This is a genomic window from Sphingobium sp. ZW T5_29, assembly GCF_044987515.1.
Lineage (GTDB): Bacteria > Pseudomonadota > Alphaproteobacteria > Sphingomonadales > Sphingomonadaceae > Sphingobium.
In genome coordinates this window covers 1-115343 of record NZ_JBJDRM010000010.1, presented here as the reverse complement: position 1 = coordinate 115343, position 115343 = coordinate 1, and the positions used below count along the sequence as shown (strand labels likewise).

Genomic DNA, 115343 nt, shown 5'->3' with positions numbered 1-115343 from the left:
TGTGCTGGCGATCGAAAAGCTGCTGAATCTGGAAGTGCCGATCCGCGCGCAATATCTGCGCGTGTTTTTTGCCGAACTGACCCGCATCAGCAATCATATGCTGAACCTTGGCAGCCATGTCATGGACGTTGGCGCCATGACGCCCAATCTGTGGCTGTTCGAAATTCGCGAAGACTGCATGAATTTCTATGAGCGGGCTTCGGGCGCGCGCATGCATGCGGCATGGTTCCGTCCCGGCGGCGTGCATCAGGACGTGCCGCTCAAATTGCTGACCGATATCGCCGACTGGCTCGACACGCGCCTGCCGCGCCTGTTCGAAGACGCGATCAGCCTTGTCGCGGACAATCGCATTTTCAAGCAGCGCAACGTCGATATCGCCGTGGTTTCGAAGGAAGACGCGCTGAAATGGGGCTTTTCGGGTCCCATGATCCGTGGGTCCGGCATCCCCTGGGACATCCGCAAGTCGCAGCCCTATGATGTCTACGACCGCATGGAATTCGACGTGCCCGTCGGCACCAACTTCGACTGCTATGACCGCTTCATGGTCCGCGTCGAAGAAGTGCGCCAGTCCGCCCGCATCATGAAGCAGTGCCTGCAACAGATGCCCGAAGGACCGGTCGCCAGTTTCGACCGCAAGGTGGTGCCGCCCAAGCGCGGCGAAATGAAGCGTTCGATGGAAGCGCTGATCCACCACTTCAAACTTTATACCGAAGGCTTCCACGTGCCCGCAGGTGAAGTCTATGTGGCAACCGAAAGCCCCAAGGGCGAATTCGGCGTCTATCTGGTCGCGGACGGCAGCAACAAACCCTATCGCTGCAAAATCCGCCCGACCGCCTTCTCGCACCTGCAGGCAATGGATTTCATGATGAAGGGCCACATGCTGGCCGACACCACCGCCGTCCTTGGCGCGATGGACATCGTGTTCGGAGAATGTGACCGCTAATGGCTGACGCAGTTCATATCCCTGACGAAGCGGAAACGCGCGCGCGCTGGGGCGCGTTCGCCTGGACCGCCGAAAATGCCGAGCAGGCGAAGAAGGTGATCGCCCGCTACCCCGCCGGGCGTCAGCAGTCGGCGGTGATGCCGCTGCTCGACCTTGCCCAGCGTCAGGTGGGGGCGGAAACGCAGACCAATGGCTGGCTGCCGGTGCCGGTGATGGAATATATCGCCGACCAGCTCGATATGCCTTATATGCGGGTTTACGAGGTCGCGACCTTCTACACCATGTATAACCTCGCGCCGGTGGGCCGCTACCATGTGCAGGTTTGCGGCACGACGCCATGCATGCTGCGCGGTTCGGACGATGTCTTTTCAGCCTGCAAGAACAAGGGTCTGGTGAAGGGCGGCACGACCCCCGACGGCCTGTTCACGCTGAGCGAAGTCGAATGTCTGGGTGCCTGCGCCAACGCGCCGATGGTCCAGATCAACGACGATAATTTCGAAGACCTGACCTATGACAGCATGAGCGCCATCCTCGACGATCTCGCCGCTGGAAAGCAGCCCAAGATCGGGCCGCAGATTGACCGTCAGACCAGCTGCCCCGAAGGCGGCCCGACCACGCTCAAGGAGATGGTCGGCGAAAATCACGATTATCGGGGGAAGTGGGCGTAATGGCTTATCCCTATTCCGTCACCCCAGCGCAGGCTGGGGTCTCCATCCTCAGCGCGCGCACGCCTGAGATGCCAACTTTCGCTGGCATGACGAATGCTGGAGGCCGCGCATGAGCGACGTCATCGCACCCCTTGCCGACAAGGACCGGATTTTCACCAACGTCTATGGCTTCCAGGATTGGGGCATAGACGCTGCATGCAAGCGCGGCGATTGGGACAATACCAAGGCGCTGCTGGAGATCGGCCAGGACGAGATCATCGATCGCATCAAGGCGTCCGGCCTGCGTGGCCGTGGCGGCGCTGGCTTCCCGACCGGCATGAAGTGGAGCTTCATGCCCAAGGAAAGCAAGGATGGCCGTCCGAGCTTCCTGGTTATCAATGCGGACGAGTCCGAACCCGGTTCGTGCAAGGATCGCGAAATCATCCGCCACGATCCGCACAAGCTGATCGAAGGCGCGCTGATCGCCGGTTTCGCGATGCGCGCGCGCGCCGCCTATATCTATATTCGCGGCGAATTCATCTATGAGGCCAAGGTCCTTTTCGCCGCCGTCGAGCAGGCCTATGAAAAGGGCTTCCTTGGCAAGAACGCATGTGGTTCCGGTTATGATTTCGACGTCTTCGTCCATCGCGGCGCTGGCGCTTATATCTGCGGCGAAGAAACCGCGCAGATCGAAAGCCTGGAAGGCAAGAAGGGCCAGCCACGCCTGAAGCCGCCTTTCCCGGCAGGCGCGGGCCTCTATGGCTGCCCGACCACGGTCAACAATGTGGAATCCATCGCAGTCGCCCCGACGATCCTGCGGCGCGGGTCCGAATGGTTCTCCAGCTTCGGTCGGGAAGGGAACAAGGGCACGAAGCTGTTCCAGATCAGCGGTCATGTGAACAAGCCATGCGTCGTCGAAGAATCAATGGGCATCAGCTTCAAGGAACTGATCGACCGGCATTGCGGCGGCATTCGCGGCGGCTGGGACAATCTGCTGGCGGTGATCCCCGGCGGTTCGTCGGTCCCGCTCGTCCCTGCGGCGCAGATCATGGACGCGCCTATGGACTTTGACGGCCTCAAGGGCGTCGGCTCGGGCCTCGGCACCGCCGCCGTCATCGTCATGGACAAGTCGACCGACATCGTCCGCGCAATCAGCCGTCTCTCTTATTTCTACAAGCATGAAAGCTGCGGCCAGTGCACCCCCTGCCGCGAAGGCACCGGCTGGATGTGGCGCGTCATGGAACGCCTTCGCTCAGGCGATGCGGACATTGGCGAAATCGACATGCTCCAGCAGGTGACGAAACAGGTCGAAGGCCACACCATCTGCGCGCTCGGCGACGCGGCGGCCTGGCCGATCCAGGGCCTGATCCGGCACTTCCGCCCTGAAATCGAGCGGCGGATCAACGAGCGCGGCGCGCCTGTGATGGAGGCGGCGGAGTGACTAAGGCTTGGGTAGTCCTTTGTTGTTTCGCCATGATGCTGCAAAGCACGTCGGCGCTGGCGGAAAGTTCTGGTGTTCCCGAGGTTTCGGTCAAGCTGGACCAAAAGGCGGCTGCAGTAGCGGCGTGGGATTTCGCTCGGTGCGCGGTTAGAAAGCGGCCTGAAGAAGTACGCGCTATTTTAAAGGTTAAGTTGGAGACAGCGGATCCAGAAGGCGATGCAAAAGCGCGTATACTGCTACTTCAGAAATTGGCTAAACGGCGGGGTGACTGCCTTGCGCCGGGAGACAGTCTCAAATCTGGGCCACAGCTGTTTTATGATTTTCTCGGCGGTGCATCATTCCTGATGAAATATGCTGATCGGCCCCTTCCAGACTACTCGGAGGGGGAAAAAGTGGTTACAATCGACGATGTTAAGAATGCCCCTGCAGGAGTGAAGCGCACGGACATGGTGTTTCGTGTCTTCGGGGAGTGCGTCTTTCGTCTCAATCCCGATGGCGTGAAGACGCTAATCATGTCTCGCCCTTTTTCCCAACAAGAAGATGCGGCGTTCGCTCAAATTCAAGCTGTTATGGGTGAGTGTATTCCTTTTCAGGAAGGGATGCAGGCGAAGCTTTCGAAGCTTCTGGTGCGTGAATATTTATCCATGGCCGCATATCTTGTTGATGAATTCTACGAATTGTCGAAGAAGAAGCGGGCCGAGACAGTGACAGATAAACAAGGGCTACTTTATGCCTAAAGTCAAAGTAGACGGCGTAGAACTCGAAGTCCCGGCGGGCGCGACTGTCCTGCAGGCTTGCGAGATGGCGGGGAAGGAAATTCCGCGCTTCTGCTATCATGAGCGGCTGAGCATCGCGGGCAATTGCCGCATGTGCCTGGTCGAAGTGAAGCCCGGACCGCCCAAGCCGCAGGCAAGCTGCGCGCTCCCGGCTGCCGACAATCAGGAAATTTTCACCCAGACCGAAATGGTGAAGAAGGCGCGGGAAGGGGTGATGGAATTTCTCCTCATCAACCATCCGCTCGACTGCCCGATCTGCGACCAGGGCGGTGAATGCGACCTGCAGGATCAGTCCGTTGCCTATGGCAAGGGCAGCAGCCGCTACGACGAGAATAAGCGCGCCGTCACCGAAAAATATATGGGTCCCATCGTCAAGACGGTCATGACCCGCTGCATCCAGTGCACCCGTTGCGTGCGCTTTGCCGAGGAAGTCGCGGGCGTGCCGGAAATCGGCGCCATCTATCGCGGCGAGAACATGCAGATCACCACCTATCTCGAACATGCCGCGAAAAGCGAGCTGTCGGGCAATGTGGTCGACCTGTGTCCCGTCGGCGCGCTGACGTCGAAACCCTACGCGTTCGAAGCGCGTCCTTGGGAACTTAAAAAGACCCACGCCATCGACGTCATGGACGCGGTCGGCACCAACATCCGTCTCGACAGCCGTGGCCGTCAGGTGCTTCGCGCCGTGCCGCGTATCAATGACGATGTGAACGAAGAGTGGGCGAGCGACAAGACCCGGCACAATGTCGATGGTCTGGTCCGCAAGCGGCTCGACAAGCCCTTCGTGCGCAAGAACGGCAAGCTGGTTGCCGCCACGTGGGAAGAAGCGTTCAAGGCGATCGCGGCTGTCCAGCATGGCGGCAGCGTCGCTGCGCTGGCGGGCGACCTGCTCGATTGCGAGACCATGTTCGCGGGCAAGGCGCTGGTCGAAAAGCTGGGCGGCACCATGCTCGAAGGGCGTCAGACCGGCCTTGCCTATGACGTGTCGAGCCTGTCGGCGGTGAATTTCAACACCACCCTGAACGGCATCGAAACGGCGGACGTGATCCTGCTGGTCGGCACCAACCTGCGCTGGGAAGCGCCGCTGGTGAACACCCGCATCCGCAAGGCGATCAAGAAGGGCGCGAAGATCTTTGCGGTCGGGCCGCAGGTCGATCTGACTTATAAGGTCGAATGGCTCGGCAATGACGCATCCTTGCTCGCCAATCTGCCGGAATCGGTTGTGGAAGCCTTCGGCAAGGCCGCCCGTCCGGCGATGATCGTGGGCGGCGGGGTGCTGGTGAAGGACGGCGCGCATGGCGACACGCTGGCGCTGGTCGAAACGCTGGGCCTCATCAAGGATGGCTGGAACGGCTATAACGTGCTGCACTTCGCGGCGGCGCGCATGGGCGGGCTGATGCTGGGCTATGCCGTCGATGGCGGTGTCAAGGCGGTGGCTGCTGCCAAGCCAAAGCTGCTCTTGTCGCTGGGCGCGGACGAGGTCGACTATTCGGCCTTCCCGGACAGCTTCAAGGTCTATGTCGGCCATCATGGCGACAAGGGCGCGCATGCCGCTGACGTGATCTTGCCGGGTGCCAGCTATGCTGAAAAGGCGGGCACCTACGTCAATCTGGAAGGCCGAGTGCAGCGCGGAGAAAAGGCCGTGTTCGCACCGGGCGACGCTCGCGAAGACTGGTCGATCCTGCGCGCGCTTTCCGAAATACTGGGCGCGACGCTGCCCTTCGACAATTTCCAGCAACTGCGCGCCGAAATGGCAAAGGCAGTTCCGGCGCTGGGCGTCGAGGGGCTGGCCCATTACGCCTGGTCGGTCCCCAAGCTGCCGACCGGCGCGAGCGGTGAGTTCGGATCGTCGATCAAGGATTTCTACCTGACCAACGCCATCTGCCGCGCCAGCCCGACGATGCAGCAATGCTCGGCCGAGCTGATCCACGGGCAGACCTATGCGGAGGCCGCAGAGTGACCGCATTCTTCCAAAATATGGGCATGCCATTCGATGGCGCCTGGCTGCTGTCCACGATCATCGGCATCCTGCTGATCGCCCTGCCGCTGATGTTGGCGGTGGCGATGATCATTTATGCCGACCGCAAGATCTGGGCCGCCATGGCCCTGCGCCGCGGTCCCAATGTCGTCGGTCCCTTCGGCCTGCTTCAGTCCTTCGCGGACGGGCTCAAGGTGTTCCTGCAGGAAACGATCATCCCGTCGGCTGCGAACAAGACGCTGTTCATCATCGCGCCGATCATCACCTTCACCGTCGCGCTGATGGCCTGGGCGGTGGTGCCGTTCGACGTGGGCGTGGTGCTGGCGGATATCAATGTCGGCCTGCTCTACATCCTCGCGATCAGTTCGCTGGGCGTCTATGGCATCGTGCTGGCGGGTTGGGCGTCCAACTCCAAATACCCCTTCTACTCCGCGATCCGCGCCAGCGCGCAGATGATCAGCTATGAAGTCTCGATCGGTTTCATCATCATCACCGTGGTCCTGTGGGCTGGCAGCTTCAACCTGACCGCCATCGTGGAAAGCCAAAAGGGCTATTACGGTTTTCTGAACGGCAACGGTTTCAATCCGCTGCTCTTCCCGATGGCGATCATGTTCCTGATTTCGGCCCTGGCGGAAACGGCGCGCGCGCCCTTCGACCTGACCGAAGCGGAATCCGAACTGGTTGCTGGCTATCAGACCGAATATTCGTCGATGGCTTTCGCGCTCTACTGGTTGGGCGAATATGCCAACGTCCTCCTGATGTGCGCGCTGAACGCCATCCTGTTCTGGGGCGGTTACCTGCCGCCGTTCGACTGGGCGCCGCTTTATTGGGTGCCGGGCATCATCTGGCTGTTCGCCAAGATCCTGTTCTTCTTCTTCGTCTTTTCCTGGATAAAGGCGACCGTGCCTCGCTACCGCTATGACCAGCTGATGCGGCTGGGCTGGAAGGTGTTTCTGCCAACCTCGCTCTTCTTCGTATTCCTGGTTTCGGGTTTCCTGATGTTTACGCGCTACGGAGGCGTGCAATGAGCCTCGGCTATTATGTCAAATCTTTCACCCTGTGGGAGTTTGTGAAGGCGCACGCGCTGACCTTGAAATATTTTTTCAAGGCCAAGGCGACGATCAACTACCCCTATGAAAAGAACCCGATTTCGCCGCGGTTCCGGGGTGAACATGCGCTGCGCCGCTATCCCAATGGCGAAGAACGCTGCATCGCGTGCAAGCTGTGCGAAGCGGTCTGCCCGGCGCAGGCGATCACCATCGAAGCGCAGCCGCGCGACGATGGCAGCCGCCGCACCACGCGCTACGACATCGACATGACCAAGTGCATCTATTGCGGTTTCTGCCAGGAAGCCTGCCCGGTCGATGCGATTGTCGAAGGTCCCAATTTCGAGTTTTCGACCGAAACCCGTGAGGAGCTTATCTACGACAAGGCCAAGCTCCTTGAAAATGGTGACAAGTGGGAGCGCGCTCTAGCCGCGAACCTTGCCGCCGATGCGCCCTACCGTTAAGCCGCGACCCGATCGAAGAGGATATATGGTCCTGTGATTCACGTGCTTGCCTTTTATCTGTTCGCCACGCTGGTGGTGTGCAGCGGCGCGCTGACGATCCTGTCGCGCAACCCGGTCCATTCGGTGCTGTGGCTGATCATGGCGTTCTTCAACGCGGCGGGCCTCATGGTCCTGCTGGGCGCAGAGTTCATCGCGATGCTGCTGGTCATCGTCTATGTGGGCGCGGTGGCGGTGCTGTTCCTGTTCGTCGTCATGATGCTGGACATTGATTTTGCCGAGCTGCGCGCCGGTTTCGTGGATTATCTGCCCTTCGGCATGCTGATCGCGCTGGTGCTGCTCGCTGAAATCGTGCTGGGCATTGGCATCTGGAGCGCCGGGCCGATCGAACTGGCCCAGCGCGTCGCGCCGATGAACCCTGAGGTTTCCAACATCCAGGCCATCGGCACGCTACTGTACACGCGCTACATCTTCCTCTTCGAAGCGGCCGGGATCGTCCTGCTGGTGGCGATGATCGGTGCGATCGTGCTGACGCACCGGGCGCGTGGCGGCGTGAAGGGTCAGAATATCGGTCGGCAGAACCGCCGCCGTCCGCAGGACGCCGTGCGCAACGTCAATCAGCCCGTCGGGCAGGGGGTGCAGTTGTGATCGGCCTTCAACATTATATGGTGGTCAGCGCCATTCTGTTCGTGATGGGGGTGCTGGGCATCTTCATCAATCGCAAGAATGTCATCATCATCCTGATGGCGATCGAACTGATCCTGCTTAGCGTGAACATCAACCTTGTCGCCTTCAGCGCCTTCCTGGGCGATCTGGTAGGCCAGGTGTTCAGCATGTTCGTGCTGACCGTCGCGGCGGGAGAGGCGGCCATCGGCCTCGCCATCCTCGTCATCTATTTCCGTGGTCGCGGCACCATTGCCGTCGATGATGTCAACCGGATGAAGGGCTAAAGCTCGATGATCCAGCTTATCGTCCTTCTCCCGCTCATCGCGGCTGTCACCGCCGGTCTTGGCAACAAGGCGCTGGGCAACCTGCCCGCGAAGATCGTCACCACCGGCGCGCTGTTCATCAGCTGCGCATTGAGCTGGCCGATCTTCATCAGCTTCCTCACTGGCCATGCGGAAGCCTATGTGGTGCCAGCCTTCACCTGGATCCAGTCGGGCAGCTTTGACGCACAATGGGCGCTGCGCGTCGATGCGATGACGGCGGTCATGCTGGTGGTCATCACCAGCGTGTCCAGCCTCGTCCACCTCTATAGCTGGGGCTATATGGAGGAGGAGCCGGATCAGCCGCGCTTCTTCGCCTATCTGTCGCTTTTCACCTTCGCGATGCTGATGCTCGTGACGGCGAACAATCTGTTGCAGATGTTCTTTGGCTGGGAAGGCGTCGGCCTTGCTTCCTATCTGCTGATCGGCTTCTGGTTCCGTAAGCCGTCCGCCAATGCCGCCGCGATCAAGGCGTTCGTCGTCAATCGCGTCGGCGACCTTGGCTTCATGCTCGGCATTTTCGGCACCTATCTGGTGTTCGACACCATATCGATCCCGGAAATCCTGGAAGCCGCGCCCTCCATGGCGGGTTCGACCATCGGCTTCCTGGGCTACCGTTTCGACACGATGACCGTGCTCTGCCTGCTGCTGTTCATTGGCGCGATGGGCAAGTCGGCGCAGCTTGGCCTCCACACCTGGCTGCCGGACGCGATGGAAGGCCCGACCCCTGTGTCGGCGCTGATACACGCGGCGACCATGGTGACGGCGGGCGTATTCATGGTCTGCCGCCTGTCGCCGATGTTTGAGGTTTCACCGACGGCGTTGGGCTTCGTCACCTTCATCGGTGCCGCCACCTGCCTGTTCGCGGCGACGGTCGGCACGGTGCAGAACGACATCAAGCGCGTGATCGCCTATTCGACCTGTTCACAGCTTGGCTACATGTTCTTCGCGGCGGGCGTCGGCGCTTATGGCGCAGCGATGTTCCATCTCTTCACCCACGCCTTCTTCAAGGCGCTGCTGTTCCTGGGCGCAGGATCGGTCATCCATGCGATGCACCATGAACAGGACATGCGCTATTATGGCGGCCTGAGGAAAGAGATCCCGATCACCTTCTGGACGATGACGCTGGGGACGCTGGCCATCACTGGCGTCGGCCTGCCGCTCGCCGGGATCGGTTTTGCCGGCTTCTATTCAAAGGACGGCATATTGGAAGCGGCCTATGCTTCCGGTGGCGCGGGCGTTGGCGCGTTCCTGGTCGGCGTGTTCGCGGCGCTGCTTACCAGCTTCTACAGCTGGCGCCTTGTCTTCCTGACCTTCTTCGGCAAGCCGCGCTGGGCTGCGTCCGAACATATCCAGCATGCTATCCACGGCCATCATGAATCGCCGGATGAAGAAACGACCCATGATGATCATGCGGCCCATGACGATCATGGTCCTGCCGTAACGGGCACCGGCGGCTATCATCCGCACGAAAGCCCTTGGGTAATGCTGATCCCGCTGATCGTCCTCAGCCTGGGCGCGGTGTTTGCGGGCTTCATCTTCCACGACCAGTTCATCGGGGCCGAAGGCGGCGTCGAATTCTGGAAGGGGGCCTTGGCTTTCGACAGCCACCTGATGCATGCGGCGCACGAAGTGCCAGTGTGGGTCAAGTTCGCGCCGTTCACGGTGATGCTGACCGGCTTTGCGATTGCATGGCTCAGCTACATCAAGAACACCGACTGGCCGCAGCGTTTCGTTGCCGAATTCCGGGTGCTGTATCAGTTCCTGCTCAACAAATGGTATTTCGACGAACTGTATAACTTCCTGTTCGTCAAACCAGCCTTCGCCATCGGCCGCTTCTTCTGGAAATTCGGTGATGTCGGCTTCATCGACCGCTTCGGACCCAACGGGCTGGCGGCGCTGGTCGTGCAGGGCAACAAAGTCACCCGTCGGCTTCAATCCGGCTACCTCTACACTTACGCGCTGGTGATGCTGATCGGGCTCGCCGCGGCAGCAACCTGGGCGATGACACGATAATGGACGGCTTCCCCATTCTTTCCCTGATGATGGCAGTGCCGATGGCGGGGGCCATCGCCTGTCTCTATGCGGGTGCAAATCAGGCACGCTGGATCGCATTGCTGGCGACACTGGCCAACCTGGCGCTGGGTGCGCTGCTCTGGGCGAATTTCGACCAGTCGGCCGGTGCTGCGCAGTGGCAGTTTCAGGAATATGCGCCGATCTTCGGTCGATTTTCCTGGGCGTTGGGGATCGACGGCATCGCGCTCGTCCTGATCATGCTGACCGTGTTCCTGATGCCGATCTGCATCGGGGCCAGTTGGGAAGCGATCCAGAAGCGGGTCGGCGAATATATGGCGGCCTTCCTGTTCATGGAGGTGCTGATGATCGGCGTCTTCACGGCGCAGGATCTCTACCTCTTCTACGTGATGTTCGAAGCAGGCCTCATTCCGATGTATCTCATCATCGGCATCTGGGGCGGCGCGGATCGCATCTACGCCAGCTACAAATTTTTCCTCTACACGCTGTTCGGATCGGTGCTGATGCTGATCGCGATGATGTGGATGGTGCATGACGCTGGCACCACCGACATCCCGACGCTGATGGCCTATAATTTCGATCCGCAGGTGCAGATCTGGCTGTTCCTGGCCTTCTTCGCCAGCTTTGCAGTCAAAATGCCGATGTGGCCGGTCCACACCTGGCTGCCCGATGCGCACGTTCAGGCGCCGACCGCAGGGTCGGTCATTCTGGCAGGCGTGCTGCTGAAGATGGGCGGCTATGGCTTCATCCGCTTTTCGCTGCCGATGTTCCCGGAAGCCTCCGCCGAACTGGCTTGGCTGATCTGGGGTCTGTCGATGGTCGCGGTGGTTTACACCAGCCTCGTCGCGCTGGTGCAGACCGACATGAAGAAGCTGATTGCCTATTCGTCCGTCGCGCATATGGCGATCGTGACCGTGGGCCTGTTCGCCTTCAACCAGGCGGGTATCGAAGGCGCGATGATGGTCATGCTGGGCCACGGCCTGGTGTCGGGCGCGCTGTTCCTGTGCGTGGGCGTCATTTACGACCGACTGCATACGCGTGAAATCAACCGCTATGGCGGCCTGTCGATCAACATGCCGAAATATGCAGTGCTGTTCCTGCTGTTCACCATGGCGTCGGTCGGACTGCCGGGGACCAGCAATTTCGTGGGTGAATTCCTGGCGCTGATGGGCATCTATCAGGCGTCCAGCTGGGTCGCTTTGGTCTGCACGACGGGCATTATCCTGGGCGCGGCCTATATGCTCTATCTGTATCGCCGCATCTGCTATGGCGAACAGAAGAACGCAGACGCCGCCGCCATGCCCGACCTGTCGGTGCGCGAAATGGCGCTGCTGGCGCCCATCGCCGCCGCCGTGTTGTGGATGGGCATCTATCCCGAAAGCTTCCTTGCGCCGATGCGTTCGGACATCCGCGCGCTCGAAGCCCGCATAGCATCAGCCGCACCGGCGGGGGATTCCCGGATCAAGATGGGCCCAGCCCTCCCGTCCGCTGCCGCCCACCATACAGAAGACCATGCCGCCATGCCGTATGAACACGCGTCGGGGGAGGCGCACTGATGATTGATTCCGCTTCCCTTCTGGCGGTCATGCCGGAACTCGTCCTGACGGCGGGTGGCCTGATCCTGCTCATGATCGCGGCTTATGGCGGCGACGCCACAGCCCGCATCGTCAACTGGCTGTCGGTCCTCACATTGCTGGCCGCGGGCCTGACCTTGTCGGTATCGCTGGCGCACGGCCCGTCCGCCTTCGATGGACTGGTTCAGGCCGACGCCTTCTCCGTCTTTGCCAAGGCGCTTATTTATGGCGCTGCCGCTGCGGCGATCCTGCTGGCGCCGCGCTATTTCCTGACCGACGGCGTGCTCCGTCCCGAGTATCCTATCCTGATCCTGTTCAGCAGCGTCGGCATGGGCATGATGGTGTCGGCGGGCGACCTGCTGACGCTCTATGTCGGGTTGGAGATGCAGAGCCTCGCCGCCTATGTTCTCGCCAGCTTCATGCGGCAGGATGAACGCTCGTCCGAAGCAGGGCTCAAATATTTCGTGCTCGGATCGTTGGCGAGCGGCATCCTGCTTTATGGCACGTCGCTTCTCTACGGCTTCACCGGCAGCACCGGCTTTGAAGCTATCGCGATCGCATTGGGCGATGGCGTGTCGAAGGGTGAGCTGTTCGGCATGGTGTTCCTGCTGGCGGGCCTCGCGTTCAAGATGAGCGCGGTGCCGTTCCACATGTGGACCCCCGACGTGTACGAAGGCGCGCCGACCCCGGTCACCACCTTCTTCGGCAGCGCGCCTAAGGTCGCGGCCATGGCGCTGACCGTCCGCGTGGCGATTGAGGCGCTAGGCCCCGCAGGGCTCGACTGGCAGCAGATTGTGATCTTCGTGGCGCTCGCGTCGATCATCTTCGGCGCGGTCGCAGCGATCGGCCAGACCAATATCAAGCGCCTGATGGCCTATTCGTCGATCAACAATGTCGGCTTTGCGCTGATCGGCCTGGCGGCAGCCACGCCCGCCGGTGTCGCTGCGACGATGAGCTACATGGCCATTTATGTGATCATGACGGTCGGCGTATTTGCCTGCATCCTGCAAATGCGCGACGCCGAGGGCCGCCCCGTAGAGAGCATCGCCAGCCTCGCCGGACTGTCTCAATCGCGCAAGGGGCTGGCCGCCGCGCTGGCGATCTTCATGTTCTCCATGGCCGGCATCCCGCCGCTCTTCGGCTTCTGGGCGAAATTCCTGGTATTCGATGCGGCGGTGGCTTCGGGCCTGGCCGCGCTGGCCGCTTTTGGCATCGCGGCTTCCGTGATCGGCGCATATTATTATCTCAAGATCATCAAGACGATGTATTTCGATGAGCCTGCCGCCGCCTACGAAGCGCGCGGCGGCATGGTCGAAAATATCATCCTGACCGCCTGCGCCGTGGTGATGCTGATCGGCTACCTCCTCAATCCCGCGCTTGACCAAGCCAGCGCAGCGGCTGCGGCGTCGCTGTTCTGACCGATATCCGTTTCGTAGAGGAAACCGGCTCCACCAACGCCGACATGCTGGCGTTGGCGGAGCAGGGCGTCGCTGAAGGCACATGGCTGCGCGCGGCACGCCAGACGGGTGGCCGGGGGCGCATGGGGCGGTCCTGGGAGAGCCCGGCAGGCAATCTCCACTGTTCGACCCTGGTCCGGCTCCGCGCGGGCGATCCTCCTCCGCACAGTCTGGCGCTGGTGGCGGCCAATGCCGTCCATGCATTGGTGGCGCGCTTGTGCGAAGGGCAGGCCAGGATCAAATGGCCCAACGATGTGCTAATCGACGGCGCAAAAATCGCCGGGATCCTGCTGGAACGGTCCGGCGACGCGGTCGTGGTGGGGATCGGCGTCAACGTCGCGGGACATCCGGCGAACCTGGATCGGCCGGTAACCAGCCTGGCAGCGCAGAACGCCAAGGACGCGGACGCTGGCCAATTATTGCAGCGTCTGGCCGAACTCTTCGCCCACTGGCTGGCCATCTGGCGGGCGCAAGGGCTGGACCCGGTGCTGACCCACTGGCTGCTCAATGCCCATCCGACCGGCACGCCGATGTGCGTCGCACAGCCCGATGGACAAGTGATCGAAGGATCGTTCGATACGCTCGACCGGCAGGGGATGCTGATCCTCCGCTTGGAGAATGGCGAAGCGCGTGCCATTCATGCGGGCGATATATTTCTCATCTGAATCCGGGGAACGGCCATGCTTCTCGCGATCGACGCGGGCAACACCAATGTGGTTTTTGCGCTGTTGGACGGGCGGGATATCCGCGCGCGCTGGCGCATCGCGACCGACCCGCGCCGAACCGCCGACGAATATGCCGTGTGGTTGAACCAGCTGCTGATGCTGGAAGGCTATTCGATCGGCGACGTCGACGCGGTCATCATCGCGACAGTCGTGCCGAGGGCCCTGCACAATCTGCAGGTGCTGGCCGAAAAATATTTTAAGGTGACCGCCCTGGTCGCGGGGCAGGCCCCGGTCGAATGGGGCGTGGAACTGGACGTGGCAGAGCCAGCGTCGGTAGGCGCGGACCGGGTTGTCAACGCGATCGCCGCGCACCATCTGTATGAAGGCGACCTGATCGTCATCGATTTCGGCACGGCGACGACCTTTGACGTGGTCGATTATCAGGGAAGCTATAAGGGCGGCATCATCGCGCCGGGTATCAACCTGTCGCTCGACGCGCTGGTCACCGCCGCCGCCAAATTGCCCAAGATTGCGATTGCCCCGCCAGAGAACCGATCGGTTATCGGTCGAACGACGGAAGCGCAGATGCACATTGGCGTCTTTTGGGGCTATGTGGCGATGATGGAAGGGCTGGTCGCACGGATACGCGCCGAAATCGGTCGCCCGGCCAAAGTAATTTCGACGGGCGGCCTTGCCGCTCTTTTTGATGAGAATAGCGATATTTTCGATGCGATCGCGCCCGACCTGACGATCATGGGGCTGGCGCTGCTGCACGAACGGAGTTTGAAAGACTGATGACACCTGGAAATGAGCTGCTCTTCCTGGCCCTCGGCGGGTCGGGAGAGATCGGCATGAACGTCAATCTGTATGGCTGCCAGGGCAAGTGGGTGATGGTCGATCTGGGCCTCACCTTTGCCGACCCGGCCTATCCCGGCGTCGACCTGATCCTGCCCGACCTCAGCTTTATCGAGGAACGGCGCAAGGATCTGCTCGGCATCGTCCTGACCCACGGGCATGAGGATCATATCGGCGCCTTGCCCTATCTGGCGGCGGACCTTGGCGTGCCCCTCTACGCCACGCCCTTCACCGCTGGCCTGATCCGGCTGAAGCTGGAGGAGGAAGGGCTCAGCCGTGAGGTGAAGCTGCACGTCATCGAAAATGAGGGCAGCTTTGCGCTGGGGCCGTTCGGCTTCCGCTATGTGCCGCTGGCTCATTCCATTCCTGAAGGCAACGCCGTGCTCATCGACACGCCTTATGGACGGATATTCCATACCGGCGACTGGAAACTGGATGAAAGGCCGCTTCTGGGCCAGCCATCGACGCCGGAAGAATTGACGCAGATCGGCGACGAAGGCGTGCTGGCGCTGGTATGCGACAGCACCAATGTCTTCAATTCAGAGGCGAGCGGTTCCGAAGGCGACGTCCGCGAAGGGTTGATGCAGACCATCACCGCAGCCAAGGGACGCGTGCTGGTCACGACCTTCGCATCCAACGCGGCGCGTCTGCAGACTTTGGGAGAGGTGGCGAACGCCGCCGGTCGCAAGCTGTGCGTCGCGGGGCGGTCGCTCGACCGGATCATCTCGACGGCCAAGGCGGCGGGCTATCTCAAGGATTTTCCGCCGACCGTCGATTGGGACGACGTCATGGCGCTCCCCCATAATGAAGTGATGATCATCGCGACGGGCGGGCAGGGCGAAGCGCGCGCGGCGCTGTCGCGCATCGCGTTCGACAGCCACCCGATCAAGCTGAGCACGGGCGACACGGTCGTATTTTCGTCCAAGCAGATCCCCGGAAATGAAATCGCCATCGGCCGCATTCAGAACGCCTTGGCTACAAAGGGTATCCTGATGGTCACCGACCGCCAGGCAGAGGTGCATGTGTCCGGCCATCCTGGACGTCCCGAACTGGAGGCGATGTATCGCTGGATACGGCCGCAGATATTGCTGCCGGTGCATGGTGAACGGCGGCACATGGCCGAACAGGCGCGACTGGGCCTGACCAGCGGCGTTCCGCACGCAGTTGTCCAATCCAATGGCGATTTGCTGCGGCTGGCGCCCAATGGTCCTGAAATCATCGGTCAGGAAACGACCGGCAGGCTGGTCCTGGACGGCGACGTCATCCTGCCCGCTGACGGCACGACGATGAATGAGCGGCGCAAACTCGCCCTGCACGGGCAGATCAGCGTCGCCGTGGCGTTGGATGCGAAGGGCAGGGTGTTCGGAACGCCGGTCCTCAAAACCCAGGGCGTGCCGGTGGAAGAGGACAAGGCCGCGTTTCTGGAAGAAGCCGCCGACGAAGCCGCCGCCGCCGTGCCAAAGGGCCAGCCGGACGAAGAAGCCATGCGTGAACGGATCAGATTGGCGGTACGTCGCACGGCCACGCGCTGGACCGGCAAAAAGCCTGTGGTGGACGTGCTGCTCATTCGGCCCTAAGCCAGCGCCATGAACTGGTATGCCATCTTCGCCATTTACGTGCTGTTCTGGGTGATTTGCGCCTTTATCGTCCTGCCCTTCGGTATCAGGACGCCGGATGAAACCGGCGAAGTGATCATGAAGGGGCAGGCGGACAGCGCGCCCAGCAACTTCCGGCCGGGCACGGTCGCCCTCCGCGCGACCATTATGTCGGCCGTGCTGTTCGGCCTCTATTATGCCAACTATGTGCAGGGCTGGGTCACGCTGGATCGGTTCGTAAATCCTTCCTGATTTCGGCGGTGTAAGAGTATTCTTGCGGCATGAGGTGGGAAACGCACCAAGCTGCGGTTTTTACACCCCAATCGGTGGTAAACAGTGATCGGTTGGATCATCGTCAGCCGCGCTGGCGGTATTGCAACGAGCGTTAGATGGAAATCACTTTCCTCCGTTTGCCCTGAGCTTGTCGAAGGGCTCTACTTCTTCGGGCGCCACGCGTCAGAAGGAAAGCGAAGGGCTTCGACAAGCTCAGCCCGAACGGGTGATTGCGACTGACGCCGTCCACTCTAATACCAAGACTCTCTGATCAGAACCTGTGCGCCCATTGGCGAAGTCCGATTGTCATGATGCGCCAGGGCTGATCAATGAGGCTGTTCCAGGCGAAGCAGCAATGGTCGACGATATTGTCGTATGAGGAGAAGATTCGGTTCGAGAGCCAGTTGTCGCGCATAAACTGCCAAAGATTTTCGACAGGGTTCAACTCCGGGCATTTGGGCGGCAACGGCAGCAATGTGATATTGGCGGGGATCGTCAATGCGCCGGACATATGCCACCCGGCCTGATCGAGCATGAGGACGGCATGGGCCCCCGGCGCCACCTGGCTGCTGATCTCGGCCAGATGCATGCCCATCGCCTCACTGTTGCAATGGGGCATGACAAGGCCCGCGCCTTTCCCTTCAGCCGGACAGATGGCGCCAAAGATCCAGGCTGATGCCCGACGCAGATCGCGAGGCGCTATTGGTCTGGTTCCCCGTTTGGCCCAGCGCCGGGTGAGTTTGGTCTGCTGGCCGATCCGGGCTTCGTCCTGCCACCACAGCTCTACGGGCGTGCCTTTGGGGAGGGTTTTGCGGATTTGCGCCAGACGGGCGGGGAAGTCTTTTTAAAAATGGCAATATTCGCGAGGTCCTGCGCGTGATGGCGCGGGCGAGCCGAGAGCTTGCGGTAGCCCATGGTCCGCAGTTCATGTCCCAGCGCCTGCTTGCTGATCGAGACATTGAACTCGTCCCATAGCCACTGGCACAAATCAATAATGCGCCAACGCACAACGCCATGGATGGCGGGGGTCGGCCCTGTATCAATGATCTCCTCCAAGGCGCGGCGGTGCCTGTCATTGAGGATCGGAGTCGGCCCTGGCGCCTTGCGGGTCATCAACCCGTCGGGGCCCTCAGCGTTAAAGCGAACGACCCAATCCCGCACAATCTGACGCGTCACCCCGCCGACAAGGGCCGCATCGCTGCGGCTGCGCCCGTCCAGGATCGTCGCTATTGCCAATAATCGGCGCACTTGCGCCCCGTTCTTGCAGCGCCGCGCTACGGCACGAACATCGCCTGCGCTGAAATCTCCACGGAGCTTGATCGGAACAGACATCGCAAACCTCCCACAGTCTGCGATGTTGAATCACGTGATAGCGTCTTTGGAAAGGCCCAACGAGTCAGATCCCACAAGCCTTGGTATAAGTCACATTTCCTCTTCCGCTTCAGCCCCTTGATTGGGCTTCTCCACGGGTCACCCGCGTCCGCACCCGCTATTACTGGCGCAGCCGCTCGATAGCCTGTGCCAGCGCGACATACAGCTTGCCCATGTCGGACGAAAGAATCGCAACGCCCAGCGCGTTGCCGTCGCGCGCCGACAAGATGATCCGCAGCATCGATTCAAAATCATGGATGTACCGGTTCACATGATCCTGGAATTCCAGGTCATTGTCATAGTGCAGCGCGATTTCGCGGGATTCGCCCGCGTCCAGCAGCCTGACGGCCCGGCGGGTGAAAACGCCCCGGTCGCCCTTCAGATAGGATGACCAGGCCGAATCCGTCACATCGTTGGACAATATCTTGGTGACGTCGATCGCGGTGCTGTTGAGCGATTCGATCAACAATGCGGCGCGGCGGGCGAAATGGTCGCGATCCCGTTCTTCCGACGCGCGTTCGGCCTCGTCGATCCGTGACTGCACCGTGGCGCTGGCGTCGGCAATCGTCAACAACTGGCGGGTCAGCCGATCGGACGCCTGATGCGCGGCCTTGACCGCCTCTTCGGCGACCCGTGCCACCATCTCGATCTGAGCCGTCACCTTGTCGTCGATGGCGCGGCGCAGCGCCTCTTCGCTGGCATCGGCCAGCGATTGGGCGGCGTCCGGTATCGCCCGGCTCAGCGCCTGCCTTGCCCGTTCGGCGGCCTGGTCGGCGGTATCCTTGACCCGCAGCAATGCGGTCACCAGCAGCGGCCCTGCGCCTTCGGTAATACGTGTCGCATCCTGATGCGCATTGTCGAGCGCGGTGCGCAGCTTTTCCACCAGTTCGCGGTTGGCCTCCACGCCGCTCTGCGTGCTTTCCAGCCACTCGGTAAGCCGACGACCCTGACCGCGCAGCAGCTCTTCGGCTTCCTGCGCACGACCCGTCAGCGATTCCGAAATCGCCTCCAGCCGTTCCAGTTCGGGGGCTGCGCTTTCCAGCAGGGTGCGGCTGGTTTCGATCCGGGCGTCGAACCGCTCCAGCGCCGCCGGGAAGGTTTCGTCCAGTTCGCGGACGCTGGAATCCAGCGCGACCAGCAGCGTTTCGGCGGACCCGATCAGCTTTTCGGCGGTCACGCCACCCGCGGCCAGCGAACTGTCTATCCGTTGCGTCTCCGCCGTCAGGCGGCTCAGCGCGTCGGTCAGCCGTTCGTTACGCGACAGGGCGGCGTCTTCAAGAGCGGCAAAACGCGCCTGGGCGCTATCGATCGATTCGCCCAATGTCGCCTGCAGCCCGGCCACCAGCGTCCTTTGGCCTTCGACCAGATCGTTGATCTGGTGAAGGCGGCCCTCGATCTCACCCATATGATCGGACAGGCCGGACATGGTTTCGTCGCTGATGCTGTCGATGCTTGAACGCGAACGAACGATAAGGGCATCGACGGCTTCCGCCTGCCGGATCAGGCCGTCATCGGTCGCCGCCATCCCTTCGCGCGCGCGGGCAAGGGCCGCGTCGATACGGTCGCGATACTCCGCTTCGATCCGTTCGGCGTCCTGCGCCAGCGCGGCGACGGCGTTCTGGCTGGTGGCCGAAATTCCCGCCTGCGCGGTTTCGACCAGCGATCGGAGCGCGCCTGCCTGCGTGGTCAGCTCCTGGTCGGCGCTCGCCATGACATCGCGGGCATGGGCCAGCGCGGTTTCCAGGCGCTGCCGCACATCGGCTTCCGCCGTTTCCAGCTTCTCGGTCAGCAATGTCGCGGCGGCCTCGGTTGTTTCGGCCAGATTGTCTCTGGTCCGTCCCATCAGCGCGTCGATCATCGCCGCCTTCTGATCCAGATTCTGCCAGCTTTCCTCCATTGCCTTGCGCGCGCTCTGCGCCGTGGCGTCGATACGCCCGGACGCGACATCGGCCAGGCCGTTGACCTCTTCATTGGCGGAATGGGTCGCTTCGCGCAGCTGATTGATCTGGGTCGACAGGCTCTTGGTCGCCGACAGGGTCCGCGCGCGTGCATCATCCGACAGTTCGCCGATCGCGTGCAGACGGGCTTCGAGCATGTCGATCCGTTCGGCGAGCGCGTGGCCATTGTCGTTGATCTGGGCGGCCATGCGGATGGCGCGCTCCTCCAGGTCGGGCATGGACGCGATCAGGGCGTCCATCTTCGCGGCCAACGCCATGCCAGCGCGCTCGGCGGCCTCCGCCTTTTCCGTGGTGCTGTTCGCCCGGCTGGCGATCAGTTCCGCCGACGCTTCCATATTGCTGCTGGCGGCTGCGCCATAGCTGTCCAGCAGCTCCGCCTGATCCTGCATCGCTTGCCGCGCGCTGGTCAGTTGCCCGTTGATCCGCGCCAGCCGCAGCTCCAGCATTTCCGCCTCGGTGCGCAGGGCGCGGGCGGTGTTCAGGTAGCGGCGCGATTCGGCGCGACTGTTGCGGGTCAGGACAAGGTAGCACACGCCCAGCAGCACGATGGGAACCAATATCGTCGCCACCATGCCCGGCCACGCGGCGGGCCCAGCGCGCCATTGTCCCGAAATCGCGGTGGCCCAGCCTGCAAAGCCCAGCCACAGCAGGCCCATCGCCGCAAATGCCAGCCCGGTTCGCCGGGCAGCGCGCTCATCCTTCGCGCTGGCCTCGCTTTCCGCTTCCAGGTCCTGGAGGATCTGCCTTGATTGCAGATCATCCCCCGCCCGCGACTCGCTTGCGGTCGCGATACTCTTGTTTCGCCAGAATTCGACGATTGTGCTGCCCCCGGTCATGGACCCATCCTATCATCTTTTCAGCGCAACAAAATGCCCTGTTACCAAAACTTAACGCAAGCCAGATAGCGTTGACCCCATGTCCTATGATCCTGGCGCCCTGAATGCCGCACTTGCCGCTGCTGTCGGCGAAGATATCGCACTGATCGCAGACCTGCGTGTGGCCTTTCTGGAAAGCGCCGATCGCCAACTGGACCTGCTCAGCCGCGCCCGTTGCGATGCGAATTGGGAACTGGCCGCCTGGCGGCTGAAGGGGCTGGCGGCCAGTTTCGGGCTGACCAGCCTGATGGCGATAGCCGACGAAGCAGCCAGCAGCGCGCCGGGCGATCCACGCATTTTGCGCCAGATACGCATGACGCTGGACCGGCTTCGCAACGGCTGACGCGCAGCGCGCTTGCACGAACGCTTCCTCCTTGCGAAAAGGCGGACCTTACAAAAACGGGTCGGTTCCATCGCAGCATGACATTTGCGGCTATTCTCAGCGCCAGCCGGACGTCTGGCGACCCCAGCGGGTCGTTGCGCGCCAGCCTGCTTTTCGCGGGCCAGACGCTGGTCGAATATCAGGCGCGGCAGGCGGCGCGGGCGGGCGCGGACAGGATCATGATCCTGGTCAGCGTGATCACGCCTGCCTTGTCGCAGGCCGTCGACCGGCTGAGTGCGGACGGCATTCCCGTCGCTCTGGTCCGCGACATGGTGTCGATGGTGCGCGATGCCCCGCGCGATACCGATGTCCTGCTGGTCGCGGACGGCATCATCGTCGCCCAAAGCCATTTCGAATCCATCGCCGATCAACAGGGCAACGCCCTGCTGGTGACCGACGACAGCCGTGCCAGCGCGCCGTTCGAACGGATCGACGCGGGGCAGCGCTGGGCCGGCCTGGCGCGAATCAGCCCCGACCTCCTGTTCGGGACGCTCGACATGATCGGCGACTGGGACCTGTCGCTGACCCTGGTTCGCGCCGCCGTGCAGAGCGGCGCCCGCCGCGTGACCGTGCCGCAGGACGATCTGCTGACGGGCCGCGTCGCCCTGGTCGAAACGCAGGGCCAGGCCGACGTCGCGGCGCAAAGCGTCATGTCGTCGGGATCGCGCACCACGCGGGTGAGGGGCGGGGCCGAACATTATCTGCTTGCCCCGCTCGCCCGGCTGGCCAGCCCCGCCCTGATGCGGACGCAGGTCCCCGCGACCCAGGTGCGGATTGCCGGGATGGCGCTGGGCGCGATTGCGCTCGTGCCGGTGGAGTTGCTCTGGCCCGCGACCGGCTTTGTCCTGTTGTTGCTGGCGTTGCTACTGGCCGAAATCGCCGACCGCCTGGACGAACTAGCGCTGCGGTCGCCGCCGGGGGGATGGACCGCCTTTGTCGCGCCCTTCTTTGCCGTCGGCGGTATTTCGCTGGCCGGGGCGGGCGTCATCGCCACATGCTTGGCGCTGCTGCTCGCCATCATTCAGGTCGCCGACCGGTGGCGCAGGACCGGATCGGCCCGGCCATGGATGATCTTCACGCCAGCGACGGCCCTGCTGGTCCTGCTGCTGACCACCATGGTGGGGGCATTTTCGCTGGGCTATGTCGTGTCGATGCTGTGCGCGATAGCGTCGGTGGGCGCCATCATCCTGCTGAAACGCGACTGAAAAAATTCCTTCTCAGGGTTTAGTGCATTTTAAGGACGCGTGGCTATGCTGCCCGGCATGAGCGCCTTTTCGTTCCCTTCCGGGCCTATGGTGACGGACATCTGGCCCATGGCGCGAGTCATGGCGGGCATGTCCGCCGTACCTGTCGGCCATGCCATTGATCTGGCCTTTTTCTTTCCCGACGCGGAAAGGGAGCGGCACGATGCCCTGATCGCGGAAACGCGTCGGCATCTGGGCGCATGCCTGACCGGCATAGAGGCCGCCCTGCGAATCGCGCTGAGCGACCGCCCGGAAATTGCCGCTGTCCTCGCACAGCATCCCGACGCCATATGCTGGCCCACCGTCTGCGCTCAACCCACTCTGCTGGGTCCCGCATTGCTCGCCCATATGCAGATGCGCGCGGGCGTCACACTGATGCTGCGCCAGTTCGGCCAGCCGGACGGGCAGTTCGATGAAGCGGAAGCGGACGCCTTGCTGTCAACCGGCGACCCGGCCGTCAATGAAACGCTCGCCGCGCTGGCCGTGGCCGAAGGACGCTGGCTCGCCGTCGGGGCGGAGGATGATCCGATGTCCGCCGACCTGCCCGTCGAACATTTCGCCGAACTGCTGTGGACCGCCGCCGCCTGCATGGCTGCAGTCGTGCAACGCGCGGGCGCCCACGAAGCGGAAACGATCCTGCCCCTGTTCGAAAGGGCCGGCCACAATCTGCTCGCCACACATGACGAAGCAAAGGGGCCGATCGCCATCGCCGCCCGGCTGGTGCGCCAATTGGGCGAGCGCGCCGATGCCGCCGACCTGCTGGGCGCAGCGCTGGGGCAACGCCGCTTCCTCCTGTTCGCGGCCCTCGCGGCGCGGCGGCTGGGGATGGATTGCGCCCATGTCGCCGACATCATGGTGCTGGGCGCGGTCAGCGAACTGGCGTCCCTGTGCCGCGCCTTGGGCGGATCGGATGTGGACTATCGCCTTTTGTTGCTCGCCCTGCGGCCCGTGCGCCCCTCGCTGTCGGACGCAGCCATCATTGGAGAGGCCGACCGCTATCAGGCCCTGACCGAAGCGCAAGCCGACGCGGCGGTCAGCGCGCTACGGGTCCCCGCCGCGTTGCGCGCCAAGTTCGAACATCTGCACCGGGTCGCATTGCGATGAATATGTCAGCCCATCCCGCCGTCGTGCGCGCGATGGTGGCGGCCAACGGCCTGCTGCTCAGCGCCGACCCGCCACTATTGGCCCTGCAAAGGGAGGCCGGGGCCGATGTCGGGGCGCTGCTCGCCATCCCCCAGCTTGCGGGCATCGTGCGGCTGTCCCTGCGTCTGGGCGTCACCATATCCCGGCCCGTCACCGCCGCCGCCGAACGGGGCGACATCGACATGTGGGTGCGGGCCAAGCCCGAAGCGGACGGCGTGCAGATCAGCGTCATCGAATGGAGTGAGCGGCCCGCCGCCATCATGCCCGTCGACAATATCCGCCGCGAAGCCGACATCGCCGCCGTTGCGGAGGGGTGGACCTGGCAGATCGACACCCAGTTGCGCTTCCAGATGGTGCTGGAAGGGCAGGGGCAGGAAAGCGCCTTGCCCACAGCCCAGCCCACGCCCGGCAGCGCCTTCACCAGCTATTTTCAGCTTCAGCCCGACGAAGATGGCGACCTCGCCATCCTGCGCGGCTTTGCGCAGCGGCGCGCGTTCCGGGACCAGGTCGCCACCTTAATCGCGGAACCCGAACGGCAGTTCAGCCTGTCCGGCTTTCCCATGTTCGACATTTCGGGCCAGCTATTGGGCTATCGTGGAAAGGCGTTCCCGGTCGACCGCGCCATCCTCGCCCCGCATGTGCCCCCTGCGCCGGGCGTCATCATCTATCCGGCGGAGTTCGGCAGGCGTCTCGACCGTTCGCTGCGCCAGCCGCTTGGCCGCATCATCGCCAACGCGGATTCGATCAATGCGCAGATCGATGGACCGCTGCGCCCCGACTATGCAGGCTATGCGACCGACATAGCGGCGGCGGGACGGCATCTGATGGCCCTGATCGACGATCTTGCCGACCTGCAAGCGATCGATCGACTGGACTTTACCGTAGCGACCGAAGACGTCGACCTTGCCGACATCGGACGCCGCGCCGCTGGCCTGTTCGTGGTCAAGGCGCTGGATCGCCAGATCCGCCTGATCGCACCAGACGCCCCACAGTCGGCGGTAGCCGCAGGCGAGTTTCGCCGCGCCTTGCAGATATTGATGAACCTCGTCGGCAATGCTGTGCGATACAGCCCCGACGGCACCGAAGTCCGCATCGATACCGGCGTCGAAGACGGTCGAGCATGGATCGCGGTGATGGATCAGGGCGCAGGCGTCCCCGCAGACAGCCGCGAACGCATCTTCAACAAGTTCGAACGGCTGGGCCGCAGCGATCCGGGCGGCAGTGGCCTGGGCCTATATATTTCCCGCAGACTGGCCCGCGCAATGGGCGGCGATATCGAAGTGGACGATGCCCCAGACGGCGGCGCACGCTTCACCCTGTTCTTGCCGGTCGCAGGCTGAAGCGGCGAGGGTTGTCCGCCCGATCACCCGAAGCCTGCCATCCCAGACCCGATCAAAAGCGGCCCCAAAATATCAGGTGAAAGCAGCCCCCAAACGGCAAAGCTGACCGAACGGCCGCAACCAATCCCGGCCCCAGAAGGATCACGCGCTCCCGCAAAAGATCACGTGCTCCTGCGCAGGCGGGAGCCCGGTCTTACCCTATAAACTGGACGCCTGTGTGCGCAGGAGTAGGACGGTCCCTCAATCCAGAGCAACCTGCAGATGGCAAAACTGAATGAGCGGGGGGGTGATCATTTTTGGCCGTCAGCGGACTGTCTGCTTCCGCAGGCGAAAGCGGCAATGCGGACTTTGATCTTCATATCGAGGATCTATGCCCACTGGCTGTTGGGACGCTCAGACTCCGAACGAAGCGAGGATGGGACAGGGCCCTTCGCTTCCAGTTCCGCACTCCTTTGCGAGCCGCTGAAGGGCGTCGAGAGCATCCTTCAGGGCGCTAATCTTCGCATTAAGCGCTGTGATGCGATGCTTCGCCAACTCGCGCGCACGCTTCCGGTCCTCGCCAGCATCCAGCGTCAGCAGCTCTTTGATCTCCTCCAGCGTAAACCCGGCTACCTGCGCCTGCTTTATAAACCGGAGGCGCCTTAAATCTTCAGACCCGTAGCGCCTGATGCCGCTTTCTCGCGTTGGTGTCTCGAGCAAGCCCTTGCGTTGATAGAACCGGATGGTCTCGACTCCAACTTTTCCGCTAGCGGCAAGCTGGCCGATCGTGAGGGAAGAATACCCTTGACTCTGTACCATAGTACAGACCCTATATCCCTTCCGACAAGATCACAAGGAGACGTGAAATGTCGGACTTGAGCAAGCGACCGGTCCCCAGCAGGAAGGCGGTGATCTACCGCATGGTGATGCCCAACCACACCTGTCCGTATGGCTTGAAGGCCCTGCATCTGCTTAAGCGAGCAGGATATGAAGTCGAGGATTACCACCTCACCACCCGCGAGCAGACGGACGCGTTCAAGGCTGAACACCATGTCGAGACGACGCCCCAAGTGTTCATTGGCGGCGCGCGCGTCGGCGGCCACGACGATCTCCGCCGGTTTCTCGGCAAATCAGTAGCCGATCCGAAGGCTACCACTTACCGCCCGGTTATCGCCTTGTTCACGATGACCGGTTTGATGGCGCTCGCCGCGAGCTATGCGGTGAGCGGCAGCCCACTCACCATCCTCGCGGCTGAGTGGTTCATTGCCTTCTCGATGATCGTGCTGGCGTTGCTCAAACTTCAGAACGTCGAGAGCTTCGCAACGATGTTCCTGAACTATGATCTGCTCGCCAAGCGGTGGGTGCCCTACAGCTACATCTATCCATTTGCAGAAGGGGGTGCTGGAGTTCTGATGGCCGCTGGAGCGCTTACTTGGCTTTCAGTCCCCCTTGCGCTGTTCATAGGCACAATTGGCGCTGTGTCGGTGTTCAAGGCTGTCTACATCGATATGCGCGAGCTCAAGTGCGCCTGTGTCGGCGGGTCGAGCAACGTGCCCTTGGGCTTTGTCTCCCTCACCGAGAACCTGATGATGATCGCTATGGCTGTCTGGATGGCGCTGGCAGCGACGGGGGTCTTAACCGGCGGTGGGCACGTTGGTTGAGGCTCGGGCCTGGGAGCAAGTGTCGTGATTGCAAGTCGCTTCCGGGCCGCTTATCTTGCGCACATGTTCGCAACTCGCATCGCTGCAATCCTGGCCATGCTTGCTCTGCTTTTCGGGCCGGTGAGCATGATCGGCGGATATGTGGCGATGGCCCAACCTTCGGCCTCGGCATCGCACCATGAGCAGTCGCCGGGTCAGTCCGCTCCTTGCACTGAAATGAGCGGTGAGACTCAGGATAGGTCTAGTGATCCCTCTCTCGTCGATTGCCTGACCGACTGCGCCATCACTTGTTCGGCAATCCCAGCCTTCAGCAATGCGATAGCGCACCCCGTCCTTGTGCCTCGCATCGCACACGCACTGCCGCTCGCAAGCCCCTTGCGTGGTGTTCCTCCAGAAGCAAGTGACCCTCCTCCTCGACCCGCCTGAGTTTCGGTTCGACAGTATTGACTTCCGAGTTCCCAGGAGAGTTTGAAATGAAGATCCTCATCAGCGTAATCGCGCTTGCCTTCGCTGTGCCAGCTGCGGCCCAAGCAGCACCGGCCGTTCACTCCCAACAGCGGGGGACTTCCGGCCAAGCCGAACACGGCGATCACGCCGGACACCAGATGCCGACAGGCAGTCAGCACGACGAGCACAAGGGCCACGCAATGGGCGGGTGCTGTGCCGACAAGAACGGCGATGGTCGCATGGACTGCTGCGAGAAGATGGCGGCGGACAAGGAACCGGCTCCGCAAGCGACACCAGGCCAGACTAACCCGCACCAGAACCATTGATTGCAAGGGGATGGGGTGGTGGCGCGAGCTGCCGCCCCACTCGCTTGCATGGCGCTATGCACGAGATGATGGAGGATCATGCCGCGACGATGGAGCAGGCTACCACTGATTGTTAGGCGTCTCACGTACTCGCCAATAACAAACACCGCCCCGCCTTCCTGCGCCCAGCCCCCAAAAAAAACGGCGCCCTAAAGGCGCCGCTTCCTTATCTCTCAAACCCGACCGGTTCAGCGCTGGCTGACCGGCACATAGTCGCGTTCTGCCGGGCCGGTATAAAGCTGGCGCGGGCGGCCGATCTTCTGTGCTGGATCGGAAATCATTTCGTTCCACTGGGCAACCCAGCCCACGGTGCGGGCCAGGGCGAACAGCACGGTGAACATTTCGGTCGGGAAGCCGATCGCCGACAGGATCACGCCCGAATAGAAGTCCACATTCGGGTAGAGCTTCTTTTCGATGAAATAGGGATCGTTAAGGGCGATCTGCTCCAGCTCCTTGGCAACGTCAAAGATCGGATCATTGACGCCCAGCTTTTCCAGAACGTCCTTCGCGGTCTTCTGCATGACGGTCGCGCGAGGATCGTAATTTTTGTACACGCGGTGGCCAAAGCCCATCAGGCGGAACGGATCATCCTTGTTCTTGGCGCGGGCGATATATTCCGGGATGCGGTCGACCGTGCCGATCTCGCGCAGCATGTTGAGCGCCGCTTCATTCGCGCCGCCATGGGCCGGGCCCCACAGGCAGGCGATGCCCGCCGCGATGCAGGCGAAGGGGTTGGCCCCCGACGAACCGGCCAGGCGCACGGTCGACGTCGACGCATTCTGCTCATGGTCGGCATGCAGGATGAAAATCTTGTCCATCGCGTCCACGACGACCGGATCGGGCTCATATTCCTCGGCCGGGACCGAAAAGGTCATGCGCAGGAAATTGGCCGTGTAGCTCAGGTCATTGCGCGGATAGACAAAGGGCTGGCCCGCCGAATATTTATACGCCATCGCCGCGATCGTCGGCATCTTGGCGATCAGCCGGTGGCTGGCGATCTTGCGCTGTTTAGGATCGCTGATGTCGGTCGAGTCATGGTAAAATGCCGACAGCGCGCCGACCACGCCGCACATGATCGCCATCGGGTGCGCGTCGCGGCGGAAACCGCGGTAGAATGTGGTCAGCTGCTCATGCACCATGGTGTGCAGCGTGATCGTGCGGGTGAAGTCTTCCAGCTCGGTCTTGGACGGCAGTTCGCCGTTCAGCAGCAGGTAGCTGACTTCCATGAAGCTGGACTGTTCGGCCAGCTGGTCGATCGGATAGCCGCGATGCAGCAGGATGCCCGCGTCGCCATCGATGTAGGTCAGGCCGGAATCGCAGCTCGCCGTCGATGTGAAGCCGGGGTCATAGGTGAACATGCCGGTGTTGGCGTATAGCTTGCGAACATCGACGACCTTGGGGCCGACCGTGCCACTCAAAATGCCATAATCCTTGGCATTGCCGTCAACGGTCAAAGTGGCGCTGTTATCCGACATCATGTTCTCCTCAATTGCTGCGGCCAGCCGATGTGTACCCGACATCGTTCAGTCGCTTTAAGCTCTCCACTTTCCCAAGCAGGAAAAGGACATCAAAAATGCCCGGCGAAACCGTACGACCGGTCAGCGCCGCACGCAGAGGCTGGGCAACCTTGCCCAGTCCCAGATCGGCTTCCTCCGCCACGCGACGTATCGCTTCATCGATCGCTTCGACCGTCCAGTCCTGAACAGAGCCAAGAGCGTCGGCTGTCTTGCCCAGCAGCGCGCGCGCCGAGTCGTCTAGCAGAGCAAGCGCCTTGTCGTCAAAATCCAGCGGGCAACTTTTGAACAGAAATTCCGCGCCCTCCGCAATTTCGTTAAGCGTCTTGGCCCGCGGCTTTAACGAAGGCATCGCCTGGGTCAGCAATTCGTCGGCCCCGGCGGGCAATTGAGCCATCCCCAACCGCGCAGCCACCCGCGGCGCGGCCAACCCCGCCAGCCGCGCATCATCCGCTTCCCGAAGGTAATGGGCGTTCAGATTCTCCAGCTTCTTGATATCGAACCGGGAAGGCGATTTCCCCACGCCAGAAATGTCAAACAAATCGATGGCTCGTTCACGGGAAATAATTTCCTCATCCCCATATCCCCAACCCAATCTCAGGAGATAATTCAACACCGCTTCGGGCAGCATCCCCATTTCGTCGCGATAAGCGTCGACGCCCAACGCGCCGTGGCGCTTCGACAGCTTTGCGCCATCCGATCCGTGGATCAGCGGGATGTGCGCATAGATAGGTTCTTCCCAACCCATCGCCTTGATGATGCCGAGTTGACGAAAGGCATTGTTGAGATGGTCGTCACCACGGATCACATGGGTCACGCCCATATCATGGTCATCGACGACCACCGCCAGCATATAGGTAGGCGTGCCGTCCGAACGCAGCAGGATCATATCGTCCAGCTCAGCATTCTGCACGACAACGCGGCCCTGAACGGCGTCTTCGATCACTGTTTCGCCTTCGCGCGGAGCTTTCAGCCGAATGACATAAGGCGCACTGGCTGGAGCGTCAGACTGGTCGCGGTCACGCCAGCGGCCGTCGTAGCGCATCGGTTGCTTCGCCGCCCGCTGTTGCTCGCGCAATTCGGCCAGTTCCTCCTGGGTCGCGTAGCAACGATAGGCGTCGCCTTGGGCCAGCAGCTGGTCGGCCACTTCGGCATGGCGGGCCGATCGCTCGAACTGGAAAACGGCAGGCTCGTCGCCCCCCAGGCCGAGCCAGTCCAAGCCGTCGAATATTGCAGCGACGGCATCCTCAGTCGAACGTGCGCGATCCGTATCTTCGACCCGTAGCAAGAACTTGCCGCCATGGTGACGAGCGAACAGCCAGTTGAAGAGCGCAGTGCGTGCGCCGCCAATATGAAGAAATCCGGTTGGCGACGGCGCAAAACGGGTTACGACCTGCTTGTTCAAACCCGTTGCACTCACCGCGAAATTCCCTGACATGCGCCTTGCTCATTCATGAACGCGACGCCCCCTAGCATGGCTTTTGAGCCACGACAAACCTCCGTTGGCGGGAACATCCGTCAACGGGTCGCGCGGGTTTTTGCTCGTTTGGAAGAAGGACTGGAGGAGGAGCGGGAACAACTGGCCCTGTGGGTTCCTGTGGCGATCGGCATCGGTATTGTCGCGTGGTTTCTATTGCCCAACCGATCGGAATGGCTTGGATTCTGCTGCGTTTCCTTGGCCATTGCGAGTGTTGGCCTTGCTCTGCCGACGGGCGGACGGATGCAGCAGGTCTTGGTCATGGGTGGCGTCCTGGCATGTGCGGGATGCGTACTAATCTGGGGCAAAGCGGTGACTGTGGGAACGCCGCCGCTGGCGCGACCTGTCTTCATGGAAGTGACGGGCGAAGTGAAGGCAGTGAACGCGATTCCCGCGCAGCAGATGAGTCGGATATTGCTGCAGCCCCTCGCGGCGCCTTCATTGCCACGGCTTATTCGGGTGAACATCGACGAAGGCGATATGCCCCAAGATGTGGGGGAAGGAGCGATTATCCGCTTTCGTGTGCGATTGATGCCCCCAGCCGCGGCCAGCCTGCCGGGAGGATATGATTTCGCACGCCGTGCCTATTTTCAAGGCATTGGTGCAACGGGGAGAGCGCTAAAGCCGCTGACGGTGCTTCGGCCGTCGGTCAGCGAACGTCCTCTGCGGGCGCGTCTGTTCGCACATATTAATGGGCGCGTCAGCGGACCGGGGGCGGGTATCGCCGCAGCTCTCGCCACCGGCGATCAAGGTGCGATCCCGGAAGACGATGCGGAAGCGATGCGGAACAGTGGACTTGCTCACCTGCTGTCTATCAGCGGCCTGCACGTCACGGCGCTGGTCGGGGCAGTAATTTTTCTGCTGATGCGGTTGATGGCGCTCAGCCGACGTGCAGCGCTAGATTGGCCGCTGATGTTGATCGCTGCGGCCGGTGGAGCGTTGGCGGGGATTAGCTATACATTGCTGACCGGGGCGGAAGTGCCCACCGTGCGGTCATGCGTTGCGGCGTTGCTGGTGTTGGGCGGGCTGGCGCTCGGGCGGGATGCTATTACCCTGCGCCTGGTGGCAACTGGAGCCCTACTGGTGCTGATGCTCTGGCCCGAAGCGCTGATGGGGCCGAGCTTCCAGATGAGCTTTGCTGCTGTGGTGGCGCTCGTGGCCTTAGGTGAGCATCCCGGATTTCGAAATTTCGTCGCAGCTCGTGACGAAGGTATGTCGCGGCGGTTGGTTCGAAGCCTCGGCGCGATGCTGCTCACAGGTTTTGCCATTGAGTTGGTGCTGGCGCCGATTGCGTTGTTGCATTTTCATAAGGCGGGGATGCTTGGTGCCTTTGCCAATTTGCTGGCCATTCCGTTAACCACTTTCGTGGTGATGCCTTTGGAGGCATTGGCTTTGTTGTTCGACGTGGCGGGCGCGGGCGGGCCTTTCTGGTGGCTCACGGGACATGCGCTCGAACTGCTGCTGGCCATTGCCCATGGGGTTGCGGCGAGCCCTTGGGCCGTCGTGATGACCCCCACGATGCCGGTCGGCATATTCGGCGCTATCATCCTGGGCGGGCTGTGGTGCCTGTTGTGGCGGGGTCGGTGGCGTTGGGCGGGGCTGGTTCCAGTCACCCTCGGCGCCGCCGCGATGCTCATGGTTTCACCGCCTGAAATATTGATCACCAGCGATGGCCGCCATGTTGCCCTGCGTTCATCCGGTGGAGAGATGACCCTGCTTCGCGAGCGGGCGGGAAATTATGTGCGTGACATGATGGCGGAAAGTGCTGGCTCCAGCGGTGTCATGGGAGCCTTGGCCGATTTGCCGGAAGCGCGTTGCTCAACGGACCTGTGTGCGGTTCAGGTGGAAGGAGGCGGGCGGTCATGGCGATTACTACTGACGCGAAGCAACGTGCTAGTCGATAAAGCCGTATTCGAACGCGATTGCGCCGGTGCCGACATTGTCGTCGCCGATCGCCGCCTTCCGACATGGTGCCGACCGCGCTGGCTGAAAGCAGACCGGCAACTGCTGACACGGACAGGAGGGTTAGCCATAGACCTGGACCAGCGCCTGGTGCACAGCACGAAAATAGCGGGCGATGCGCACCCCTGGATCGTCCAGCCCGTCAGAAATCGTCGACCAAGGGCGGACGGTCAGTTATAGCGCCGCAGAAGTCCGGCCAGCTTGCCCTGAATTCGTACCTGACGTGGATCATAGACTTGTGGAGCATAAGCTGCGTTAGCCGGATCAAGCCGCACGTTGAGACCTTCGCGATGAAAATATTTGAGCGTCGCTTCGATCTCGTCGATCAGCGCAACGACGATCTGCCCTTCACGCGCCACTTCGGTACGCTGGATCAATGCGAAATCGCCATCCAATATGCCTGCCTCGGCCATTGAGTCACCTGAAACCTCCAGCGCATAATGATCACCTGATCCCAGCAGCGCCGCAGGCACGGACAGCATGTTCTGCCCTTCCAGCGCCTCGATCGGTACGCCTGCGGCGATACGACCATGTAGTGGAATGTCGATCACATCGTTGGCTGCAATCGGCGCTTTGGCAACGAGTTGCGGCTTGGGAGGGGCCGCCTTTGGCGCACGATGCATCGCTTCGGGCAGTTTTAAAACTTCCAGCGCCCGCGCCCGGTTGGGCAATCGGCGAATGAAGCCCCGCTCTTCAAGCGCATTGATGAGCCTGTGAATGCCAGATTTGGATCGCAGATCGAGCGCTTCCTTCATTTCCTCAAACGAAGGCGAAACTCCGCCTTCGTCCAGCCGATTTTGAATGAAGCTGAGCAATTCCTGTTGTTTTGGCGTCAGCATGCCTGCTTACCCTCTATGGAACGGATGGGGAACGCATAGGAAACGTAAGGAGCCAAGTCAAGCGGGCCGAGCGTTAAGCGTAACGATGGGAACGTAGCGATGTTGTAGCCGTTTCATGACTGCCTTTCCCAAGGCGTGAAATAGGAGAGAGAGAATGGCGAACCAAGATAAACAGGGTAGCGACCAGCGCCGCCAGCAGGGTGGGGACCGCTCCAGCGAGGGCGGGCGTCAACACCAGCAGGAAAACCGGCAAGGCCAGATGGGCCAAGACCGCGGAAAGAATAAGAGCGGCCAAGACAAGCAACAGCGCTAGGTCGTCTGATGATCGTCTAATGGAGGGGCCGCGCTGCGGCCCCTTCTTCCATCATAATGGAAGGATTACTACCTGTTCACCTGCTGTCGCAGGCGCCGATGCAGCAGCGCGCAGAATCAGGCAATCGGCTTGGGCAAGCGAAGAGGCCGCCGCGCTGTCTTGTGAAGAAAGGCACGTCACCCCTGCAGCATCGCGATAGGCGCGCAAATACTCATCGCGTTGTCCCGTTGCAGGAAGCGGCTTGGCGAGTAGCGCCGTAGATGTCCGAGGAAATGGATCAGACGCTCCTGCCATATGTCGGACCAGCGGGGACAGGAACAAGAGCGCCGTGACAAACGCCGAACCCGGATTTCCTGGTAACCCAAGAAATACTGCGCTCCCCAATGTGCCTGCCATCATCGGCTTACCAGGACGCATGCGGATTTTCCAAAACTCCAAGTTGCCGCCAGCACGGGTGAATGCCGGTCGCACAAAGTCGTGATCGCCCACGGACGCGCCGCCGGTCGAAACGATAATGTCGGCCCCGGCGCAGCGTTCCAGGGCTTTGGTCATCGCGCGGAGAGTATCGGGCACGATTCCCATGTCCATCACGTCGCATGGCAAGCTGTTGAGCAGCGCAGCGATCATCGGGGCGTTTGACGAAGGCAAGGCACCGGGCGGCGCTGGCTCACCGGGGGCAACCAACTCATTTCCCGTGGAGATCAATGCTATCCGCAGGCGGCCGCCGACCGGAAGCGCGCCATGGCCCCCGAGCACGGCGAGCGCAATCTGTGCGGGACCCAAAGCCGTTCCCGCGACCAGTAGGCGCTGCCCCACGTGAAAGTCCGACCCCGCCATTCGCACGTTGCGACCCATGATGGGTTTTGGCCCTCTGGGACGCAGCACATCATTGAGGACGGCTGCATCCTCTTGAATAAGTACCGTGTCCGCGCCGAGTGGCAGCGGGGCGCCGGTAAAAATGCGGCAACTTTCGCCGGGCATAAGGGGAGGGGGGACAACACCGCCAGCCATGCTTTCCGCCGTTATGGACCAAGGTCCGGGCCATTCCCCTCCGCGGATGGCGTAGCCGTCCATTGCCGAAAGATCTGCCCAAGGCTGGCTGCGCAGCGCCATGATATCGTCTGCAAGCCAGCGACCCGCACAATGGGATATGGGCAATTGTTCGGCGGGACGCCGAGTGGCCAGAGCCAGTAGCCGGGCCTGTGCATCCGCGACTGGTAGCAGGCTCAAAGGGCGTGCCAGTCGCCGGACTTGCCGCCAGTCTTGGTCAGAAGGCGAACCCCGTTTATGACCATCGCCCTGTCGATCGCCTTGGCCATGTCGTAAATCGTCAATAGCGCAGTAGATGCGGCGGTCAGCGCCTCCATCTCAACACCTGTTTGACCGGCGGTCTTCGCTGTCGCCTTTACGGTGACACCTAATGCCTCAAGGCCAAAATCGACGGTCACCGATGTTAGCGCGATTGGATGGCAGAGCGGAATGAGTTCAGCCGTGCGCTTTGCCGCCATGATGCCCGCCACCCGCGCCACGGCGAGTACGTCTCCCTTTTTGACCAGGCCTTGAGCGATCGCACTCGCTGCTTCTTCGCTCATCGCGATGTGGCCCGTAGCCACTGCCTCACGAGACGTCACCGCCTTGCCCGAGACGTCGACCATCCGCGCTGATCCGTCATCTCCCAAATGGGTGAGACCATTCATGCGCCGGTGAGCAGCGCGCGCGTTGCTCCCTCGACATCCGCCTGGCGCATCAACGATTCGCCAACGAGGAAGCACCTCACGCCATGGTGTGACATGGCGATCAGGTCCGCGTGACTGCCAAGGCCGCTTTCCGCGACGAATGTGCAGCCTTGTGGGGCTTGGCCGACCAATTCGTAAGTTCGGGCGAAATCAACGCTGAAGTCACGCAGATCACGGTTATTAACACCGATGAGGCGAGACCGCAGCTTCATCGCGCGTTCGAGTTCATGGATGTCGTGAACTTCGATCAGGGCGTCCATACCCAGGCCTAGCGCAGCGTCCTCAATTTCCGCCATCTGCACATCGTCGAGCGCCGCCACGATGACGAGGATGGCATCCGCACCCAGCGAACGGCTTTCAAGTACCTGCCAAGGATCGACCAGGAAATCCTTGCGCAAAACGGGCAAGGTGCAGGCTGAACGGGCCGCGATCAAATAGTCGTCATGCCCTTGAAAATAGAGCTCGTCCGTAAGGACTGAGAGACAAGCAGCGCCAGCTGCGGCATAGGACCGGGCGTGGGCTGGTGGATCGAAATCGGGACGGATGAGACCCTTGGAAGGACTTGCTTTCTTGACCTCAGCGATGAGACCAAAACCGGTGCGTGCAGCCGTGTCCAACGCTATCCTGAAGCCGCGTGGCGGGGTTTGTTCAGTGGCGCGGGATTGCAGGTCCGCGACGGTCGTCACGGCTTTCCGGCGAGCGACTTCTTCCCGTTTTGTGTCACAGATTTCGATCAGCTTGTTCGTCATTTATAGGCAATCCAGCATTGGAGCAGGGCGTTCGCAAGCCCTCGATCGATTGTTTCAGCTGCTTCTTCCACGCCTTCGCGAAGGTTCGTCACTGCGTCGGCGACCATCAGGGCGGCGGCGGCGTTCAACAGCACGGCATCGCGGTAGGGACCGGGCTCGCCCTGTAGCAGAGCGCGGAGCGCCGAAGCGTTATGGGCCGGGCCACCACCCCTGATTGCATCGACCGGATGGGTCGAAAGGCCAAGTTCGGCAGCGGTAATGCGGTGCATCGCGGCAAGGCTATGGCCCTTCACTTCCGCCATGTCGTTGCCGCCTGCCAATGACAGTTCATCAAGGCCTTCGTCGCCGGAAATGACCAACGCGCGATCAACGCCCAGTTCCGCCAGTGCTGCGGCATAGATCGGGACATAGGCTGGCCGAGCGATGCCCACCAATTGGCGGCGCACGCGGGCGGGATTGGCGAGTGGCCCCATCAAATTGAAGATGGTGCGTTCGCCTATCGCCCTGCGGATGGGGGCAAGGCGTTTGAGTGCGGGGTGATAATTTTGCGCGAAGAGGAAGCAGATGCCAAGGTCAGCCAAGGTCGCTTCGGCAGTTTGTGCCGCTCGGTCGAGGTCAAGGCCAAGCGCCTCCAGCGTATCGGCTGCGCCTGCTTTGGACGAAGCGGCCCGGTTGCCATGCTTGGCGACCGGGACGCCAGCGGCCGCCACCACTAGGCTGACCGCTGTAGATACGTTCAGCGTATGATGACCATCGCCCCCAGTGCCGCACACGTCGATTGCGCCGTGCGGAGCGTTGACGGAAATCATGCGTGTCCGCATCGCTCGCGCGGCTGCGGCGATTTCCACAGCGGTTTCGCCGCGCCTTGCCATGGTGATGAGGAAGTCCGCGATCTTCGTTTCGGGAAGGTCGCCGTCGAACAGCAGGTCGAAGGCTAGGGCAGCATCATCGGCGCTTAGCGGCGCTGCGGGATCGGGCAGGCTGATCATCGCCTTTGCCTTAATCATGCTGCTGCGCTGGAGTCGAGAGTGGGACAGGGAAACTATTGTCGGGCGAGATCGGATTTTTAGGGAAAATGGGGATTTTTTTGGACGGATTTTGGCGTCATTAGAAAGAATCCCGCGAAGGAGTCATAATATTGTGGGAATGTTTGGGTGAGGGAGGTCAGGTCAGGCCGGGACGGGTCCCCGGACCGGGAGGCCCGCTATGCGCAGGAAGTTTGCCAGCATTTCGTGCCCATATTCCGTCGCGATGCTTTCGGGGTGGAACTGGACCGAGTGGATCGGCAGGCTTTCGTGACGGAAGCCCATGACCGACCCGTCGTCGCTGGTCGCATTGACGACAAGGCATTCCGGGATGTCCTCCACGATCAGCGAGTGATAGCGGGTCGCGGTGAAAGGGGACGGCAGTCCTTCGAACAGGCCGGTCCCGTCATGGGTCACCGGCGATGTCTTTCCATGCATCAGCCCGCCGCGCACGACATGGCCGCCGAAATGCTGGCCGATAGCCTGATGGCCCAGGCACACGCCCAGCAACGGCGCGCCAGCGTCGGCGCAGGCAGCGACCAGGTCCAGGCTGACCCCGGCCTCATTGGGCGTGCAGGGACCGGGTGACAGGAGGAAGGCGCTGGCGCCGCTGGACAGCGCCTGGCCCGTGGAGATGGCGTCGTTGCGCACGACTTCGACCTCTGCCCCCAGCTCCATCAGATAATGGACCAGGTTCCAGGTGAAGCTGTCATAATTGTCGATGACGAGGATCATGGGACCAAGGCTATAATGCGCCAGGCGCGCCGGGCCAATCGGAATCGGCGGCCCCGTGAACCTGCCAGCCCGCGATGCGTTCGCCATCCGAAATAACCGAGAGGAAGGATGGCATGAAACGCTATGCATATGGCTGGATAACGGCCCTGTTCTTTCTTGTGTCGATCGCGCTGCACTGGTTGTTCGGCTGGTGGGCCTATGTGGATGAGGCTCAATCCCACCATCAGGCGCCGGAACTGGCCGCCTATGCCATAGAGATGGGGCGCGATACTTTTGAAAACTGGCAGTCGGAATTCCTGCAGCTGATCTGGCAGGTCGTTGGGCTGGCCTATTTTCTGTACGTAGGGTCCCCCGCATCGAAGGAGAATGACGACAGGCTGGAGGCCAAGGTCGATGAACTGTTGAAGATCACCGGAGGCAGGGATGCCGAAGGCCTGATCGAGGAAATCGACCGGCGTTATCTGCGCACCGGGGGACATGCCAAGCCGCATGGTCATGACCTGGGACATGAATGAGAGCGAAAGTGAAATGGCGGTTGCGGGCGAATGGAACCCAGCCCCGTTTCAGCCGCTTCATGCCCAGATTGTTCACGAGGAGGACATGACATGGCCAAGGCCGAATTTACCGATGCGATCGCTCTGTTGAAGGCTGACCACCGCAAGGTCGAGGACCTGTTCGAACAGTTTGAGAAGGCCAGAAGCGGCGGGCGCAAGCAGGATATCGCCCGGCAGATCTGCACGGAATTGAAGATCCACACCATGATCGAAGAGGAAATCTTTTATCCCGCATTTCGCGGCAGGATAGAGGATGACACGCTGGACGAGGCCTATGTCGAGCATGACGGGGCCAAGGTGCTGATCAACGATATCGAGGCCGGGTCGCCCGATGATGATTTCTACGACGCCAAGGTCAAGGTGCTGTCGGAGGAGATCAAGCATCATGTCAAGGAGGAGGAGCGGCAGTCCGATGGCATGTTCGCCCAATGCCGCAAGGCGGATGTCGATCTGGTCGAACTGCGCGACCGGATGATGGCGCGGAAAGAGGATCTGATGGCTCAGGCGAAGGCGGGCGGATTGCCCATCGCAGAGCCAAGAGCCGTCCATTTGATCGCCGCGTGACCACAGAGGTTGAAAAAGCCCGCTGATTGTCCCATATCGCGAGGTGCCGGGTTCGCCCGGCTATGGTGATAAATCGTGTCGTGCAATAGGCGCAGCGGACCCGGGGGCAGTACCCGGCGGCTCCACCATTTGTCCCGCGTCCGCGGGGTGATTGACGGGGCCGAACTAGGATCGACGTGTGTTGAAAGGCGATGTCTTCACCCGGCCTGAGTAAGCCGTAAAAATGTTCAAAACACGTAAGTGCCAACGATAACGAGGCTCTTGCTCTTGCTGCGTAATTGATGGCCTCACGGCCTGACATTACCCAAATAGAACGCGGTTGAACCCACCGGGCAACAGAAGGGAATTCAGCGGCTGCCGGAGGGGCCGGGCAACAGAACCCTCCGGACCTTTTCCTTTCAGATCAGCAAGTCAGGCCAGGCTTGGGCCAAAGGCGGCGCAGGGCGCCGGTGCCGGGATTTTCGCCGCCCGACTCGGCGAGGAAAAGATTTTTCAGTTCGATTGCACTTTTATGACAGTTTGAAGAAAAAGTCATAAGATATTGAAATATCACAAAAGAAAATGCTTTTGTGACACTCTGTAGCGGCTTGCCCCCTTGTCACCGAAGTGAAATAATCCTGACTATATTAGAAAGTTTTGTCAGGAGAGATGCGATGATCAAGCTGGTGGCGGTTTTGGGGGTTGCGGTCGCATCCATGGCTCCGGCGGCGGCCTGGGCCGAAGCTGACGAAGTCGTGGTGGTCGGTGTTCCCGACGGCGGGCTGGCCGCAGCATCGCTGATGTCCCGCGACTATGAAAATGCGGCGCGCCGTCTTGCGGCTCCGCGACCGGATGAGGCGAATGATCCGGCCCGGTTGATCAATCTGGGGAATGCCTATGCGGGCCTCGGCCGTATGCAGGATGCTCATAAGGCATATCGTTCCGCGCGATTTGCGCCTGAAATGACGCTGACGCTCGCCAACGGCCAGGAATCGTCTTCGCGTGACATCGCCCGTGTCGCCATGGGGCGGTTGGAGACCAGCTACGCGATGCGTTGATCCTGCTATCGTAAATTGCTTTTGGGGGCGTCGTCCGGTGGACGGCGCCCTTTTCCATGCCAGCCCTGATTCATCGAACTGACAAAATAGTCTTCGAACTGTCATTTTACCGTCGCCAATCCGTCACGGAAGCAAAACGTGCCTGTCATCTGCCGCGCCTAGCTGCTGCACCGGAGGGCGACAGGGGGCGTTGTCCGATTCGAGATCCCCTTCGCTCCGCGTTCCAACAACAGCCGGAAAATTCCGGAGCGGAGACGACATGGCCAAGATTAATCGCATTCAAACCATATTGATGGCGGGCGTTGCCTGCGCGGCGCTAAGCGCTTGCGGGGCGGACGACATCGCTTCGCCGGGCGAAGGCGCGGTCGTTATCCCGGCGCCCACGCCGACTCCTACTCCCGGAACGCCGACCCCGACGCCGGGCGTCGTGACTCCGGCGGCGGATTGTCCGACCATCGCGGGCGCCGACCAGTTGACTGACCTTGGCACCATTTCCAATGGCACGAGCAGCTGGCGCAATTGCGGCTTCCCCGCGCGCTTCAACAGCTCGACCGCGATCCCCAAGACGGCGGGCGTGCTTTATTCCATGCCGGGTCGTGTCGATGTCGGCACCGATCAGGGCGCAGCAAGCACCAACACCGACGTAACCCTGACCATCGATCCGGGCGTGGTGATCTTCGCTGGCACCGGCAACACATTCCTGGCGGTCAATCGCGGCAACAAGATCAACGCCGTTGGCACCGCTTCCCAGCCGATCATCTTTACCAGCCGTGAAAATGTGCTGGGCACCGCGACCGATCAGTCGTCGGGCCAATGGGGCGGCGTCGTGCTGCTGGGCCGCGCGAAGATCACCGACTGTCTGGCGCCCGCCGCTGCCGCAGGCACGACGGCGTGCGAGCGTGACACGGAAGGCGCGAGCGGCGCGCTATATGGCGGCGCCAATGACGCCGACAATTCGGGCCGGATGAGCTATGTCCAGATCCGCTATTCGGGCTTTGTCCTGTCGGGCGGTAGCGAATTGCAGGGCCTGACCCCGTCAGGCGTCGGCAGCGGCACGCAGATCGACCATATCCAGGTCCACAACAGCTCCGACGATGGTATCGAAACCTTTGGCGGGACGCCGAATTTCCGTCGACTGGTCCTGACCGGCAACGAAGACGACAATTTCGATTCCGACGTCGGTTATCGCGGCACGGTGCAATATGTCATCAGCGCCCAGCGCGGCGGCAACGACATTGGCGACGGCTTCCTGGAAACCGACTCCAACGGTGGTTCGGCCGCGAATAATGGCGAGGACGCGCTGCCCCGCCAATATCTGAAGATGGCCAATTTCACCTACATCCATCGGTCGACGACGGGCAGCAATGGTTCGGCCATGCTGCTGCGCGGCGGCGCGGACCTGACGCTGGTCAACGGCCTGATCGTCGCGCCGACCAACAGCTGCCTGCGTATCGACAGCACCACCACGGTGCGCGACGCCGACCCGGCGCTGCAGGATGCTGGCAAGCCCCGCTATATTTCGGTGGCGATGCAGTGCAACGGCACGCCGTACAAGGGCAGCCGTGGCGTGGATGCGACGGCGGTCCAGTCGATTTTCGAAGCCGGTGCGAACAGCACGATCAGCTATAATCCGTCGCTGACCAGCCTGTTCATCAACGGGGCGACCGAAACCGCCCTGACGGCGACCGATCCCAAGACGATCGACGCGGCGTTCGACACCACCAACTATGTCGGCGCGGTGAAGGATAGCAGCGACAATTGGTATGCCGGTTGGACCTGCAATTCCGTAACGGCGAGCTTTGGTTCCGCCAGCGGCGACTGCACCGCCATCCCGACGACCTGATCGACTGACCTCAACAGGGGCGGGGGAGCGTTGGATCGACGCTTCCCCGCCTTGTTTGCACAAGAATTTTCCCAAGGGGGACTTTAAGCCATGTCGAAGCCGCTCAGCCTGGCGCGCATGCTCCTGATTTCAACCGCGCTGTCCGCTCCGGCGGCGATGGCGCAGACCGCGACCGATGCCGCACCGGCAGCCGGCGTTCCGACCGCATCGGAAGAAGCCGACGCACAGACCGGCAATGTGGACATTTCCGTCCCCGGTTCCGACATCATCGTGACTGGCCGCCGCACCAGCAACGTGTCGCAGGCCGCGCCGCAGGTGGTGAACGTGCTGTCCGCCGCCGACATCAAGCGCACGGGCGAAGGCGACATCGCCGGTTCGCTGCAGCGCGTGACCGGCCTGTCGGTCGTGTCCGGCGGATTTGTCTATGTTCGCGGCCTGGGCGACCGTTATTCGCTGGCGCTGCTCAACGGATCACCGCTGCCCAGCCCGGAACCGTTGAAGCGGGTCGTGCCGCTAGACCTGTTCCCGACCAGCGTCATCGCATCGACCATGGTGCAAAAGAGCTTTTCAGCGAACTTTCCCGGTGAGTTCGGCGGCGGCGTCATCAACCTGACGACCAAGGCGATCCCGGTTGAAAGCTTTCTGGAAGTCACGCTGGGCAGTTCGGCCAATACCGAAACTTCGGGCCAGCTGGGCTATACCCATTATGGCAGCAAGTCGGACTGGACCGGCTTTGACGACGGGACGCGCGACCTGCCGCCGTTGCTGAGCAATGCCATCGGCAGCGGCACGCCATTTCCGAACATGCCCCGCGCCGACTTGCGCGCCATTGCGATGCAGTTCCAGAATGCCGACACTTCGGTGGTTCAGCGCACCAACAGCCTGCCGTTCAACTTTTCCGGGTCGCTCAATGGCGGCACCGCGGTCGATGTGGGCGATGATGGGCGGTTGGGGATATTGGCCACCGCTTCCTACAGCAACAAATGGCGCACGCGCGATACGTTGCAGCAGGCGTCGCTGGATGTCGGCGCGGGTGCAGGCAGGAATAACCAGCAGATCAGCACCGAAAATGAGGTGACGGTGAACGGCCTGCTGGGCGTCGGCCTGGAACTGGGCGACCAGAAGATGCGCTGGACCAACCTGTATATCCGCGACACGTTGAAGCGGAGCGCCATCGCCATCGGCCAGAATGACGGCCAGATTCAGGGCGCGGACTATCTGACCCAGCAGACCGGCTGGTACGAACGGCAGTTGATCGACACGCAGATGGTGGGCGAGTTCAAGCTGGGCGAGGCGATCAGCCTGGATGTGCGCGGCGGCTATGCCAATTCGCAGCGGGAAGCGCCCTATGAGCGTGAGTTCGTCTATGTCCGCACCAACCGCGACCTGGCGACCGACCCGGTGGGGGATCGCTTTGTCAACGCGCTGAACCGCCAGCGCGGCGATGCTTCGATCACCTTCAGCGACCTGAATGAGGATCTATGGTCGGCGGGCTGGGATTTGAGCTATAAATTCTCACGCGATCTGTCAGCGACGATTGGCTATGCGTTCAGCGACACGAAGCGGACGTCTTCCCGCTACGAACTGCATTTCGATGCGACCAACCTGCCGGTGCCGGTGCAGCAGTTGCGCCCCGACTATCTGTTGTCGGATGCGTCGATCCAGCTGTTCGATATCAGCCTGCTGGAATTTTCGGGCAATTATCCGGTCTATGAAGCGGCGATGCGGACCCATGCGGGTTATGCTCAGGTCAAGGCGTCGGTGCTGCCGGGCGTGTCGTTCGACGCAGGGGTCAGGTATGAAAAGGGCCGACAGTCGGTCACGGGCATCGATGTCTATGACACGGGCGTGACGCCGTTCAACCAGATCCGCAAGGACTATTGGCTGCCCGCCGTGACGATTACGGTCGAAGCGGCAAAGGGATTGCAGTTCCGGGCCAGCGGGTCGAAGACCATCGCCCGCCCGCAATTCCGCGAGCTGATTGCGCAGCCCTATCTGGATACGGAATCCAACCGCTTCTATCGGGGCAACCCGTTCCTGCAGGACAGCGAATTGTGGAACGCCGACCTGCGCGCCGAATGGTATATGGGGCGTGACGAACGGCTGATTGCCGCGGCTTTCTACAAGAAGATCAAGAATCCGATCGAAACCTTTACCACGATCACCGACACCTATGCGGTGACGACGAGCTTTGCCAACGCGCCCGAAGCACAGCTATATGGCGCGGAGTTCGAGGCGCAGAAATATCTGCCGCTGGATCGGTGGACGGACTCGCCGTTCCTGCAGAGCCGCCGTATCGCGCTGATCGGCAACTATACCTATACCCAGTCGAAGCTGAAGGTGAGCGCTGGCGATACGACCATCCCTTATAGCTACACCACAGGCCCTCTGCCCGCGGCGTCGGACTATTTCCAGGATGGCGCTCCGCTGACGGGGCAGTCGGATCATCTGGTGAATTTCCAGATCGGCCTGGAGGATATGGACAGGCTGTCGCAGCAGACGCTGTTGCTGACCTATGCCAGCCCGCGTGTCACCAGCCGTGGTCCCAACCTGCAGCCCGACATCAAGGAAAAGCCCGGCCTGACGCTGGACTTCGTTGCGCGGCAGGCGGTGCTGTTGCCCGGCGGGATCAACAGCGAGTTCAAGTTCGAGGCGCGCAACATCACAGGGCGCAAGTTCCAGGAGTTCCAGGAAGCGGGAGGGAATAAGGTGTTCTACAACCGCTACAAGATCGGAACGACGATTGCGGCTTCGATGACCGTAGCCTTCTGACCTGGCGTTAGGGGCGTTAGAGGCGTGAGGAAGCGGCCGATCCGTCCAGTGCGGGTCGGCCGCTTTGCCATGTCCGGGATTCGCGCGTTCTGCTTCGCCGTGCTAGGTAGCTGCGCATGTGCGGAGCCAGGCCGTGAACCGGGAAATTGAGCTGAAGCTGGAACTGCCGCAGGAGGCCGTGGGCGCCTTTGAGCAGTCGTCGCTGATCCCCGACGGTGGCGATCGGGCTGAATTGAGCGCAATCTATTTCGATACGCCCGACCGGCAATTGCGTGACCAGGGCTATAGCCTGCGCATCCGCCGGTGCGGCGACAAGCGGGTGCAGACGGTGAAAGCCGATCATGGGGAGAGTGGCGGCGGGCTGTTCGCGCGCGGCGAATGGGAAATGCCGGTGGCGGACGACAGGCCGGTGATCGACACGCGCACGCCGCTGGCGGCGGCATTAGGCGATGCGGCGGAATCGATTGAGCCAGTCTTTCATGTCGATGTCGAACGACAGGCCTGGATATTGGAGGAACAGTCCGACCGGGTCGAAATGGTTCTGGATAAGGGCTGTGTCCGGGCGGGCGAGCGCGAGGCGTCGATCTGCGAGATCGAGCTGGAACTGAAAGCGGGCGACCCGTCCGCATTGTTCGCGATGGCGCGCCGGATCGATGCGGTCGCGCCTGTCCGGCTGGGCATCGCCGCGAAGGCCGAACGGGGTTATCGCCTGCTGGACGCCGCGCCCGTTTCGTTCAAGGCGGAACCTGTCGACCTGGAGCCGGGCAGCGACCCCGGCCAGGCTTTCAAGAGCATCGCGCGCGCCTGTGTGCGCCATTATCGGCTGAATGAAGCTCTGCTGATCGATCATTATGATCCGCATGCGCTGCATCAGGCGCGGGTCGCGATCAGGCGTCTTCGGTCGGCGATCACCCTGTTCAAGCCGATGATCGAGGCGCGGCGGGCTGTTCATTTTCAGGATGAGTTGCGCTGGCTGGCGCAGATGATGGGTGAAGCGCGTGATCTGGACGTATTGATCGCAGGGGTCGAGCCTGGCGACCTGCATGAACAGATAGAGGGCGTTCGCGAACGGGTGCATGCCGACGTGCTTGAGGCGCTGGGTTCGCGCCGTGCGCGGGCGTTGATGATTGACCTGGTGGAATGGCTGGCACTGGATGTCGTGCGGGAGTCAGGCAGGCTATCGGTGGAGGCGTTCGCGGCGGACCGGCTACAGCATTTCCACCGATGGGTGGTGAAGCATGGCCGCCACATGGCCAAATTGGATGACGAACATCGGCACGCCGTGCGCAAGAAGGCCAAGAAGCTGCGCTACGCTTCGGAATTTTTCGAGGGACTGTTCAGTGGGACGAAGAAGAATCGCAAACGTCACGCGAGCTTCATCGATGCGTTGGAGGCGCTTCAGGACAAATTGGGCGCGCTGAACGACAGGGTCAGCTGGCCGGACCTGTTAAGGCGTTACAGTATCGACATCAGCAAACAGTCAGACGCATTGGGCGGCAAGGGCAGGAAGAAGTTGATCGCCGGGGCCGCGAGGGCGCACGCCGATCTGGCGGATGCCAAGCCTTTCTGGGGTTGAGATATACAGCATCGCGCGGAAAAGTGGGAACCGGTTTTCCGGGAAAAGCGATGCGAAGGCCCTAGCCCCAGGGGCGTTCGCGATACCATTTGGTGATGATATGTTTGACGCCGCTGCGTACCTTCATGCCGTGGTGCAGGCTGGCGTCGTTGCAACGTCCGGCGTCGTTGCGATTATTCCAGGCGAGCAGCTTGCCGGTTTCGGGCTGCACCGTCTTGCCGATCTTTACAAAGCGGGTCGCGCCTCCTGCGTGCGGCTGGTTGAGATAGACCATCAGTGTCCAGGTGCGGTTGCCCGATACTGAACAGTAGCGCGGGTAATCGGCACCGTGGGGATCGAAAAAGTCGGTGTGCGCCTTGAATTCCTGACCGACCGTATAGCGTTGGCCCTGGATCGGTTCGCCATAGGCCGGGTCGATCCCGGCGAAGGCGGCCAGCCTTGCGTCGATCTGCGCCACCAAAGGGTCCGCCATATCAAGGTCGCAGGTTTCGCTGGTGCGGAAAACAGTGTCCCCGTTGGCGTCGGCGATGGCGGAAGGCCGCCGCCTGTGTTCGATCCGGTCGATCAAGGCGGCGCATTCCGAAGGAGCCAGAAAATCGCGTTGGATGAAGAGCGTCAGGTCACGGCTGGGCACACGCTGAACGCGTGGAAGGGCCGCGATCCGCGCGGGGTCTGCGTCGGGCGCCGTGGGCGGATGATCGGAAGGCATGAAGAGTCCGTCAAAAGGTGGAAATGAAGGAAAATCTGGGCCACGCTATCGTTCGACGCTGGAAAAGCAAGCATCGTCGCTGGCCATTTGCGCCCTGTCACATTCACGTCACATGACTGTCATTCAGCCGTAAGAACAAGTTTCTAGCAGGCGGGGGTAACTAGGGGGGACTAGCAGGCCGATGCGGGTGCCATTCACCGACAATATAGGGGGTTGGGGCCGCCGCCTGAAACCTGTCGACTGGTTGGCCGTGGCTGAGAAGCTGTTGCTGGCGCTTGTTGCGCTGCAATGTGCAAGGCTGGTGCTGGCCGTGCTGACGCCGGTCGGCAGCTTTGGTCCCTGGGCGGGACGGCAGGCGCAATTTCCCGGCGTCGAAGCGCGGCAGGCGCTGTTTTCCACATTTGATCCGTTCAATCGCGGTGTCCCGGCGCAAGCGGCCAATGGGGGTGTCGTCACATCCCTGGCGCTGAAGGTCTATGGCATCCGCCTGAACGAAGGATCGGGGCTTGGCTCCGCCATCGTTGCTGGCCCTGACGACGTGCAGAACAGCTATGCGATCGGGGACGAGATCATGCCGGGGGTCGTGCTGAAAGGCGTGGCGTTCGACCATATCATCATCGATCGGGGCGGGGCGGAGGAACAGGTCTTCCTGGACCAGTCGCAGCCCGCGCCTGCTGCTCCTGTCCCCGGATCGGCGGATGGTGAAGGTCCGGCCAGCGCGGCGGGGATCGACAATCCGGGCGCGGACGGCCTGAAGCGTGACATTGGGTTCACGCCCCGATTGCAAAATGGGCGCGTCACCGGACTGATCCTGTCCGCGAAGGGGCCGTCGTTCCAGAATGCCGGTTTCCAGCCCGGCGATGTCGTCACCCAGATTGATGGCCAGCCGGTGGGTTCGGCCAGTGATCTGCAGGCGTTGCAAGGCAAGATCATGCCGGGCGCGCGCATTTCCCTAACCGTAGAACGAGGCGCTGGCCTCGCTACGATCAACCTGATCCTGCAGGGCCAATGACCAGAAAACTCCTTATTTCCGCCGCGCTCGCCATGGTGCTGGCCGCGCCGATCATGCCGCCAGCCATGGCCCAGCAAACGTTGAACGTGCGGGACGCCGATATTCGCGCCTTCATCCAGGACGCAGCGCGCGTCACCGGGCGAACATTCATCATCGACAATCGCGTGCAGGGAAAAGTGTCGGTCGTGACCGACCGGCCATTGTCGAGATCGGAATATTTCGAGATTTTCCTGTCGACCCTGCGCGCCAATGGACTGGTCGCCGTGCCGGGGCCGGGTGGGGCCTACCGCATTCAGCCCGCCGATGGAGCGGCCGGACAGCCCGGCCTTGTCGGGCGGTCGAGCAGTCGCAATCAGTTCGTGACGGAAGTTTTCCGCCTGCGCTCCATCGATGCGGCCAGTGCGCTGGAAACGCTGCGGCCATTGGTCAGCAAGGATGGATCGGTGACGGCCAATCGCGCTGGCAACAGCGTCGTCGTGGCGGACTATGCCGACAATATCGGGCGCATAAGGCAGGTGATCGCGCGCATCGATCGGGACACGGCAGCGACCCAGACGGTGCTGTTGCGTAATGCGGGCGCGCGCGAGATTGCGACATCGCTTCAGGCGCTGGTGCACAGCGGCAGCGGCGAAGGGGCCGTGCGCGCCGCCACGATCGTGCCGATCGACAGCAGCAACGCCGTGGCTATCCGGGGTGACGCCGGGACCGTCACGCGGCTGGCGCAAATGGCGCGCGACCTTGACCGGCAGGCGGCGAGCGGGACCGAGATACGTGTTTATTGGCTGGAACATGCCGACGCCGAAAAATTGTTGCCGGTGTTGCAGCAACTGGTCGGGCAATCCACCAGCCAGCCGGTGACGGCGGTCGCGCCTGCGGGCGGGGATGGGGCGGCACCCGCGCCAGCCGCCGCTATCGGCGTGTCAGGTAGCGGATCGGGTGGCAACGGGATTTCCACGCGGGGGCCAGCCATTGTCACGCGCTATGAAGGTGCGAACGCCATCATCGTCGCCGCGAACAACGATGTGCAGCGCATGCTGGGCGAAACGATCCGCCAGATCGACACCCGGCGCGAGCAGGTTCTGGTGGAGGCGATCATCGTCGAGATCAGCGACGCGGCGGCCAGGAAGCTGGGCGTGCAATTCCTGATCGGCAGCACAAAGACGGGCTTTGCCGCGACCAACTATTCCAACGCATCGCCCAATTTGCTGACTATTGCAGGCGCGATCGGGGCCAATGAGCTGGGCAAGTCGACGACCACCGTCGTCAATGGCGGGGTGACGACGACCACGACCACGACCGAGAATAGCGCGCTGGCCGGGACGTTGCAGCAGGCGGCGGTCGATACCCTGATGAACGCGACCGGCGGTTTTGGCGGGGTCGCCACGCGGCTGGGCAGCAACGGCATTTTCGGCGCGATCATCAATGCGGTGAGGTCGGATACGGACAGCAATATCCTGTCCACGCCGTCCGTCATGACGATGGACAACCAGAAGGCGTCGATCCTGGTCGGGCAGCAGGTGCCGATCACCACCGGCGAGGCGCTGTCGCAGAATTTCGATAATCAGTTCCGAACGGTCCAGCGGCAGGATGTCGGCATCAAGCTGGAGGTGAAGCCGCAGATCAATACGGGCGGCGCGATCAAGCTGTTCCTGCATCAGGAAGTGTCCAGCGTCGCCGGGCCGGTCAGCAACAATAATAGCGACCTCATCATCAACAAGCGCGAAATCGAAACGATGGTGACGGTGGACGATGGCGAGATATTGGCGCTGGGCGGGTTGCTGGACGACAATGAGCGCAAGACGATCGAGCGTATCCCGCTGCTGTCCGACATTCCGGGGCTGGGCGAGCTGTTCAAGTCGCGCAGCAAGAGCCGGACGAAAACAAACCTGATGGTGTTTATCCGTCCGACGATCCTGCGGTCAAAGGAGGATGCGCAAAAGCTGACGCAGCAGCGCTACGGCTATGTCCGGGGCATGCAGTTGGCGCGCAACCCGGATGCCGAACCGGGCATCGATGAATTGGTGCGCGACTATATGGGCGCGACCCCGCCGGCTCCGATGCAGCCGGGCGATGCGGTGGTGGAGCCTGCCGCGGCGGCTGCTGCCCCGGCGCAAGTGATCGAGCCGACGATGCGGCAGTCGAGCGGCGTGGTGCGGCCGGTGGATATTCCGGCAAGTGGGGGGCAGCGGTGAGCGAAGCCGAAACCGACATCAACGCCGCGCCGCGCGCTGTCGACATACCCTATGTCTTTGCGCGCAAACATGGCGTGGTGATGCTGCCGCCTGAAGGCGATCGGCTGACCATAGCGGTGCGCGAAGGGAGCGATCCGCGCGTGCTGCTGGAGGTGCGGCGGCATCTGGCGCGCAGCTTTGACGTGCGCTTTGTCGATGGACCGCAGTTCGATCGGCACCTGTCCGACCATTATGCGATGGAAGGAAGCGCCGCCGCCATGGCAGGGTCGCTGGACGTCGGCGCGGACGAACTGGACATATTGGCGGCGGATATTCCGACGGCGGACGACTTGCTAGACAGCGCGGACGATGCGCCCGCCATCCGCCTGATCAACGGCATCATCGCCGAAGCGGCGCGGCAGGGTGTTTCGGACATTCATATCGAGCCATATGAAACGGGGCTGATCGTGCGGATGCGCGTCGATGGCGTGCTGCGCGAAACGTTGCGCATGCCGCCGCATGTCGCGCCGGTGGTCGTCAGCCGCATCAAGGTCATGGCCCGGCTGGACATTGCCGAGCGGCGCGTGCCGCAGGATGGCCGCATTGGCCTGACGCTGGGCGGCAAGCTGTTGGACGTGCGCGTGTCGACCCTGCCCAGCAGGGCGGGCGAGCGGGTGGTGCTGCGTATCCTGGACAAGGAAAATGTGGGCATGAACCTGGACCTGCTGGGCATGGCGGGGGCGGCGGACCGGATTTTTCGCGAGGGACTGCAAGAACCGAATGGCATCATCCTGGTTACCGGGCCGACCGGGTCGGGGAAGACGACGACGCTTTATGCCGGGCTGCGCACGCTGAATGATGGGTCGCGCAACATATTGACGGTCGAGGACCCGGTTGAATATGCGATGGAGGGCGTTGGCCAGACGCAGGTGAATGCGAAGGTCGGGCTGACGTTCGCGGCGGGCTTGCGCGCCATTCTGCGGCAGGACCCCGACGTGGTGATGGTGGGCGAAATCCGCGACCGTGAGACGGCGGAGATCGCTGTGCAGGCTTCGTTGACGGGCCATCTGGTGCTGTCGACCGTGCACACGAACGATGCGGTGGGTGCGATCACGCGGATGCGGGACATGCGGGTCGAACCGTTCCTGCTGGCGTCGACCCTGCGCGCTGTCGTCGCCCAGCGGCTGGTGCGGCGGCTGTGCCAGCATTGCCGGGAGCCGGTGCAGGCGGACAAGTCGGCCAGCGCGCTGCTTGGTTTCGACCCCGGAACGATCATCTATCGCGCGCGCGGATGCGACGAGTGCAACGGCACGGGCTACAAGGGCCGGATCGGCGTGTTCGAGGCGATCCGTGTGGATGACACCATCCGCCGCCTGATCAACGATGGCGGCGATGAATCGCTGATCGCGCGCCATGCTTTCCTGAACGCGCCCAATCTGGGTTCGGCGGCGCGGGCTTTGGTGCGCGATGGGCAGACCACGGCGGAAGAAGCGATCCGGGTGTCGCGTCGCGACGCCGCCGAGGTGGAAACCATCGGCGATGGCTGAATATGATTATATCGCCATCGATCCGGCGGGGAAGGAACGCAAGGGATCGGTCAAGGCGGCGACGATCGACGACGCCCGCGCGCGGCTGGATGCGCGCAAGCTGTTCGTCGTACGGCTGGAAGCGGGCGCCGCAGAGGTTGCGCGCAAGCGGGCCGGGCTGTCGCTGCGCGCGCCCCGGCTGTCGGGGAAAGAATTGACGCTGTTCACCCGGCAACTGGCGACGCTGATCGAAGTCAGTCCGCTGGAAGAGGCGCTGCGCACCATCGGGCGGCAGAGCGAACATGGGCATGTCCAGGCCATTGTGAGCAAGGTGCATTCCGGCGTGATGGAGGGCCGAAGGCTGGCCGACGCGCTGGGTGCGGAGCCACGGAGCTTTCCGCCGCTGTATCGCGCGATGATTTCGGCGGGCGAGAGTTCTGGCAGCCTGCCTATCATCATGGAACGGCTGTCCGACTTGATGGAACGGCAGGCGGTCATCCGGTCGAAGGTGCTGACGGCCATCGCCTATCCCAGCGTGCTGGCGGTTTTCGCAGTCGCCGTTGTCGCGGCGCTGATGATCTTTGTCGTGCCCAAGGTCGTGGAGCAATTCGATACGGTCGGGCAGGACCTGCCGTTGCTGACGCGGATGGTGATGGGGCTTTCGGCTTTTCTGGCCGGTTACTGGTGGCTGCTTGCGATATTGATGGTCCTTGGCGCGGTCGGGTTCTGGCGGGCGTTGAAGGTAGAGGGCTTTCGCTATCGGTTCGATGGCATGATGCTGCGGCTGCCTTTGCTGGGCCGCTTGATCCGTGACCTGCATGCCGCTCGGATGGCGCGGACATTGTCGACGATGGTGGCGAGCCGACTTCCCCTGATGGAGGGGTTGGTGCTGACCACGCAGACGGTGCACAACCGGGTGCTGCGGCAGGCGTCGGAGGAGATTGTCGAGTCCATTCGCGGTGGCGGGAGCCTGTCGGCGGCGCTGCGGCGGGCGGGGGTATTCCCGCCGTTGCTGGTCTATCTGGCCGCGAGTGGCGAGAGCGCCGGGCGGCTGGACACGATGCTGGAACGCGCGGCCGATTATCTGGAGCGGGAGTTTGACAGTTTCACGTCCGCCGCGCTGGCCATGTTGGAACCCGTCATCATCATATTGATGGGCGGCATTGTCGCCGTCATCATCCTGTCCATCCTGCTGCCCATCCTGCAATTGCAGAGCCTTACGGGGGCCTGAAGGAGTTTATATGAATATCCAGATGAAGTTGGTGAGCGACGTGCTCCTGCGCAGGCAGGAGCCTGGTTCAGAGCGTGGGACTGGGCTTTCGCGAGGCACCCGTTTCGCTCGATTGCATTCGCAGGAGTGCGAGTTGGGTGATCGTCGGGGCGATTATTCGGATGGTGGGACTGGGCTCCTGCCTTCGCAGGAGCACGAAGTGCCCAGCGGGGAAAATGGCTTTACCCTGGTGGAGTTGATGGTGGTCATCGTGATCATCGGCCTGTTGGCGACGATTGTTGCGATCAACGTCATTCCGGCCACCGATACAGCCCGCGTTGAAAAGGCGAAGGCGGACATTTCCACGATCGAACAGGCGCTGGAGCAGTATCGGCTGGATAATCTGAGCTACCCTGCACAGACCGACGGTTTGCAGGCGCTGATCAGCCCACCGGCGTCGCTGGCGCAGCCGCAGCGTTATCGGCGGGGTGGCTATATCAAGAAGCTGCCCGATGATCCGTGGGGCCGCGCCTACAGCTATGCGGTGCCGGGACGAAAGGGCGCGTTCGACATCAGTTCGCTGGGCGCCGATGGCCAGCCGGGCGGCGAGAGTGAGAATGCGGATATATTTTCCAGCGAGCTTTGAGCCGACGGTTCCTCCGTTGGCCTTGAGCGAAGTTGAAGGGCTTCGCCGGGCCAAGGGGAATGGCTTTACCTTGATCGAGTTGATGGTCGTGCTGACGATCATCGGCTTCATTTCGGCTGCCGTCGTGATCGCCATGCCCGATCCGCGCGGGCGGGTGGTGGACGATGCTGATCGCTTTGCGGCGCGCGTCGCCGCCGCGCGCGATGAAGCGGTCGTCACGTCCCGCCCCATGGGCGTGTGGGTTTCCGCGTCGGGATATGGCTTTCAGCGTCGTGAGGGGCGGCAATGGGTGGCTGTGGAGGACAAGCCATTTGTCAGCGCCAACTGGAAGCCCGGCACGCGCGCGCTGGTGGGGAAGGACGGGCGGCAGCAGATCGGGTTCGATGGAACGGGCCTGCCCACTGACCCCATGACCGTGACGCTGGCGCGGGAAGCGGAGCGGGTGGCGGTGACGGTCGATATGGCCGGGAAGGTCATGGTCGGTGGTTGAGCAAGGGTCGCTTGGGCGTGCCGAGCCGTGCCGTCGGGACTGGGTTCCTGCCTGCGCAGGAACAGGGGGGGGGAAGGACGCGGGGTTTACGCTGCTGGAGATGCTGGTTGCGTTGGCGGTGTTCAGTCTGGCCGCGCTGGCGCTTGTGCGGTTGCAGGGGGTGACTTTGCGGACGGCGGCGGATTTGGACAGCAAGGCGCTGGGGCAGATCGTCGCGCGCAACCTGATGGTGGATATGCAGACCGACCCCGCACCGCCATCGCTGGGCACCCAAGAGGGGGAAGTGGACAATGGTGGCCGTCGCTGGCGCTGGGAGCGCGAGGTCAAGGCGATGGACGACAAGCGGCTGTTGCAGGTCGACCTGAAGGTGGACGGGCAGGCCGGGTCGTCGCCCGTCGTGCTGAGCTTTGTCCGGGTGATGCCATGATGCGGGGCGATGCCAGCGGATCGACTTTGGCGGAAGGGCAGGGCGGCTTTACGCTGATCGAACTGCTGGTCGCGCTGATGATCTTTGCCATGCTGGCGTCGGCGGGCGTATTGCTGTTGGGAAACAGCGTGTCGGCGCAGGCGCAGATCAAGACAAGGCTGGATGATCTGGCGGCGGTGCAGCGTGCCGGTGGGGCGCTAGCCGCCGATCTGGGACAGGCGGCGCCGCGCATCAGCCGCACCGAAACGGGGACGCTGGCCCCCGCTTTTTGGTCGCATCGAGAGGATGAGGCCGTGCCGGTCATGCAGTTCGTGCGTGGCGGCTGGGACAATCTGGGCGATATGCCGCGGCCTTCGTTACAGAAGGTCGAATATTGGGTGCGGCAGGGGCGGCTGGAGCGGCGCACCTATGTGCAGGTCGATGGCGCTGCGGGCGATGAGCCTGCCGTCCTGCTGGACCATGTCGATGATGTGGCGCTGCGTTTTCGCGATGCGCAGGGGGAATGGCGCGGGGAGTGGACGCCGACCCAGCCCGACCTGATGCCGCGCGCGGTCGAAATGACGGTGACGCGCACGGGCGAACCCCCGGTGACATTGCGGTTCCTGGTCGGACCTGGTCCAGCCGAAAAGCACGTGGTGGAAGGGGAGGCAGCCGTTGGTTGACGGTCCCCCGTCCAATGAGCGGGGCGCGGCGTTGCTGACGGTCCTGTTGCTGGTCGCTGTCATGGCGGTGGTCGCTGCCACCGCGCTGGAGCGGTTGGCGCTGGCGACGCGCATGACCGGCAATGGCGGGTCGATCGATCAGGCGCGCGCCTTTGCCGACGCGGGCGTGGAGATTGCGCGGATCAGGATTGGCGATCTGGTCGCGGCCAATCCGGGAAAGACGACGCTGGCGGGCAACTGGATGGGCACGGCGCAGCCCATTGCGGTGCCCGGCGGGATGGCGACGGCGCGGGTGACGGATGGCGGCAATTGTTTCAACCTGAACAGCGTGGTGGTGGGCGAGAATGAGGCCAATCTGAAGGTCCGCCCGGTCGGCATATTGCAGTTTCAGGCGTTGTTGCAGACGTTGGGCGTGGACGCGCGACAGGCGCAGGTGGCGGCGTCGTCGCTGGGTGACTGGGTCGATACGGACAGCGTTCCACAGCCGGGCGGGGCGGAGGATGAAAGCTATGCACAGGCCGTCCGACCCTATCGCGCCGCCAACCGGTTCATGATCGATGCCAGCGAATTACGGGCGGTGGCGGGGGTGACGCCCGCCATTTATGATGTGGTGCGGCCCTGGGTCTGTGCATTGCCGACGGCGGAGTTGTCGCCGATCAACATCAATACGCTGTTGCCGTCGCAGGCTCCCCTGTTCGCGATGTTGTTGCAAGGGCAGATCAGCGTTGGGCAGGCGCGCGAGCTACTGGCGCGGCGGCCCGTGGAGGGTTACGGCAGCACGGTGCAATTCTGGGCGCCATTGGCGCGCCAGGGGATCAATCCGCTGGAAGAAGTCGGGCAGCAGGTCAAATTGACGACAGGATTTTTCGGGGTGGAAGTGACGGTGGGTGTCGGGGGAACAGAGGTGGTCGAACAGGCGCTGGTGGATGCGCGGGAAAATCCGGCAAGGTTGATCCGCCGCAGTTGGGGAGCGGGCGCATGATTGTCCGCGATGGACTGATCGTCTTTCTGGCCGAACAGGGTGAACCGTTGTGGATGCGCATGGCTGATGGCGCGGTCGTGCAGCAGGGGACCGGCGCGAACTGGCTGGCGGAATGCGGATTGACGGAGTTGCCGCAGGGCGCGGTGGTCATGCTGGTGCCGCCCGCCGCGCTGGTGACGCTGCACTGGACCCGTCATCCCGATCTGCCGCCGCGTCAGGGCCGGGCCGCGGCGCGATTGGCGGCGCTGGCGGCGGGGATCGTGCCCGCCGATCAACTGTTCGCTGTCGCGGACCGGAATGAGGACCCCGCCTGCCCGCATATCGTCGCGGTGGCGGCGCGGGCCGATTTGCAGCATTGGCTGCTATGGGCGCAGCATCATGGGCTGGACCCGGATATCATCGTGCCTGCGGCCCTGTTGCTGCCCGAACCGGATGAAGGGTTCAGCCGGGGCATGGTTGGCGGCGACACGGTGTTGCGGGGGGTGGATTTCGCGCTGCCCGGCGACATTGCCTTGGCGCAGATTGTCGGCGATGCGCCGGTGCGCGACGTGCCTGCCGAACAGGTGATGGCGACGGCGGCGGCCGCGCTGACCGATCCGCCGCTGGACCTGCGCCAGGGGGATTTTGCCAAGCGGGTGCGCCGTTCGGTCGACAAGCGGACGCTGGGCCGGATCATGTTGTGGAGCGGGCTGATACTGATCATTAGCCTGATGATCGCGCTGATCGGCATGGCGCGCGAGCATGTGACGGCGGGCCGGTTGGATGCGGAAAGCCTGACGCTGGCGCGGGAGGTGGCGCCGGGTGCCGACAATCTGGACGTGGCCGAGGCGGAGATGGACCGGCGGCTGGCCGAGCGGGGCGCGGGTGCCTATGCCTTTACCGCGCCGGTCGCCGGGCTGCTGGCGGCGATCCAGGCCGAGCCGGGCGTGTCTTTGACGGCATTGTCGCGCGATCCCGACGGCATGATCCGCGCGACGATGGCTGCGGCGAAGGCGGATGAGATCAATCGGGTGCTGATTGCCCTGCAGGCGGCGGGATTCACGATAACGGCGACCCCATCCCAGGATCCGGGCGGGCGGACGCTGGCGGACATTACGGTGCAATCATGATGGAACGGATGAAGGCGTCGTGGGCCGATCGGTCGCCCCGCGAACAATGGATGCTGGGCGTCATGGTCGCCATGCTGGCCGTGGTGATCCTGTGGGTTGGGGTTCTGTGGCCGCTTCAGGCGGGGCAGCGGTCGGCGCGGGATGCGCTGGCGCAGGCGACGGACCGCAATGCCGACATCAGGACGAAGGTTAAGCTGCTGAAGTCGTTGCCCCGCAATGCTGCGACGAGCGCTGCGGTGGCTCCGGTCGACCAGCTGATCGGGCAGGCGGCTGGCGAGGCGGGGCTGACGCTGGAGCGCGCGCAGGCGCAGGGGGCGAACCGGGTGGAAATCGCCATGGCGTCGGTGCGGCCGGTGGCGCTGTTTTCCTGGCTGGCGGCGCTTGAGGCGCAGGGGGTTCGGGTCGATACGATCAGCGCGCGGCCCTCCGCCACGCAGGGCAGCCTTTCGGTACAGGCCGTGCTGGTGCGGGGGGCAGGGCAATGATGGGGCTTCATCTGTCGCGTCGGGCGCGGCTGGCGCTGATCCTGCTGTTCGCGTTGGGATTCATTCTGTTCATGCCGATGCGGATTGCGCTGGGCCTTGCGGGGATGGAGCGGGTCGGCGTGGCGGCGCGGGATGTGCGGGGCACGATATGGAGCGGGCGGATCGACCAATTGATGCTGGGGACGATGCCGCTGGGGTCGGTGCGCGCGGCGCTTTCCCCGGTGTCGCTGCTGATGGGCCGAGCGCGGTTCGACATAGAGCGGCGCAGCGGCGCGGCGGACGATATCAGCGGTGCGCTGACAGTCGGGTTCGGACGCGCGGGCGTGGACGATGTGACCGGCGCGGTGCCGCTGGGGCGGACGTTCACGCCCTTGCCGATTGGCAGCCTGGTGATGGAGGATGTGAGCGCCTATTTCTCCGGCGACCGGTGCGGCCATGCCGAAGGGCGGGTGAAGGCGCAGATGGCGGGGCAGTTCCCCGGCCTGAACCTGAGCCAGGGGTTGTCGGGGACGGCGAGTTGCGATGGCGACGCGCTGCTGCTGCCGCTGGCCAGTCAGTCGGGCATGGAAAAGCTGAACCTGCGCATCTGGCGGTCGGGCCGCTATGTGGCGGAGATGCGAGTGGAGACGGCGGACGCGACGCTGGCTGACGCGCTGGCCAAGGCGGGATTTGCAGGCGTGGGCGGAGCGCGCGTGCTGAAGGTCGAAGGGACGCTGTGATCGATCCGCTGGCCGCCTGCCTGGGTGGGATCGCCGGGGCGATTGCGGGCAGTTTCCTGGCGACGCTGATCCTGCGCTGGCCCGATGGCCGCAGCGTGGCGCGGGGGCGTTCCGCCTGTGACGGATGCGGGCGGGTGCTGAGCATATTGGACCTGGTGCCGTTGCTGAGCGCGCTGGCGCAGCGTGGGCGTTGCCGGACCTGCGGGGCGGCGATCGATCCGCTGCATGGGCGCGTGGAAGCCGGATGCGCCATCATCGGTGCGCTGGCGATTGGCTTTGCGCCGGGGCTGGTCGGGGCGGGGTGGGCGTTGCTTGGATGGATGCTGCTGGTGCTGGCGGTGCTCGACTGGCGGCATTTCTGGCTGCCCGACGCGCTGACCCTGCCGCTCGCGTTCCTGGGATTGACGGTCGGGCTGTGGATTACCAGCCCGATCCTGACCGACCGGCTGATCGGGGCGGGGGTGGGCTATGCTAGCCTGCTGGCCGTCGCGGTCGCCTATCGCCTGATGCGGGGGCGCGATGGGCTGGGGCTGGGCGACGCCAAGCTGCTGGGCGCGTTGGGCGCATGGTTTGGCTGGCAGGCGCTGCCTTTCATATTGCTGGCGGCGTCCAGCCTGGGATTGATGGCGGTGCTGGCCAGCCTGGCGCTGGGAAGGGCGGTGGACCGGCAGACCCGCGTGCCGTTGGGCACATGCCTGGCCGCGGCGGCGCTGCCGGGATGGTGGGTTTCCACGATGGTCGTTTGAAGGGGATTTTTCTACAGCAACTGTCAGGTTTAACGGTAGCACACTTTGCTTTTAGATGTTTCGGTGGTGGAAAGAAGGATTGTGTTAGCGATGCGCAGCGCTTAGGGCGACGGTCCTGTCAGCGGCGGTAAATATGCACAATCTCAAGACCACTCTTCCTTCTGCGGAGCAGGAATGGGCATCGCCCCGTTACTGCGTAGTCATCCCTACCTTCGAGGAACGAGATAACGTCGAGCCGCTTTTCGCGAAGATTCAGGCTGTCATGCCCGACCGAGGTTGGGAAGTCATATTCGTCGATGATAATTCGCGAGACGGTACGCCAGAGGCGATCTATCGGCTGATGGATCAACATTTCAATGTTCGGCTCATCCGCCGCTTCGGTCGGCGAGGGCTATCTTCGGCGGCAGTCGAAGGGATGATGGCCACCGCTGCCCCTATCGTGGCGGTGATGGATGCGGACATGCAGCATGACGAGGATGCCCTCCCCAAGCTGTTGCAATGTGTTGAAGATGGAGCTGATGTGGCTCTTGGCACACGCTACGCTCACAATGGCTCCCTTGGGTCCTGGGCGCAGAGCAGAGCCTTGATCAGCCGCTTTGCCACGGCCGTTGCAGCGCGCGTCAACAAGAATCCCGTAAGCGACCCGATGAGTGGATTTCTCGCCGTGCGGCGCGAACTGGTTGTCGATCTGATGCCGCGGCTCAGTCTAATCGGCTTCAAAATCCTCCTGGACATATTGATGTCCAGTCCGGGCAGGCTGAAGGTGTCAGAGGTCCCTTATCATTTCCGTTGCCGAACGGCCGGGGAGAGTAAGTTGGACGTCAACGTCTCCATCGATTTCCTGTTGTTGCTTCTGGAAAAGAAAACGGGCCGCTTTATTCCCGCTCGCCTCTTTCTGTTTGCAGCTGTGGGTGGTTCCGGCCTGTTGGTTCACTTGTTGCTGTTGCGATTGATGCTGTCCTTGAATGCATCTTTCGTCGTAGCTCAATCAATGGCGGTGGCGGTTGCCATCGCGTCCAATTTCACCCTGAACAATATTCTGACATATCGTGATCGTCAGCTGCGGGGATGGCGAATGCTTGGAGGCCTTCTGAGCTTTTACGCAGTGTGTGGTATCGGCGCGATTGCAAATGTCGGGGCCGCATCATTTCTGTACCTTGGAAATGAGCGCTGGTGGGTTGCCGGAATTGCAGGTGCGGTCATCGGTGCGGTTTGGAACTTCGTAGCGTCGTCATTCTTCACTTGGCGTCGAAAGTGACGGGCGAGTATCGCGCCGTTCATTGGCGCAATGATTGGCTCTGGCCAGCGCTACTGTTCATTGTCGTGGCGCTGTTGTCGCGCTCACCCATGTTCGGCAATCCCGTCATTCACATTGATGAACAATTCTATCTGCTGGTCGGGCAGCGCATGCACATGGGAATGCTCCCTCATATTGACATATGGGACCGCAAACCCATAGGATTATTTGTCATTTATTGGGCGAGTACGCTAGGCGGCAGCATTTATGTCTATCAGTTAGCCGCCTGTGTGGCCGCGGCGGCGACCGCGTTCATGGTTTACCGGGTTTGCTTGCGTATTTCGGAGCCTGTCGGCGCAACGGTCGCCGGCGTCGGTTATTTGCTGTTCCTGCTTACTTTTCGCGGGGTCGGAGGCCAATCACCAGTATTTTACAATCTGATCGTGATCGCCGCCGTGCTGGGCACGATGAGAGTTTTAGCGGGTCCGAAGGAAGGATCCCTGCTCCTGAAAGGCATGGGCATCATGCTGCTGCTGGGGAGCGCGATTCAGGTCAAATATTCGGTTGTTTTCGAGGGGGTTTTCATTGGCCTTGCCCTGATGTGGCAATGCTGGCGGGAGCGCGCAAGCTGGCTTGCGTTAGTGCTGCATGCGCTCGCCTGGGTGTCATGCGCACTGCTGCCCACAGGCGCGGCGTTGGCCTATTACGCATCGCTGGGAGAAGCAGGCACGTTTATCCAAGCTAATTTCCTGTCTGTTTTTGGTCGACAAGAGCCGCTTTGGGAGGCCTGGCGTCGCCTGGCGATCAGCGTTGCTCTGCTGACGCCGTTCTGGATCGCGGCGGTGGTGGTAACCAGGAAAGCGGCAATCGCCACCGGCCAATTGCGGGCCGAGCTGTACTTCGTCCGTATGTGGACCATTGCTGCAACGGCGGGTTACCTGATTTTCGGCAGCTACTATGATCACTATGTTTTGCCACTCCTGCTGCCCCTCGCGGTCCTGGCCTCACCAGCTCTGGGTAGATCCAGCAAGGTCACTCCTCTCGCCGTCATGCTGCTGCTGACAGGCGGAATTTCGGGTGGCGTAAAGGTCTATTCCGAGTTCAGGAAAGAAGGAAATCGGCAGCAGGTCGAACGAATATCGTCAATTGTGGCCAAAAATCTGAATGGTGGATGCCTGCACGTCTTTGAGGGGCCACCCATACTTTACTCCCTAACGGGAGCCTGCACCAGCACACGCTTTGTCTTCCCAAGTCACCTGAGCCATCGCAAGGAAGCAAGCGCCCTGGGCGTGTCGGTGCCCGACGCGTTGGAAGAGATGCTTGATCGGCGTCCTTCCGTCATCGTCGCCGACGCGGAAGCAAAGCCAAGCAGCAGTAATATGGTGACGAGGAAAATATTGTGGTCGGCCCTGCGCGACCATTATCGTTTTGTCGCACCTGCCCAACTTGGACGCCGAAAACTCCTGATCTTTGCCCTTAAATAACGCTGCCTCAACCGCCTTGCTTTGACGGTGGTCGCCTTCGCCATTACTAGATGTCCGCATGCAGAAATGGGCTAACCCCAATTCCATCCCGCCGGGAGCGGTCATATTCCTGTTCAATCATGATGCCACGCATCAGCTGGCGCACACCGCCGGGATAGTTCGCGCGCTGGCGGGCAAACCCCTGGATTTTCCGCTGGTCTGTGCTTTCGGCACGCAAGCCATCGGGCAGGGTGTCCGGGACATTGTCGGCGAAGAGGCCGCTTCGCGCATCATCTGGTATGATCTGGGGCTTGGCCGGGTCGGGCCAGTTGTGCGGATGATCAACCGGATCGCCCCGACCGAGCGGATGGAGCGGTTGAAGCGGCATGCCGCCGCGCTGCGCAATGCGGCGGTGATCGTCAGCCCGGAACGCACTTGCCTGCTGCTGAAGCGGGAGTGGAAGGGGGGCGGTCCGCAGTTCATCTTCATACCCCATGGCGCGGGCGACCGGTCCGTGACCTATCATCCCGCCATGGCGCATTTCGACGCGATGCTGGTGTCAGGCCAGAAGGTCGCCGACGAAATGCTGAGCCATGGGCTGGCGCGGCCGGATGCGATCGCCATCATCGGTTATCCCAAGTTCGACCTGATCGACAGGGACGCGCGGCCGTCCTTTTTCAGCGATGACCGGCCGACATTTTTATATAATCCCCATTTCGATCCCTATCTGTCGAGCTGGTATGGCCATGGCCACGCCATCATCAACTGGTTTGCATTTAATGCGGGGCGCGACTTCAACCTGATATTCGCGCCGCACATCATGCTGTTCCGCAAGAAGCTGCATATCTCGCCGGAATATCGGGTGATGAAGCGGCGGCCCGACCTTGATCCGCGCTGGCGGGGCCTGTCCAACATCCATATCGACGTGGACAGCGAGCGTCTTTGCGACATGAGCTATACGCTGGGTAGTGACGCCTATATCGGCGATGTCAGCAGCCAGATTTACGAATTTCTCTACCGGCCCCGGCCCGCTTTCTTCATCGATACGCATAGCCGCCCACAGGATGAGGCGCTGCCCTATCTGTCGTGGAGCGCGGGGGATGTGGTGCGATCTGCGGACGCGCTTTTCCCCCTGTTGCCCGCCTATCGCGAACGTGGCCTGCATTATCGTGCGCAGCAGCAGTCGATTTTCGATTATACCATGTCGGCGGGCGCGCAATCTTCGTCCGAACGGGGGGCGCTGGCCATTTTGTCGTGGATGGAGGCGGGGCGCTTTGTGTCCTGATGCGTCAAAGGGTTATGGGGCGGGCTGTTTGAGACAGGACGTGAATATCGCCACCCACTGGGGCGTTTCGATCACCCGGCACGAAGCGGCGCGCAACGGGGCGATGCGGTCGATCGATGGCGCGATGCGGTGTGGCGGGGGCAGGGCTGCGCTGTAGCTGGCGGGCAGGATGCCGCTTTCCAGGAAATGCCGGTCGAAAATGAGGAGGTCGATGTCCAGTCGGCGGACTTCGGCTGTCAGGGTGGGCTGGCGCAATTCAGCCATCGCCATGGAGCTGCGCAGGAGCGCCTGATGCTCCCGATGGTAGCGGCGGTGATAGGGTATGTCATGTTCTGGCGTCGCCAGCACGGTTCGCCCGGTGCGCGCGGGGACGATGGCCAGGTCATCGTCGATCCCCGCGATGCGCGTGCCGCCTGGGGTATTGGCGACCAGCGCGAGCAGGTCGGGGCTGGCTGGATGGACCAGCCGCATCTTCGGCGTGGCGAAGGCGGCCATGCCCAGCAGCGCGGCGATGCCGATAATCGCCGTGCGGGCTGTCGGGCGGGACCGGGCGAGGCGATCCATGCCCCGCGACCACCAGCCGCCGATCAGCAGGCCAAAGGCGAGGCTGCCCATCACCAGCAGAACCGGCTGGCTATAGCGCGCGGGAAGATGGAATGTGAAAGCCACCAGCGCGGCGAGGCTGTAGCAGATCAGCGATGACAGCAGGCTGTAGATCAGCAGCGGCCATGCGGTGGCGGCGTTGGGGCTGGCATCTTTGGCGCGGCGGCCTCCGACGATCCACAGGGCGATGATGGGCAGGACGCTCAGCAAGGCGTTCAGGATCAGGCGGGGGTCGGCATTGCCCTGGCAATTGACGATGGCGGGCAGGAAACCGATCCGCGCCGAACAGAGCCAGGCGATATCGCCATGTTTGTCGACGATGCTGCTGCGGCCATCGAACGCCGCGATGCTGGGAATGTGGCGGGCTTCATCCAGGAGGAGGGTCGGTCCCCAATCGGCAAGGCCTGCCTTGAAGAACAGGCCGGACGCGACGACCATGATCCCGGCCAACGCCAGCATCGTCACGGACTGCCAGCGCGGCGGCCATGGTTTGCGCCAGTCCATAAGGTGTAGCGCGAAGATGCCAAGGCAAGTGATCGCCGGAGCGGGATAGATGAGGCTGGACAGCAGCAGGCCCGCCAGCGTCAAGCCATGGCGGCGGGTGGCCATGCCCAGCATCATCGTCAGGATGAGGGGCGAGGCGAAGGCGCGGGGCGTGCCTGAAAAGATGGAGTCATTGTGCAGGATCGCCGCCATGACGCAGAGGGCCGCGATCAGCTGGCGCGAACGGTCGGCGGTGAAGCAACCGGCCAGCCGCCATGTGAGGAGCGCGCTCACCCCGATCAGGGGGAAGGCGAGCAGGCTGGCGATCTGGACAGTCCCGATGCCCAGCGCATTCGCGCCATACAGCAGCGCACGATAGAGCGGCGGCGCGGCATGTTGCCAATAATCGGCCAGCACATCATGGGGCATGGCGGCCGGGTTGCCGATCCTTGCCCCCCAGGCGAGGAACTGGCGCGCATCGTCCGCCATCGTCCACGGTCCGGCGGCGAAGGCTTCCACCCCATAGCGGGCCATGGTCAGGATGATCAGGCCGACGAAAAGCGTCAGCCCGGCGTCAATCCGGCGTGTCGGCAAGCGCAGCTCCCTGATTACGACGATGCCAATAGTCGCGCATGAACGGTGCGCCCGCGATGGCGGGAAGAATGTAGCGAGAGGTCGCGAGCACGCCCACGGCCGCGCCTGCCGCCGGGGACAGCCAGCCCTGATAGAAGTGGATGATGGCGGCGTCCCTGGTGCCGATGCCCGCCATGGTCAGCGGCACCAGCCCGGCCAGGATCGACAGGGTTGCGAATGCCAGATTGTCGATCAGCGGGACAGTCGCGTGCACGGCCTTGGTAAACAGCCAGAACTGGCACAGATGCGCGCCCCACAAGGCGATTGAAAAGAGGAGCGTGGCCGTCGCCCGCGCCCTGCGCGACCAGAACCAGTCCGTCATGGTGACCCATTCGTCCATGAACCCGGCCAGCTTTCCCGAAATCTTGCGCGGCAGGCGGGCGATAATCCAGTTGAGCGGCTTTCGAGCGAGGGGGAAGGGGGCCATCATAAGGGCCAGTAGCAGGAACAGCCCGGCGACGGCGGCGGTGAACAACCACAGGAGCCAGTCGGTGCCCGCGGTCCAGAGCAGCGCGAACATGCCCCAGAACAGAAGCGCGGCCATGTCCATCATCTTTTCAAAGACGACGAGGGAGACGGCGCGGCCTGCGGGGAAACCATATTTCTGGGCCAGGACCCAGCTTTTGGCGATGTCGCCCATCTTGGATGGGAGGACGGCGTTGAGCGTCGATGCCGACAGGATCAGGCGCAGTGACGCGCCGAAGGGAATGGGCGACCGGCTGAGCATGGCGAACCGGATGGCCGTTGCTATCGTCAGCGGCACCGCGGCGAGCAGGCTGGCGGTCAGCCACATGCCGTCCGCGTCACGAAATACGGCCAGCACGCGGGCGGTGTCGACGCTGCGCCAGATGATGATCAATATGCCAAAGCTGATGGCGAGGCTGAGCAGTTTGCGCATCAGGCGCCGCCCCCGCTGGGCAGTCGCCGTTCGATGATCAGGGGATCGGCATCGCCAAGATGGGCGATGGCGTCGGTCAGGTCCTGCCAGGGTTGGATGTGGTTCGCTTGCCAGACCCGCGCCATGATGGTGGTGGACGATGTCTGGAATCCGGCGATGCCGATCCGCGCGACGTCGCGCCAGCCTGCGTCGGCAAAGATCTCATCCCGGACGGTCCAGCCGGAGCCATCCCAGCGGAGCGCGCGATGGAAACGGAAAGGCGCATCGCGGCGACCAGTCACCAGGATTTTTTGAAGCAGTCGCCGGATCAGGTCGGGGAAGAAGCGGCCAAGGACGATCATGATACAGCGCAGGATGACCGATTTGACCGGCGTCAGCAGCGTTGCCTTGGCCCATGCCATGCGTCCGATGACCGACAGCCCTTCGGGACCCTGGGCGATGTCATAGTCGCCCGCCAGATGCTGCACGGCGGTTTTGCCGTCATGCGTCTGAATCGATATGCCGCTGTCGGCGGTGGCGATCCGGTCGCCGTCGAACAATTGGTAGGCCCCGCCCTGGCGCAGACCGCAATAAAGGGTCTGATCTGCTTTCCGGTCGACCAGCATTCCCGAACGCGGGAAGTAAGCAGAATGTGCGGATGGCGGGGCCGGGGGCCGATCTTCGCGCCATTCCGACCAGCATAGCAGCCAGCTCCATAGATGATGGCCGATGATGTGATCGTCGGAATAGCAGGGCGGGCCGTCGCCTGCGAACAGTGCGGCGGCGCGATCCGTCACGGTCATCGCTTCGGGCATCCATTCGCCAGCTATTTCAAAGCCATGCGGGAAGAAATTTTGCGTGCCCCGGCTGGTGTAGGAGCCGCCGACCGTGCCGTCGGGATGGACGAAATGCGCGAAGAAGCGGATGGCGCGCTGACAGGCGGGGCGTAGGCCCAGGTCGGGACGGCGGCGGTCGCTTTCGGCCAGAAGTCCGATGGTCAGGCTGAGATAGCCAGGGTCAGCGCCGCCATATTCGTCGAACCAGCCTTCCTCATCCTGCCAGGACAGCAGCCGCGTGGCGCGTTCGCGCAAGGGCGCTTCCCATTCGGGACCGTCCAGCGCTGACATGCGGATGAGGTTGGCGACGATCAGCGCTTCATGATTGGACAGGCGGCCCGATTCCTGATGGGTCGCGAGCCATTTCGCCCGTCGCCGGAAAAAGTCGCGGATTTCAGGATCGTCCTGAAGCCCGATGATCGACGCGGCTTCAAGGCAGGCGAGCAGGGAGAAAGCCGCCGCGCCCGCCGCGCGTTCGAACGGGTAATAATCGTCGCAGGACCCGTCAGGATGCGCCGAGCGGGCGGCGAAGCGGATGCCTGCTTCCACAAAGTCCCGAATGGCGGGCGCGCGGTGATAGACGTTGCCCGGTATGTCGAGCGACCAGACCAGCGCCAGCGGGTAGACGAATTCCTGGCTCATCCCGCATGGGAAGTCGATCATCCGATAGTGCCAGTAGATGCGGTCGAAGCAGCCATAGGTCCGGCTGACCGGTGTGCGGTCCAGCAGAGTCAGGATCTTCGGGATTTCACCCAGTGCATGCCGGGCCATCAGGTCGCGCGGGGACGCCGTCATAGGGCGCTGCCATCCTTCATCACGTCATATCGGGCGGTGCGGGTGTCGCGCAGGCGCAATTGCAGGTCGTGGAGCATGCGCCGGTTGATGAGCAACTGTTCGCCCAGCAGCCCCGCGATCCACATCAGCCCCGCCAGCAACAGCAGGCCAGCCGCGGCGATCAGGCTGGGCACATGCGCGCGATCCGTCCCGCCCGCGAACAGCGCCATCCAGCGGATCACCAGCCCGCCGCCGACCAGCAGGGGCGCGAGGCTGAGGTAGAAAAACGTCATCCACGGTTTGTAAATGAAGAAGCTGCGCAGGATTGAGCGGATCGAGCGCAGGATATAATTGTGCATCGACCGCAACAGCCGTGACGGACGGGTTTCGCCGTTCACCCGGATTGGCACCGACGTGATGGGAATGTTCGACAGCCCCGCCTGAATGATCGATTCCAGCGTGTAGGTGTAGCCGTCGAAAATATTGATTTCGAGCGCGGCGGTGCGGGAAATAGCGCGAAAGCCGCTGGGCGCGTCGTGAATATCCGCCTTCGAAACCCAGCGCACGACCTTGGTCCCCAGCCGCTGGAGCTTACGCTTTACCCATGAAAAATGGGCGATGGTGGAAATCGGCCGGTCGCCGATCACCATTTCCGCCCGCCGTTGCAGAATGGGCTGGATCAGGGCCGGGATATCGTCGGCATTATATTGATTGTCGGCGTCGGTATTGACGATGATATCCGCACCTTCGGCAAGGCAGCGTTTGAGGCCCGCCATGAACGCATAGGCCAGCCCCCGGTTAATCGGAAGGTCGACGATATGATCGACGCCCAGTTCCCGCGCCACTTCAACGGTGCGGTCGGTGCTGCCGTCGTTGATGATCAGCCATTCGACCTTGTCCACGCCCGGAATATGCCTTGGCAAAGCAGCGAGCGCCGTTGGCAGCGAGTCTTCTTCATTGAGGCAGGGAATTTGTATTATCAGCTTCATCGCGTCTCGCTCGTGCTTTTGCCGATTGAACCCATTGGCGGGATTGAATATCGCGAAGCCGTATTTAGCCCTGTTTGTCAATCGCCGCTCCGTTACGCCGGAGGGAAGCCGCCTTATCTGTCCGGGAGCCGCGACTTTTGAATTCATCCCTGTCCGTTGCGATCTATCTATATGAACCCAGCGACGGCGGGTTGGACCGGGTCGCGATATTGCTGGCCAACTATCTGGTCGGGCAGGGTGTTCGGGCGGAATTATGGATGGCCCGCGTGGATGGGCCGCTGGCGTCGATGATCGACCCCGGCGTCCTGATCAGGAAGGTGGCGACAGCGTCCACGGTGCGTGGGGTGGCGATGCTGACGCAGTTGCCGGTGCTGCGCGCCATGCTGCGACGCCATCGCCCCGACATCCTGTTTTCGGCAGGCAATCAGAGCAACCTGCTGGTCGCTTGCGCCGCTTTGGGGACGCGGACGCGCGCGGTGGGTCGCATTTCCAACCCCATCGTTCGTCCCGGAACGCGGGGGTTATTCGCGTGGCTACGGCGCAAGAGGTTCCAGCTGACGGCCTGGCTGAGTTGCAGGACCATCGTCATGGGTGGCGCTGACGCTGATCTGCTGGCGGGCAATTGCGGGGCGATCCGCCGAAAGGTCGCGCTGTTGCCAAGGCCGACGGTGACGCCTGTACTGTCGCAGACCGGTGAGCGCCGGGTGCCGTCGCCCCCGGGCGCACGGCGTGAGCTGTTGGCGGTCGGTCGCCTGGCTCCGCAAAAGGACCATCGCACGATGCTGGCGGCGCTTGCCCTGCTGAACGGGCATGACTGGCGGCTGCGGGTGGCGGGGCAGGGGCCATTGCTGGCCACGCTGCAACAGCAATGCAGGGATTTGGGGATTGCCGACCGGGTGGAGTTTCTGGGGTTCGTGGGCGACCCAGCACGACTGGCGGAGCTATATGGCAGTTCCGAACTGTTGCTGCAGTCGTCGCGTTGGGAAGGGTTGACCGCTACGGCGATTGAGGCGCTGGCCTGCGGTTGCCAGCTGGTCATTACCGACTGCACGCCCAACCTGCGGGAGATCGTCGCCGATGCGGGGCAGCATGCGATGGTCCCGGTCGGCGATGTGGCGGCTTTCGCCGCCGCTGTCGATTGGACATTGTCGCGTCCCGCCGACACGGACCGGGCGCGGCAGGCTGTGCGCGCCTATGCAGTGGATGAGGCGCTGGCCGCGCATCACCGGATGTTCGCGCAGTTGAAAGATTAGCGCTTCATCGCAGGTGAACGCGCACCGCCACTGCCCGTAGCAGAAAGCCTGCAAATGTGGCGATCAGCACCGATGTCGCGGTGCCCGATGCGCCCATGGGGGGGAGCAGGATCGCCAGACATGCGCCGAGTATGAACATTTCAATCACGCGGACCATGACCGTCAGCCTTTGGCGGTCGATCGTCATCAACAGGGGGTCGAAGCTGACGCCGGCCATCTCTATCGCGGCTGCGCAGCCCAGCAGCAGCAGCAGCGGGTAGGCAGGCAGATAGGCCGGTCCCGACATCGTCACCAAAAGCCATTCGCCCATGACGAACAGCGCCAGCACGATGATGGTGGCGCTAAGGGCGGTGAAGGCGCTGATCTTGCGCAGGAGCTGGCGCAGCTCACCATGGCGGTCCGCGCCCGTTTCGCGCACATGGCTGCGGGTGGTTTCGGAAAAGATGGCGCGCGACATCAGTTGGGAAAAGGTCGTCATCGCATTGCCCAGTTGCGCGGCAAGCCGGTAATAGCCCGCCTCCGCCGCGCCGACGAACATGCCCAATATGAAGATCGGGAGGCTGTTGATCACCGTCACCAGGCTGAGGTTGATGTTGCTGGCCATCAGGAACGGCACGATGCCGGGAAAATGCTGCTGCGCCCGGCGGGGCCTGGCAAAGCGGATGCGCCCGATATGGCCGCGTCCGTGCCGGTAGGCGAGGATCCAGTAGGTGGTGGACACGACGATTTCAGACGCCGCCCATGCCATCAGAAAGCCCAATGGCGTGGGCATCAGCCACCATGCGGTCACCGCGCCTGCCATCCGCACGATCGGCATCATGCTTTCGGCCAGCGCCGCCGCCGCGAAACGATCCAGCAAGCGGAGCACGCCGACAGCCGTCGACCGCAGCGCCAGCAACACCACCGCCGCATAGCCAAAGCCCATCCAGGCGATATCGGGCTGCCAGCCCAGATATGGTCCCAGCCCAAAGGCCAGCAGCGCCGCGACGCCCAGTCCCGCCATGGCGCTGAGCGCGTCGATGGTCAGGGTCGATCCGATCAGCAGGCTGAGCATGTCCCGCCGATCATCGCGCAGGGGTATCTGCCCATATTTCACCACCGCCTGCCAGCTGTCGAAGGTGATGATGCGCGCGATGAATTGCGCCACCGCGATGACGAGGCTGAAAATGCCGAAGCCTTCCGGTCCGAGCGTCCGGGTGGTGATGGCCAGGTAAAAGAGGCTGAGTATCGCGCCCAGGCCCTTGCTGCCCAGCAGCCAGCCTGTGTTGCGGGCGATGTTGGCAAATGGTCCCTTGCCCGGCGTCAGCGGGATCGACCCTGTCTTCGGTATTCTGGCCATCGCGCCTATTCTCCGAACATGCAGGCAAAGCCAAGCGGAATCAGGATGGTGGGGGCAACATGGTCCGGTGCAGGGCATCGCGCCAGCCCGCGACCAGCGGCGCGCGCTGATCAGCGGTCATGGACGGTTCAAAGCGGTCGCCGGTCGACCACAGCCGTTCGATCTCTGCCAGGCCTGACCAGATTCCGGTCGCCAGCCCGGCAAGGAAAGCCGCGCCGCGTGCTGTGCTTTCCAGGTCCGATGGGCGTTCGACCGGCAGTTCCAAAAGGTCCGCCAGAAACCCGCACAGCCAGTCGTTCGCCGCCATGCCGCCATCGACGCGCATTACGGCAGGGCGCACGCCGGAATCCGCCGTCATCGCGTTCAGCAGGTCCATGGTCTGGTATCCGACCGCCTCCAGCGCGGCGCGGGCAAGGTGCGCCTGCGTCGTGCCCAAGGTCAGGCCGTAAATGGCTCCGCGCGCCTGCGGGTCCCAATGCGGCGCGCCCAATCCCACAAAGGCTGGCACCATGTAGACGCCGTGACTGTCGGCGACTTGGGTCGCCATGTCGTCGGTCTGGCTGGCATGGGTGATGACCCCGATGCCGTCGCGCAGCCACTTTACCGCTGCGCCCGCGATGAAGATCGATCCTTCCAGCGCATAGCAGATGCGGCCATCCAGCCGATAGGCCGGGGTGGTGAGCAGACGGTGGCGCGATGTGATCGCCTGTGGTCCGGTGTTCAGTAGGGCAAAACAGCCGGTGCCATAGGTGGACTTGATCGATCCGGGCGCGAAGCAGGCCTGCCCGAACAGCGCGGCCTGCTGATCCCCCGCAATGCCGGTGATCGGGATCGCGTGGCCGAACAGGTCTGGCGTTGTCGTGCCGTAGACATGCGCATTGTCATGCACGGCGGGCAGGATCGCGGCGGGCACGCGCAGCAGGCGGCACATATCGTCGTCCCAACATTGTTCGCGAATGTTCCAGAGCAGGGTGCGCGACGCGTTGGTCACGTCGGTGGCGTGCACGGCTCCGCCCGTCAGCCGCCACAGCAGGAAGCTGTCGATCGTACCAAAGGCAAGCTCTCCGCGTTCGGCGCTGGTCCGGGCGCCTGCCACATGATCCAGGATCCAGGCGGCCTTCGTGCCGGAAAAATAGGGGTCGAGGAGCAGTCCGGTGCGCGCTCGCACATCGTCCTCCGCGCCGTCGGCCTTTAATTGGGCGCAAAGGTCGCTGGTCCGCCGGTCCTGCCAGACGATGGCCCGGTGGATGGGCAGGCCGGTCTTGCTGTTCCAGATGACCGTGGTTTCGCGCTGGTTGGCGATGCCGATCGCGGCGACGCTGGCCGCCCCACCCGGTGCGTGCGCCAGGGCTTCGCGAGCGGTGGCGACGGTGTCGCGCCATATCTGTTCAGGGTCATGTTCCACCCAACCGGCGGCGGGATAATGTTGGGGAAATTCGGACTGCGCCATCCCCACGCGGCGGGCAGCGGCGTCGAACAGGATGCTGCGGGTCGATGTCGTTCCCTGGTCGATTGCCAGGATGTGCTGTGCCCGCACGCGCCCCTCCGTCACTGACCTGCCCGTTGTTGCGCAGGGGGCCACTTTCGGCTGCTTTTCTTTTCGCGTAAACCCTGATCAATCGGTTGGGGAGCGGCGATAAAGCGTGGATGACTATGACCTGCTGATCGTCGGAGGCGGGATCAACGGCGCAGGCATAGCGCGCGATGCCGCTGGCCGGGGGTTGAAAGTCCTGCTGGTGGAGCAGCACGACCTGGCGTCCCATACCTCTTCCGCTTCCACCAAGCTGATCCACGGTGGCCTGCGCTATCTGGAATATGGCGAGTTCAGGCTGGTGCGGGAAGCGCTGGCGGAGCGGGAACGGCTTTGGGCCATGGCGCCCCATATTATCTGGCCGTTGCGCTTCGTCATCCCGCAGACCCAATCGCTTCGCCCGGCGTGGATGCTGCGGATTGGCCTGTTCCTGTACGATCATATTGGCGGGCGGAAGAAGTTGCCTGCGACGCAGACAGTCGCGCTCGACCGATCCCCGCTGGGTGCGGCGCTGGCGGACCGACGGGGGCGGGGGTTCGTCTATTCGGACTGCTGGGTGGAGGACAGCCGCCTTGTCGTGCTGAACGCGATGGACGCAGCCGAACGCGGCGCAGAGGTGCGCACGCACACGCGCTTTCTGTCTGCACGCAGGGATGGCAAGGGCTGGATCGCGACTGTTTCGGACGCGTGTGGAACGCGCAACGTTCGCGCGCGCGTGCTGGTGAATGCGGCGGGGCCGTGGGTGGCCGACGTGATCGGGCGGGTTACAGATGTGCGCAGCGAACGGCGGGTGCGTCTGGTCAAAGGCAGCCATATCGTCGTGCCACGCCTATATGATGGCGACCAGGCCTTCTTCCTGCAAAACCCCGACCGGCGGATCATGTTCGCCATACCCTATGAAGGGCGCTTCACCCTGTTGGGCACGACCGAAGAGCCGTGGGAGGGTGAGGCGGGGCCAGCCACGATGAGCGAACGGGAAACGCGCTATTTGCTGGATGGCGCTAACCGCTATTTCAGGCGCCAACTGGGCGCGGCGGATATTGTGTGGAGCTATGCCGGTATCCGCCCGCTTTATGACGATAATGAAGGCAATGCGTCGGCGGTGACGCGCGACTATGTGCTGGACGTCGATACGCAGAATGACGGCGCGCCGATATTGAGCGTGTTTGGCGGCAAGATCACCACCTATCGCAGGCTGGCGGAGCAGGCGATGAAGCGGTTGGCGCCCTATTTCCCCCAGGCCGCAGGCGCGTGGACGGCAGGTGCTCCACTGCCGGGCGGCGATATGCCGGACGCTGATTTCGAGCGATTTGTTGACGGGCTTTACGCCAGCTATCCCGGCATTCCGCGCGCGCTAATATTCCGGCTTGCACGCGCTTATGGCACGCGGGCGGTGCGGTTGTTGGGGCAGGCGCGGAGCGTTGAGGAATTGGGCGAAGATCTGGGCGGCGGGCTTAGGGCTGCGGAGGTGGATTATCTGCTGTCTGTGGAATGGGCGCGATCGGCCGAGGACGTGCTTTTCCGGCGGTCCAAACTGGGTCTGCACGTCCCGCAGGGCACCGCCGCGCGTGTGGAGGCTTATATAACCGCGATCCGCTGAAGGTTAGACGGGACGGGCGGCTTTAACGGACCTTCAGTCCAAGCTCGCTTAACAACTGCGCCGCTTGCTCCCGTGAGATCGTCGCGCCACGAAATCGAGACGCGTCATCGAGCCGAAGGCCGCCCAGGTCTGCGCCGCGCAGATCGGCTCCATCGAAGCGGGCTTCCGCCACCAATGTCTCACGCAGGCTGCAATCTTCAAACGACACCATCCGAAAATCGCATTTGCGCAGATCGCTTTGGGAGAAATCGATCCGGGCAAGCGTGGCTTTTCGGAAGGAGCGGCCCACCAATTTGGTGTTGATCAGCAATGTTTCTTCGAAATGAACATTGACGCCTCGCGCATCGGAAAAATCAACGCCAGTAAACTTGCTGCGTTTGAACGTTGCACCCTCAAGCAAAGCGCGCTGCATGGATGCATTGTTGAAGTCGCAGGCGATAAAGGACGCTTCGGAAAGATCGCATTCGGCAAAATTGGCAAAGGCACCGCGACAGGATTGCCAAATGGTGCCTTCAAGTTGGGCTTTGCGCAGGTCGGTTCGTCGCAGATTGCATTGTTCGAAGGACCAGCCGGAAAGGTCCAGGCGTGACAGATCGGCATCTTCAAGGTCGCAGCCCACGAGTTTCTGCGGCCCGGTCAGTGCCTGTATTTCTTTACGATCCAACATTCGGTCGCGGATCGATTTGTCGTCAAAAAGGTCGTCCATCGCGATGGTGGTAGCGACGGTTTGGCCGCCACGCCAGATATCCAGGATTTCGGTCGAGAATGGTGACCCCTACGGGAATCGAACCCGTGTTTCAGCCGTGAGAGGGCCGCGTCCTGACCGCTAGACGAAGGGGCCGCGCAACCGCGTCGGGCGGTGGGCAGGCGCTGGCGTTTAAGGGGAGGGCAAAGCGTCGTCAAGACAAACCCCCGCCGCTGGAACCCCATAAAAAACCACCCCATGCATCCGCACGGGGTGGCCAAGGTTCAGGGAGGAGACGCCTTTCCAAAGGAGAGGCGCCCATACGACACACCCGAAAGGGGGGCAGGTGCGCCGTATGTTTGAAAGATAGACGAGGCCGGTCCGCCTTTCAAGTGGCGAGTCACAACCTTTTGCCCTAACTATCTGTTATCTTGACGAAGTTTGTAGATTCAAGCCTGTGCGGGTTCTGGCGTGGGGGTGACGGAGACCGGCCCCTTGCCCTGCGTGACCTGCGCCTCAAACAGTTCGCGCATCAGCTGCAACGAAAAGAGATGCGCATAGATAAGCGGCAGCATGCCGTTCTGGCTGATTTTGCGCAGTTGATCGCCCCGCATGTCGCGCAGCTTTTCTTCATTCACCATGCGGAAGCCGCGATAGACGAAGGGCTGTTCATTGCCGGGCACCTGGATGGCGACTTCACCGTCCATCAGCAGGTCGAGGTCTTTCAGGTCCTTCATGAACTGGCCGGTGCGAGCGGCCGCCTGTTCGAAATCTTCACAGAATTTCAGAACGCCCTGGATCAGATCGCTGGGCTTGCCGTCTTCGAACAGGGGCTGACCGTCTTCGAACGCGCCAAGCGCGTCGCTGGTCGGGTCGAAGCAAAGCGACAGTTCATCGCTGTCGGGGCGGAGTTTCGCCAGCATCCAGGGATAGCGACGAACATAGGCCGGGACATAGGATGGGCCCCGCAGCTTGCCCTGGTCGTCCACGAAGGTGTTGACGCCTTCGTTGAGGCCCATCAGCGCCAGCGGCACCGGTTCGTCACCGGCGGAAAAGATGATGGGCAGGAATCGCTGGGCGCTGACAAATTCATCGACGGTCAGCGGAACGGCGTGGTGCGTGGCGAGGAATGGGGCGGCATCCAGGGTGCGGCTGCGATATTCGGCGTGGTCGACACTGCTCAAAGGAATGAGATCATTGTAGAAAACCGGGAGGTTGTTACCGGGCGCGCTTGCCATGATGCGTATTCCATTCCTTTTGAAGCAGCGCATCGATCCCGCGCTGCCTGCCTGAAAACTGGTGAAGGCGATAATGGCCTTGGCCCAGACAGGCAATCGCTTTGTCCCGGCGCATCGTCCCGACGGTTCAGCCTTCGTCGGGGCGGGGGATCAACTTGTCCGGGTTCATGATGCCCTGAGGATCGAACGCTGCCTTGATGGCGCGCAGGGCAGTCAGGCGAGCGGGACTGGATAGGCGGCCAAGTTCCGCCCGTTTCATCTGCCCGATGCCATGTTCCGCCGAAATGGAGCCGCCCGCCGCAACGACCGCGTCATGGACGAAGGCGTTGATCGCGCCCCCCTGCGCCGCGATCCAGGCCGGGCCATCTGTCGTGCCAGCGGGCGCGCGCACGTGGAAATGGACATTGCCGTCGCCCAGATGGCCAAAGGAGGAGGCGGTGGTGCCGGGGAACGCCCGCATGGCCGCTGCGGCGGCATCGGTCATGAAGGCGGGCATCCGTGCGACCGGCACGCTGACATCATATTGCAGCGCGGGTCCCTGCGCCCGCTCAGCCTCTGAAAGTGATTCGCGGATGCGCCAGAATGCGTCCGCCTGCGCTTCGTTGGCGGCGATGGCGGCGTCAACGACGATGCCCTGCGCCAGCGCGTCGGCCAACGCCATTTCCAGCCTTTCGACCGGTCCCGGCTGCCGATCGCTGTCATGATCCACCTCGATCAGGACATGCCAGGCCGTGCGGGTTTGAATGGGGCAGCGGGCGCCCGGTATGTGGGACAGGACGTGGCCCAGTCCATCGTCGGCGATCACTTCAAACGCTTCGACGCTGTCGCCCAGATGGGATTCGGCGTGGCGCAGGAGGGTGAGGGCGTCGGTCGGCGTGCGCACACCGGCCCAGCCCACCGCCCGTGCGGCGATGGCGGGGACAAGGCGTACCGAGGCGGCGGTGATGACCCCCAAGGTTCCTTCCGCGCCGATCAGCAGCTGCCTGATGTCATAGCCGCGGTTATCTTTTTTCAGTGCATCGAGGCCATCGAAGATGCTGCCATCGGGCAGGACCGCTTCTATCCCGTCCACCAGCGCGCGCATGGTTCCGTGCCGCAGTACCTGAGTGCCGCCAGCGTTGGTCGATATGAGGCCGCCAATCGTGGCCGATCCCTTGGCCCCCAGGCTGAGCGGGAACCGGCGGGTGATCTGATCGGCGGCGTCATGCAAATTGGCGAGGATCACGCCTGCTTCGCAGATGGCGAGGTTGTCGTCCGCGCGAATGGAGCGGATGCGGTTCATGCGCCGCAGGGAAAGGATGAGCGCCGATCCGTCGGGCGGAGGTGTCGCGCCCCCGACCATCGACGTATTGCCACCCTGGGGCACGAGCGGCACGCCGATCTGCGCCGCCAGGGCGACCAGTTTTGCGACCTGCTCCGTCGAATCCGGCTGCAGGATCGCTGCCGCCTGACCGTGGAAACGGCCCCGCCAGTCGGTCAGCCAGGGCGCGATGTCGGACGCATCGGTGACGATGCCCTTGTCCCCCAGGATCAGCCGGAATTGATCGATGATGTCCTGTCCTATCATGGGATCGGCTTATGCGTCGGAATTCATCGACCATTCAACCATCGCATATTAGCATATCCCAAAAGGGGTCCGATTTGCTTCATTCCGTCCTGCTGCTTCTTATCGCGCCTTCGGGTGAGCCTGTGCAGTTCGCGCAATTGACGATCCAGCAAAGAGTCATCATCCGCGTGCCGATGGCCAGAAAGGGCCGGGCACCCGCGCGCATCGCTCCTGACGCCAGGCATATGTGGAAGGAAAAAAAGGGGCCGCGTTGCGTCGCGCTGCGATCCATACAATCGGCCAGCGTGGTGGTCGACAATGGCGTCGACCTGCTGCTGGCCGACAATCATCGTTATCGGGCCAAGCTGGAAAACGGATGTCGTTCGACAGGATTTTATTCGGGTTTTTATGTGGAGCCTGACGATGACGGGTCACTTTGTTCGGGCCGGGACGCGTTGCAGGCGCGCAGCGGACTAAGCTGTGGCATTGACAGTTTCAGGCGTCTGGTGCCCGTAAAAGCCGACGATTGACGTCCGGGTTTCGCCTATGCCTGCTCGATTTCCTTGACAAGATAGCGATATTTCCCCAAGGACCCGCCCAATTTCCGTCGTGCATTCGCGCTTGGCGGTGAGCCTCCTGTCCCGGACAACTGAATGACTTTTGCCGATCTCGGCCTTTCCGATGAATTATTGAAGGCCGTCAACGAGGCCGGATATGACACGCCCACGCCGATCCAGGCTCAGGCGATCCCGCCAGTGTTGATGATGAAGGACATTATCGGCATCGCCCAGACGGGGACGGGCAAGACGGCCAGTTTCGTGCTGCCGATGATCGACATCCTGGCGCATGGCCGCGCCCGCGCGCTGATGCCGCGATCGCTGATCCTGGAGCCGACGCGCGAACTGGCTGCTCAGGTGGCCGAGAATTTCGAGAAATACGGCAAATATCACAAGCTTTCGATGGCGCTGCTGATCGGTGGGGTCCAGATGGGCGATCAGGTGAGGGCGCTGGAGAAGGGCGTCGATGTATTGATCGCCACGCCCGGCCGCCTGATGGACCTGTTCCAGCGCGGCAAGATATTGCTCAACGGCTGTTCGATGCTGGTGATCGACGAAGCCGACCGCATGCTCGACATGGGTTTCATCCCGGATATCGAGGAAATCTGCACCAAGCTGCCCGCGCAACGGCAGACGCTGTTGTTTTCTGCGACGATGCCCGCCCCGATCAAGAAGCTGGCCGACCGTTTTCTGTCCAATCCCAAATCGATCGAGGTGGCGCGACCGGCGACGGCTTCGATCAACATCACCCAGCGGCTGGTGAAGGTCGATTCGCGCAAGAAGCGCGATACGCTGCGCGCGATGCTGAAGGCCGAAGAGGTGCAGAGCGCCGTCATCTTCTGCAATCGCAAGACCACCGTGCGCGAACTCAACAAAAGCCTTCAGAGCCATGGCTTCAAGTCGGGCGAGATTCACGGCGACATCGACCAGTCGGCGCGTATCGCCGAACTGGAACGGTTCCGCACGGGAGCGGTGAGCATATTGGTGGCGTCCGATGTTGCGGCGCGCGGCCTGGACATCAAGGGTGTCAGCCACGTGTTTAACTTTGACGCTCCGTGGCACCCGGATGACTATGTCCACCGCATCGGCCGCACCGGCCGCGCGGGTGCGTCGGGGGTGGCGATCACTTTCGTGACGCCGGAAGATTCCGAGGCCATCGACAATATCCAGAAGCTGATCGGGCAGAAGATCGAGATGATCGATGGCCCGACAGCCGCCGCCGCGCCGACGTCAGCCCCGGCTGAAGAAGGCCGAGGCGTTCGGGGACGGCGCAAGCCTAGCCGCAAGGATGATCGTGGCGGGGAGCCCGTCCGCGATGAACGCAGCCGTGACGAACGGCCGCGGGAGGAACGGAGTCGGGACGAACCTCGTGCTGCTCGCCCGGAACATAACGGCGCTCGCGCCCGCAAGCCTGAACCGGTCGGCGATGGGCCGGACGAAGGATGGAACGGGCCGGTGCCTGAGTTCCTGTCGTTTGGATTTCAGGGCTAGGCTTCAGGGCTTCTTGGGCCGGTCTGTCGAGCGCAGGCGGCCTGGCTTTGCGACACGACCATGAAGATTACGCGCTCTTGCACAGGCAGGAGCCCAGTCCCGCCGCATGAACTGGGCTCCTGCCTGCGCAGGAGCACGATGGTTCTGCGTTCGAGCGCGGCTTGCAGACGCCAAAGCCGATTGAACGCGCGAGCTAACCCAGTCTCGTTGAGACTGATGACTTACAACAGTCCCTGGGCGCGTAGGCTCGCATGTCCTTTCTCGCCGATGATGATGTGGTCGTGAACGGTGATGCCCAGCCTTTTGCCGGCATCTACGATCTGTCGCGTGATTTCTATGTCCTGGCGGCTGGGTGAGGGGTCGCCGGACGGGTGGTTGTGGACCAATATCAGGCTGGCTGATCCGAGTTCGATCGCTCGCTTGATGACTTCGCGCGTGTAGATCGCCGCCTGATCGACTGAGCCATCCCCCATGTGATCGTCCCGCAGCAACTGATTACGACTGTTGAGATGCAGTACGCGGACGCGTTCGACAGACAGGAAGGCCATGTCGGCGCGCAGATAGTCGAGCAGGGCCTGCCAACTGGCGAGGACCGGCTTTTCCGCGACGCTGTTTCGCAACATCCTGAGCAGGGTCGCCTGAACGATCTTGATCGCCGCGATGCTGGTGTCACCCATCCCCGGCACCCGCGCTATCGCCTGCCAGTCGGCGGTCATCAGCCCGCCGATGCCGCCAAATTCGCGCAGCAGCGCCTTGGCCAACGGCTTTGTGTCGCGGCGGGGAATGGCTAGCGCCAGCAGATATTCGATCAGTTCATGGTCGTGCAGCGCCTCTCCGCCGCTTTCCGCAAGTTTCTGCCGCAGCCGAGCGCGATGGCCCATGCCGTCATGGCTTGCCTTTTCTTCCTTTTCCGACAACGCTCTATCATCCCCCGTTCAGCCAGCGACGCTATGCGTTGCACAAATGAGGGGCAAGGATATTTAAGAACGGTCGGACGTTATGAAGCCGTTACGGATCTAGGGTTTGAAAGCCGGGGTTGGCCATAGTCATGGAAGATGAAGACGGCGAAATGGAAGTTCGCCGGGCATGGCTGCGCTGGCTGGGCGTAGGATCAGGCTCGCTGGCGCTGGTGATGATCGCACTTTGGACCCAGCGCGCGCCGATCGCGGAAAATTTCATCGGGCGCGAAATGAACCGGCGCGGCGTGGAAGCGAGCTATGACCTAAAGCAGGTCGGGCTGCGCACCCAGCGGATCGAAAATATCGTCTTGGGCAATCCCGCCAATCCCGATTTGACTGCCCGTTGGGTCGAAGTCGACATCGCCTTTACCAGCCTTTCCCCCCATGTGGCCGCTGTCAGGGCGGGAGGGGTGCGGCTGCGCGGATCGTATCGCGATTCGGTTCTGCGATTGGGTGAGCTGGACAAGTTTCGCGACCCCGCATCGACCGCGCCGTTCAGCCTGCCCGATATCGTCCTGGGCCTGTCCGATGCGCGCGTTCGGCTGGACACCGATGCTGGCCCGATCGGCATGGATGTCGAAGGCAGGGGCAATTTATTGTCGGGCTTTCGCGGAAGGATCACTGCCGCCATGCCCCGCGCGCGCTTTAGTGGGTGCGGCATGACGGAGGCGACGGCAAGGTTGAACCTGGCCATGCGGGGCGGGCGTCCGCATTTGACCGGACCTGCAAGAGCAGCAGCGATCGGATGCCCTGATGCGGGCACTGCGATCGCAAAGCCGGTCGCTGACGTAGACGTCTGGTTCGGCAAGGCGCTGGACAGATGGGCGGGGCATGTGACGCTGTCGGGCGAAGCGCTGCGGTCCAAGGGCATGGTGATGGCACGACCGGGCGGGCGGATCGATTTTGATGGATCGGCCAAAGCCATGGCGGGCCGCGCGCGGATTGGCGCTGATCAACTGTCGGGACTGGGCGCGGTAGCCGGGCGGACTGAGTTCAGCGGCGGTTGGCAGATCGGCGGCGATGGTGCGCGTGTGCAGGGGCAGCTTTCGGCCCGGCAGTTGCACCTGGCTGGGCGCGATCCCTTGGCCGGGTTGCGCCAATCCACCAGTGGCACGCCGGTGGGGCCTCTGGCCAATCGCCTGGCCGACGCCGTGCGCCGGGCGGGCGCTGCCAATGTGCTGCAAAGCACCGTTGCCTTTGCGCAGCGGGGCCAGGGGGGCAGCGTCGTTCTGAGCGGGGTGCGGTTTGAAGCGCGCAGCGGTGCGCGGGCCGCCATTCCCGCAGACGGACGCATCACCGTCGCCTGGCCGGGGAAAAGCGGTGCAGCAGTGGACTGGGCGCTGGAAGGGGCGCTGACGACCGAGGGCGGTGGCCTGCCGAAGGCGGCGTTGCGGCTGGCTCGTCGGGCTGGCGGAGGTTTTGGCGGGCAGCTGTTTGTAGACAGCTATGCGGCGCAGGATGCCCGGCTTTCGCTGGAGCCGGTCCGTTTTAGCGCAGGCCCACATGGCGACACGCGCTTTTCCACCACATTGCGGCTGGACGGGCCTTTGCCGGATGGTCGGTTGCGTGGGCTGACCGTGCCTGTCGAAGGACAGATGACGGCGGTAGGGGGCGTTGCGATCAACAGGCGCTGCGTGCCCCTGTCCCTGACGGAAGCGAAATATGGCAGCTTTGCCATTGGCCGCACGCGACAGATTTTGTGCCCCGTCGACGGAGCATTGTTCGCGACCGGACCGGGCGGCATACGCGGCGGCGCGGAAATCCGGCAGCTGGCGCTGACGGGCAGAAGCGGCGACAATCCGATGCGGCTTTCCGCGGATCGCGCTCGCATTTTGTTGGGGCAGGAAGGATTTGCACTTTCGCGTGCGGAACTGCTGATCGGAGCGGCGGAATCGCCGGTCAGGTTGAGTGCTGAGGCGCTGGAGGGACGATCGTCGGCGAAAGGCCTGGCGGGGACTCTGCGCGGAGCAGGGGGGAAGATCGGCGCGGTGCCCCTGATCATTGAGGAGGGAGCGGGCGATTGGAGCTTTGCCGACGGGACGTTGAAGCTCGCCGCAAAGGTCATGGTTCGCGATGCGCAGCCTGCCGCACGGTTCCAGCCGCTGGCCGTCCCGAATTTCCAGTTGACGCTGAAGGACGGTCGGATTGCCGCGACCGGCGCAATGCGGGTGCCGCGCAACGGTGCCATGGTCGCGCGCGCCGACATCACGCATGACCTGTCCAGCGGTCGAGGCAAGGCGGACCTGGATGTTCCGGGCCTTGTTTTCGGGCCAGATTTACAGCCTGAAGAGGTTACCCGTCTGGCGCTGGGCGTCATCGCCAATGTGAAGGCGACCGTCACGGGCGAAGGTCATATCCGATGGACCGGGTCGGACGTCAGCAGTGACGGCGCCTTCAGGACGGATAACGCCAGTCTGGCGGCGGCGTTCGGGCCGGTGGAAGGTCTATCCGGCGAACTGCGCTTCATTGACCTGCTGGGTCTGATCAGCGCTCCGGGGCAGGAAGTGCGGATCGCTTCGGTCAATCCGGGTGTGGAGGCGCGCGACGGGGTCGTCCGCTACCGGCTGGAGGCTGACCAGCATGTCCGCATAGAGGGCGGCGGGTGGCCATTTTCCGGTGGGCGACTGGAATTATTGCCCACGGCCATGGATTTCGGCTCGGATGTCGACCGTTACCTGACGTTCCGGGTGATCGGCCTGGATGCGGGTGCCTTCATCCAGGCAATGGAGTTGAAGGACATATCGGCGACGGGCACGTTCGATGGGATCATGCCGCTGATCTTCAATGCGGAAGGCGGTCGCGTGGCCGGAGGCGTGCTGGTCGCCCGGCAACAGGGCATGCCGCCACTGATCATGCCCGAAGGCGTGCTGCCTACCATCCCGTGCGATCCCAATCTTCAGTCCGGTATGCTGTCCTATGTCGGGGCGGTTTCCAATCAGCAGTTGGGCGCTATGGGTCGGATGGCGTTCGATGCGCTCAAGAATCTGCAATATAAATGCCTGACCATCCTGATGGACGGCGCGCTGGATGGCGAGATGGTAACCAATGTCGTGTTCAATGGCGTGAACCGGGGGCAGCTGGGCAGCGCCCCGGCAGGGCTGGCAGGCAACTTTACCGGCCTGCCGTTCATCTTCAACGTGCGAATCGCCGCGCCTTTCCGGGGGCTGTTGGGAACGGCGAAGTCCTTTATCGATCCGACCACCCTGATACAGAATAGCATAGGCGATCAGATGCAGGAGAAGATAAGGGAAGGGATTGCAGTTCAGCCTGCAGACAGCGACATTGTGCAAAACACGGAGCGGAAATGAGAAAAGAAACGATCTTGGCAATGGGCTTTGCCGGGCTGGCTCTGGGGGGATGCATCCAGGTCAAGGCACCGGATAAGCCGATCGAAATCAATCTGAACGTCAAGGTTCAGCAGGAAGTCGTCGTTCGCCTGCAACGTGACGCGCAGGACCTTATCCAGAACAACCCGGAGCTGTTCCCCCAATGACACGCAAATTTCTGATGATTGTCGGTGGCGTTGCCATCGCTTTGGCAACGGGTCTGGCGGTAACTGCACCAGCACGGGCGCAGTCGGGCGCGGTAGCGACCGCGATCGCCCAAGGGGCGGTTGGCGAACAGGCCGACGGCTATCTGGGCATTGCCGGGACGGTCAGTGCAGCCGTTCGCGCCGAGGTCGAATCGGTCAATATCAAGCGCCGCGCCGCCTATACCGACCTGGCGAGCAAGCGCGGCGTCACCGTGCAGGATGTGGCCGCCGCCACGGGTTGCCAGACGTTGAGCGGCCGCGTGAAGAACGGTCAGGTCTATCGTATCGGCGCAGGACCGTGGCAGACGAAGGGCGCAGGCCCAATCGCACTGCCATCCTATTGTGCTACGGCGGGCTGATTATCCCGCAAAGCCGGGGCTTTGCCCCTGGCTGGGCAGGGGTTGAAAAAACTCCTGCCCAACGACGGTTGACTATCCGGGAAGCCCTTTCTAAACGGGCCGCGCCTTGACGGGTGCAACCGCACACGCCATGCCACCGGACCTATGGCGCAATGCCGGAATGGAAAGGACTGGCGATGGTAGCGGATGTGCCTGGGCAAGACCCGGCGGATGAGGACGCACGGATCGCTTCTTTGCAGGAGCGGATCGGGCGGGCCGAACGAGCCGAAAAGGTCAGGCAAGGGGACACGGTGCAAAAGGCGGACGATGGGTCTCGCCTTGGCAACCGGGTTCTTGCGGAACTGATCGGGGGTCTGGCTGGCGGTGCTGTGGTAGGTGGGACTTTGGACTACTTTCTTCAGACATCCCCGTGGCTTCTGCTCGCTTTCCTCGGTCTGGGTATCGTGGTGGCGTTCAGAAATATCATCAGATTGACGACGAAGCGTCCCGACCAATAAGGGGCGCTTTAGTCTTAGGCGAAGACAAGACGTGACAGGGGTCAACGTGGCAGAATCCTCCGGCAAAATCGATCCGATGCACCAGTTTGCGATCGAACCGCTGTTCGGTACGGATCAGCTGTCGCTCGGCGGCTTTAACATCGCCTTCACGAACAGCGCGCTTTACATGGTCGCCGCTGGGGTGGTGTTGTGGATCTTCGTCATCGGCGGCATGAAGCGGGAACTGGTCCCCGGCCGCTGGCAGATGGCGGTCGAATATATGACCGGCTTCATCAGGAGCCTGCTGATCGCCAATGTCGGCGAAGGCGGCAAGAAGTATATCCCTTACGTCTTTTCGCTGTTCATGTTCATTTTGCTGGCCAACCTGCTGGGTCTGCTGCCGCTGGGCCTGATCGGCCTGCATCCCTTTACCTTCACCAGCCATTTCACCGCTACCGGCGTGCTGGCGATCCTCAGCTTCTCGATCGTGCTTGCGGTCGGCTTCTGGAAGCATGGTCTGCACTTCTTCTCGCTGTTCGTGCCGCATGGCACGCCGCTGCCGATGATCCCGGTGATCTTCCCGATCGAACTGGTTTCCTTCCTGGTGCGTCCGTTCAGCCTGGGCCTGCGACTGTTCGTCGCCATGACCGCCGGTCACGTCCTGCTGAAGGTGCTGGCGGGTTTTGTCATCAACAGTTCGAACGCTGGCGTAGGCTATGGCCTGACCATCGGTTCGGCCAGCTTCATCCTGATGATCGGCATCAGCGCACTTGAAGTGCTGGTTGCGGTCATCCAGGCCTATGTGTTCGCTCTGCTGACATCGGTTTATCTGAACGACGCCGAGAATTTGCACTGATTTTCCGTAATTTCATCAACATTGTTAGAGTTTAGAAAAGGGAGTTTACGACATGGACGCAGAAGCCGCAAAGCTGCTCGGTGCTGGTCTGGCCGCCATCGGTGCGGGTCTGGCCTCGCTCGGTGTGGGCAACGTGTTCGCATCGTTCCTCGAAGGCGCGCTGCGCAATCCGGGTGCCGCTGACGGTCAGCAGGGCCGTCTGTTCATCGGCTTCGCCGCAGCCGAACTTCTGGGTCTGCTGGCGTTCGTTATCGCCATGATCCTGGTGTTCGTGGCCTGACATCGCTTGGAGAGCGGGCGCGGTGGCATGGCCGCTCGCCCGCTTCCCATGAATTGACCGCGCCCTGATCGGACGGACCTCATAAAATGCCTCAAATCGCGCAAATCGCCGATACCTATGCCTCGCAGATATTCTGGATGCTGCTGACGTTCGGCTTCGTCTTCTTCGTCATCGGCCAGGGCATGGTGCCCAAGGTGCAGGCGACGGCAGATGCGCGCGACGCCAAGATCACAGGTGACCTGGACGCCGCCAAGGCCGCTTTCGCGCGTGCTGACGAGGCGGAGGCCGATTATCGCGCTCGTGATGCCGAAAGCCGTGCTGCGGTTCAGGCAACGCTGGCGCGGGCAAAAGCAGAAGCCGCCAAGGCAGCCGAAGGGCAGCTTGCCGCCGCCGATGCCGAGATCGCGACCCAGATTGGCGCAGCCGAAGCACGCATTCAGGCTGCCAGCCAGGCGGCCATGCAAGAAATTGAAACCGTTGCGGCCGATGCGGCGCGCGACATGGTGGTCCGCATTTCCGGCGTGCAAGCGTCGGACGAAGCGGCCCGCAATGCAGTAAAGGCGGCACTGGCCCATGGCTGACGCAGCAGCACAGCATAGCGATGGTGCGCCCCCGCACCTGAACGAAGCGATCCACGCTGAAGGGATGGAGCCTGTTGGCACCGTTGCGCATGAAGGCGTGGTTCCGCATACCGATCCCGAAGCTGTCGGCATGGACGCCACGGCATGGGTGAGCCTGGCGATGGCGGTGTTCATCGTCATCCTGCTGGTGAAAAAGGTGCCTGCCCTGATCGGCAGCGTGCTGGATGGCCGCATTGCCCAGATCAAGAGCCAGCTGGCTGAAGCATCGAAGCTTCGCGCGGAAGCCGAAGCGCTCAAGGGTGAATATGAGGCGAAGCTCGCCGCCGCTGCCGGTGAAGCCGAAGCGATGCGCAAGTCTGCCGAAAGCGATGCCGCCACCCTGCTGCAGGATGCCAAGGTCAACGCGGCTGCTTTGGTGGCTCGCCGTCAGAAGATGGCCGAAGACAAAATCGGTGCGGCGGAGCGCGCGGCGATTGCAGGCATTCGCACCAAGGCAGTGAATGCGGCGACCAGCGCTGCGGCAACTCTGATCGCCCAGAATCATGATGCGAGCGCTGACCGGACATTGGTCGACGGCGCTATCAAGGGGCTTGGTTCCAGCGTCTGATCGCCTGGACTTTGCCATTATGTAAAGGGCCGGTGCGGATCGTCGCGCCGGCCTTTTCGTTTGCGCGGTTCATTCGACACATGGCGGCTTGGCCAGACGTGGTGGCGATATTGGCAAAGACGGATCGCGGCGGTTACGCAATCATATGCTCGCCATGAGGCGCGGCCAGTGATGCAATCAGCCTATCTGTGGAGGCGGCGGCCGGGCTGGTGCCGCACCATGACAAGGTAGCGGCCGTGATGCGCTATTCTCGCCACCGTCGCGGCGGACGTATGGATGCGGCCCCCGCTTTCGGTCACAGGCACGCGCTGGACGCGATGGACGCCGCTTTCATCGTAGAGGAATGACATGGGGGGCGTGGTTCGAGCATGCCTTCGCCGCCAGGTCCGCCGCCAGAGCATGATCCGATTAGGCGCGTTTCCTACATAACGCCGCGAAGATGCTGAGACCATCTTCGAAGCAAATGTACTCAAGCGCATGGTCAATCTAGAGCATGATCCGATCATACTGGATCGGATCATGCTCTATTTTCTTGTTGTTTTCTGCATTTTCCAAGTCAGCAGATGAATCCATCCGCTTCGAAAATGCTCCAGTGGTCCGATTCTGACATTGGCGTCCGCTCTCGGCTTGGTGGTACGCAAATGTCAGAATTTGTTCGGAACACTAACAATATTTGCTTCTAGCCGATTTTTCCATTTTGGCGTTTGCGACCATCCTATCCGGTTGGCGGGATGCAAATGTCAAATCAACACTAGCGCGACTGGATCATGGTCCAGCGTGCCGGGCGATGAAAGGGCGGCCAAGGCCATTGCGCTTGGCACAGCCACCGCTATCTCTCTCTCCTATGTCGCAGCCTCAATCGCCTGACCGGTTTCACGAAGATAAAGCCAGCTATACTGTCCGGGGCGCCGGGACACCTGACATCGACGCGGGCGTCGAGGCGATCCGCACGACCCTGAAAACGCTACCGGTGCGCCCCGGCGTCTATCGCATGCAGGACGCGCGCGGCGATGTGCTTTACGTCGGCAAGGCGAGGGCGCTGAAGAACCGCGTCGCCAATTATACGCAGGTGGACCGGCTGCCCAAGCGGTTGCAGCGCATGGTCGCGCAGACGCGGTCGATGACCATCGTGACGACCAATAGCGAAGCGGAGGCGCTGCTGCTGGAAGCGCAGCTGATCAAGCGGTTTCGCCCGCCCTATAACGTCCTGCTGCGGGACGATAAGAGTTTCCCCTTCATCCTGCTGCGGGAAGATCATGCCTTTCCCCGCGTGCAAAAGCATCGAGGCGCGCGGAAATATAAGGGGCGCTATTATGGCCCATTCGCCAGCGCCGGTTCAGTGACGCGGACGATCAACGCATTGCAGAAACTGTTCCTGTTGCGCAGTTGCACCGACAGCTTCTTTGCCAACCGGTCGCGGCCCTGCCTGCTCTACCAAATCCGTCGATGTTCCGCGCCCTGTGTCGGACGTATCGATGATGCGGATTATGCCGAGCTGGTTCAGGACGCCCAGGACTTTCTGGGTGGCAAATCGACCGCGGTGCAAAAGAAGCTGGGGCAGGCGATGGAGGTCGCGGCACAGTCGCTGGATTTCGAACAGGCCGCCGTGCTGCGCGATCGGCTGAAGGCGCTGACCTTCATCCAGGGAAGCCAGGCCATCAACGCGGACGGGCTGGGCGACGCAGACATTTTTGCGCTGGCGACCAAGGGCGGGTCGATGTGCATTCAGGCCTTCTTCATTCGCGGCGGCCAGAATTGGGGGCATCGCAGCTTCTTTCCCGTGCACACCGCCGAAGTCGCGGAAGATGAGGTGTTGGCGAGCTTCATGGCGCAATTTTATGAGGAGGTTCCGCCACCCCGGCTTATCCTGTCGGACCGCGCGCCAGCCGAATGCGAGCTGATGGCGCTGGCGTTGGGGGAGCGCGTTGGGGCCAAGGTGCGGATCGAAGTACCGCAAAGGGGCGCGCGCACCAGGCTGATCCAGCAGGCGCAGCGTAACGCGGTGGAGGCGCTGGACCGGCGGCTGGCGGAAACGACGACCCAGGCCAAGCTGTTGGAGGAGATGGTCGAAACATTCGGGCTGGATGGCGTGCCCGACCGGATCGAGATTTACGACAACAGCCATATTCAGGGCACCAACGCTTTGGGAGCCATGGTGGTGGCGGGGCCGGAGGGGTTCCGCAAGAACGCCTATCGCAAATTCAACATCCGTAATCCCGACACCACGCCGGGCGATGATTTCGCGATGATGCGCGAAGTGTTCGAGCGCCGTTTTGGCCGGGCGGCGCGGGAAGACCCTGACCGCGACAGTGGTGAGTGGCCCGACCTGGTCCTGATCGATGGCGGCAAGGGGCAACTATCGGCGGCGCGCGCCATATTGGAAGATATGGGGATCGAGGATGTGTGCATGATCGGCGTCGCCAAGGGGCCTGATCGCAACGCGGGGAGGGAAGTTTTCCACATGCTCGACGGGCGTGAAATGAGCTTTCCGTTAAATCATCCCGTCCTGTTCTACCTGCAACGGCTGCGGGATGAGGCGCATCGATTTGCGATTGGCGCGCACCGGCAGAAGCGCAGCAAGGCGCTGACGGTGAGTAGTCTGGATGAAGTTCCGGGTATCGGTCCGTCGCGCAAGAAGGCATTGTTGATGCATTTTGGAACAGCCAAAGCTGTGAAAAGCGCGGCGCTGGAAGATTTGCTGAGAGCACCGGGTGTTTCCAAGGCGGTGGCGCAGCAGGTCTATGACTACTTCCATGGATGAATGAAATCTGATCTATAGATGATTGGCCTTATGTCGTTAATTTTGGCCATATGACTAAATCCATATGTCGAAAACTATAACCCTGTAAATAAAGGGACCATGGAGCGTGACGCGTATACGCGCTGACTGGGTGAGGAGATGGGGTGCGCCGCTGGCGATTGGCGCCTCGGCGCTGCGGCCATGGCGTATGCTGGATATATCCCGGCTGATTCTGGCGCTTGTTTATGTCTTCACCAGTTTCGCCTTTTCCAGCGCGCGGTCATGGGCGGAGCATGCCGAACATGGCATCGTCCTGGGCATGTCGGCGGTGGCGGTCGGCGCGCTGATATTGTCGACGCGGTCCTGGGTGGTCGAAATCCGTATCCGCAAGCTGGTGGTGGCTTTGGACGCGCTGCTGTTTCTGGCGCTGCTGATCGTCACCGATCCTTCCCACAGCCCCTATTTCCCTGGCAGCCTGTTCGTCGCGATAGAGATTGCGCTGATCGTCCCCAGATATTTGCATCGCATCCTGGGGCTGGCGGTGGGCCTCGTCGCCATTCTGATCCTCTACGCCGACGATGCGGTGACGGTTGCGGCTGAGCCGGAACTGGAGTGGCATGCACTGCGTGTGCTCTATCTGGTGATTGCGGTGACGATTACCGGCATGCTGCTTGGCCCCCGTCGCGAAACGTTGCTGGAAAGGGAGCGGGGCAAACGGCTGGCTGAGGCTGGTGCACCGCCAGCAGGAGGATTGCCGGGCCCCTATCTGCTTCAGGCCCTAAGGATTGCGACCGGGGCGGGCCATGCAGCCGTGCTGTTCCGCATGACCAGTCATGATCGCTACATGTTCGCGTCGACCATGTTGGGTGACGAAATGCCGCCCGGAGCAGGCAGTCTGCTGGCCGTCGGCACGGAGTGGCATGATCGTGCGCGTAATGCATCCATCTCGCTGTCCGCCGACGGCTTTACCAGGCTCCATCCGCTGACGCCCAGCGGGTGGGCGTGGGGCGAGTTGCTGGAGGCGGACAGGCTGATGTCGGTCAGGGCTTCGCTGGGCGCGTTCGAGGCGATCGGGGTCGCCCCTCTGCCCGATCCGGTGCATGAGGATTCCCTAGCCATCGCGCAGCGCCTGTTTGAAGGGGCTTGCGAGGAATTGGTGGTGCGCAACAGCCTGGACCTGGCGCATGTCGTTGCCGGAGCGCGGGAACGGGATCGGTTGCAACGCGATCTGCATGACAGCGTGCTTCAGGCGTTGGCCAGCATCCGCTTCCAGTTGGCGCCGCTATTGAGCAATGGCGCGATCGATCCGCGTCCCGTGATCGAGAATGTCGACCGGATCGCCAAGGATCAGATTGCCACCATCCGATACATCATCAACCCCGACATTGATGATGATGATTTCGCCTACCTGCCCGAAACGCTGGCCATGGTGGTCCGGTCCTTGGGTGAGCAATGGGGCGTCCGATGCGATCTGCACGTCAGGGACGGCAATTGCGCGACCAGCGCCATGATCGGCCGCGAATTGAGCTTTGCCGTGCGAGAGATCGTCGCCAACGCGGTTCGCCATGCGAAGGCGCGCACGGTGGAATTCACGCTGGAACCAGCGGGCAATCGCATCGCGCTGCACGTGTCGGACGATGGCGTGCCCAATCTGGCGCGTCTGGGGGCGAGCGGGGCGGTGTCTTCCCGGTCGCTGATGCGGCGCATCCAGGCGTTGGGCGGGGAGGTTTTCCTGCACAGCCTGGGTGGCCGGACGATGATCCAGATCACGGTCCCGCGCAAATGAGGTGGTGGGGAAGGCAGGGGGAGGGCATGATAACAGCCCCGGCCAGAACTTTCGGCCTCGCCGGGCATTTACCTTAGATTCATCATGGCGATGGATAAGCGTGTATGATTGTGGCGCGGCGCTGGCGGAGCTTTTGTTAAGATGGTTCGAATGGTTCGCAATCATTTCTATCGCAAGAGCGTGGCGCTGGTGCTGTCGATGCAGGTCAATCTGCAACGCATTGTGGCGATATGGGTGTTGCTGGGCGCGTTTGCCTGTGGCCTGCGCCTGTCCTTTCCCGCCACCCCCTATGACGCCGCCCCTTGGTTGAGCGAGACCGGGCTGCTGCCCTATATATTGGTGATCGGTGCGCCGGTGGGATCGCTGTTGCTGGGCCTCAGGCTGTTTCCAGCCGGAAGGGTCCATGCGCAGCCGTCGATCCGGTTGGCCCAGATTGGTCGCTGGCGGAAGATCGATTGCCTGAAGGCGCGCGAAATGTCGCAGTTCGGCCTGTATGGCGTGATGGCGTCGCTGCTGATCGGCATCGCCATCAATGTTCCCGTGCGGACATTGGAATTTTTGACTGCTGTTCCCGCACTGGGGAGCTTTGCGCCATCCTGGTTCGTCAGCATGTATGCGGTGATGCTGGCCGATGTCGTGCTGCTGTCATGCCTTTATATGTTCGCATTCGCCATGGCGCTGCGGATGGTGCCGCTGTTCCCCCGGTTTCTGGCGATGATATGGGGCATCGACTTGTTGATGCAAATCGGCATCGCGCAGTGGATGGCGCGTATCGATGGCGTGCCCCACGCCGTTGAAATGGCGCTGGCGGACCTGCTGACCGGCAATGTGAAGAAGGTGCTGATCAGCGCCGCTTTATGGCTGCCCTACCTGCTGTTGTCCGAGCGGGTGAATGTGACATTTCGCAACCGGGTGAGCGCCTGACGCGACTGTCCCTTCGTGGTTTGCGGCAGTTTTCCGACAAATTTCGAAGCTGCGGCCCGGAGATGGGGTGTGACCGATTCGATTTTCGCTGCGGCGGAGCGAAAGTGATTCGCGGCGAAGCGTGGCCCTAGGGCGCTCTCAACATATTGGCTGGCGGTGCGGACTGATGGGCCTGTGGAGCGTCCGCTGCCTTACTTCTAGTGGTATGGCCAGTGCGAAGCTGACTAATTCCGTTGGACATATACCCGTCATTCTATTCGCTTCTACCTTTGGATAGAAAAGAAATGCACAGGTTAACCTAGATATTATATTATATAGGGGAGAATATTTTGCGTTTTACTGGACGATTTCCAAAGTAAAAACCAAGTATGTCTTTAGAAAACTGATTGGTATATAACCAACGATATATCAATGAAATCATGTGATTAATTATCGGCAAAAGTTCGTCGATAGAAAATGGTTAACAAAAAATTGCTATAAGATGCTGATAAATTTAGAGATTTTTTACCTTATTGACTTGCTGTCTGGTTGGGTCAATTTGATCCCAAGTTCTACGGGAACTGCCAACTACCTGGGGAGCGGGGAACATCGCCGCCAGGGTCGCTAGGTGGTCAGGCCCCTACCGCAGAGCTGTTGCGAGAGCAGGCCGGAAATGGTTTCCGGTGCAATAGGGGTAAATGACATGAGCTTTTTCAAAAATCTGTGGAATGACCAGAGCGGGGCTTCGGCGGCTGAATATGCGCTGATCCTGGCGATTGTGGGCACGGGCATTGCGCTTGCGGCCTTCCAACTCGGCGGCGCTATTAGCGGTGCTATGAACGACGCAAAGAACTGCATTGGCACGACCAACGGCGTTTGCTGACGCCATGAGTTTTTGGGAACCGATTGGCGAACGCCGTTCGGTTCCCGCGAATTGCAATTCCGGGGGGCGTCGTGGGGCAGCGTAGATCACTCATCATCCTTGGCTTTGCAATCTTGCTGGCGCTAGCGGCGGTGTTCATCGCCAATGCTTATCTGAGCAAGGCTGAGCAGCAGCAGGCGAGCGCGCCTCAGGGGATGGCCAAGGTCGTCGTGGCGACCATGCCGCTGGCTTTTGGAGCGGCAATCACCCCAGAAAAGATCAAGATCGTTGATTGGCCCGCGGCTTCGGTGCCGCCGGGTTCCTTTCGCGATCCCGTTCAGCTCACATCCCTTGGCAAGCAGCGCGTCGTGCTGCGCCAGATTGAGCCGGGCGAACCCATATTGACGTCCAAGCTGTCAGCCGAAGGCGGCCGCGCCACCATGTCCGGTGTGCTGCGGCCCGAAATGCGTGCGGTGGCCGTGCGGGTCAACGACGTTGCGGCGGCGGGCGGCTTTGTGCTGCCGGGCGATACCGTCGACGTGTTCGTGACGCGCACGTTGCGCGACGAAATGGGCGGCGGCGATCAGCAGATTACCGACGTGCTGCTGCAAAGCACGCGCGTCATCGCCATCGACCAGAACGCCAATGACAGTTCGAAAGACCCCGCGATCGGCAAGACCGCCACGCTGGAGGTCAATCAGGTCGACGCGCAAAAGCTGGTCCTGGGCCAACAGGTCGGCCAGTTGACGCTGGTCCTGCGCAATGTGACGGACGAACCCAACCCGGCGGTGCAGACCGTGGGGACGGAGGATCTGCGCGACGGCGCCTATGTGGGCGGCTTTGCAGGGCCGCGTTCGCGCGTTGCCGACCTGAACTATCTGCCGCCAGTGACGCGCGTCGCCCGGCGGCCCGTTCCAAAGAACGTCAAGGTCCTGCCCGCGACCGCATCTGTAGAAATTGTGCGCGGCGTGACCGGCACCAGCTATGAGGTGAAGCACTATGGTTCCCGCTAACACAGCAGGCAGGCTGGCGCTGGGGGCGGCGCTGGCAGTGGCAGCCGCGATGCCCGCCATCCCCGCCGCAGCGCAGATCGCTTCGCTGAGCACCAGCAATGTCGACCATGCTGGGCAGCTGGACGTGCCGCTGAACAAAAGCCAGGTGCTGACGGTCGACCGGCCCTTTGCCAAGGCGTTGGTGGGTAATCAGGAAGTCGCCGACATCCTGCCCATGACCAACCGTTCAATCTATGTATTGGGCAAGAAGGTCGGGACGACCAGCCTGACGCTGTATGACGGCCGCAACATGTTGATCGCGGTGGTCGACGTGGCGGTTGGGCCTGATGTCGTGACGTTGAAACGGCAATTGTCCGAATTGATCCCCGGCGAACCGATCGGCGCGCGCATTTCCAACGATGCGGTGGTGCTGACCGGCACGGTGTCCAGCGCCGCAGCGGTGGATCGCGCGGTTCAGGTCGCGCGCACCTATGCGGGTGGTGAGGATAAGGTCGTCAACATGCTGTCCATCGGCGCGTCGCAGCAAGTGATGCTGGAAGTGCGCTTTTCTGAGGTGAACCGGCAGGCGGCGAAGCAGATCGGGTTGAACCACAGCTTTGTCGGCAACAAGACCGCAGGCAGCATCGGCAATCTGGCGGGTGACTCCATCGTTCCGACGAATAATGGGGGCACGCCGACCATCTTGCTGGACGGTCTGACCGATGCTTTTGGCGTGGGCACATGGTCGTTCAAGCTGGGCAGCCTTAACATCTTTTCCGCGCTGGACGCGCTGGAGCGCAAGGGGTTGGTGAAGACGCTGGCCGAACCGACGCTGGTCGCCCTGTCGGGTGAGACGGCATCGTTCCTTGCGGGCGGGGAATTTCCGATCCCCGTGCTACAAGGCGGCGGCAGCGGAAGCGGTGGCGGGGCCGGGGGCGGCAACAATGGCATCACCATTGAATTCAAACCCTTCGGTGTCAGCCTGGGCTTTACGCCCACGGTGCTGGCGGACGGCATCATCAACCTGGTCGTGGAACCAGAGGTCAGCTCCATCGACCCGTCCGCTTCGGTCACGGTCAACGGGCTGGTCATCCCCGGCCTGCTGACCCGTCGGGCCAAGACGGTGGTGGAATTGCGCGACGGGCAATCCTTTGCCGTGGCGGGGCTGTTGCGCAACGATTTCCAGGATACGGTGCGGCAATTGCCGATATTGGGATCGATCCCGATCATCGGCTCGCTGTTTCGATCAACCGGCTTTCAGAAGCAGGAAACCGAACTGGTCATGATCGTGACGCCGCGGCTGGTAAAGCCGATGCGGGCGGCGGACGTGCGGTTGCCGACCGATCGCGTGGGCAACCCCAACGAACTGGACCTGTTCCTGATGGGGCGGACCGACAAGGCGGTCGGGATCAACCCGCTTAACCCCAATGCAATGCCGCCGGAAAAGGGGCCGACCGCTCCCGCCCCGGCTGCGGCTTCTGGCGCGCCCGAAGCGGCTGCTCCAGCTCCGGCTGGTGCGACGCAGAGCGGATATGAATTGTGAGCGGGAGAGCGACCATGCGGAAATTGTCACTGGCCACGGTGCTGATCGCGCCCGCGCTGGCGCTGGCAGGTTGCACCGCCAACGACCCGACCTTTGGCGGGGCGGTGCGCAACAATTATGCGATGCAGGTGATCAACCCCGACCCGCAATATGAAGGCGCTCTGGTCGAAGGCGGCGACGGCGCCCGCAGCGCGGCGGCGGTGGAACGCTATCGCACCGACAAGGTGAAGGCGACCAAGTCGATCCGTACGACGCAAGGTTCTGGCGGCGGTAGCGGTAGCGGTTCGGGCGGCGGGTCGAACTGATCGAAGGAGGAGCGGCTTTCATGACTGCCCGACGGAAAAGCCTGACATGGTCAACCAGCGGTGCAGTGGCGCCGACGGTGGCCCTGTCGCTTTTCGGCCTGATCGCGGCGGGGGGACTTGCGTTCGACTATGCTCGGCTCGCCAGCATGGACAGCGAATTGCAAAGCGCGGCGGATCAGGCGGCGCTAGCGGCGGCGAGCCAGTTGGATGGGGCCGGGACAGCAATCACTCGAGCTACAACTGCGGCGCAGGAATTAGTTGTCAATTCAACCCTCTTTGCCAACGATGGGAATAATTCGGGCCGTTTGGTGACCGTCCCCACGTTGATATTCTATTCAGCCTATAATCAGGATACGGATACCGGCACGACAACAACAAGCCCCAATGCGGCGAGATTCGTGCAGGTTTCGGTCGCTCCGCGAGAAGCTTTCTTTGCCTTGACGCCTGTGGTGCATATGTTCCGTTCCGGTCAGATAAACGCATCTGCCGTAGCGGGAATTGGTCAGGCAATCTGCAAAGTCCCGCCGGTGATGATTTGCAACCCGCAGGAACCCTGTAACAACACAGATCCCAATTATGGGTTCGATGCAAATGCGTTGGTTGGCAAAGGGCTTAAGCTCCTCACTACTGGCGGCGGTGGCGCCAGCGAATGCAGCGGCGGCGGCGCATGGGCTCCCGGAAATTTCGGGTTTCTGGACACGCATTCAGATTTGACCAACAACCCTGTTATTGCGCTGAAACAGGCGATTGGTTGGAATACACCTCCCGGAGACTGTTTGCCGATCAGCGGTGTGGACACGCAAACGGGGCAAATCACGCCAGTGAGAGATGCCATCAATACCCGGTTTGACATCTTTGATCAGGGAGGTCCTGGCGGGGGCGCCTGTCCCACGGGAGGGGCATGCCAGCCTTCCATAAATTCCGTCAAAGACCTTGTGCGTAGCACCAATGCGAACGGCCAAAATAGTTGTGGTTTAGGTCCTAACGGTTGGGGTGAAGTGAGCAACCCTTACCTGCCGCCGTCAGGAAACACCCCACTCACGGCGGCCGAGATAGCCGCGACCCAGAGCATTGGGCATCCGCGCGACATGTGCCATGCCGTCAGTTCAGCCGGGACATGCGCCAACGGTCGAATTGGCGATGGGAACTGGGATAGGAACGCCTATTTTACAATCAATTATCCGGGTTTGAATTGGCAGGGTGCCATGACTTCGGCCTATGGTACTACCGCCGTCACGCGTTACCAGGTCTATCTTTGGGAAATTGCTCATGCCGGCGACGTGTTCACCTCGCCCACTGGAGCGCGCACAGTCGGTCAATCACGGGTGGCGACAGGTACAAAACTCGATCACAATCAACCAATCTGCGGAACTGGTCTTCAACCGTCCTCAACTACCGTTGACCGTCGCCGCCTCTCCGTGGCCGTCGTCAACTGCCGTGCCAACGGGGTCGGTGGCAATTCTGAGGGTGTACCAGTCATCCGCTGGGTAGATGCTTTCATCGTAGAACCCTCCGCCAACCGGACCCGCACGGCGGAGCAAGATGTGTATATCGAGCTTATTGGTGAGACCAGCACGAACACATTGGGATCTACTACCGGCCAAGTCGTTCAACGACAAGTTCCGTATTTGATCAGGTGATATGATGGCGAGCCATATATCCTCTCTGATAAAGTGCCGCAGGGCAGCCGCCGCCGCAGAGATGGCGATGGTTACACCATTGCTGATTGCTTTGATGTTCGGATCATTTGAGCTTGGCAACTATTTCTTAAGCGAACACGTCGTCGTGAAGGCGGTACGAGACGGTGCTCGCTATGCCGGCCGGCTTGGATTTTCTAACTATAGCTGCGTTGACGATGACGATGGGAATATCCCGGGAGGAACAGTCGTTGCCGATACACGAAACTTGGTGCGGACCGGGCAACTTACGGGAGGAAGCGCCCGGCTTGTTGGATGGACTGATCCAGAGACGATCAAAGTAACCTATGATTGCGTCGATCCCCACAGCGTCACTCCGTCCTATTCAGGGATTTACAATAGCATGAGTTACGTCCCGGTTGTTAAGGTTGAGATCGCGACGGATAATGCCAATAGACTTGTTTACCAATCCTTGTTCAACAGGCTGGGTTTCGATAGCAGCGCATTGTACTTGAACGCTGCATCCCAATCGCCGGTGACGGGCCTGTGAGAAAACTGGTCCCGGCCTTGATCCGCGACGGCAGGGCTTCTTCGGCGGCCGAGTTCGCGCTTGTACTGCCCCTGCTCCTGATTTTCCTCTTGGGCATAGTTGATGTCGGTCGGCTGATGTGGACTTGGAATCGAGCGGAAAAGGCGGCCCAGATGGGCGTGCGCTTCGCGGTGGTCACCGATCCTGTGCCAACAGGCCTTTCTACATTCAGTTTTGTGGGAACAGGGGGCCTAACCCAAGGTGATCCGATCCCGACGTCATCTTATGGAACCATGGCGTGTACGAGCACCGGGACTAGCGTTGCCGTGTCATGCAGTTGCACATCCGGCAGTTGCCCTTGGGGCACGGCTGCAACCTCTGGAACCGACAGCCCGTTCGGACGCATCGCGAGGCAGATGAGCCTGTTTTTCCCTGAACTGGCGGCGAATAACATCAGTGTTGCCTATCAGCCATCTGGGTTGGGATATGCAGGCGATCCTAACGGAGCAGATGTGGCACCGATCGTGACCGTGGAAGTCAGCAACCTCACATTTACGCCAACTCTTTTGCAAATTTTTGGTGGGCAGATTGCATTGCCCAGCTTCAGTTCCGCACTGACGCTCGAAGACGGCCAGGGCATCGTATCAAATTGAGGAACAAGATCTTGGGCATCGTGACGAACACAGCGGAAACGGCCGAGAACTGGACCCTCGATATCGGGGATGAAGGCATTCACTTGATCCTGTCGGAGCAGGAAGTGGCCGCGTCCGATATATTGGGTGACCGTCTGAGCGGGCATTCGCTGACGCTGGCCATGTTGGCCGCCAGCGCCGCTTTGCCGGGGCAGTTGGTTGCGGAAGCCAAGGCGATCATTCTGGAAGTGCAGCCCGACGATGCAGCGTCGATGGCGCGGCTGGCTGGCCTTCGCGCGGGTAATTCGGGACTGCTGATCGTCGCGGCGGTGCGCAATGCCGAAATTCCGCTGGTCCGGGCGCTGCTGAAAAGCGGGATCGATGACGTGCTGGCGCTGCCGCTGCAAACCGCGGAACTGTCTGCGATATTGGAAGATCTGCGCGGTCGGATTGCGGCGACCAGCGTCAAGGATGTGAAAAACGGCAAGCTGGTGTCGATCATCAAGAGCGTGGGCGGGGTTGGTGCGACCACGATCGCGACCCAGACCGCAAGCCTGCACGCCAAGTCCGTGAAGCAGGGGCAGGGCGAAGTCTGCCTGTTCGACTTTGACATTCAGTTCGGCAATGCCGGGACGTTCCTGGGCATATCGTCGCCGTTGACCTTGGCCGACCTGTTGCAGGGCGGTAGCCGCATCGACGGCGAACTGCTGCGCAGCGTGACGGTTCAGACCGCGACAGGGCTGCGCGTTGTGACGGCTCCGTCCGAAATCATGCCGATGGAAGCGGTGAATGCCGATCAGGTGTTCCGGGTCATCGAACTGGCGCAGCGGAACTTCGATACCATCTATCTCGACCTGCCGGGCAACTGGACCAACTGGTCCATGTCGCTGGTGGCGCGGTCGGAAGCGATTTTCCTGGTGGTGGAACTGACCATCGCCAGCCTGCGTCAGGCGCGCCGCCAGATCGCTCTGCTGCGCAGCCAGGATATCGATCCCGCGCGTATCCATGTGATCGCCAATCGGGTCGAAAAGAAGCTGTTCCGCGCGATCGGGCTGGAGGATGCAGCGGCTGCGCTGGATCATCCGGTCAACCTTAGCATCGCCAATGATTTTCCTCTGGTCAGCTCCGCGCTCGACCAGGGCGTGCTGATCCATGAGTTGAAGGCGCGGAGCCGCATCTGCAAGGACATGCAGGACATTGTCGATTGCTGCGTTGAAGCGGTCCCGGCTCAGCGGCAGGCGGAGAAGGGCTGATGTGGCAGATCCGAAAAGGCGACAACCGCTTTGCTGATCCTCGCGATGATGTGGGGCCGACCGAAACGGAACTGGTCCATTGGGAAGAGGACCGGCACACTGAACTGAAGGTCGCGCTGCACCAGAAGCTGATCGACATCATCAACCTGTCCGCGCTGGAAAACATGTCGCGCGCGCAGGTCGAAGTGGAAGTGGGCGAGATCGTCCACGAACAGCTGGCCCTGCAAAAACACGCGCTGAACCTGGAGGAACGCCGACGGCTGGTGTCCGATATTCTGGACGAGTTGTTGGGTCTGGGGCCGCTTGAGCCGCTGCTGAAAGACAATAGCATCACCGACATATTGGTGAACGGGCACAAGATTGTATTTGTGGAGCGCAATGGGCGGCTGGTGGAAACGGCGGCGCGGTTCAAGGATGAAAAGCATTTGCTGCGTATCATCCAGAAAATCGTGGCGGCGGTCGGGCGGCGGATTGATGAGGCGTCGCCCTTTGTCGATGCGCGCCTGGCCGACGGGTCACGCGTCAACGCGGTGGTGCCGCCGCTGGCGGTCGACGGTTCGCTGCTGTCCATCCGTAAATTCGCAAAAGTGCCGATCAGCATGGCGCGGCTGGGCGAACTGGGCAGCGTGCCAGCGGCGATGGCGCAGGTATTGGGTGCGGTCGTGGCGTCGCGGCGCAACGTTCTGATTTCGGGCGGCACGGGTTCGGGCAAGACCACTCTGCTTAACGCCATGTCGGCCAGCATCGATGAAGCTGAGCGGATCGTCACGATCGAGGATTCTGCCGAGCTTCAACTTCAGCAGCGGCACGTGGTGCGGCTGGAAACCCGGCCGCCCAATATTGAAGGCCGGGGGGAAGTGACCCAGCGCGACCTGGTCAAGAATGCGCTGCGCATGCGACCCGACCGCATCATCGTGGGCGAAGTGCGCGCCGGGGAGGCATTTGACATGCTGCAGGCGATGAACACCGGGCATGACGGGTCGATGACGACGGTTCACGCCAACACGCCGCGCGACGCCCTGTCCCGCGTGGAGCAGATGATCGGGATGAGCGGCATAGATATTTCGCCCCGGTCGGCGCGGGCGCAGATCGCATCGGCGCTGAACGTCGTCGTACAGGTGGGCCGCCTGTCGGATGGGCGCCGCCGACTGATGAGTATTTCCGAAATCACCGGCATGGAGGGCGAGGTCATCACCATGCAGGAAATCTTCCGCTTCAAGATGACCGGGCGCGAGGAAGACGGCATGGTTCGCGGACATTTCGAAGCGACCGGCATCAGGCCTAAATTCATGGGCGACCTGGCCGACCGGGGTATATATTTACCTGCTGAACTGTTCCGTCCTGACGCGGTGGTGCAGTGATGAACCCGCTTTACATCCGCATCCTTGTCCTGATCCTGCTGTTTGCGGCGGTGATCCTGACGATCGAGGGCATTACAGGCTGGTTGAGGGGACGTGCGGGCAAGGAACATGTGCTGAACCGCAGGCTCAAGATGATCGCCGCGGGTTATGAGCGCAGCACAGTGTTGTCGAAGTTGCGACGCAATGACGATGCACTGAATTTCAGTCGGGACAGCCTGTTCGGTCGCATAGGCTTGTCCGTGGTCCATGCATTGCATGGTGCGGGGTTGAGCGTGCCTGCGCGCACCATCCTGACGATCATGACGATCGCTACCGGCCTGTTGTTCGTCCTGGTCCTCATCGGTGGGGTCATGGCGGGATATGGAATGACCGCTGGAATGGTCGTCATGGCTGCGGCTTTTGCCGGTTCGCTGGGCCTGATCCTGCCAATCATGGTGCTCGGCCGCATGAGCCAGCGGCGGCGCAAGAAGATGGAGGAGCAATTTCCCGTCGCTCTGGATACCTTCGTCCGCGGGCTGCGAGCGGGTCACCCCATTGCGGCGGCGCTGGACCTGCTGACCAAGGAGATGAAGGACCCCATAGGCAGCGAATTCGGCATCGTGGTGGACGAGGTCACTTACGGATCGGACCTGCGCGACGCATTGCAGCGCATGGCCGAACGGTGGGACATGAACGAAATGCACATGTTCGTCATATCACTGTCCGTTCAGGCGGAAACAGGTGGCAACCTGGCGGAGATCCTTGAAAATCTGTCTGCCGTCGTCCGTGAACGGGCCAGCCTGTTCATGAAGGTGCGTGCGCTCAGTTCGGAAGGCCGGATGACCGCAGTGATGCTGACCGCGCTGCCCATCCTGGCCTTTGTCGCGCTGTTCCTGGTCAATCCGGCTTTCTACCTGGACATTGCGCAAGACCCCATGTTCATTTTCGGCTTTTCCGGGCTGATCATCCTCTACATCATCGGCTTTGTGACGATACGTCGCATGGTTGACCTGAAAGTGTGACCTGATGCTGGACCTAGGCCTTATATCGCAGCTTCGACCGGTGTTGCTGGTCCTGCTGTTCGTCGGGATTGTCGCCATCGTCTATGGCGTGTCGGAAATGGTGACCCGCAACGCCAGGGTGCGCAGCCGACTGGATATTGTCGGTGAAGCGTCATCAGCCGTTGAAGGCAGCGGCCAGAGCCTGCGGAACGAACGCAATGCAGGCGAATGGAAAAAGCTGGTCGACCGGATCGAAAAGCTGGGCATCTCGTTGGCCGATACCAAGAATGACAGCCTGCGCCGCCGCCTGATCGCAGCCGGTTATCCATCGCCCGAAGCCCCCAAGGTTTTTACCTTCATTCGCCTGGTGCTGACATTGGCGTTGCCTGCGATGCTGCTGATGCTCTCTTTGAGCAAAGCCGAGCCGCCTAGCGCATTGAAGCTCTATTTCATGGCCTCCATCGCCGCCGTCCTGGGGCTGTATCTGCCGAACCTCTTCATTTCGGCCAAGGCAGCCAGGCGGCAGGAGGCGATCGTCCACGGATTTCCCGATGCGCTGGACCTGATGCTGGTGTGCGTCGAGGCTGGATTGGGTCTGGAAGCCGCGATGGACCGGGTAGGCCGGGAGCTTGCCATTTCACATCCACTGGTTTCGGCAACGCTGGGCAAGGTTGTGCTGGAACTGCGCGCAGGCCGAAGCCGTGGAGACGCGCTGCGCCGTATGGCGGATGACGTGGATGTCGATGAAATCCGGTCCTTTGCCACATTGCTGATCCAATCCGATCAGCTGGGTTCCAGCGTGGGGCAGACGTTGCGGATCTATGCAGCGGAAATGCGGGAAAAACGGCGGATGCGGGCCGAGGAAAAGGCGCATCGATTGCCGGTGCTGCTGTCGGTGCCGCTGGTCGCGTGCATGCTGCCAGTGATGATCGGCGTGCTGATGCTGCCGGCTGTGGTGCGCGTGGTGCGCGATATCCTGCCGGTCATGACGAGATAGAAGGGGGACGGGGGCATGAACAGGAAGGCAATGCTAATCGCGCTGGTCATCGCGACCGCTGCTTGTGGCCCCGCTGCAAAGAAGGTGGCCATCCAACCCATTAACAATGACGCGGCCATGGCGGCGCAGGACGCTCTGGTGCGCGGCGACATTCTGTTTTCGCGGGGCGAACATGCCCTGGCGCTGGATGCCTATAGAAGGGGGATGCGCAAGGACCCTGCCAATGCGCACGCGTTGAATGGGGTCGCTATCAGCTATGCGGCGATGGGGCGGCATGACCTGGCGAGGGAGTTTTTCGAACTGGCACTGGCGCGCGCGCCGGGGGACGAGCGTATCCATCGTAATTTCGCGCGCAGTTTGAGGGCTGAAGGACGGCGAGGCGAAGCCGATGCGCTGATGGCTCAGTTGAATGGCGATGGGGAGACGATTCTGGCGGCGCGCGCCCGACCGACGCTGGCGCAACTGGCCGCAGGACGTTCTGGCGTTCCGAACGCCGTTCCTGAGCGGCTTGCAAGCGCCGGGCTGGAACGTGTTTCGATGGGGCAGGTGCGGCTGCGGACATCGGGCGCGGGAGCGTTTCCAGGGACAATGATTCCGCGTCTGAGCACGACTATCGTCACGGTGACCGATGCAGACAAAGGGGCAGCTACCGTGGCGCTGACGCGCCAGCTTACAGCGCCGATCGTTTCTGCCGCTGGGGACCGGGATGTGCGGCCAGATTGTGTGTCCGAAGGCGGCAAGGCCCAGATCGTCGGGGATCGGGAAGAAACATCCGGCAAATGTCCCAGCCTCGCTGGCACGGGTGGCGGAGGCGACAAACTGTTCCAGCAGCTGTGGAAATGGGGCAGGAGCTTGGGATGAGCTTTGCCCTGCTGCTGGCGGCGGCGGCGGCGCTGGCCAATCCGGCACCCCCGGTCGACTATGCGCGGATGATCGACGATGCGATCGACGGTAACCGAATATTGCAGGCCGAAACCATGCTGGCCCAATGGCGCAGCACATCGGAGCCAGGAGAGCGCCCGGTCGAGATCGCCACGGCGCGGCTGGCGCTGGCCAAGGGAGATGCGCAGGAGGCGGAAACACGCTTCGCCGCGATCAGCAATGCGGGATCGGATGATTGTCGGGTGGACGAGGGGCTGGGTATCGCCAGATTGCGTATGGGGCGGCCGGGGCAGTCGTTGACCCCGCTCAGCCGCGCAGTGGATAGCTGTCCCGGGCGCTGGCGGGCGTGGAGCGCGCTTGCCGTGGCCTACGACGAGGCGCAATCCTGGTCGTTGAGCGCCGCCGCCTATGAACGGGCGTTCCAGCTGACGGACAGGCCTGCGCAAGTCCTCAACAATTACGGCATGTCGCTGATTGCGCAAGGCAAGGCGGATCAGGCGATGGCCATATTCGACAATGCGCGAAAGATTGCGCCGGATGATGCAAGGATCATCGCCAATGCAGATGCCGCCTATGTCATAGCCGGGCAGGGCATAAGTCGCCGACCCGCCGATGACGCGGACAGCTGGGCAAAGCGGCTTACCAACGCGGGGCAGGTCGCCCTTCGCATCGGAAATGCGACAAAGGCGCGCGCCTATCTAAGTCAGGCGATGACGCAATCCGAACAGTTCATGCCTGAAGCCGCCGCCGCACTCGCAACGATCGGACCAGAAAAGCCATGATCAATGATCTGATACTATTGGCCCTGACCCTGTTGCTCGCCGCCGCCGCGATCGAGGACATGGCGCGGCTCAGAATTTCCAACATCATCCCGATCGCTGTTTTGGGTCTGTTCGTGCCTTGGGTCGCGGTGGTGGGCTGGGATAATGATGTCTGGCAGAATGTCACCCTGTTCCTTGCCGTTTTCGCGCTCGGCGCCGGTCTGTTCGCGATGCAGTGGATGGGGGGAGGCGATGTCAAGCTGCTGGCGGCTTGTGCCTTGTGGTTCGACTGGAATGCAGCGTTGCCCTGGTTTGTCTATGTGACGATGGGCGGGGGTGTCCTGGCGCTTGTCATCATCGCCGTGCGCCGGATGGTGCCGCGGGCGACGCGCGACAATTCCTCACTGGCGATCTTTGCTGCGAAGGGTCCCATTCCCTATGGCGTAGCCATCGCACTGGGCACTATGATGGCGCTCTATATGGTCGGGCCGAACCCCAGTGGGGTTGCCCATATGCCAGCGTTCGTAAAGCCGCTTCGTTAAAGCGGCAAGGCAAGGCGCTTGCGACGGCTGGCCCTTCGCTTTCCTTTAAATCCGGCCGACCGCTGGCATTTCGTTGTCGACCGACAGCATGATGATGATCAGTTCGGATCGTGATTTGATCCCGAGCTTTTGGAAGATGCTGTGCAGGTGGACCTTCACTGTTCCTTCGGTGAGGCCGCAGCGAGCCGCGATTTCCCGGTTGCGAAGGCCGGCGCGGATCAGACCGGAAATTTCCAGCTCCCGATCCGTCAGCGCCGCCAGGACATTCACGTCATTGGCTGGCGTGGAGATGCTGTGCACCAATGCCTGCTCCATCACGAAGGGAGCGATGCTCTTGTTGCCCTTCAACACCTGATCGATGCAATCCAGAAGGTCGTTGGGGTCGCTGTCCTTCAGCACCACGCCGTCAATCCCCAGCTTGATCGCTTCGAGCGTCTGTTCGGGGCGGATATGGACCGTCATGAAAATCACCGGGACCGCGCTGCCGCTGCCGCGTATGGCCGAAAGCACCGCAAGGCCGCCGCCATCCTTCATGCTGACGTCCAGGATCAGGAGGTCGGGTTGCCGGGTCTGTATCTGGCTGACGGCCTCTTCAACCGACCGGGCGCAGAAGATGACGTCATGGCCATGTGAGCTTAAAAACTGCGCCATACCATCGAGGAAGATCGGATGATCGTCGACTATTGCAATCTGGGCCATCATGCTGAGAACCTTGGTAAAGATGAGGGTAATCTGATCGAAATTAATGAATTGATGCTTAAATTATGAAAATAGGCAGTCCCGCCTATCTTCGTCAGTCGCTTCATGATCGATTGGGACTGCAATTCGAAATCACCGGTATAGCTTTCGCGCGACCGGGAAAGATCGCCGGGATTGTCCTTGAGCGCGATCAGTATCTCTTCGTCCGCCTGCGCTAGCGAAATGACGATATGGCGGGCGGCGGCGTGTTTGACGGCGTTGGCCGTTGCTTCGCGGATCAGGAATTCGACCTCGGTCGCCGTTTCGGGTGATACGGTGATCGCGCGGTCGCCGGGGTTGAGCCGACATTCAACGCCCCATTGCAAGGCTATGAAACGGCAGCATCGTTCCACCTGTTCGCCAAGATCGACCTTGCCGCCACTGGCGGCTGCATTGGATGCCAACAAGCGGCGCAGGTGCGCCTGTTCGGCGGTGACAAGTTCCTCCATCGCGCGAAGCTCTGCCAGCTGGTCCGGCGCGTCCACGGCGGAAAGGCCGCGGATGGTGGTGACCAGCCGTACGCGCAGGGCGGCAAGCGTCTGCAGCACGCTGTCGTGCAGGTCGTGGCTAAGCGCCAGCCGCGCTTCGGCAAAGGTGCGGTCGCGCCATGCAAGGAAGAAGAAATGGCGTTCGAGGAACAGCTCCAAACCCTCTTGGATACGCAAGGATCGCAACAGGGCGGCCGGGGACCAGCCGTGCCGCGCCCCGATGAAGATGCGGCCGCGCAGTTCGCCTGACTGGATGTGAAAGCTGGTCCCCTGGCCCGGCCCAAAAACATCCAGCACCGCCTCCGTCATGTCCGGTGCATTGTCGCTGCGGAAAATCCCCAGGCGATTGCGCAGGAGTACGCGCCTGGACTGGCTGGCGTACAGAAAGGGCGCGTCGCGCGGTGCGATGCCCAGCAGGCTATCGACCTGTTTATCGGGCAGCGAGAGGGTGCGCGGCCCTTCCGCATCAATGACTTCGCAATGGGCGGTTCCATGGTCAGCCATCTGCCAGACGAAAGCGCAGTAGCGAGCGGCCATCAGGTTGAACACCTGTTCGACGACGAAGGCCGCGAGCGACTTCTGCAGGGACACTCCCACGCCTTGCAACCGTTCCGACCAACTGATCAGGCGCTTTTCAAGGATCGACATGCTGAGCATCGCAGCGGCAATCGTGCAGCCGATCAGGACGGTGATGCCGTCGATTGCCCGGTCGACCGCCGCCACTGAACGTGTCGAGGCCCAGGCTTCGTAATGGCTTCGCGCCAGGAAAGTCAGCATCAGACAGAGCGCCAACACGATGATGGAGCCACGCCCGAAGCGGTCGGATGCGGACCACGCGACGAAGAACAGGCAGGCCAGTGCCGCAATCTGAAGCGGCGGGCACAGGACGATGGCGGTAAGAAACACGATGAGGTCGACGAACAGGGATATGGGCCGCAGCAACAGTCCCAGCGGCGGGCTGGCCAGATGCTGGGCGATGCTGGCCAGCGTCCATAGCCAGACGCCGGTCTGCAGACCCAGGGTTGTACGCGCGAAATCCGGCTCGCCGCTGAACATGGCTTCGATCTGCCAGGTCGCGGCAAATGCAAAAGCAACGCGGGATATGGCAAAACCCAGCGTCGGTGAACGACCCAACCAAAGCACGAGGCGATCCATAGCGATGGATGTCGCCCGTGGCATATTCAACATGGTGATATGTCCCCCGACAACCCCTGCATGACTTGACCATGCGCAGAAGCCGAAATCAACTGATATCCGAATGAAGGGCAGGGCGGTGAGGCAGATGGCGTTGCGGCGGTGGCGGATGTAAGGAGGGCGCATGCCGACGCTGATTACATCCGCCCTGGTTTGCGCCGTGCGGCACCATGGCGAACATGGGGCGATCGCCAAGCTGTTGACGCCGGAGCACGGGCTACAGGCCGGCTATGTACGGGGCGGGCGGTCGCGGGCGATGCGCCCGGTGTTGTTGCCAGGCAACGGCGTGAAGGCCGAGTTCCGGGCACGGACCGAAGATCAGCTGGCGGGGCTTGGCGTTGAACTGGAGCATAGCCGCGCGCCATTGCTGTCGGAACCCCTGCCCGCCGCAGCGATCGATTGGGCCTGCGCGCTGACCGCGGCGGCTTTGTCCGAAGGCACGCCTTGCCCGGCGCTCTATCAGGCCCTCGACGGTGTGCTGGGCGCAGTGGAGGCTGCGCCTGCCGCACGGGGCTGGGCAGCGGCGCTGGTGCGTTACGAACTGCTGTTGCTGGCAGAGTTGGGGTTTGGGCTTGACCTTGGCCGATGCGCGGCGACGGGCGGCAGCGATGATCTGGCCTTTGTCAGCCCGCGTAGTGCCGCCGCTGTCAGCCGGGCGGGGGCGATAGGGTATGAAAGCCGATTGCTGCCGTTGCCCGCTTTTTTGCTGGAAGGGGGGGCTGGTGATTGGGGGGCGATCCTGGATGGCTTGCGTCTGACCGGCTTCTTCCTTGAACGGTCGATATTAACGGATCGGCGCGCCGACGTGCTGGCCGCGCGCGAACGATTGGTGGAAAGGCTGGGGCGGGCCGTGGGATAAGGTCGCGCCAAATCACGCCTTGCGCGCGGCGGCCGCATCTTGCAATGGCGGGCCGACTGTCCGCCACCGCGCGGACGATGTGATTTTGGATGAGGTTGGACATGTTGATCGCCCTTTTTCCCGGAGACGGTATCGGACCGGAAATCATCGCGCAGGCGAAGCGCGTGCTGGACGCGCTGGGTATTGACGGTGTGACCTATGAGGAAGGCCTGGTCGGCGGCGCGGCCTACAAGGCAGTCGGCCACCCGCTGCCACCTGAAACGCTGGAACTGGCCAGACGCGCCGACGCCATATTGTTCGGCGCAGTGGGCGACCCTGAGTGCGACTCGCTGGAACGGCATTTGCGGCCTGAGCAGGCCATTCTGGGCCTGCGCAAGGCGATGGGCCTGTTTTCCAACCTGCGCCCGGCAAAGGTCTTTCCCGAACTGGCCGACGCCTCTGCACTGAAGAAGGAAGTGGCGAGCGCCATCGACCTGCTGATCGTGCGGGAGACCAATGGCGACGTCTATTTCGGCGAAAAGGGGATGCGCAAGACAGCCGACGGCCTGCGCGAAGGCTATGACATCATGTCCTATAATGAGGAACAGGTGCGCAAGATCGCGCATCAGGGCTTCCAGGCCGCGCGTGCACGGCGGGGCAAGCTGTGTTCGGTGGACAAGGCCAATGTGCTGGAAACCAGCCAGCTGTGGCGTGACGTGATGATCGAGGTTTCGGCGGAATATCCCGACGTCGCGTTGAGCCACATGTATGTCGATAACGCCGCGATGCAGTTGGTGCGCGATCCCGGCCAGTTCGACGTGATCGTCACCGGCAATATGTTCGGCGACATCCTGTCGGATCAGGCGAGCATGTGCGTCGGGTCGATCGGCATGCTGGCGTCGGCGACGCTCAACGACAGCAATCAGGGGCTTTACGAACCGATCCACGGTTCCGCGCCAGACATTGCGGGTCAGGGCAAGGCCAATCCGCTGGCAACGATCCTGTCGGTGGCCATGATGCTGCGTTATTCGTTGAACCTGCCGGAACAGGCCGACCGCATAGAAGCAGCGGTGGCCAAGGCGCTTGCCAATGGTGCGCGCAGTCCCGATCTGGACGGAACGATGACCACGGTCGAAATGGGCGACGCGGTTCTGGCCGCATTGGCTTGAGGATTTGATGACATGAAGCGCAAGAGCGGGCAGGACCCGGAAATCACCAAGAATTGGCGTCCTGCGACCCTGGCAGTGCGTGGTGGCAGCGCGCGTAGTGAATGGGGTGAAACGTCCGAGGCGCTGTTCCTGACGAGTGGCTATAGCTACGACCGTGCGGAAGATGCTGCGATGCGCTTCGCCGGTGAGCAGCAGGGCATGACCTATAGCCGCCTTCAAAACCCCACGGTCGAGATGCTGGAAAAGCGCATCGCCCTGCTGGAAGGCGCAGAGGCGTGCCGCGCGACCGCAACGGGCATGGCGGCGATGACGGCGGCGCTGCTGTGCCAGCTGTCGGCGGGTGATCATGTCGTGGCTGGCAAGGCGCTGTTTGGGTCCTGTCGCTGGCTGACCGATACGCTGCTGCCCAAGTTCGGGATCGAGGCGACCACCGTCGATGCGACCGACAATGCGGCGTGGGAAGCGGCGATCAGACCCAACACCAAGGTCTTCTTCTTCGAAACGCCCGCCAATCCGACGATGGACGTGGTGGATCTGGAAGCGGTATGCGGCATCGCAAAGAAGCATGGCATTGTCAGTGTGGTCGACAATGCCTTCGCCACGCCCGCGCTCCAGCGGCCGATGGATTTCGGCGCCGACGTCGTCGCCTATAGCGCGACCAAGATGATGGACGGACAGGGCCGCGTGCTGGCGGGCGCCATTTGCGGCACGGAAGATTTCATCATCAACACGCTGCTGCCGTTCCACCGCAACACCGGACCGACGCTGAGCGCGTTCAATGCCTGGGTGGTGCTGAAAGGCCTGGAGACACTGGACCTGCGCATCCGACGCCAGAGTGAAAATGCGATCAAGGTGGCAAAGTTTCTGGAAGGCCGGGTAGCCAAGGTGCTGTATCCGGGGCTGGAAAGTCATCCGCAGCACGCGCTTGCGATGAAGCAGATGGACATGGCCGGGCCAATCTTTTCGCTTTACGTCGGTGGCGGGCGCAAGGAAGCGCATGGCCTGCTCAACGGCCTCGAACTGGTCGACATCAGCAATAATATCGGGGATTCCCGGTCGCTGATGACCCATCCTGCATCGACCACCCATTTCGGCATGGCGGAAGCGGCGCGGCTGGAAGTCGGCATCACCGAGGATATGCTGCGCCTGAATGTCGGGCTGGAAGATCCCGACGATGTGATTGATGATCTGGATCGCGCCCTTAAGGCGATAGGGCGTTGACGGACGAGGGATGAAAGGCGCATTCCTTTGATCGTGAACGCGCTTTTCCCCTTTCATGCCACGACCCGTGCCATCAACGTGCATGTGGCGGTGACTTTCCTGCCTGAACAATCCGAGCCGGATCGCGGCCGGTGGTTTTGGGCCTATCATATCCGCATCGAAAATGACGGGGATCAGCCGATCCAGTTGCTGACGCGCCACTGGATCATCACTGACGGACGCGGCACGCAGCATCGCGTCGATGGTGACGGCGTCGTGGGCGAACAGCCGGTGGTGCAGCCGGGGAAAAGCTATGATTATGTGTCGGGCTGCCCGCTCAACACGCCCACAGGCTCCATGCGCGGCCATTATCATATGATCGGCGCCAGCGGGGAAACGTTCGACATCGCGATCCCGCATTTCGCGCTGATAGCACCGGCGGTGGCCGAATGAAGCGCACCCATTTGCCACTTAACGGGCTGCGCGTTCTGGATGCAGCCGCCCGCCACCTGTCTTTCACCCGCGCCGCCGATGAATTGGCGGTGACGCCCGCCGCCGTCGGGCAGCAAATTCGTGCTCTGGAAGATTTGCTCGGCGTTGTGCTGTTCCGTCGGACGCCCAAGGGGCTGGAACTGACGCCGGAGACCGAAGGGGGGCTGGCGGCGCTGCGCGCGGGATTTCTGCAATTTGAGGAAGCGGTTCGTGCGATGCAGGCGGGGCAGTCCAGTTCCTCGCTCACCATCGCCGCACCGCGCGACCTTACCGCCCGATGGCTCCAGCCGCGTCTCGCCGCCTATGCCGCCAGTCAGCCCGACATCAGATTTTCGCTGGTCTCCGCCGACGACAGCCTGGATTTCACCGAAGCCAATCTCGACCTGGCGCTACGTTTGGCGGAAGGGCCAGGCGAGCATGAGGGCGTAAGGCTGGGCGAAGCGGCATTCGTGACCGTGGACCGCCCTGAAGGCGGCTCCAGGCATCGTATAGAATGGCCCGGCTGCCCCAACAGCGCGGAGCCTGCGATGATCCGTCTTGCCGATGCCGGGCTGGCGATCGACGCCGCCGCCAATGGTTTTGGCCATGCCACGGTGCCTGTGCTCCTCGCGCAGGCGGACATCGATGCCGGGCGCGTGAAAGCTGTCGGAGATCCGCAGCCATCCCCGCTGGCCTATTGGCTGATCGCCCCGTTGCCCCAATGGCGGCAAAAGAAGGTCAAGGCCCTGGTCGAGGCACTAGCTGGCTGAGGCGAAGTGTCGCACGTCAGTATCCGTTGCATTTTGGTAACCTGATCCGGTGCATGATGCTGGAACCATAATGCTGGGGAAGAACTGCTCTTGTCCATTCATCCTATCAGGGCCTGCCTTTGTCTGAGCATCGCTCTGCTGTCAGGCTGGGTAATCTCCGCACGGGCGCAGGCGCCCTACATCCCGGACGTGACGGAAGCGCGTGAGAAGGAATGGCGTGCATTGGTGGCCACGGCGCAGGCGGCTTATGCTTCAGGGCGAGTGGCGGACGGCGTAGACCCTGCGCGCAAGGCGTTGGCGCTGTCCGAAGAGCTGTTCGGACCGGATGATCCCCGTGCGCTGATTTCGGCAAATGACCTGGCGCTGCAACTGGAAGCGATTGGCCGTTTTCAAGAATCGGAGCAGCTGTTGAGGCGCGTTTTCGACAGCTATACGCGCACGCGCGGCGAAGATGATCCGAGTTGCCAGATGGCGCTTGAAAATCTGGTGGATTTCTACCTTGCGCGAAAACGGTTTGATGCCGCCCGACCCCTGGTGGAATATGCGTTGGCGACCTTTCGCCGCACTACAGGGGGCCGTAGCGAGCGGAGCATGCGCATGGAAGCTATCCTGGCGTCCTTGCCGACGGAAAAGCCTGCCGCTGCCGTAGCGGAGCAACCGGCGGATATGCCCGAGCGCTAATCGCGATTGGGCGTTACTACCAAAAGGTATAAACCTTGGGGTTAATTGCCAACGGTTTGGTGATCGCTATTCATGAACCTCAGCGGAGGGGGTGCCATTTTCCCATAGGTTAGCGCTAACCCATGTGGTCGGCGCGATGGAGAGAACGGAAACAGCTCCGTGGAAGCCTATGGGTCGCATCATGGGGCGGGCGATCGGTCTTGGGACCGGTCGCCCGTTTTTTTTGTCGATCGACCGTCGGACTTCGAGCGCCGCTACCGCCGTAACGGCTCTTCAACCCTTCCGAGTCGCGGAAGGAGGCGCGGAATTTTGTTAACCATAATCAAGGGCGGGCATAGAGTATAAGATATAGATGCAACTATAGTCCTATATCCTATGTAATATCCTATAAGTTACTTTTTGGCCTTTGTTCGTTGAAAATGGTTAATAATATTGAAATTCTCGTGACTAACTCCGGTCAAAGAATAATATCAGCCATAGGGTCAGGTAAAAAATAAATTATGGCTTAATCCGGGGCGGTCGAAACCTGATTCAGGTTCCGTCGGCGGAAGGCGCAGGCAAGGGGCAATAGCTGATCCGCTATGCCAGCTGTTGAACAGGTTGATGCTTTCGAGCGCATCTAGGCTCGGAAGGTGCTCCCGTGCGCTCTTCTTCCAGGTCGTCCCTTGGTGACAGGTTGGGATGGAACAATGGATTTCGATCGGGACTGGAATATTGATGCGGCCGCTGATCGCCAGCAGGCGCCGGACCCCGAACTTGCCGCGATGGCTGCGCGGGTGAGGGGTGCGCCGCACCAGCCTGGCACTATGCATACCGTCACGCCCGACGCGAATGGTGTCGTGGTCCTTCCCGCCGGAACAGATATCAACCAGATCGCGGTTTCCGGTCGCAATCTTGTCGTGTCGCTGCCCGATGGAACCCAGTTGGTTATCCTGGAGGGGGCCGTCGCCGTGCCGCGCCTTGTCGTCGGGGATGTCGAAATTCCATCGGTAAACCTTGCCGCGCTGCTGATCGGCGAAGAGCCTCAGCCAGCCGCCGGTCCCCCGCGCAGCTCTGGGGGCAACTTCCTGGCCGACGATGGTGCCATTGGCGACCCGTTCGGCTTGGGCGACCTTCTTCCACCCACCGAGCTGCAATTTACCCAGCCGGAAGAGCGAGAAATCCTGCCGATTGCGCCCGACGAAGACGACCAGTTTACGATCAGCGTGATCGGGAACGGTGGTCCACTGACAGTGGATGACAGCGCGCTAGGCGTCGGTTCGACCCAAGGCTTTGGCGGTGCCTTCACGACGTCAGGCGCGGGGACGGTCACCTATTCGCTTACGGCGACCGCCGGCGCGTCGGGTCTGGTGGACACCATCACGGGCGAGGCAGTGAACCTCGTTCAAAATGGTGCAGTCGTCGAAGGGCGCACGGCCGGTTCGAACCTGTTGGTCTTTACCCTCAGCGTGGACAGCGCCGGGAATGTCACCCTGGATCAGAGCCGGGCGGTGGTTCATTCGGATACCAGCAATCCCAATGACTCGGTGACCCTCTTAGCCGCGGACCTGATAACGTTGACGGCAACCATTACCAATAGCAGTGGCCAGCAACAGTCGGCCGCCCTCAATATCGGACAGAATCTCCAGTTCCTCGACGACGCGCCGCAGGCGGTGGATGACGTGGGTGGCACGCTGACCGAGGATGTGGCGGGCAGCCTGTCGGGCAATGTGCTGACCAATGATGTGGCGGGTGCCGATACGCCCAGCAGCTTTGTCGCCTGGGGGGCGGACGCGGCAGCGGTGGCGGAACTGAACAGCTATGGCACGCTGACGCAGAACAGCGATGGCAGCTGGAGCTATGCGCTCGACAACAGCCGAGCGGCGACGCAGGCGCTGGGGAGCGGGTTCAGCAAGGACTTCACGCTCAACTACAGCATGCAGGATGCCGACGG

General features: G+C 62.1%; 104 protein-coding genes, 1 tRNA gene, 1 other RNA gene and 3 pseudogenes (1 of these 109 running past the window's edge). 83 read left to right on the top strand and 26 right to left on the bottom strand.

Annotation, left to right across the window (positions count from 1 at the left end; all coding sequences use genetic code 11):
* From ACI3KQ_RS10395 to ACI3KQ_RS10320, 16 genes are all read left to right on the top strand, one after another.
* Positions 1 to 943: the 3' portion of an NADH-quinone oxidoreductase subunit D gene (locus ACI3KQ_RS10395; RefSeq protein WP_404957421.1), read on the top strand. It extends 296 nt beyond the left edge of the window; only the last 943 of its 1239 coding nucleotides appear in the window; its start codon lies beyond the left edge, outside the window; its stop codon occupies positions 941 to 943.
* The gene (nuoE, locus tag ACI3KQ_RS10390) at positions 943 to 1611 is read left to right on the top strand and encodes an NADH-quinone oxidoreductase subunit NuoE (RefSeq protein ID WP_404957310.1); all 669 of its coding nucleotides are present in this window, start codon (positions 943 to 945) and stop codon (positions 1609 to 1611) included. Before ACI3KQ_RS10395 ends, nuoE begins: the two co-directional genes overlap by 1 nt.
* A gap of 109 nt (positions 1612 to 1720) precedes the next feature.
* Entirely contained in the window at positions 1721 to 3031 is a 1311-nt protein-coding gene (gene nuoF, locus ACI3KQ_RS10385; RefSeq protein ID WP_404957308.1) for an NADH-quinone oxidoreductase subunit NuoF, read from the top strand.
* Positions 3028 to 3768, top strand: a complete 741-nt coding sequence (locus ACI3KQ_RS10380) for a hypothetical protein (protein ID WP_404957306.1) — start codon at positions 3028 to 3030, stop codon at positions 3766 to 3768. The genes nuoF and ACI3KQ_RS10380 overlap by 4 nt, the downstream gene beginning before the upstream one ends.
* Positions 3761 to 5767, top strand: coding sequence for an NADH-quinone oxidoreductase subunit NuoG (gene nuoG / locus ACI3KQ_RS10375; protein WP_404957304.1), 2007 nt, complete (start codon positions 3761 to 3763; stop codon positions 5765 to 5767). The genes ACI3KQ_RS10380 and nuoG overlap by 8 nt, the downstream gene beginning before the upstream one ends.
* Entirely contained in the window at positions 5764 to 6813 is a 1050-nt protein-coding gene (gene nuoH / locus ACI3KQ_RS10370) for an NADH-quinone oxidoreductase subunit NuoH (RefSeq protein ID WP_404957303.1), read from the top strand. The genes nuoG and nuoH overlap by 4 nt, the downstream gene beginning before the upstream one ends.
* Positions 6810 to 7295 (top strand): NADH-quinone oxidoreductase subunit NuoI, encoded by a 486-nt coding sequence (gene nuoI, locus ACI3KQ_RS10365; protein ID WP_404957301.1) that lies wholly within the window; start codon positions 6810 to 6812, stop codon positions 7293 to 7295. The genes nuoH and nuoI overlap by 4 nt, the downstream gene beginning before the upstream one ends.
* Positions 7296 to 7328: 33 nt before the next feature.
* Positions 7329 to 7940 carry an NADH-quinone oxidoreductase subunit J gene (locus ACI3KQ_RS10360; RefSeq protein WP_404957299.1) on the top strand — a complete coding sequence of 204 codons (612 nt, stop codon included), beginning with the start codon at positions 7329 to 7331 and terminating at the stop codon, positions 7938 to 7940.
* Positions 7937 to 8242: an NADH-quinone oxidoreductase subunit NuoK gene (gene nuoK / locus ACI3KQ_RS10355; protein WP_004211745.1), complete on the top strand. Its 306-nt coding sequence runs from the start codon at positions 7937 to 7939 to the stop codon at positions 8240 to 8242. The genes ACI3KQ_RS10360 and nuoK overlap by 4 nt, the downstream gene beginning before the upstream one ends.
* Positions 8243 to 8248: 6 nt before the next feature.
* A complete protein-coding gene (nuoL, locus tag ACI3KQ_RS10350; RefSeq protein ID WP_404957295.1) occupies positions 8249 to 10294 on the top strand; it encodes an NADH-quinone oxidoreductase subunit L in 2046 nt (681 codons plus the stop codon).
* A complete protein-coding gene (locus tag ACI3KQ_RS10345; RefSeq protein WP_404957293.1) occupies positions 10294 to 11868 on the top strand; it encodes an NADH-quinone oxidoreductase subunit M in 1575 nt (524 codons plus the stop codon). The genes nuoL and ACI3KQ_RS10345 overlap by 1 nt, the downstream gene beginning before the upstream one ends.
* Positions 11868 to 13304 (top strand): NADH-quinone oxidoreductase subunit NuoN, encoded by a 1437-nt coding sequence (gene nuoN, locus ACI3KQ_RS10340; protein WP_404957291.1) that lies wholly within the window; start codon positions 11868 to 11870, stop codon positions 13302 to 13304. Before ACI3KQ_RS10345 ends, nuoN begins: the two co-directional genes overlap by 1 nt.
* 5 nt (positions 13305 to 13309) lie before the next feature.
* Positions 13310 to 14008, top strand: a complete 699-nt coding sequence (locus tag ACI3KQ_RS10335; RefSeq protein ID WP_404957419.1) for a biotin--[acetyl-CoA-carboxylase] ligase — start codon at positions 13310 to 13312, stop codon at positions 14006 to 14008.
* Positions 14009 to 14023: 15 nt separating this feature from the next.
* Entirely contained in the window at positions 14024 to 14803 is a 780-nt protein-coding gene (locus ACI3KQ_RS10330) for a type III pantothenate kinase (RefSeq protein WP_404957289.1), read from the top strand.
* The gene (locus tag ACI3KQ_RS10325; protein WP_404957287.1) at positions 14803 to 16440 is read left to right on the top strand and encodes a ribonuclease J; all 1638 of its coding nucleotides are present in this window, start codon (positions 14803 to 14805) and stop codon (positions 16438 to 16440) included. Before ACI3KQ_RS10330 ends, ACI3KQ_RS10325 begins: the two co-directional genes overlap by 1 nt.
* 9 nt (positions 16441 to 16449) lie before the next feature.
* On the top strand, positions 16450 to 16710 hold the full coding sequence (locus tag ACI3KQ_RS10320) for a DUF1467 family protein (RefSeq protein WP_404957285.1): 261 nt from the start codon (positions 16450 to 16452) through the stop codon (positions 16708 to 16710).
* 292 nt (positions 16711 to 17002) lie between these two features.
* On the opposite strand, the gene ACI3KQ_RS10315 is transcribed toward ACI3KQ_RS10320, so the two are convergent.
* Positions 17003 to 18063 (bottom strand): IS630 family transposase gene (locus ACI3KQ_RS10315; protein WP_404957283.1). Its coding sequence is split into 2 segments (ribosomal slippage): positions 17003 to 17571 and positions 17571 to 18063, totalling 1062 coding nucleotides; the frame shifts between segments, so codons are not numbered across the junction.
* Between the two features lie 160 nt (positions 18064 to 18223).
* Positions 18224 to 20896, bottom strand: a complete 2673-nt coding sequence (locus ACI3KQ_RS10310; protein WP_404957281.1) for a hypothetical protein — start codon at positions 20894 to 20896, stop codon at positions 18224 to 18226.
* A 79-nt stretch (positions 20897 to 20975) separates the two neighbouring features.
* Between ACI3KQ_RS10310 and ACI3KQ_RS10305 the strand changes: the two genes are divergently transcribed.
* The 4 genes from ACI3KQ_RS10305 to ACI3KQ_RS10290 all read left to right on the top strand — a co-directional run bounded on the left by ACI3KQ_RS10305 (position 20976) and on the right by ACI3KQ_RS10290 (position 25044).
* The gene (locus tag ACI3KQ_RS10305; protein WP_404957279.1) at positions 20976 to 21278 is read left to right on the top strand and encodes an Hpt domain-containing protein; all 303 of its coding nucleotides are present in this window, start codon (positions 20976 to 20978) and stop codon (positions 21276 to 21278) included.
* A 77-nt stretch (positions 21279 to 21355) separates the two neighbouring features.
* Positions 21356 to 22522: a hypothetical protein gene (locus ACI3KQ_RS10300; protein WP_404957277.1), complete on the top strand. Its 1167-nt coding sequence runs from the start codon at positions 21356 to 21358 to the stop codon at positions 22520 to 22522.
* Positions 22523 to 22567: 45 nt separating this feature from the next.
* The gene (locus tag ACI3KQ_RS10295) at positions 22568 to 23665 is read left to right on the top strand and encodes a hypothetical protein (protein ID WP_404957417.1); all 1098 of its coding nucleotides are present in this window, start codon (positions 22568 to 22570) and stop codon (positions 23663 to 23665) included.
* Complete coding sequence (locus tag ACI3KQ_RS10290) at positions 23662 to 25044, top strand: sensor histidine kinase (RefSeq protein WP_404957275.1); 1383 nt, start codon at positions 23662 to 23664, stop codon at positions 25042 to 25044. The genes ACI3KQ_RS10295 and ACI3KQ_RS10290 overlap by 4 nt, the downstream gene beginning before the upstream one ends.
* 393 nt (positions 25045 to 25437) lie before the next feature.
* Here the strand turns inward: ACI3KQ_RS10290 and ACI3KQ_RS10285 are convergent, their stop codons facing one another.
* Entirely contained in the window at positions 25438 to 25842 is a 405-nt protein-coding gene (locus tag ACI3KQ_RS10285) for a MerR family transcriptional regulator (RefSeq protein ID WP_404957273.1), read from the bottom strand.
* Positions 25843 to 25889: 47 nt separating this feature from the next.
* Between ACI3KQ_RS10285 and ACI3KQ_RS10280 the strand changes: the two genes are divergently transcribed.
* Positions 25890 to 26684, top strand: a complete 795-nt coding sequence (locus tag ACI3KQ_RS10280; protein WP_404957271.1) for a MauE/DoxX family redox-associated membrane protein — start codon at positions 25890 to 25892, stop codon at positions 26682 to 26684.
* 473 nt (positions 26685 to 27157) lie between these two features.
* Entirely contained in the window at positions 27158 to 27457 is a 300-nt protein-coding gene (locus ACI3KQ_RS10275) for a hypothetical protein (protein WP_404957270.1), read from the top strand.
* 227 nt (positions 27458 to 27684) lie between these two features.
* Here the strand turns inward: ACI3KQ_RS10275 and ACI3KQ_RS10270 are convergent, their stop codons facing one another.
* Both ACI3KQ_RS10270 and gltX read right to left on the bottom strand, forming a co-directional pair.
* Positions 27685 to 28971, bottom strand: coding sequence for a citrate synthase (locus tag ACI3KQ_RS10270; protein ID WP_404957415.1), 1287 nt, complete (start codon positions 28969 to 28971; stop codon positions 27685 to 27687).
* Positions 28972 to 28981: 10 nt separating this feature from the next.
* Positions 28982 to 30448 carry a glutamate--tRNA ligase gene (gene gltX, locus ACI3KQ_RS10265; protein WP_404957268.1) on the bottom strand — a complete coding sequence of 489 codons (1467 nt, stop codon included), beginning with the start codon at positions 30446 to 30448 and terminating at the stop codon, positions 28982 to 28984.
* Between the two features lie 36 nt (positions 30449 to 30484).
* Between gltX and ACI3KQ_RS10260 the strand changes: the two genes are divergently transcribed.
* Complete coding sequence (locus ACI3KQ_RS10260) at positions 30485 to 32629, top strand: ComEC/Rec2 family competence protein (protein WP_404957266.1); 2145 nt, start codon at positions 30485 to 30487, stop codon at positions 32627 to 32629.
* Here ACI3KQ_RS10260 and lexA read toward each other — a convergent pair.
* From lexA to ACI3KQ_RS10230, 6 genes are all read right to left on the bottom strand, one after another.
* Entirely contained in the window at positions 32620 to 33288 is a 669-nt protein-coding gene (gene lexA, locus ACI3KQ_RS10255; protein WP_404957264.1) for a transcriptional repressor LexA, read from the bottom strand. The two genes, ACI3KQ_RS10260 and lexA, sit on opposite strands and share 10 nt — an antisense overlap.
* Before the next feature lie 364 nt (positions 33289 to 33652).
* The gene (locus tag ACI3KQ_RS10250) at positions 33653 to 34831 is read right to left on the bottom strand and encodes a molybdopterin molybdotransferase MoeA (RefSeq protein WP_404957262.1); all 1179 of its coding nucleotides are present in this window, start codon (positions 34829 to 34831) and stop codon (positions 33653 to 33655) included.
* Positions 34828 to 35298: a cyclic pyranopterin monophosphate synthase MoaC gene (gene moaC / locus ACI3KQ_RS10245; RefSeq protein WP_404957261.1), complete on the bottom strand. Its 471-nt coding sequence runs from the start codon at positions 35296 to 35298 to the stop codon at positions 34828 to 34830. Before moaC ends, ACI3KQ_RS10250 begins: the two co-directional genes overlap by 4 nt.
* Positions 35295 to 36086: an indole-3-glycerol phosphate synthase TrpC gene (gene trpC / locus ACI3KQ_RS10240; RefSeq protein WP_404957259.1), complete on the bottom strand. Its 792-nt coding sequence runs from the start codon at positions 36084 to 36086 to the stop codon at positions 35295 to 35297. The genes moaC and trpC overlap by 4 nt, the downstream gene beginning before the upstream one ends.
* Entirely contained in the window at positions 36083 to 37075 is a 993-nt protein-coding gene (gene trpD / locus ACI3KQ_RS10235; RefSeq protein ID WP_404957414.1) for an anthranilate phosphoribosyltransferase, read from the bottom strand. Before trpD ends, trpC begins: the two co-directional genes overlap by 4 nt.
* A 180-nt stretch (positions 37076 to 37255) precedes the next feature.
* A complete protein-coding gene (locus tag ACI3KQ_RS10230) occupies positions 37256 to 37846 on the bottom strand; it encodes an anthranilate synthase component II (protein WP_404957412.1) in 591 nt (196 codons plus the stop codon).
* 113 nt (positions 37847 to 37959) lie between these two features.
* On the opposite strand from ACI3KQ_RS10230, the gene ACI3KQ_RS10225 reads away from it, so the two are divergent.
* The 7 genes from ACI3KQ_RS10225 (at position 37960) to ACI3KQ_RS10195 (ending at position 46192) form a co-directional block, all read left to right on the top strand.
* Entirely contained in the window at positions 37960 to 38361 is a 402-nt protein-coding gene (locus ACI3KQ_RS10225) for a DUF6766 family protein (RefSeq protein ID WP_404957257.1), read from the top strand.
* A gap of 90 nt (positions 38362 to 38451) precedes the next feature.
* Positions 38452 to 38964, top strand: a complete 513-nt coding sequence (locus ACI3KQ_RS10220; RefSeq protein ID WP_404957255.1) for a hemerythrin domain-containing protein — start codon at positions 38452 to 38454, stop codon at positions 38962 to 38964.
* A gap of 5 nt (positions 38965 to 38969) precedes the next feature.
* Positions 38970 to 39314, top strand: a transfer-messenger RNA (tmRNA) gene (gene ssrA / locus ACI3KQ_RS10215).
* Between the two features lie 303 nt (positions 39315 to 39617).
* The gene (locus tag ACI3KQ_RS10210) at positions 39618 to 40001 is read left to right on the top strand and encodes a tetratricopeptide repeat protein (RefSeq protein ID WP_404957253.1); all 384 of its coding nucleotides are present in this window, start codon (positions 39618 to 39620) and stop codon (positions 39999 to 40001) included.
* A 259-nt stretch (positions 40002 to 40260) separates the two neighbouring features.
* Entirely contained in the window at positions 40261 to 41844 is a 1584-nt protein-coding gene (locus tag ACI3KQ_RS10205; protein ID WP_404957251.1) for a hypothetical protein, read from the top strand.
* Positions 41845 to 41934: 90 nt separating this feature from the next.
* Positions 41935 to 44616 carry a TonB-dependent receptor domain-containing protein gene (locus tag ACI3KQ_RS10200; RefSeq protein ID WP_404957249.1) on the top strand — a complete coding sequence of 894 codons (2682 nt, stop codon included), beginning with the start codon at positions 41935 to 41937 and terminating at the stop codon, positions 44614 to 44616.
* Between the two features lie 133 nt (positions 44617 to 44749).
* The gene (locus tag ACI3KQ_RS10195; RefSeq protein WP_404957247.1) at positions 44750 to 46192 is read left to right on the top strand and encodes a CHAD domain-containing protein; all 1443 of its coding nucleotides are present in this window, start codon (positions 44750 to 44752) and stop codon (positions 46190 to 46192) included.
* A 61-nt stretch (positions 46193 to 46253) separates the two neighbouring features.
* Here the strand turns inward: ACI3KQ_RS10195 and ACI3KQ_RS10190 are convergent, their stop codons facing one another.
* Complete coding sequence (locus ACI3KQ_RS10190) at positions 46254 to 46901, bottom strand: prolyl hydroxylase family protein (RefSeq protein ID WP_404957245.1); 648 nt, start codon at positions 46899 to 46901, stop codon at positions 46254 to 46256.
* 181 nt (positions 46902 to 47082) lie between these two features.
* Here ACI3KQ_RS10190 and ACI3KQ_RS10185 point away from each other — a divergent pair, with 181 nt between their 5' ends.
* The 16 genes and pseudogenes from ACI3KQ_RS10185 (at position 47083) to ACI3KQ_RS10110 (ending at position 63071) form a co-directional block, all read left to right on the top strand.
* The gene (locus ACI3KQ_RS10185; protein ID WP_404957243.1) at positions 47083 to 47913 is read left to right on the top strand and encodes a type II secretion system protein N; all 831 of its coding nucleotides are present in this window, start codon (positions 47083 to 47085) and stop codon (positions 47911 to 47913) included.
* Positions 47910 to 50105 (top strand): type II secretion system secretin GspD, encoded by a 2196-nt coding sequence (gene gspD, locus ACI3KQ_RS10180; protein ID WP_404957241.1) that lies wholly within the window; start codon positions 47910 to 47912, stop codon positions 50103 to 50105. The genes ACI3KQ_RS10185 and gspD overlap by 4 nt, the downstream gene beginning before the upstream one ends.
* Positions 50102 to 51631 carry a type II secretion system ATPase GspE gene (gspE, locus tag ACI3KQ_RS10175; protein WP_404957239.1) on the top strand — a complete coding sequence of 510 codons (1530 nt, stop codon included), beginning with the start codon at positions 50102 to 50104 and terminating at the stop codon, positions 51629 to 51631. Before gspD ends, gspE begins: the two co-directional genes overlap by 4 nt.
* Entirely contained in the window at positions 51624 to 52841 is a 1218-nt protein-coding gene (gene gspF / locus ACI3KQ_RS10170; protein ID WP_404957237.1) for a type II secretion system inner membrane protein GspF, read from the top strand. The genes gspE and gspF overlap by 8 nt, the downstream gene beginning before the upstream one ends.
* Positions 52842 to 53019: 178 nt before the next feature.
* A complete protein-coding gene (gene gspG, locus ACI3KQ_RS10165; RefSeq protein WP_404957411.1) occupies positions 53020 to 53466 on the top strand; it encodes a type II secretion system major pseudopilin GspG in 447 nt (148 codons plus the stop codon).
* Positions 53438 to 53956, top strand: coding sequence for a GspH/FimT family pseudopilin (locus ACI3KQ_RS10160; RefSeq protein ID WP_404957235.1), 519 nt, complete (start codon positions 53438 to 53440; stop codon positions 53954 to 53956). Before gspG ends, ACI3KQ_RS10160 begins: the two co-directional genes overlap by 29 nt.
* A gap of 82 nt (positions 53957 to 54038) precedes the next feature.
* Positions 54039 to 54383: pseudogene (gspI, locus tag ACI3KQ_RS10155) on the top strand (type II secretion system minor pseudopilin GspI); the annotation flags it as partial.
* Positions 54380 to 55045: a type II secretion system minor pseudopilin GspJ gene (gene gspJ, locus ACI3KQ_RS10150; RefSeq protein ID WP_404957233.1), complete on the top strand. Its 666-nt coding sequence runs from the start codon at positions 54380 to 54382 to the stop codon at positions 55043 to 55045. The pseudogene gspI and the gene gspJ, both read left to right, overlap by 4 nt.
* The gene (gene gspK, locus ACI3KQ_RS10145; protein WP_404957231.1) at positions 55038 to 56027 is read left to right on the top strand and encodes a type II secretion system minor pseudopilin GspK; all 990 of its coding nucleotides are present in this window, start codon (positions 55038 to 55040) and stop codon (positions 56025 to 56027) included. Before gspJ ends, gspK begins: the two co-directional genes overlap by 8 nt.
* Positions 56024 to 57136: a type II secretion system protein GspL gene (gspL, locus tag ACI3KQ_RS10140; RefSeq protein WP_404957229.1), complete on the top strand. Its 1113-nt coding sequence runs from the start codon at positions 56024 to 56026 to the stop codon at positions 57134 to 57136. The genes gspK and gspL overlap by 4 nt, the downstream gene beginning before the upstream one ends.
* Entirely contained in the window at positions 57133 to 57621 is a 489-nt protein-coding gene (gspM, locus tag ACI3KQ_RS10135) for a type II secretion system protein GspM (protein ID WP_404957227.1), read from the top strand. The genes gspL and gspM overlap by 4 nt, the downstream gene beginning before the upstream one ends.
* A complete protein-coding gene (gene gspN / locus ACI3KQ_RS10130) occupies positions 57618 to 58340 on the top strand; it encodes a type II secretion system protein N (protein WP_404957225.1) in 723 nt (240 codons plus the stop codon). The genes gspM and gspN overlap by 4 nt, the downstream gene beginning before the upstream one ends.
* Entirely contained in the window at positions 58337 to 59086 is a 750-nt protein-coding gene (locus ACI3KQ_RS10125; RefSeq protein ID WP_404957223.1) for a prepilin peptidase, read from the top strand. The genes gspN and ACI3KQ_RS10125 overlap by 4 nt, the downstream gene beginning before the upstream one ends.
* 133 nt (positions 59087 to 59219) lie before the next feature.
* Complete coding sequence (locus ACI3KQ_RS10120) at positions 59220 to 60344, top strand: glycosyltransferase family 2 protein (RefSeq protein WP_404957221.1); 1125 nt, start codon at positions 59220 to 59222, stop codon at positions 60342 to 60344.
* Complete coding sequence (locus ACI3KQ_RS10115; protein ID WP_404957219.1) at positions 60299 to 61807, top strand: hypothetical protein; 1509 nt, start codon at positions 60299 to 60301, stop codon at positions 61805 to 61807. The genes ACI3KQ_RS10120 and ACI3KQ_RS10115 overlap by 46 nt, the downstream gene beginning before the upstream one ends.
* Positions 61808 to 61865: 58 nt before the next feature.
* Positions 61866 to 63071 (top strand): hypothetical protein, encoded by a 1206-nt coding sequence (locus ACI3KQ_RS10110; protein ID WP_404957217.1) that lies wholly within the window; start codon positions 61866 to 61868, stop codon positions 63069 to 63071.
* Between the two features lie 12 nt (positions 63072 to 63083).
* Here ACI3KQ_RS10110 and ACI3KQ_RS10105 read toward each other — a convergent pair whose 3' ends face one another.
* The 4 genes from ACI3KQ_RS10105 to ACI3KQ_RS10090 are packed head-to-tail and all read right to left on the bottom strand — an operon-like array spanning position 63084 to position 68347.
* Positions 63084 to 64751 carry a hypothetical protein gene (locus tag ACI3KQ_RS10105; protein WP_404957215.1) on the bottom strand — a complete coding sequence of 556 codons (1668 nt, stop codon included), beginning with the start codon at positions 64749 to 64751 and terminating at the stop codon, positions 63084 to 63086.
* Positions 64732 to 65688: a lysylphosphatidylglycerol synthase transmembrane domain-containing protein gene (locus ACI3KQ_RS10100; protein WP_404957213.1), complete on the bottom strand. Its 957-nt coding sequence runs from the start codon at positions 65686 to 65688 to the stop codon at positions 64732 to 64734. Before ACI3KQ_RS10100 ends, ACI3KQ_RS10105 begins: the two co-directional genes overlap by 20 nt.
* The gene (locus ACI3KQ_RS10095) at positions 65688 to 67298 is read right to left on the bottom strand and encodes a hypothetical protein (RefSeq protein WP_404957211.1); all 1611 of its coding nucleotides are present in this window, start codon (positions 67296 to 67298) and stop codon (positions 65688 to 65690) included. Before ACI3KQ_RS10095 ends, ACI3KQ_RS10100 begins: the two co-directional genes overlap by 1 nt.
* The gene (locus tag ACI3KQ_RS10090) at positions 67295 to 68347 is read right to left on the bottom strand and encodes a glycosyltransferase (protein ID WP_404957209.1); all 1053 of its coding nucleotides are present in this window, start codon (positions 68345 to 68347) and stop codon (positions 67295 to 67297) included. Before ACI3KQ_RS10090 ends, ACI3KQ_RS10095 begins: the two co-directional genes overlap by 4 nt.
* A gap of 56 nt (positions 68348 to 68403) precedes the next feature.
* Here ACI3KQ_RS10090 and ACI3KQ_RS10085 point away from each other — a divergent pair, with 56 nt between their 5' ends.
* Positions 68404 to 69519: a glycosyltransferase gene (locus tag ACI3KQ_RS10085; protein WP_404957207.1), complete on the top strand. Its 1116-nt coding sequence runs from the start codon at positions 68404 to 68406 to the stop codon at positions 69517 to 69519.
* Between the two features lie 4 nt (positions 69520 to 69523).
* On the opposite strand, the gene ACI3KQ_RS10080 is transcribed toward ACI3KQ_RS10085, so the two are convergent.
* Entirely contained in the window at positions 69524 to 70858 is a 1335-nt protein-coding gene (locus ACI3KQ_RS10080) for a lipopolysaccharide biosynthesis protein (RefSeq protein WP_404957205.1), read from the bottom strand.
* Positions 70859 to 70898: 40 nt separating this feature from the next.
* Positions 70899 to 72395: a glycerol kinase GlpK gene (gene glpK, locus ACI3KQ_RS10075; RefSeq protein WP_404957203.1), complete on the bottom strand. Its 1497-nt coding sequence runs from the start codon at positions 72393 to 72395 to the stop codon at positions 70899 to 70901.
* A 106-nt stretch (positions 72396 to 72501) separates the two neighbouring features.
* On the opposite strand from glpK, the gene ACI3KQ_RS10070 reads away from it, so the two are divergent.
* Entirely contained in the window at positions 72502 to 73989 is a 1488-nt protein-coding gene (locus tag ACI3KQ_RS10070; RefSeq protein WP_404957201.1) for a glycerol-3-phosphate dehydrogenase, read from the top strand.
* Between the two features lie 22 nt (positions 73990 to 74011).
* On the opposite strand, the gene ACI3KQ_RS10065 is transcribed toward ACI3KQ_RS10070, so the two are convergent.
* The 4 genes from ACI3KQ_RS10065 to ACI3KQ_RS10050 form a co-directional block, all read right to left on the bottom strand.
* Positions 74012 to 74695, bottom strand: coding sequence for a pentapeptide repeat-containing protein (locus ACI3KQ_RS10065; protein WP_404957199.1), 684 nt, complete (start codon positions 74693 to 74695; stop codon positions 74012 to 74014).
* A gap of 60 nt (positions 74696 to 74755) precedes the next feature.
* Positions 74756 to 74830 (bottom strand) — tRNA-Glu (locus ACI3KQ_RS10060).
* Between the two features lie 293 nt (positions 74831 to 75123).
* Positions 75124 to 75912: a SapC family protein gene (locus ACI3KQ_RS10055; RefSeq protein WP_404957197.1), complete on the bottom strand. Its 789-nt coding sequence runs from the start codon at positions 75910 to 75912 to the stop codon at positions 75124 to 75126.
* A 127-nt stretch (positions 75913 to 76039) separates the two neighbouring features.
* Positions 76040 to 77479 (bottom strand): FAD-binding oxidoreductase, encoded by a 1440-nt coding sequence (locus ACI3KQ_RS10050; protein WP_404957195.1) that lies wholly within the window; start codon positions 77477 to 77479, stop codon positions 76040 to 76042.
* 74 nt (positions 77480 to 77553) lie between these two features.
* Here ACI3KQ_RS10050 and ACI3KQ_RS10045 point away from each other — a divergent pair, with 74 nt between their 5' ends.
* Both ACI3KQ_RS10045 and ACI3KQ_RS10040 read left to right on the top strand, forming a co-directional pair.
* Entirely contained in the window at positions 77554 to 77988 is a 435-nt protein-coding gene (locus ACI3KQ_RS10045) for a hypothetical protein (RefSeq protein WP_404957193.1), read from the top strand.
* Between the two features lie 123 nt (positions 77989 to 78111).
* Positions 78112 to 79506 carry a DEAD/DEAH box helicase gene (locus ACI3KQ_RS10040; RefSeq protein ID WP_404957191.1) on the top strand — a complete coding sequence of 465 codons (1395 nt, stop codon included), beginning with the start codon at positions 78112 to 78114 and terminating at the stop codon, positions 79504 to 79506.
* 221 nt (positions 79507 to 79727) lie between these two features.
* On the opposite strand, the gene radC is transcribed toward ACI3KQ_RS10040, so the two are convergent.
* Complete coding sequence (radC, locus tag ACI3KQ_RS10035; RefSeq protein WP_404957409.1) at positions 79728 to 80387, bottom strand: DNA repair protein RadC; 660 nt, start codon at positions 80385 to 80387, stop codon at positions 79728 to 79730.
* Between the two features lie 167 nt (positions 80388 to 80554).
* Here radC and ACI3KQ_RS10030 point away from each other — a divergent pair, with 167 nt between their 5' ends.
* The 8 genes from ACI3KQ_RS10030 to ACI3KQ_RS09995 all read left to right on the top strand — a co-directional run bounded on the left by ACI3KQ_RS10030 (position 80555) and on the right by ACI3KQ_RS09995 (position 87156).
* Complete coding sequence (locus tag ACI3KQ_RS10030; protein ID WP_404957189.1) at positions 80555 to 83773, top strand: YdbH domain-containing protein; 3219 nt, start codon at positions 80555 to 80557, stop codon at positions 83771 to 83773.
* Positions 83770 to 83958 (top strand): YnbE family lipoprotein, encoded by a 189-nt coding sequence (locus ACI3KQ_RS10025; protein ID WP_404957187.1) that lies wholly within the window; start codon positions 83770 to 83772, stop codon positions 83956 to 83958. Before ACI3KQ_RS10030 ends, ACI3KQ_RS10025 begins: the two co-directional genes overlap by 4 nt.
* Positions 83955 to 84356, top strand: a complete 402-nt coding sequence (locus ACI3KQ_RS10020; protein WP_404957185.1) for a YdbL family protein — start codon at positions 83955 to 83957, stop codon at positions 84354 to 84356. Before ACI3KQ_RS10025 ends, ACI3KQ_RS10020 begins: the two co-directional genes overlap by 4 nt.
* A gap of 176 nt (positions 84357 to 84532) precedes the next feature.
* Positions 84533 to 84853: an AtpZ/AtpI family protein gene (locus ACI3KQ_RS10015; RefSeq protein WP_404957183.1), complete on the top strand. Its 321-nt coding sequence runs from the start codon at positions 84533 to 84535 to the stop codon at positions 84851 to 84853.
* 76 nt (positions 84854 to 84929) lie between these two features.
* Positions 84930 to 85688, top strand: a complete 759-nt coding sequence (locus ACI3KQ_RS10010) for a F0F1 ATP synthase subunit A (RefSeq protein ID WP_404957407.1) — start codon at positions 84930 to 84932, stop codon at positions 85686 to 85688.
* Positions 85689 to 85740: 52 nt separating this feature from the next.
* Complete coding sequence (locus ACI3KQ_RS10005) at positions 85741 to 85968, top strand: F0F1 ATP synthase subunit C (protein ID WP_021240110.1); 228 nt, start codon at positions 85741 to 85743, stop codon at positions 85966 to 85968.
* A gap of 86 nt (positions 85969 to 86054) precedes the next feature.
* Positions 86055 to 86549, top strand: coding sequence for an ATPase (locus tag ACI3KQ_RS10000; protein WP_404957181.1), 495 nt, complete (start codon positions 86055 to 86057; stop codon positions 86547 to 86549).
* Positions 86542 to 87156: a F0F1 ATP synthase subunit B gene (locus ACI3KQ_RS09995; protein WP_404957179.1), complete on the top strand. Its 615-nt coding sequence runs from the start codon at positions 86542 to 86544 to the stop codon at positions 87154 to 87156. Before ACI3KQ_RS10000 ends, ACI3KQ_RS09995 begins: the two co-directional genes overlap by 8 nt.
* Positions 87157 to 87407: 251 nt before the next feature.
* On the opposite strand, the pseudogene ACI3KQ_RS09990 reads toward ACI3KQ_RS09995, so the two are convergent.
* Positions 87408 to 87488, bottom strand: a pseudogene (locus ACI3KQ_RS09990) (PCRF domain-containing protein); the annotation flags it as partial.
* Between the two features lie 512 nt (positions 87489 to 88000).
* Here ACI3KQ_RS09990 and uvrC point away from each other — a divergent pair.
* From uvrC to ACI3KQ_RS09900, 18 genes and pseudogenes are all read left to right on the top strand, one after another.
* Positions 88001 to 89917, top strand: coding sequence for an excinuclease ABC subunit UvrC (gene uvrC, locus ACI3KQ_RS09985; RefSeq protein ID WP_404957406.1), 1917 nt, complete (start codon positions 88001 to 88003; stop codon positions 89915 to 89917).
* Between the two features lie 106 nt (positions 89918 to 90023).
* Positions 90024 to 91682 (top strand): sensor histidine kinase, encoded by a 1659-nt coding sequence (locus ACI3KQ_RS09980; protein ID WP_404957177.1) that lies wholly within the window; start codon positions 90024 to 90026, stop codon positions 91680 to 91682.
* A 150-nt stretch (positions 91683 to 91832) separates the two neighbouring features.
* Positions 91833 to 92606, top strand: coding sequence for a DUF2569 domain-containing protein (locus ACI3KQ_RS09975; RefSeq protein WP_404957175.1), 774 nt, complete (start codon positions 91833 to 91835; stop codon positions 92604 to 92606).
* Positions 92607 to 93288: 682 nt separating this feature from the next.
* Complete coding sequence (locus ACI3KQ_RS09970; protein ID WP_404957173.1) at positions 93289 to 93468, top strand: Flp family type IVb pilin; 180 nt, start codon at positions 93289 to 93291, stop codon at positions 93466 to 93468.
* Positions 93469 to 93491: 23 nt separating this feature from the next.
* Positions 93492 to 94460, top strand: a complete 969-nt coding sequence (gene cpaB, locus ACI3KQ_RS09965; RefSeq protein ID WP_404957172.1) for a Flp pilus assembly protein CpaB — start codon at positions 93492 to 93494, stop codon at positions 94458 to 94460.
* The gene (locus ACI3KQ_RS09960) at positions 94447 to 95982 is read left to right on the top strand and encodes a type II and III secretion system protein family protein (RefSeq protein WP_404957170.1); all 1536 of its coding nucleotides are present in this window, start codon (positions 94447 to 94449) and stop codon (positions 95980 to 95982) included. Before cpaB ends, ACI3KQ_RS09960 begins: the two co-directional genes overlap by 14 nt.
* A 14-nt stretch (positions 95983 to 95996) precedes the next feature.
* Entirely contained in the window at positions 95997 to 96287 is a 291-nt protein-coding gene (locus ACI3KQ_RS09955; protein ID WP_404957168.1) for a hypothetical protein, read from the top strand.
* 20 nt (positions 96288 to 96307) lie between these two features.
* A complete protein-coding gene (locus ACI3KQ_RS09950; RefSeq protein WP_404957166.1) occupies positions 96308 to 97927 on the top strand; it encodes a pilus assembly protein TadG-related protein in 1620 nt (539 codons plus the stop codon).
* Between the two features lies 1 nt (position 97928).
* Positions 97929 to 98474, top strand: coding sequence for a TadE/TadG family type IV pilus assembly protein (locus ACI3KQ_RS09945; protein ID WP_404957164.1), 546 nt, complete (start codon positions 97929 to 97931; stop codon positions 98472 to 98474).
* Positions 98471 to 98626: pseudogene (locus ACI3KQ_RS09940) on the top strand (TadE/TadG family type IV pilus assembly protein); the annotation flags it as partial. The gene ACI3KQ_RS09945 and the pseudogene ACI3KQ_RS09940, both read left to right, overlap by 4 nt.
* 243 nt (positions 98627 to 98869) lie before the next feature.
* Positions 98870 to 99106, top strand: a complete 237-nt coding sequence (locus ACI3KQ_RS09935; RefSeq protein WP_404957433.1) for a hypothetical protein — start codon at positions 98870 to 98872, stop codon at positions 99104 to 99106.
* A gap of 20 nt (positions 99107 to 99126) precedes the next feature.
* On the top strand, positions 99127 to 100338 hold the full coding sequence (locus tag ACI3KQ_RS09930) for a CpaE family protein (RefSeq protein WP_404957162.1): 1212 nt from the start codon (positions 99127 to 99129) through the stop codon (positions 100336 to 100338).
* Positions 100338 to 101699 (top strand): CpaF family protein, encoded by a 1362-nt coding sequence (locus ACI3KQ_RS09925; protein ID WP_404957160.1) that lies wholly within the window; start codon positions 100338 to 100340, stop codon positions 101697 to 101699. The genes ACI3KQ_RS09930 and ACI3KQ_RS09925 overlap by 1 nt, the downstream gene beginning before the upstream one ends.
* Positions 101699 to 102700, top strand: coding sequence for a type II secretion system F family protein (locus ACI3KQ_RS09920; protein ID WP_404957158.1), 1002 nt, complete (start codon positions 101699 to 101701; stop codon positions 102698 to 102700). The genes ACI3KQ_RS09925 and ACI3KQ_RS09920 overlap by 1 nt, the downstream gene beginning before the upstream one ends.
* A gap of 4 nt (positions 102701 to 102704) precedes the next feature.
* Positions 102705 to 103676 (top strand): type II secretion system F family protein, encoded by a 972-nt coding sequence (locus ACI3KQ_RS09915; RefSeq protein WP_404957156.1) that lies wholly within the window; start codon positions 102705 to 102707, stop codon positions 103674 to 103676.
* A 15-nt stretch (positions 103677 to 103691) separates the two neighbouring features.
* Positions 103692 to 104537, top strand: a complete 846-nt coding sequence (locus ACI3KQ_RS09910) for a tetratricopeptide repeat protein (RefSeq protein WP_404957154.1) — start codon at positions 103692 to 103694, stop codon at positions 104535 to 104537.
* Complete coding sequence (locus tag ACI3KQ_RS09905; protein WP_404957152.1) at positions 104534 to 105340, top strand: tetratricopeptide repeat protein; 807 nt, start codon at positions 104534 to 104536, stop codon at positions 105338 to 105340. The genes ACI3KQ_RS09910 and ACI3KQ_RS09905 overlap by 4 nt, the downstream gene beginning before the upstream one ends.
* The gene (locus ACI3KQ_RS09900) at positions 105337 to 105861 is read left to right on the top strand and encodes a prepilin peptidase (protein ID WP_404957150.1); all 525 of its coding nucleotides are present in this window, start codon (positions 105337 to 105339) and stop codon (positions 105859 to 105861) included. The genes ACI3KQ_RS09905 and ACI3KQ_RS09900 overlap by 4 nt, the downstream gene beginning before the upstream one ends.
* Before the next feature lie 45 nt (positions 105862 to 105906).
* On the opposite strand, the gene ACI3KQ_RS09895 is transcribed toward ACI3KQ_RS09900, so the two are convergent.
* The gene (locus ACI3KQ_RS09895) at positions 105907 to 106563 is read right to left on the bottom strand and encodes a response regulator (RefSeq protein WP_404957149.1); all 657 of its coding nucleotides are present in this window, start codon (positions 106561 to 106563) and stop codon (positions 105907 to 105909) included.
* Complete coding sequence (locus ACI3KQ_RS09890; RefSeq protein WP_404957147.1) at positions 106560 to 108230, bottom strand: sensor histidine kinase; 1671 nt, start codon at positions 108228 to 108230, stop codon at positions 106560 to 106562. Before ACI3KQ_RS09890 ends, ACI3KQ_RS09895 begins: the two co-directional genes overlap by 4 nt.
* A 175-nt stretch (positions 108231 to 108405) precedes the next feature.
* Between ACI3KQ_RS09890 and recO the strand changes: the two genes are divergently transcribed.
* From recO to ACI3KQ_RS09855, 7 genes are all read left to right on the top strand, one after another.
* Entirely contained in the window at positions 108406 to 109140 is a 735-nt protein-coding gene (recO, locus tag ACI3KQ_RS09885) for a DNA repair protein RecO (protein WP_404957145.1), read from the top strand.
* Between the two features lie 101 nt (positions 109141 to 109241).
* A complete protein-coding gene (leuB, locus tag ACI3KQ_RS09880) occupies positions 109242 to 110288 on the top strand; it encodes a 3-isopropylmalate dehydrogenase (RefSeq protein WP_404957144.1) in 1047 nt (348 codons plus the stop codon).
* 12 nt (positions 110289 to 110300) lie between these two features.
* Positions 110301 to 111509 (top strand): trans-sulfuration enzyme family protein, encoded by a 1209-nt coding sequence (locus ACI3KQ_RS09875; protein WP_404957142.1) that lies wholly within the window; start codon positions 110301 to 110303, stop codon positions 111507 to 111509.
* Between the two features lie 33 nt (positions 111510 to 111542).
* The gene (gene apaG / locus ACI3KQ_RS09870) at positions 111543 to 111941 is read left to right on the top strand and encodes a Co2+/Mg2+ efflux protein ApaG (RefSeq protein ID WP_404957140.1); all 399 of its coding nucleotides are present in this window, start codon (positions 111543 to 111545) and stop codon (positions 111939 to 111941) included.
* Positions 111938 to 112729 (top strand): LysR family transcriptional regulator, encoded by a 792-nt coding sequence (locus tag ACI3KQ_RS09865; protein WP_404957138.1) that lies wholly within the window; start codon positions 111938 to 111940, stop codon positions 112727 to 112729. Before apaG ends, ACI3KQ_RS09865 begins: the two co-directional genes overlap by 4 nt.
* Before the next feature lie 90 nt (positions 112730 to 112819).
* A complete protein-coding gene (locus ACI3KQ_RS09860) occupies positions 112820 to 113410 on the top strand; it encodes a tetratricopeptide repeat protein (RefSeq protein ID WP_404957136.1) in 591 nt (196 codons plus the stop codon).
* Positions 113411 to 114099: 689 nt separating this feature from the next.
* Positions 114100 to 115343 (top strand): DUF5801 repeats-in-toxin domain-containing protein (locus ACI3KQ_RS09855; protein ID WP_404957134.1); only part of this gene is annotated, 1244 nt, incomplete at its 3' end.

Coding starts and splice junctions, on each gene's coding strand:
- ACI3KQ_RS10025 (WP_404957187.1), top strand. CDS start 83,770: ATGAGAAAAGAAACGATCTTGGCAATGGGCTTTGCCGGGCTGGCTCTG.
- ACI3KQ_RS09865 (WP_404957138.1), top strand. CDS start 111,938: ATGAAGCGCACCCATTTGCCACTTAACGGGCTGCGCGTTCTGGATGCA.
- ACI3KQ_RS09960 (WP_404957170.1), top strand. CDS start 94,447: ATGGTTCCCGCTAACACAGCAGGCAGGCTGGCGCTGGGGGCGGCGCTG.
- ACI3KQ_RS10260 (WP_404957266.1), top strand. CDS start 30,485: ATGGCTTTTGAGCCACGACAAACCTCCGTTGGCGGGAACATCCGTCAA.
- ACI3KQ_RS10030 (WP_404957189.1), top strand. CDS start 80,555: ATGGAAGATGAAGACGGCGAAATGGAAGTTCGCCGGGCATGGCTGCGC.
- ACI3KQ_RS10300 (WP_404957277.1), top strand. CDS start 21,356: ATGACATTTGCGGCTATTCTCAGCGCCAGCCGGACGTCTGGCGACCCC.
- ACI3KQ_RS10285 (WP_404957273.1), bottom strand. CDS start 25,842: ATGGTACAGAGTCAAGGGTATTCTTCCCTCACGATCGGCCAGCTTGCC.
- nuoN (WP_404957291.1), top strand. CDS start 11,868: ATGATTGATTCCGCTTCCCTTCTGGCGGTCATGCCGGAACTCGTCCTG.
- radC (WP_404957409.1), bottom strand. CDS start 80,387: ATGGGCCATCGCGCTCGGCTGCGGCAGAAACTTGCGGAAAGCGGCGGA.
- ACI3KQ_RS10190 (WP_404957245.1), bottom strand. CDS start 46,901: ATGCCTTCCGATCATCCGCCCACGGCGCCCGACGCAGACCCCGCGCGG.
- ACI3KQ_RS10325 (WP_404957287.1), top strand. CDS start 14,803: ATGACACCTGGAAATGAGCTGCTCTTCCTGGCCCTCGGCGGGTCGGGA.
- ACI3KQ_RS10345 (WP_404957293.1), top strand. CDS start 10,294: ATGGACGGCTTCCCCATTCTTTCCCTGATGATGGCAGTGCCGATGGCG.
- ACI3KQ_RS10160 (WP_404957235.1), top strand. CDS start 53,438: ATGCGGATATATTTTCCAGCGAGCTTTGAGCCGACGGTTCCTCCGTTG.
- ACI3KQ_RS09900 (WP_404957150.1), top strand. CDS start 105,337: ATGATCAATGATCTGATACTATTGGCCCTGACCCTGTTGCTCGCCGCC.
- gspM (WP_404957227.1), top strand. CDS start 57,133: ATGATGGAACGGATGAAGGCGTCGTGGGCCGATCGGTCGCCCCGCGAA.
- ACI3KQ_RS09905 (WP_404957152.1), top strand. CDS start 104,534: ATGAGCTTTGCCCTGCTGCTGGCGGCGGCGGCGGCGCTGGCCAATCCG.
- ACI3KQ_RS09875 (WP_404957142.1), top strand. CDS start 110,301: ATGAAGCGCAAGAGCGGGCAGGACCCGGAAATCACCAAGAATTGGCGT.
- recO (WP_404957145.1), top strand. CDS start 108,406: ATGCCGACGCTGATTACATCCGCCCTGGTTTGCGCCGTGCGGCACCAT.
- ACI3KQ_RS10120 (WP_404957221.1), top strand. CDS start 59,220: ATGCACAATCTCAAGACCACTCTTCCTTCTGCGGAGCAGGAATGGGCA.
- ACI3KQ_RS10000 (WP_404957181.1), top strand. CDS start 86,055: ATGCCTCAAATCGCGCAAATCGCCGATACCTATGCCTCGCAGATATTC.
- ACI3KQ_RS09895 (WP_404957149.1), bottom strand. CDS start 106,563: ATGATGGCCCAGATTGCAATAGTCGACGATCATCCGATCTTCCTCGAT.
- ACI3KQ_RS10320 (WP_404957285.1), top strand. CDS start 16,450: ATGAACTGGTATGCCATCTTCGCCATTTACGTGCTGTTCTGGGTGATT.
- uvrC (WP_404957406.1), top strand. CDS start 88,001: ATGTCGCAGCCTCAATCGCCTGACCGGTTTCACGAAGATAAAGCCAGC.
- trpC (WP_404957259.1), bottom strand. CDS start 36,086: ATGACGAACAAGCTGATCGAAATCTGTGACACAAAACGGGAAGAAGTC.
- ACI3KQ_RS10305 (WP_404957279.1), top strand. CDS start 20,976: ATGTCCTATGATCCTGGCGCCCTGAATGCCGCACTTGCCGCTGCTGTC.
- nuoE (WP_404957310.1), top strand. CDS start 943: ATGGCTGACGCAGTTCATATCCCTGACGAAGCGGAAACGCGCGCGCGC.
- ACI3KQ_RS10080 (WP_404957205.1), bottom strand. CDS start 70,858: ATGGCCAGAATACCGAAGACAGGGTCGATCCCGCTGACGCCGGGCAAG.
- ACI3KQ_RS09975 (WP_404957175.1), top strand. CDS start 91,833: ATGGTTCGCAATCATTTCTATCGCAAGAGCGTGGCGCTGGTGCTGTCG.
- ACI3KQ_RS10100 (WP_404957213.1), bottom strand. CDS start 65,688: ATGCGCAAACTGCTCAGCCTCGCCATCAGCTTTGGCATATTGATCATC.
- ACI3KQ_RS10290 (WP_404957275.1), top strand. CDS start 23,662: ATGAATATGTCAGCCCATCCCGCCGTCGTGCGCGCGATGGTGGCGGCC.
- trpD (WP_404957414.1), bottom strand. CDS start 37,075: ATGATCAGCCTGCCCGATCCCGCAGCGCCGCTAAGCGCCGATGATGCT.
- ACI3KQ_RS10065 (WP_404957199.1), bottom strand. CDS start 74,695: ATGGACGACCTTTTTGACGACAAATCGATCCGCGACCGAATGTTGGAT.
- ACI3KQ_RS10185 (WP_404957243.1), top strand. CDS start 47,083: ATGCGGGTGCCATTCACCGACAATATAGGGGGTTGGGGCCGCCGCCTG.
- ACI3KQ_RS10230 (WP_404957412.1), bottom strand. CDS start 37,846: ATGATCCTCGTCATCGACAATTATGACAGCTTCACCTGGAACCTGGTC.
- ACI3KQ_RS10110 (WP_404957217.1), top strand. CDS start 61,866: ATGCAGAAATGGGCTAACCCCAATTCCATCCCGCCGGGAGCGGTCATA.
- gspL (WP_404957229.1), top strand. CDS start 56,024: ATGATTGTCCGCGATGGACTGATCGTCTTTCTGGCCGAACAGGGTGAA.
- gspD (WP_404957241.1), top strand. CDS start 47,910: ATGACCAGAAAACTCCTTATTTCCGCCGCGCTCGCCATGGTGCTGGCC.
- ACI3KQ_RS10205 (WP_404957251.1), top strand. CDS start 40,261: ATGGCCAAGATTAATCGCATTCAAACCATATTGATGGCGGGCGTTGCC.
- ACI3KQ_RS09955 (WP_404957168.1), top strand. CDS start 95,997: ATGCGGAAATTGTCACTGGCCACGGTGCTGATCGCGCCCGCGCTGGCG.
- ACI3KQ_RS09970 (WP_404957173.1), top strand. CDS start 93,289: ATGAGCTTTTTCAAAAATCTGTGGAATGACCAGAGCGGGGCTTCGGCG.
- ACI3KQ_RS10220 (WP_404957255.1), top strand. CDS start 38,452: ATGGCCAAGGCCGAATTTACCGATGCGATCGCTCTGTTGAAGGCTGAC.
- ACI3KQ_RS09915 (WP_404957156.1), top strand. CDS start 102,705: ATGCTGGACCTAGGCCTTATATCGCAGCTTCGACCGGTGTTGCTGGTC.
- ACI3KQ_RS10095 (WP_404957211.1), bottom strand. CDS start 67,298: ATGACGGCGTCCCCGCGCGACCTGATGGCCCGGCATGCACTGGGTGAA.
- gltX (WP_404957268.1), bottom strand. CDS start 30,448: ATGTCAGGGAATTTCGCGGTGAGTGCAACGGGTTTGAACAAGCAGGTC.
- ACI3KQ_RS10020 (WP_404957185.1), top strand. CDS start 83,955: ATGACACGCAAATTTCTGATGATTGTCGGTGGCGTTGCCATCGCTTTG.
- ACI3KQ_RS10010 (WP_404957407.1), top strand. CDS start 84,930: ATGCACCAGTTTGCGATCGAACCGCTGTTCGGTACGGATCAGCTGTCG.
- nuoF (WP_404957308.1), top strand. CDS start 1,721: ATGAGCGACGTCATCGCACCCCTTGCCGACAAGGACCGGATTTTCACC.
- ACI3KQ_RS10330 (WP_404957289.1), top strand. CDS start 14,024: ATGCTTCTCGCGATCGACGCGGGCAACACCAATGTGGTTTTTGCGCTG.
- ACI3KQ_RS09920 (WP_404957158.1), top strand. CDS start 101,699: ATGAACCCGCTTTACATCCGCATCCTTGTCCTGATCCTGCTGTTTGCG.
- nuoI (WP_404957301.1), top strand. CDS start 6,810: ATGAGCCTCGGCTATTATGTCAAATCTTTCACCCTGTGGGAGTTTGTG.
- nuoL (WP_404957295.1), top strand. CDS start 8,249: ATGATCCAGCTTATCGTCCTTCTCCCGCTCATCGCGGCTGTCACCGCC.
- ACI3KQ_RS10295 (WP_404957417.1), top strand. CDS start 22,568: ATGCTGCCCGGCATGAGCGCCTTTTCGTTCCCTTCCGGGCCTATGGTG.
- lexA (WP_404957264.1), bottom strand. CDS start 33,288: ATGCTGACGCCAAAACAACAGGAATTGCTCAGCTTCATTCAAAATCGG.
- ACI3KQ_RS10310 (WP_404957281.1), bottom strand. CDS start 20,896: ATGACCGGGGGCAGCACAATCGTCGAATTCTGGCGAAACAAGAGTATC.
- ACI3KQ_RS10005 (WP_021240110.1), top strand. CDS start 85,741: ATGGACGCAGAAGCCGCAAAGCTGCTCGGTGCTGGTCTGGCCGCCATC.
- ACI3KQ_RS10225 (WP_404957257.1), top strand. CDS start 37,960: ATGAAACGCTATGCATATGGCTGGATAACGGCCCTGTTCTTTCTTGTG.
- ACI3KQ_RS10210 (WP_404957253.1), top strand. CDS start 39,618: ATGATCAAGCTGGTGGCGGTTTTGGGGGTTGCGGTCGCATCCATGGCT.
- gspN (WP_404957225.1), top strand. CDS start 57,618: ATGATGGGGCTTCATCTGTCGCGTCGGGCGCGGCTGGCGCTGATCCTG.
- ACI3KQ_RS10200 (WP_404957249.1), top strand. CDS start 41,935: ATGTCGAAGCCGCTCAGCCTGGCGCGCATGCTCCTGATTTCAACCGCG.
- ACI3KQ_RS09910 (WP_404957154.1), top strand. CDS start 103,692: ATGAACAGGAAGGCAATGCTAATCGCGCTGGTCATCGCGACCGCTGCT.
- ACI3KQ_RS10040 (WP_404957191.1), top strand. CDS start 78,112: ATGACTTTTGCCGATCTCGGCCTTTCCGATGAATTATTGAAGGCCGTC.
- gspJ (WP_404957233.1), top strand. CDS start 54,380: ATGATGCGGGGCGATGCCAGCGGATCGACTTTGGCGGAAGGGCAGGGC.
- ACI3KQ_RS10055 (WP_404957197.1), bottom strand. CDS start 75,912: ATGGCAAGCGCGCCCGGTAACAACCTCCCGGTTTTCTACAATGATCTC.
- ACI3KQ_RS09935 (WP_404957433.1), top strand. CDS start 98,870: ATGAGCCTGTTTTTCCCTGAACTGGCGGCGAATAACATCAGTGTTGCC.
- moaC (WP_404957261.1), bottom strand. CDS start 35,298: ATGAATGGTCTCACCCATTTGGGAGATGACGGATCAGCGCGGATGGTC.
- ACI3KQ_RS10015 (WP_404957183.1), top strand. CDS start 84,533: ATGGTAGCGGATGTGCCTGGGCAAGACCCGGCGGATGAGGACGCACGG.
- ACI3KQ_RS10275 (WP_404957270.1), top strand. CDS start 27,158: ATGAAGATCCTCATCAGCGTAATCGCGCTTGCCTTCGCTGTGCCAGCT.
- ACI3KQ_RS09950 (WP_404957166.1), top strand. CDS start 96,308: ATGACTGCCCGACGGAAAAGCCTGACATGGTCAACCAGCGGTGCAGTG.
- ACI3KQ_RS09945 (WP_404957164.1), top strand. CDS start 97,929: ATGATGGCGAGCCATATATCCTCTCTGATAAAGTGCCGCAGGGCAGCC.
- gspF (WP_404957237.1), top strand. CDS start 51,624: ATGGCTGAATATGATTATATCGCCATCGATCCGGCGGGGAAGGAACGC.
- ACI3KQ_RS10050 (WP_404957195.1), bottom strand. CDS start 77,479: ATGATAGGACAGGACATCATCGATCAATTCCGGCTGATCCTGGGGGAC.
- nuoG (WP_404957304.1), top strand. CDS start 3,761: ATGCCTAAAGTCAAAGTAGACGGCGTAGAACTCGAAGTCCCGGCGGGC.
- ACI3KQ_RS09925 (WP_404957160.1), top strand. CDS start 100,338: ATGTGGCAGATCCGAAAAGGCGACAACCGCTTTGCTGATCCTCGCGAT.
- ACI3KQ_RS10280 (WP_404957271.1), top strand. CDS start 25,890: ATGTCGGACTTGAGCAAGCGACCGGTCCCCAGCAGGAAGGCGGTGATC.
- ACI3KQ_RS09995 (WP_404957179.1), top strand. CDS start 86,542: ATGGCTGACGCAGCAGCACAGCATAGCGATGGTGCGCCCCCGCACCTG.
- leuB (WP_404957144.1), top strand. CDS start 109,242: ATGTTGATCGCCCTTTTTCCCGGAGACGGTATCGGACCGGAAATCATC.
- ACI3KQ_RS10270 (WP_404957415.1), bottom strand. CDS start 28,971: ATGTCGGATAACAGCGCCACTTTGACCGTTGACGGCAATGCCAAGGAT.